This is a genomic window from Leucobacter sp. NPDC015123 (genome assembly GCF_043080205.1).
Classification (GTDB): Bacteria; Actinomycetota; Actinomycetes; order Actinomycetales; family Microbacteriaceae; genus Leucobacter; species Leucobacter aridicollis_A.
The window spans coordinates 341,369-456,711 of record NZ_JBIBVH010000003.1; the positions used below are offsets into that span (position 1 = coordinate 341,369).

102 protein-coding genes, 1 tRNA gene and 2 pseudogenes (2 of these 105 running past the window's edge) are annotated in these 115,343 nt (G+C 63.9%); 31 read left to right on the forward strand and 74 right to left on the reverse strand.

The genetic code is table 11. The features are described 5' to 3' along the window. Window positions 1-157, reverse strand: the beginning of a protein-coding gene (leuS, locus tag ACF07D_RS08350) for a leucine--tRNA ligase (RefSeq protein WP_391504575.1). 2,381 nt of this gene lie to the left of the window's left edge; the window shows 157 of its 2,538 coding nt (coding positions 1-157); the start codon lies at window positions 155-157; its stop codon lies off the left edge, out of view. A gap of 75 nt (window positions 158-232) precedes the next feature. After that, a complete protein-coding gene (locus tag ACF07D_RS08355; protein WP_391504576.1) occupies window positions 233-1,660 on the reverse strand; it encodes an anthranilate synthase component I family protein in 1,428 nt (475 codons plus the stop codon). Window positions 1,661-1,688: 28 nt separating this feature from the next. Here ACF07D_RS08355 and ACF07D_RS08360 point away from each other — a divergent pair, with 28 nt between their 5' ends. Then, on the forward strand, window positions 1,689-2,483 hold the full coding sequence (locus ACF07D_RS08360; RefSeq protein ID WP_391504577.1) for an aminotransferase class IV: 795 nt from the start codon (window positions 1,689-1,691) through the stop codon (window positions 2,481-2,483). Between the two features lie 36 nt (window positions 2,484-2,519). Here ACF07D_RS08360 and cydC read toward each other — a convergent pair whose 3' ends face one another. Genes cydC through ACF07D_RS08380 form a run of 4 tightly spaced genes read right to left on the reverse strand, consistent with a single transcriptional unit; the run spans window position 2,520 to window position 8,434 of the window. Beyond that, window positions 2,520-4,175 (reverse strand): thiol reductant ABC exporter subunit CydC, encoded by a 1,656-nt coding sequence (gene cydC, locus ACF07D_RS08365; protein ID WP_391504578.1) that lies wholly within the window; start codon window positions 4,173-4,175, stop codon window positions 2,520-2,522. After that, window positions 4,172-5,893 carry a thiol reductant ABC exporter subunit CydD gene (gene cydD, locus ACF07D_RS08370; protein WP_391504579.1) on the reverse strand — a complete coding sequence of 574 codons (1,722 nt, stop codon included), beginning with the start codon at window positions 5,891-5,893 and terminating at the stop codon, window positions 4,172-4,174. Before cydD ends, cydC begins: the two co-directional genes overlap by 4 nt. Before the next feature lie 15 nt (window positions 5,894-5,908). Then, on the reverse strand, window positions 5,909-6,952 hold the full coding sequence (gene cydB / locus ACF07D_RS08375; RefSeq protein WP_255807800.1) for a cytochrome d ubiquinol oxidase subunit II: 1,044 nt from the start codon (window positions 6,950-6,952) through the stop codon (window positions 5,909-5,911). Between the two features lie 15 nt (window positions 6,953-6,967). After that, on the reverse strand, window positions 6,968-8,434 hold the full coding sequence (locus ACF07D_RS08380; protein WP_255807801.1) for a cytochrome ubiquinol oxidase subunit I: 1,467 nt from the start codon (window positions 8,432-8,434) through the stop codon (window positions 6,968-6,970). A 220-nt stretch (window positions 8,435-8,654) separates the two neighbouring features. On the opposite strand from ACF07D_RS08380, the gene ACF07D_RS08385 reads away from it, so the two are divergent. Both ACF07D_RS08385 and ACF07D_RS08390 read left to right on the forward strand, forming a co-directional pair. Beyond that, a complete protein-coding gene (locus tag ACF07D_RS08385; RefSeq protein ID WP_391504580.1) occupies window positions 8,655-9,707 on the forward strand; it encodes an App1 family protein in 1,053 nt (350 codons plus the stop codon). Next, window positions 9,704-10,771, forward strand: coding sequence for an aromatic acid exporter family protein (locus tag ACF07D_RS08390; protein ID WP_119283943.1), 1,068 nt, complete (start codon window positions 9,704-9,706; stop codon window positions 10,769-10,771). Before ACF07D_RS08385 ends, ACF07D_RS08390 begins: the two co-directional genes overlap by 4 nt. Here the strand turns inward: ACF07D_RS08390 and ACF07D_RS08395 are convergent. Next, a complete protein-coding gene (locus ACF07D_RS08395; RefSeq protein WP_255807803.1) occupies window positions 10,768-11,325 on the reverse strand; it encodes a YceI family protein in 558 nt (185 codons plus the stop codon). The two genes, ACF07D_RS08390 and ACF07D_RS08395, sit on opposite strands and share 4 nt — an antisense overlap. 211 nt (window positions 11,326-11,536) lie before the next feature. Here ACF07D_RS08395 and ACF07D_RS08400 point away from each other — a divergent pair, with 211 nt between their 5' ends. Beyond that, window positions 11,537-12,556, forward strand: coding sequence for a DUF4917 family protein (locus ACF07D_RS08400; protein ID WP_391504581.1), 1,020 nt, complete (start codon window positions 11,537-11,539; stop codon window positions 12,554-12,556). 6 nt (window positions 12,557-12,562) lie between these two features. Here ACF07D_RS08400 and ACF07D_RS08405 read toward each other — a convergent pair whose 3' ends face one another. The 16 genes from ACF07D_RS08405 to ftsY form a co-directional block, all read right to left on the reverse strand. Then, window positions 12,563-13,288 carry a type 1 glutamine amidotransferase gene (locus ACF07D_RS08405; RefSeq protein ID WP_119283945.1) on the reverse strand — a complete coding sequence of 242 codons (726 nt, stop codon included), beginning with the start codon at window positions 13,286-13,288 and terminating at the stop codon, window positions 12,563-12,565. Continuing rightward, window positions 13,288-14,637: a MurT ligase domain-containing protein gene (locus ACF07D_RS08410; protein WP_391504582.1), complete on the reverse strand. Its 1,350-nt coding sequence runs from the start codon at window positions 14,635-14,637 to the stop codon at window positions 13,288-13,290. Before ACF07D_RS08410 ends, ACF07D_RS08405 begins: the two co-directional genes overlap by 1 nt. A 9-nt stretch (window positions 14,638-14,646) precedes the next feature. Next, entirely contained in the window at window positions 14,647-15,354 is a 708-nt protein-coding gene (gene trmD / locus ACF07D_RS08415; RefSeq protein WP_119283947.1) for a tRNA (guanosine(37)-N1)-methyltransferase TrmD, read from the reverse strand. After that, window positions 15,351-15,977 (reverse strand): ribosome maturation factor RimM, encoded by a 627-nt coding sequence (rimM, locus tag ACF07D_RS08420; RefSeq protein ID WP_370647799.1) that lies wholly within the window; start codon window positions 15,975-15,977, stop codon window positions 15,351-15,353. Before rimM ends, trmD begins: the two co-directional genes overlap by 4 nt. Before the next feature lies 1 nt (window position 15,978). After that, window positions 15,979-16,227 carry an RNA-binding protein gene (locus ACF07D_RS08425; protein ID WP_119284302.1) on the reverse strand — a complete coding sequence of 83 codons (249 nt, stop codon included), beginning with the start codon at window positions 16,225-16,227 and terminating at the stop codon, window positions 15,979-15,981. A gap of 17 nt (window positions 16,228-16,244) precedes the next feature. After that, window positions 16,245-16,691: a 30S ribosomal protein S16 gene (gene rpsP / locus ACF07D_RS08430; protein ID WP_391504583.1), complete on the reverse strand. Its 447-nt coding sequence runs from the start codon at window positions 16,689-16,691 to the stop codon at window positions 16,245-16,247. A 189-nt stretch (window positions 16,692-16,880) separates the two neighbouring features. Beyond that, complete coding sequence (locus ACF07D_RS08435; RefSeq protein ID WP_255807806.1) at window positions 16,881-18,389, reverse strand: aminopeptidase P family protein; 1,509 nt, start codon at window positions 18,387-18,389, stop codon at window positions 16,881-16,883. Window positions 18,390-18,463: 74 nt separating this feature from the next. Next, complete coding sequence (locus tag ACF07D_RS08440) at window positions 18,464-19,759, reverse strand: alpha/beta fold hydrolase (RefSeq protein ID WP_391504584.1); 1,296 nt, start codon at window positions 19,757-19,759, stop codon at window positions 18,464-18,466. Further along, window positions 19,756-20,721, reverse strand: a complete 966-nt coding sequence (locus tag ACF07D_RS08445) for an ABC transporter permease (RefSeq protein WP_255807808.1) — start codon at window positions 20,719-20,721, stop codon at window positions 19,756-19,758. The genes ACF07D_RS08440 and ACF07D_RS08445 overlap by 4 nt, the downstream gene beginning before the upstream one ends. Continuing rightward, the gene (locus tag ACF07D_RS08450; RefSeq protein WP_391504585.1) at window positions 20,718-21,683 is read right to left on the reverse strand and encodes an ABC transporter permease; all 966 of its coding nucleotides are present in this window, start codon (window positions 21,681-21,683) and stop codon (window positions 20,718-20,720) included. The genes ACF07D_RS08445 and ACF07D_RS08450 overlap by 4 nt, the downstream gene beginning before the upstream one ends. After that, window positions 21,680-23,506 carry an ABC transporter ATP-binding protein gene (locus ACF07D_RS08455; protein WP_391504586.1) on the reverse strand — a complete coding sequence of 609 codons (1,827 nt, stop codon included), beginning with the start codon at window positions 23,504-23,506 and terminating at the stop codon, window positions 21,680-21,682. The genes ACF07D_RS08450 and ACF07D_RS08455 overlap by 4 nt, the downstream gene beginning before the upstream one ends. 79 nt (window positions 23,507-23,585) lie before the next feature. After that, window positions 23,586-25,352 (reverse strand): ABC transporter substrate-binding protein, encoded by a 1,767-nt coding sequence (locus ACF07D_RS08460; protein ID WP_391504587.1) that lies wholly within the window; start codon window positions 25,350-25,352, stop codon window positions 23,586-23,588. A gap of 273 nt (window positions 25,353-25,625) precedes the next feature. Next, the gene (locus ACF07D_RS08465; RefSeq protein WP_391504588.1) at window positions 25,626-26,750 is read right to left on the reverse strand and encodes a hypothetical protein; all 1,125 of its coding nucleotides are present in this window, start codon (window positions 26,748-26,750) and stop codon (window positions 25,626-25,628) included. After that, window positions 26,751-28,307: a signal recognition particle protein gene (ffh, locus tag ACF07D_RS08470; RefSeq protein WP_391504589.1), complete on the reverse strand. Its 1,557-nt coding sequence runs from the start codon at window positions 28,305-28,307 to the stop codon at window positions 26,751-26,753. A 54-nt stretch (window positions 28,308-28,361) separates the two neighbouring features. After that, window positions 28,362-29,210 carry a 3-hydroxyacyl-CoA dehydrogenase gene (locus tag ACF07D_RS08475; RefSeq protein ID WP_255807811.1) on the reverse strand — a complete coding sequence of 283 codons (849 nt, stop codon included), beginning with the start codon at window positions 29,208-29,210 and terminating at the stop codon, window positions 28,362-28,364. Window positions 29,211-29,376: 166 nt separating this feature from the next. Next, window positions 29,377-30,255: a signal recognition particle-docking protein FtsY gene (gene ftsY / locus ACF07D_RS08480; protein ID WP_391504590.1), complete on the reverse strand. Its 879-nt coding sequence runs from the start codon at window positions 30,253-30,255 to the stop codon at window positions 29,377-29,379. A gap of 183 nt (window positions 30,256-30,438) precedes the next feature. On the opposite strand from ftsY, the gene ACF07D_RS08485 reads away from it, so the two are divergent. From ACF07D_RS08485 to ACF07D_RS08500, 4 genes are read left to right on the forward strand one after another with little or no spacing between them, the layout of a single operon-like run. Further along, a complete protein-coding gene (locus ACF07D_RS08485; protein ID WP_391504591.1) occupies window positions 30,439-31,857 on the forward strand; it encodes a branched-chain amino acid ABC transporter permease in 1,419 nt (472 codons plus the stop codon). Window positions 31,858-31,861: 4 nt separating this feature from the next. Next, entirely contained in the window at window positions 31,862-32,848 is a 987-nt protein-coding gene (locus ACF07D_RS08490) for a branched-chain amino acid ABC transporter permease (protein ID WP_119283959.1), read from the forward strand. After that, window positions 32,841-33,773 (forward strand): ABC transporter ATP-binding protein, encoded by a 933-nt coding sequence (locus ACF07D_RS08495; RefSeq protein ID WP_121072321.1) that lies wholly within the window; start codon window positions 32,841-32,843, stop codon window positions 33,771-33,773. Before ACF07D_RS08490 ends, ACF07D_RS08495 begins: the two co-directional genes overlap by 8 nt. Then, complete coding sequence (locus ACF07D_RS08500) at window positions 33,770-34,624, forward strand: ABC transporter ATP-binding protein (protein ID WP_255807815.1); 855 nt, start codon at window positions 33,770-33,772, stop codon at window positions 34,622-34,624. The genes ACF07D_RS08495 and ACF07D_RS08500 overlap by 4 nt, the downstream gene beginning before the upstream one ends. 110 nt (window positions 34,625-34,734) lie before the next feature. Here the strand turns inward: ACF07D_RS08500 and ACF07D_RS08505 are convergent, their stop codons facing one another. The 8 genes from ACF07D_RS08505 to ACF07D_RS08540 all read right to left on the reverse strand — a co-directional run bounded on the left by ACF07D_RS08505 (window position 34,735) and on the right by ACF07D_RS08540 (window position 47,784). Then, the gene (locus tag ACF07D_RS08505) at window positions 34,735-36,204 is read right to left on the reverse strand and encodes a DUF222 domain-containing protein (protein ID WP_391504592.1); all 1,470 of its coding nucleotides are present in this window, start codon (window positions 36,202-36,204) and stop codon (window positions 34,735-34,737) included. Between the two features lie 180 nt (window positions 36,205-36,384). Further along, entirely contained in the window at window positions 36,385-37,653 is a 1,269-nt protein-coding gene (locus tag ACF07D_RS08510) for an ABC transporter substrate-binding protein (RefSeq protein ID WP_391504593.1), read from the reverse strand. A gap of 190 nt (window positions 37,654-37,843) precedes the next feature. Beyond that, window positions 37,844-41,581 carry an AAA family ATPase gene (locus ACF07D_RS08515; protein WP_391504594.1) on the reverse strand — a complete coding sequence of 1,246 codons (3,738 nt, stop codon included), beginning with the start codon at window positions 41,579-41,581 and terminating at the stop codon, window positions 37,844-37,846. 36 nt (window positions 41,582-41,617) lie between these two features. Next, on the reverse strand, window positions 41,618-42,307 hold the full coding sequence (locus ACF07D_RS08520; RefSeq protein ID WP_391504595.1) for a hypothetical protein: 690 nt from the start codon (window positions 42,305-42,307) through the stop codon (window positions 41,618-41,620). 24 nt (window positions 42,308-42,331) lie between these two features. Further along, window positions 42,332-42,943 carry a hypothetical protein gene (locus tag ACF07D_RS08525; protein ID WP_391504596.1) on the reverse strand — a complete coding sequence of 204 codons (612 nt, stop codon included), beginning with the start codon at window positions 42,941-42,943 and terminating at the stop codon, window positions 42,332-42,334. A 113-nt stretch (window positions 42,944-43,056) separates the two neighbouring features. Continuing rightward, window positions 43,057-46,650: an efflux RND transporter permease subunit gene (locus ACF07D_RS08530; RefSeq protein WP_391504597.1), complete on the reverse strand. Its 3,594-nt coding sequence runs from the start codon at window positions 46,648-46,650 to the stop codon at window positions 43,057-43,059. A gap of 158 nt (window positions 46,651-46,808) precedes the next feature. After that, complete coding sequence (locus tag ACF07D_RS08535) at window positions 46,809-47,195, reverse strand: DUF4260 family protein (protein WP_119283968.1); 387 nt, start codon at window positions 47,193-47,195, stop codon at window positions 46,809-46,811. A 22-nt stretch (window positions 47,196-47,217) separates the two neighbouring features. After that, window positions 47,218-47,784 (reverse strand): OsmC family protein, encoded by a 567-nt coding sequence (locus tag ACF07D_RS08540; protein WP_119283969.1) that lies wholly within the window; start codon window positions 47,782-47,784, stop codon window positions 47,218-47,220. A gap of 145 nt (window positions 47,785-47,929) precedes the next feature. Here ACF07D_RS08540 and ACF07D_RS08545 point away from each other — a divergent pair, with 145 nt between their 5' ends. The 5 genes from ACF07D_RS08545 to ACF07D_RS08565 all read left to right on the forward strand — a co-directional run bounded on the left by ACF07D_RS08545 (window position 47,930) and on the right by ACF07D_RS08565 (window position 52,072). Then, window positions 47,930-48,694 carry an alpha/beta fold hydrolase gene (locus ACF07D_RS08545; protein WP_162921254.1) on the forward strand — a complete coding sequence of 255 codons (765 nt, stop codon included), beginning with the start codon at window positions 47,930-47,932 and terminating at the stop codon, window positions 48,692-48,694. A 5-nt stretch (window positions 48,695-48,699) separates the two neighbouring features. After that, entirely contained in the window at window positions 48,700-49,410 is a 711-nt protein-coding gene (locus ACF07D_RS08550; RefSeq protein WP_391504689.1) for an HAD family hydrolase, read from the forward strand. A gap of 9 nt (window positions 49,411-49,419) precedes the next feature. Further along, entirely contained in the window at window positions 49,420-49,938 is a 519-nt protein-coding gene (locus ACF07D_RS08555; protein ID WP_119283972.1) for a GNAT family acetyltransferase, read from the forward strand. Between the two features lie 341 nt (window positions 49,939-50,279). After that, window positions 50,280-50,849 (forward strand): helix-turn-helix domain-containing protein, encoded by a 570-nt coding sequence (locus ACF07D_RS08560; RefSeq protein WP_391504598.1) that lies wholly within the window; start codon window positions 50,280-50,282, stop codon window positions 50,847-50,849. Continuing rightward, complete coding sequence (locus ACF07D_RS08565; RefSeq protein WP_391504599.1) at window positions 50,846-52,072, forward strand: MFS transporter; 1,227 nt, start codon at window positions 50,846-50,848, stop codon at window positions 52,070-52,072. The genes ACF07D_RS08560 and ACF07D_RS08565 overlap by 4 nt, the downstream gene beginning before the upstream one ends. Window positions 52,073-52,086: 14 nt before the next feature. On the opposite strand, the gene ACF07D_RS08570 is transcribed toward ACF07D_RS08565, so the two are convergent. After that, window positions 52,087-52,743: a GyrI-like domain-containing protein gene (locus tag ACF07D_RS08570; protein WP_391504600.1), complete on the reverse strand. Its 657-nt coding sequence runs from the start codon at window positions 52,741-52,743 to the stop codon at window positions 52,087-52,089. A 125-nt stretch (window positions 52,744-52,868) separates the two neighbouring features. Between ACF07D_RS08570 and ACF07D_RS08575 the strand changes: the two genes are divergently transcribed. Next, on the forward strand, window positions 52,869-53,606 hold the full coding sequence (locus ACF07D_RS08575) for a DNA methyltransferase (RefSeq protein WP_391504601.1): 738 nt from the start codon (window positions 52,869-52,871) through the stop codon (window positions 53,604-53,606). A gap of 115 nt (window positions 53,607-53,721) precedes the next feature. Here the strand turns inward: ACF07D_RS08575 and ACF07D_RS08580 are convergent, their stop codons facing one another. From ACF07D_RS08580 to ACF07D_RS08600, 5 genes are all read right to left on the reverse strand, one after another. Then, complete coding sequence (locus ACF07D_RS08580; protein WP_391504602.1) at window positions 53,722-54,072, reverse strand: hypothetical protein; 351 nt, start codon at window positions 54,070-54,072, stop codon at window positions 53,722-53,724. A 21-nt stretch (window positions 54,073-54,093) separates the two neighbouring features. Continuing rightward, window positions 54,094-54,612: a DinB family protein gene (locus ACF07D_RS08585; protein ID WP_391504603.1), complete on the reverse strand. Its 519-nt coding sequence runs from the start codon at window positions 54,610-54,612 to the stop codon at window positions 54,094-54,096. Window positions 54,613-54,680: 68 nt separating this feature from the next. Then, window positions 54,681-55,055: a hypothetical protein gene (locus ACF07D_RS08590; protein WP_391504604.1), complete on the reverse strand. Its 375-nt coding sequence runs from the start codon at window positions 55,053-55,055 to the stop codon at window positions 54,681-54,683. Window positions 55,056-55,059: 4 nt separating this feature from the next. Then, a complete protein-coding gene (locus ACF07D_RS08595; protein ID WP_391504605.1) occupies window positions 55,060-55,854 on the reverse strand; it encodes a PhzF family phenazine biosynthesis protein in 795 nt (264 codons plus the stop codon). 91 nt (window positions 55,855-55,945) lie between these two features. Further along, complete coding sequence (locus ACF07D_RS08600; protein WP_391504606.1) at window positions 55,946-57,538, reverse strand: isocitrate lyase; 1,593 nt, start codon at window positions 57,536-57,538, stop codon at window positions 55,946-55,948. Between the two features lie 267 nt (window positions 57,539-57,805). On the opposite strand from ACF07D_RS08600, the gene ACF07D_RS08605 reads away from it, so the two are divergent. Continuing rightward, window positions 57,806-58,318 carry an HXXEE domain-containing protein gene (locus ACF07D_RS08605; protein WP_391504607.1) on the forward strand — a complete coding sequence of 171 codons (513 nt, stop codon included), beginning with the start codon at window positions 57,806-57,808 and terminating at the stop codon, window positions 58,316-58,318. A gap of 196 nt (window positions 58,319-58,514) precedes the next feature. Here the strand turns inward: ACF07D_RS08605 and ACF07D_RS08610 are convergent, their stop codons facing one another. Together ACF07D_RS08610 and ACF07D_RS08615 are read right to left on the reverse strand one after the other, a co-directional pair. Further along, window positions 58,515-61,316 (reverse strand): InlB B-repeat-containing protein, encoded by a 2,802-nt coding sequence (locus tag ACF07D_RS08610; RefSeq protein WP_391504608.1) that lies wholly within the window; start codon window positions 61,314-61,316, stop codon window positions 58,515-58,517. An 81-nt stretch (window positions 61,317-61,397) separates the two neighbouring features. Beyond that, window positions 61,398-61,718, reverse strand: a complete 321-nt coding sequence (locus ACF07D_RS08615) for a hypothetical protein (protein WP_391504609.1) — start codon at window positions 61,716-61,718, stop codon at window positions 61,398-61,400. 545 nt (window positions 61,719-62,263) lie between these two features. Between ACF07D_RS08615 and dctP the strand changes: the two genes are divergently transcribed. Continuing rightward, window positions 62,264-63,340 carry a TRAP transporter substrate-binding protein DctP gene (gene dctP, locus ACF07D_RS08620; protein WP_391504610.1) on the forward strand — a complete coding sequence of 359 codons (1,077 nt, stop codon included), beginning with the start codon at window positions 62,264-62,266 and terminating at the stop codon, window positions 63,338-63,340. Between the two features lie 17 nt (window positions 63,341-63,357). Here the strand turns inward: dctP and ACF07D_RS08625 are convergent, their stop codons facing one another. Continuing rightward, entirely contained in the window at window positions 63,358-64,053 is a 696-nt protein-coding gene (locus tag ACF07D_RS08625; protein ID WP_391504611.1) for a helix-turn-helix transcriptional regulator, read from the reverse strand. Between the two features lie 84 nt (window positions 64,054-64,137). On the opposite strand from ACF07D_RS08625, the gene ACF07D_RS08630 reads away from it, so the two are divergent. Continuing rightward, on the forward strand, window positions 64,138-64,905 hold the full coding sequence (locus ACF07D_RS08630) for an alpha/beta fold hydrolase (RefSeq protein ID WP_391504612.1): 768 nt from the start codon (window positions 64,138-64,140) through the stop codon (window positions 64,903-64,905). Between the two features lie 93 nt (window positions 64,906-64,998). On the opposite strand, the gene ACF07D_RS08635 is transcribed toward ACF07D_RS08630, so the two are convergent. The 6 genes and pseudogenes from ACF07D_RS08635 to ACF07D_RS08660 form a co-directional block, all read right to left on the reverse strand. After that, a complete protein-coding gene (locus ACF07D_RS08635; protein WP_391504613.1) occupies window positions 64,999-66,828 on the reverse strand; it encodes an alpha/beta fold hydrolase in 1,830 nt (609 codons plus the stop codon). A gap of 26 nt (window positions 66,829-66,854) precedes the next feature. After that, on the reverse strand, window positions 66,855-67,472 hold the full coding sequence (locus ACF07D_RS08640) for a TetR/AcrR family transcriptional regulator (protein ID WP_391504614.1): 618 nt from the start codon (window positions 67,470-67,472) through the stop codon (window positions 66,855-66,857). A gap of 210 nt (window positions 67,473-67,682) precedes the next feature. Beyond that, a pseudogene (locus ACF07D_RS08645) lies at window positions 67,683-68,045 on the reverse strand (MepB family protein); the annotation flags it as partial. 131 nt (window positions 68,046-68,176) lie between these two features. After that, window positions 68,177-68,710: a hypothetical protein gene (locus ACF07D_RS08650; RefSeq protein ID WP_391504615.1), complete on the reverse strand. Its 534-nt coding sequence runs from the start codon at window positions 68,708-68,710 to the stop codon at window positions 68,177-68,179. A 137-nt stretch (window positions 68,711-68,847) separates the two neighbouring features. Further along, a pseudogene (locus tag ACF07D_RS08655) lies at window positions 68,848-68,991 on the reverse strand (zinc finger domain-containing protein); the annotation flags it as partial. 191 nt (window positions 68,992-69,182) lie between these two features. Beyond that, the gene (locus ACF07D_RS08660) at window positions 69,183-69,473 is read right to left on the reverse strand and encodes a hypothetical protein (RefSeq protein WP_391504616.1); all 291 of its coding nucleotides are present in this window, start codon (window positions 69,471-69,473) and stop codon (window positions 69,183-69,185) included. Between the two features lie 737 nt (window positions 69,474-70,210). Between ACF07D_RS08660 and ACF07D_RS08665 the strand changes: the two genes are divergently transcribed. Genes ACF07D_RS08665 through ACF07D_RS08675 form a run of 3 tightly spaced genes read left to right on the forward strand, consistent with a single transcriptional unit; the run spans window position 70,211 to window position 71,356 of the window. Continuing rightward, window positions 70,211-70,642: a hypothetical protein gene (locus ACF07D_RS08665; RefSeq protein ID WP_391504617.1), complete on the forward strand. Its 432-nt coding sequence runs from the start codon at window positions 70,211-70,213 to the stop codon at window positions 70,640-70,642. A gap of 1 nt (window position 70,643) precedes the next feature. Then, window positions 70,644-70,931, forward strand: a complete 288-nt coding sequence (locus ACF07D_RS08670; RefSeq protein ID WP_391504618.1) for a transcriptional regulator — start codon at window positions 70,644-70,646, stop codon at window positions 70,929-70,931. A 38-nt stretch (window positions 70,932-70,969) separates the two neighbouring features. Then, window positions 70,970-71,356, forward strand: coding sequence for a hypothetical protein (locus ACF07D_RS08675; protein ID WP_391504619.1), 387 nt, complete (start codon window positions 70,970-70,972; stop codon window positions 71,354-71,356). 326 nt (window positions 71,357-71,682) lie between these two features. On the opposite strand, the gene ACF07D_RS08680 is transcribed toward ACF07D_RS08675, so the two are convergent. Then, the gene (locus ACF07D_RS08680; RefSeq protein WP_391504620.1) at window positions 71,683-72,150 is read right to left on the reverse strand and encodes a nucleotidyl transferase AbiEii/AbiGii toxin family protein; all 468 of its coding nucleotides are present in this window, start codon (window positions 72,148-72,150) and stop codon (window positions 71,683-71,685) included. Beyond that, entirely contained in the window at window positions 72,150-72,422 is a 273-nt protein-coding gene (locus ACF07D_RS08685) for a helix-turn-helix domain-containing protein (RefSeq protein WP_391504621.1), read from the reverse strand. Before ACF07D_RS08685 ends, ACF07D_RS08680 begins: the two co-directional genes overlap by 1 nt. Window positions 72,423-72,469: 47 nt before the next feature. Here ACF07D_RS08685 and map point away from each other — a divergent pair, with 47 nt between their 5' ends. Beyond that, on the forward strand, window positions 72,470-73,255 hold the full coding sequence (gene map, locus ACF07D_RS08690) for a type I methionyl aminopeptidase (RefSeq protein ID WP_391504622.1): 786 nt from the start codon (window positions 72,470-72,472) through the stop codon (window positions 73,253-73,255). 84 nt (window positions 73,256-73,339) lie between these two features. Here the strand turns inward: map and ACF07D_RS08695 are convergent, their stop codons facing one another. From ACF07D_RS08695 to ACF07D_RS08705, 3 genes are all read right to left on the reverse strand, one after another. Further along, window positions 73,340-73,471, reverse strand: coding sequence for a hypothetical protein (locus ACF07D_RS08695; protein WP_391504623.1), 132 nt, complete (start codon window positions 73,469-73,471; stop codon window positions 73,340-73,342). A gap of 412 nt (window positions 73,472-73,883) precedes the next feature. Continuing rightward, window positions 73,884-75,710 (reverse strand): ATP-binding protein, encoded by a 1,827-nt coding sequence (locus tag ACF07D_RS08700; protein WP_391504624.1) that lies wholly within the window; start codon window positions 75,708-75,710, stop codon window positions 73,884-73,886. A gap of 348 nt (window positions 75,711-76,058) precedes the next feature. Then, entirely contained in the window at window positions 76,059-76,418 is a 360-nt protein-coding gene (locus tag ACF07D_RS08705; RefSeq protein WP_391504625.1) for a hypothetical protein, read from the reverse strand. A 116-nt stretch (window positions 76,419-76,534) separates the two neighbouring features. Between ACF07D_RS08705 and ACF07D_RS08710 the strand changes: the two genes are divergently transcribed. Beyond that, a complete protein-coding gene (locus ACF07D_RS08710; protein WP_391504626.1) occupies window positions 76,535-76,759 on the forward strand; it encodes a helix-turn-helix domain-containing protein in 225 nt (74 codons plus the stop codon). Between the two features lie 132 nt (window positions 76,760-76,891). Further along, a complete protein-coding gene (locus tag ACF07D_RS08715) occupies window positions 76,892-77,782 on the forward strand; it encodes a hypothetical protein (protein ID WP_391504627.1) in 891 nt (296 codons plus the stop codon). A 1,169-nt stretch (window positions 77,783-78,951) separates the two neighbouring features. Here the strand turns inward: ACF07D_RS08715 and ACF07D_RS08720 are convergent. Further along, window positions 78,952-82,131, reverse strand: a complete 3,180-nt coding sequence (locus ACF07D_RS08720; protein ID WP_391504628.1) for a DUF5979 domain-containing protein — start codon at window positions 82,129-82,131, stop codon at window positions 78,952-78,954. Window positions 82,132-82,419: 288 nt separating this feature from the next. Here ACF07D_RS08720 and ACF07D_RS08725 point away from each other — a divergent pair, with 288 nt between their 5' ends. After that, window positions 82,420-84,918: a LuxR C-terminal-related transcriptional regulator gene (locus ACF07D_RS08725; RefSeq protein WP_391504629.1), complete on the forward strand. Its 2,499-nt coding sequence runs from the start codon at window positions 82,420-82,422 to the stop codon at window positions 84,916-84,918. A 252-nt stretch (window positions 84,919-85,170) separates the two neighbouring features. Here ACF07D_RS08725 and mutM read toward each other — a convergent pair whose 3' ends face one another. The 10 genes from mutM to ACF07D_RS08775 form a co-directional block, all read right to left on the reverse strand. Continuing rightward, a complete protein-coding gene (mutM, locus tag ACF07D_RS08730) occupies window positions 85,171-86,142 on the reverse strand; it encodes a bifunctional DNA-formamidopyrimidine glycosylase/DNA-(apurinic or apyrimidinic site) lyase (protein ID WP_391504630.1) in 972 nt (323 codons plus the stop codon). Between the two features lie 3 nt (window positions 86,143-86,145). Further along, window positions 86,146-86,874, reverse strand: coding sequence for a ribonuclease III (gene rnc / locus ACF07D_RS08735; protein ID WP_391504690.1), 729 nt, complete (start codon window positions 86,872-86,874; stop codon window positions 86,146-86,148). Window positions 86,875-86,949: 75 nt separating this feature from the next. Further along, window positions 86,950-87,153, reverse strand: a complete 204-nt coding sequence (rpmF, locus tag ACF07D_RS08740) for a 50S ribosomal protein L32 (RefSeq protein ID WP_119283991.1) — start codon at window positions 87,151-87,153, stop codon at window positions 86,950-86,952. Window positions 87,154-87,166: 13 nt separating this feature from the next. After that, on the reverse strand, window positions 87,167-87,712 hold the full coding sequence (locus ACF07D_RS08745) for a YceD family protein (RefSeq protein WP_391504631.1): 546 nt from the start codon (window positions 87,710-87,712) through the stop codon (window positions 87,167-87,169). Further along, the gene (gene coaD, locus ACF07D_RS08750) at window positions 87,712-88,206 is read right to left on the reverse strand and encodes a pantetheine-phosphate adenylyltransferase (RefSeq protein ID WP_119283993.1); all 495 of its coding nucleotides are present in this window, start codon (window positions 88,204-88,206) and stop codon (window positions 87,712-87,714) included. Before coaD ends, ACF07D_RS08745 begins: the two co-directional genes overlap by 1 nt. A 34-nt stretch (window positions 88,207-88,240) precedes the next feature. Then, window positions 88,241-88,924 (reverse strand): response regulator, encoded by a 684-nt coding sequence (locus ACF07D_RS08755; protein ID WP_391504691.1) that lies wholly within the window; start codon window positions 88,922-88,924, stop codon window positions 88,241-88,243. A 29-nt stretch (window positions 88,925-88,953) separates the two neighbouring features. Then, a complete protein-coding gene (locus ACF07D_RS08760; protein WP_391504692.1) occupies window positions 88,954-90,264 on the reverse strand; it encodes a sensor histidine kinase in 1,311 nt (436 codons plus the stop codon). 55 nt (window positions 90,265-90,319) lie between these two features. Next, window positions 90,320-91,189, reverse strand: coding sequence for an ABC transporter permease subunit (locus ACF07D_RS08765; RefSeq protein ID WP_391504632.1), 870 nt, complete (start codon window positions 91,187-91,189; stop codon window positions 90,320-90,322). Window positions 91,190-91,235: 46 nt separating this feature from the next. Next, window positions 91,236-92,150, reverse strand: coding sequence for an ABC transporter ATP-binding protein (locus ACF07D_RS08770; protein WP_119283996.1), 915 nt, complete (start codon window positions 92,148-92,150; stop codon window positions 91,236-91,238). A 187-nt stretch (window positions 92,151-92,337) separates the two neighbouring features. Next, a complete protein-coding gene (locus ACF07D_RS08775) occupies window positions 92,338-94,551 on the reverse strand; it encodes an ATP-dependent DNA helicase RecG (protein WP_391504633.1) in 2,214 nt (737 codons plus the stop codon). Window positions 94,552-94,663: 112 nt separating this feature from the next. Between ACF07D_RS08775 and ACF07D_RS08780 the strand changes: the two genes are divergently transcribed. Together ACF07D_RS08780 and ACF07D_RS08785 are read left to right on the forward strand one after the other, a co-directional pair. After that, a complete protein-coding gene (locus ACF07D_RS08780; protein WP_391504634.1) occupies window positions 94,664-95,512 on the forward strand; it encodes a tyrosine-protein phosphatase in 849 nt (282 codons plus the stop codon). A 3-nt stretch (window positions 95,513-95,515) separates the two neighbouring features. Beyond that, on the forward strand, window positions 95,516-96,151 hold the full coding sequence (locus tag ACF07D_RS08785; RefSeq protein WP_391504635.1) for an RsmD family RNA methyltransferase: 636 nt from the start codon (window positions 95,516-95,518) through the stop codon (window positions 96,149-96,151). Window positions 96,152-96,484: 333 nt separating this feature from the next. Here ACF07D_RS08785 and ACF07D_RS08790 read toward each other — a convergent pair whose 3' ends face one another. Continuing rightward, window positions 96,485-97,951 carry an NAD-dependent succinate-semialdehyde dehydrogenase gene (locus ACF07D_RS08790; protein WP_119284000.1) on the reverse strand — a complete coding sequence of 489 codons (1,467 nt, stop codon included), beginning with the start codon at window positions 97,949-97,951 and terminating at the stop codon, window positions 96,485-96,487. Between the two features lie 52 nt (window positions 97,952-98,003). Then, complete coding sequence (gabT, locus tag ACF07D_RS08795) at window positions 98,004-99,338, reverse strand: 4-aminobutyrate--2-oxoglutarate transaminase (protein ID WP_119284001.1); 1,335 nt, start codon at window positions 99,336-99,338, stop codon at window positions 98,004-98,006. Window positions 99,339-99,453: 115 nt separating this feature from the next. On the opposite strand from gabT, the gene ACF07D_RS08800 reads away from it, so the two are divergent. After that, complete coding sequence (locus ACF07D_RS08800; RefSeq protein WP_391504636.1) at window positions 99,454-100,818, forward strand: PucR family transcriptional regulator; 1,365 nt, start codon at window positions 99,454-99,456, stop codon at window positions 100,816-100,818. 1 nt (window position 100,819) lies between these two features. On the opposite strand, the gene ACF07D_RS08805 is transcribed toward ACF07D_RS08800, so the two are convergent. Then, window positions 100,820-101,443, reverse strand: a complete 624-nt coding sequence (locus tag ACF07D_RS08805) for an SIMPL domain-containing protein (RefSeq protein WP_391504637.1) — start codon at window positions 101,441-101,443, stop codon at window positions 100,820-100,822. Window positions 101,444-101,492: 49 nt separating this feature from the next. Then, on the reverse strand, window positions 101,493-102,518 hold the full coding sequence (thiL, locus tag ACF07D_RS08810; RefSeq protein ID WP_391504638.1) for a thiamine-phosphate kinase: 1,026 nt from the start codon (window positions 102,516-102,518) through the stop codon (window positions 101,493-101,495). 89 nt (window positions 102,519-102,607) lie between these two features. On the opposite strand from thiL, the gene ACF07D_RS08815 reads away from it, so the two are divergent. Beyond that, window positions 102,608-103,216, forward strand: a complete 609-nt coding sequence (locus ACF07D_RS08815) for a DUF3515 family protein (protein ID WP_391504639.1) — start codon at window positions 102,608-102,610, stop codon at window positions 103,214-103,216. Between the two features lie 38 nt (window positions 103,217-103,254). Here the strand turns inward: ACF07D_RS08815 and ACF07D_RS08820 are convergent, their stop codons facing one another. The 7 genes from ACF07D_RS08820 to ACF07D_RS08850 all read right to left on the reverse strand — a co-directional run bounded on the left by ACF07D_RS08820 (window position 103,255) and on the right by ACF07D_RS08850 (window position 111,481). Further along, window positions 103,255-104,412, reverse strand: coding sequence for a D-alanine--D-alanine ligase family protein (locus tag ACF07D_RS08820; RefSeq protein ID WP_391504640.1), 1,158 nt, complete (start codon window positions 104,410-104,412; stop codon window positions 103,255-103,257). Next, the gene (locus ACF07D_RS08825) at window positions 104,409-105,509 is read right to left on the reverse strand and encodes an NAD(P)H-dependent glycerol-3-phosphate dehydrogenase (RefSeq protein ID WP_119284007.1); all 1,101 of its coding nucleotides are present in this window, start codon (window positions 105,507-105,509) and stop codon (window positions 104,409-104,411) included. Before ACF07D_RS08825 ends, ACF07D_RS08820 begins: the two co-directional genes overlap by 4 nt. Beyond that, window positions 105,506-106,279 (reverse strand): 1-acyl-sn-glycerol-3-phosphate acyltransferase, encoded by a 774-nt coding sequence (locus ACF07D_RS08830; RefSeq protein ID WP_255807859.1) that lies wholly within the window; start codon window positions 106,277-106,279, stop codon window positions 105,506-105,508. Before ACF07D_RS08830 ends, ACF07D_RS08825 begins: the two co-directional genes overlap by 4 nt. A 78-nt stretch (window positions 106,280-106,357) precedes the next feature. Then, window positions 106,358-107,665, reverse strand: a complete 1,308-nt coding sequence (murA, locus tag ACF07D_RS08835; protein WP_391504693.1) for a UDP-N-acetylglucosamine 1-carboxyvinyltransferase — start codon at window positions 107,663-107,665, stop codon at window positions 106,358-106,360. A gap of 150 nt (window positions 107,666-107,815) precedes the next feature. Further along, window positions 107,816-108,418: a 3-isopropylmalate dehydratase small subunit gene (gene leuD / locus ACF07D_RS08840; RefSeq protein ID WP_255807860.1), complete on the reverse strand. Its 603-nt coding sequence runs from the start codon at window positions 108,416-108,418 to the stop codon at window positions 107,816-107,818. Between the two features lie 2 nt (window positions 108,419-108,420). Beyond that, window positions 108,421-109,878 carry a 3-isopropylmalate dehydratase large subunit gene (gene leuC, locus ACF07D_RS08845; RefSeq protein WP_255807861.1) on the reverse strand — a complete coding sequence of 486 codons (1,458 nt, stop codon included), beginning with the start codon at window positions 109,876-109,878 and terminating at the stop codon, window positions 108,421-108,423. A 520-nt stretch (window positions 109,879-110,398) separates the two neighbouring features. After that, window positions 110,399-111,481 carry a TerC family protein gene (locus ACF07D_RS08850; RefSeq protein ID WP_391504641.1) on the reverse strand — a complete coding sequence of 361 codons (1,083 nt, stop codon included), beginning with the start codon at window positions 111,479-111,481 and terminating at the stop codon, window positions 110,399-110,401. 340 nt (window positions 111,482-111,821) lie between these two features. Between ACF07D_RS08850 and ACF07D_RS08855 the strand changes: the two genes are divergently transcribed. Beyond that, window positions 111,822-112,691, forward strand: coding sequence for a TIGR00645 family protein (locus tag ACF07D_RS08855; protein ID WP_391504642.1), 870 nt, complete (start codon window positions 111,822-111,824; stop codon window positions 112,689-112,691). A gap of 103 nt (window positions 112,692-112,794) precedes the next feature. On the opposite strand, the gene ACF07D_RS08860 is transcribed toward ACF07D_RS08855, so the two are convergent. Further along, window positions 112,795-114,171, reverse strand: coding sequence for a DUF222 domain-containing protein (locus ACF07D_RS08860; protein WP_391504643.1), 1,377 nt, complete (start codon window positions 114,169-114,171; stop codon window positions 112,795-112,797). Between the two features lie 141 nt (window positions 114,172-114,312). On the opposite strand from ACF07D_RS08860, the gene ACF07D_RS08865 reads away from it, so the two are divergent. Both ACF07D_RS08865 and ACF07D_RS08870 read left to right on the forward strand, forming a co-directional pair. Next, window positions 114,313-114,394 (forward strand) — tRNA-Leu (locus ACF07D_RS08865). Between the two features lie 420 nt (window positions 114,395-114,814). Further along, window positions 114,815-115,343 carry the 5' portion of a GntR family transcriptional regulator gene (locus ACF07D_RS08870; RefSeq protein ID WP_391504644.1) on the forward strand. Its footprint extends 146 nt past the window's final position, so 529 of the gene's 675 nt are visible here — the first part of the coding sequence; the start codon lies at window positions 114,815-114,817; its stop codon lies beyond the right edge, outside the window.

The window sequence follows — 115,343 nt, forward strand, 5'->3', positions numbered from 1 at the left end:
ACATGTCGAGTACGTACTTTCGCGGCCGGTCTGATTCAAGCCCGGCGGGCACCTCGAACGGCTTCAGATCCTCCCAGACCGGCAGCCACCGATCCTGAATCGCCTTGAAGTCATAGCCCTGCTCAGCATCCTGCTGGCCGGTTCCCTGCTCGCTCACACGCACCTCAACACTCGTCGATCACTTCGGGCCCCTTCGGGCCACACACATCTAGCCAGTTTATCCCGCTGAGCGTCAAAGAACTGCCAGCATCGCGGCTGCCTTCAGATCTCGCTCACGAACCTCCGCCGCAGCGTCAGAATCGATCGTGATTCCGCCGCCAGCTCCGACAAGGGCGACGCGCGCGACCGCCCCGCCTGCCGCACCGGTTTCTCCCCTTCCGGCGAGACCGGGCCCGCGCAACTCGACGCCTCGGATTGTCATCGCGAGCTCGGCGTTCCCGGAGTCGTCGATCCACCCGAAGCAGCCCGAGTAGAGCCCCCGCGGACCCGCCTCAAGCGAGGCCAAGATTTCGACCGCGCTCCGTTTCGGCGCACCAGTCATAGATCCGCCGGGAAAACAGCTCCCGATTGCATCGAATACGTCGGCTGAGCCCGCAAGTTCCCCGGCAACAGTGCTGACAAGTTGGTGCACCCGTGGGTGGCTCTCGACCTCGAGGAATCGCTCGACACGAACAGTCCCCGGAGCGCACACGCGTGTGAGATCGTTCCGCATGAGGTCGACGATCATCAGGTTCTCCGCGCGCTCCTTCGGGTCGGCTGCGAGCTCGGACGCAAGGGCGGAATCCTGTGTGGCGTTGACCCCGCGCGGGCGAGTGCCCTTGATCGGGTGTGTTCGCAGAGTGCGCCCCACCACCGAAAGAAACCGTTCAGGGCTCGCGCTCACGAGCGCTCGGTCGGGGGTGACGATGACGCCGCCGCGCGTCGCCCCGCCCCGAATTCGCGTGTACAGCTCGAGCGGCAGCGCATCGGTCTCAGTCTCAACTGTGTCAGTCAGGCACAGGACGTAGGCGTCCCCACGGCGGATTGCGGCTCTGCACGACTCAACACTGGCGTTGTAGTCAGTTCCCCGCCAGGAGGGAGTATCAGGCCCACGGCGGCCGGAACTCACTGCCCGCGTTTCTGCACCACGTCCCCCGCAGTCATTCAGCGACGGCTCGAGTATCTCTCGGAGTCGTGCCACGGCGGCCTCGTCACCATGGAGGGCAGCGGTGCCGGCTGAGTGGTCGAGCACGAGCACAGCGTCGCAACGCAACGCGTAGCCCGGCGCGACAGGGTCGGGCGCCGGCTCGACTCCGAGCAGCCCGACGCCAAACTCGTACCCGAGGGCAACAATCCATCCGGTGTGCAGCCCCGCGCCGAGAGCGTCGCCCTGCCCGGCTCCGGCGGCACACAGCGGATCTGCGGAAGGTTTGCGAGCTCCGTCGCTAGGCGCCCTTGAGCTGGAGGCTCCACGTGCACGGGAAAACTCACGGAGCCCCGCAAGAAACTCCCCCTCGTGCCCGGCGGCTGCGTATCGCGTCTCCGCAGCAACTCCGAGATAGCTCACGCGCCGCTCCCCCAGAGCTGCGTCCTCGCCATCGAGCCAGAACCATGCCGATCCGCTGCTCGCGAGCGCCTGAGCCGCCGCCCCCGCGGTTACCGCCGCTCCCCAGTTTTCCACCCTCACATCGTAGTGCTACGCTCACGCAATGAGCACTTTCGCGCCGCCGCCTGAACTGCTCGTCGCGGACTCGTTTCGCGTGCGGGTGCGCTCCGGGGTCGCAGAAGTTCGCGGGTTCCAACGCCATCTCGAGCGGTTCGTCCGCAGCGTCGGCCGGGCGCGGGCACAGCATCGGCCAGCGGCAGCGGGGTCGCCGGACATCGACACCTTTCTCGCAGCCTCGTTGCGTGAGATTGCAGATTTCGGCGAGGGATTTCCCCGCCTTGAACTCTGGCGAGAGGCCAGCGGGGATCTCAGATACGACTACACGCTTCGACCGCTTCCACCACTCGGCGAGTCACTCGTTATGCGGAGTGTGTCGCTCCCCGCACCTCCTCAAGCTCGAGTGAAAGGCCCCCACATTGCCGCCTACGCTGCCCTCACTCGGCAGCTGAGTGCCGAGCCCCTCCTTATCCACCCTGACGGTCACGTCCGCGAAGGAGCGACAACGAGCCTCGTGTTCTGGCCCAAAGAGCGTGAGAGTTCCGGTTGTGTCGTTGCCGATACCGCCCGGGTCGAGTCAGTGTCCGAGTCGATCCTTGCGGCAGCGGCCCTCCGGCGCTTCGCGGGGAGGGCGCAGCTCGGAGACGGGCAGGGGGCGTTTGCTCGGGCGACAGTCACCGTCGCCGAGCTGAGCCGTTGCGAGGTGTGGGCAGTGAACGCGCTGCACGGGATCAGACCGGTCTCCCGGATCAACGATGTCGAGCTTGCGCAACCTGACGCAGAGCGCCTGAGCTGGTTCCGAGAGGCGCTCGATGCCGCTTGGGAGCCTATCCTGCGGTAGTTCTAACCGCCGTGTGACGGGCTCTGTCGACGAGCCCTACAGCGCGATCCGAGCCGAGATCGGGATGCCCGCCGGGACCTCCGTGTGGGTGATCAGAATCACCGCGCGGTCGTCGGCGATTGCACCGAGCAGATCTCGCAGTAGCCTGTCTGCAACGAGCTTGTCGACGCCAGCGGTCGGCTCGTCGAGGATGACGACTGGGAAGTCGGCCAGGATCACTCTCGCGAGCGAGATTCGTTGCATCTGGCCGCCGGAGACGAGCGCACCGCGTTCGCCGACTGAGGCGTCAAGCCCTCCACGTTCACGCACCCACTCGCTAAGGCCAACTCGCTCGAGGGCTGCGAGCAGCTCCTCGTCGGTCGCGTCCTCTTTCGCGAACTTCAAGTTCTGCCTAAGGTCGGTATTGAACAGGTGCGGCTGCTGCTCACACAGCCCGACGAAGCTGCGCACCCCGGCGCCGCTGAACTCGCGCGCTTCCACGCCGCCGAGACGGTAGCTGCCGCCGTACTCGAGGAACCTGCTGAGCCCGAGGGCGAGCGTCGACTTGCCGCTGCCACTGTCACCGGTAATCACGAGCAGTTCGGCTGGACGCAGAGTAAACGACAGCCCCGAGATGACGGGCTCACTACCTGGGTGGGCTATGGAGAGATCGGTAACCTCGACGAGCGGTATCCCGGGTGCTGCACTCGGCACCACGTCATCAGTCGCATCGGCGTCGTCGGCGTCGACGGGGATTTCGGGCGGCAGCTCCCCTGCAGTGAGTTGCGCAACGCGCTCGGCACTCTTCTCGACAGTACGCCTCGCAGTCAGCGCGGCAAACACCTGCGCGAAGACGTCGAAAACTGCCGCTGGAACAACGACGATTGCGGCGAACACTGGAACCGAGAACGAGGCGCCGGCACCGGGAGCGACCGCGAGCAGAATCGCGACTGACGACAGCCCGGCGCCGAGGGCGACGATCGCGCCGGTGAGACCCGCAGCTCGAGTGCGCGTGAGTTGTACGCGCGCGAGACGCGCTTCTGCGGCCTGAATCCGCTCGCGCTGGGCGCCGAGCGCGCCGAACGCGGCGAGCACGCTTGCTGACCCAAACCTGTCGAGCAGGGCGTCAGTGAGTGCCGAGCGGGCGCCTGCGAGCTCCCTGTCGCTGCGACCAGCGATCCGCTTGGAAAGCGTCGCCCCGACGATCAGCGCGACAACGAGCACCCCGGCCAGGATCGCGGCGGCGAGTGGTGAGGCGATCGCGATGATCGCCACAGTGAGCGCAGTCACGGTGATGCTCACGATGAGCGGTTGCCTGACGCGCAGCGGGTGATCCTGCAGCTGGTCGACGTCGTCGACGAACGTCGCGAGGATCTCGCCTCGGCGAGAAGATTCGATCGCGCCCGGCACGCGCGGCACGAGAGCCGTGAACGTCGATGCGCGAAGCTTCGACAGCTGGTGCAACGCGGCGTCGTGGCTCGAGAGCCGCTCGACATACCTGAACGCGGCGCGGCCGATCGCAAGGGCACGAACACCGACAATGGCGAAGGTCAAATGCAAGATCGGGGGCTGCGCACCCGAGCGGGTGATGAGCCACAGGCTGAGCGCGAGAAGACCGACCGCTGCGCCATCCGAGAGGATTCCGAGAAGCTGGCCCGGAAGCGCGGCCCTGCGGGAAGGAGTTGCGCGCTGCAACACTGTGTCGACGCTCACAGCTGAGCCTCACTTTCTGCGGGGACCTGACCTGGCTGCGCTGACGCGTCACGGCGTTCGACTGTGACGACCCGGTCCGCGGCGTCCAAGAGAGCCTGCCGATGGCTGACAACGAGTACCGCGCGCCCTGCGGCGGCCTCTGCACGCGCGGCCGTGATGACACGCTCCTCGCTCTCCGCGTCAAGCGCGGAGCTCGGCTCATCAAGCAGCAGCACCCCGGCGTTCACATCGGCCGCCCGGTAGAGGGCCCGCGCGAGCGACACGCGCTGGGCCTGGCCACCCGACAGGCCGGAGCCGAGCGCACCCAGCTCGCGGTCAAGCGGCAGGTCGGCAAGACCGAGCTGATCGAGCGCCGAGCGCGCGAGTGACCGATCAGGATCGGTCGCGCCAAGCGTTACGTTGTCGAGAAGGGAGCCCTGAACAAGCCCCGGCTGCTGCCCGGCCCAGGAGATGGGGCCGCCGACCCGGATCTCCCCAGTCGCGGGCACAATGAATCCGAGGATCGCGGCGAGAAGCGAGGTCTTGCCCGCCCCTGATGGGCCGGCGAGAGCAACGAGTTCACCCGGCGCGACGTCGAAGCTGAGCGGGCCAGCAACAATCGTATCGCCGCGAGCAAGTTCGACACCGACGATCGAGAGGCCGTGGCTTGTCTCTGAGCCTGCGCCAGCTGCCGAGACGACGCCGTCATGGCGGCTTGCGCGCGCGGCGGTGTCGTCGCCCTCAATGAGCGCGAAGACATCGGCCGAGGCCGCGAGACCCTCGGTCGAGTCGTGAAATGCTGCGCCCACCTGGCGAATTGGCACGAACACCTCGGGAAGAACGAGGAGCACGAAGAGGCCGAGCGCGAGCGGGAATTCACCTGCAACGAGCCGCGTGCCAACAGTCACCGCGACGAGGGCGATTGAGAATGTACCGGCGAGGTCAAGCACGAATCCAGACAGGAACGTCACCCGCAGCACCTTCATTGTGCGCGATCTGTATTCTTCGGTTTCAGAGCTAATGCGGGCAGCTTGACGCTTCTCCCGCCGAAAAATCTTGAGCGTCGGAAGGCCTTCGACGACGTCGAGAAACGACGCAGAAAGTCGCTGCAACTGATCCCACTGCTTTCCCTGCACCGACTGTGTGGCAAGCCCAATGAGCACCATGAAGAGCGGAATGACAGGGAAGACGATCAGCACTGTGATCCCGCTCAGGAGATCCGAGAAGAGGACAGTGGCGACAAGAATCGGAGTGGCGACAACCGCGAGAATGAACTGCGGCACGTAGCCGGAGAAATAGCCGTCGAGTGCATCGAGGCCGCGCCCGAGTACTGTCGCAAGCTTCGCGTCGGCTACTGAGGCGGTCGCTTCGGGGCTGCGACGATCGAGCGCGTCGAGCGCAGCCGCGCGAAGCTGGGTCTTCACCTTCACGGCCCCTCGAGCGGCGACAACGTCCATCCCCCACGTGCTCAGGGCCCGCACTATCGCGGCAGCGAGTGCACCGGCAGCGAGCCAGGCCAGGCTGCTCTGGGCGTAGACGCCCTCGGCAACCCGCCCAGCTCCCGCTGCACCCCAAAGCCCCTCGAACACCGGAATAGCGACTGAGGCTATCGCCTGCGCCAGGAACCAGCTCCAGGCGATTATCGCGACGGTGCGCACTACTCCGAGTAGCGCACCGAGCGCGAACACCGTGCGGGCTGCACCCGCAAAACGCAACAGGCGTGGGTCGAGGGGCTTCATCAGGTACCGGGCCGCCTAAGCGGTGGCCTCGGCGGGCTGCTCAACCGGAATCATGTCGTGTGTGAGACGCTTCCGGAAGACCCAGTACGTCCACGCCTGGTAGGCGAGCACGAGCGGCAGCGTGAAGACTGCAACCCAGGTCATGAGCTCGAGCGTCTTCGGGGAGCTCGCGGCTCCCACAACGCTCATTGTGTGCTCGTCGCCGAGCGTGGAGATCATCAGGTTCGGGAAGAGCGCCGAGAAGATCGTGAGCAGCGCGAACGCGATTGTCACTGTGTTCCCGACGAACGCCCAACCCTCGCGACCGGCGAGGTTCGCGACCCAGCCGCCGATGAGCGCAACCGCAGCGATCGCTGCACAGGCGATGATGAGTCCAATGTTCGGGTTCGACAGGTTCATCACGATTGTCCAGACGAGGAAAGCCGCGGCGAGCACGATAGTCACGACTCCGACGTTCTTCGCGAGCTTCCGCGCGTTGTCGCGCATCTCGCCGACCGTCTTCAGCGCCACGAACACGAGGCCGTGGGTGAAGCACAGCAGCATGACGACGATGCCGCCCAGGAGGCCGTACGGGTTCAGCAGCGTGAGCAGCGTCCCCTCGTAGAGCCAGCCGCCGGTCTCGACAGAGCGGATCGGGACTCCCTGCACGAGGTTGGCGAACGCGACGCCCCAGAGCAGCGGCGGGAGAACTGAGCCCCAGAAGATGAACTGGTCAAACCAGCGTGTCCACTTCTGGCCCTTGCGCTGATGCCTGAACTCGAACGACACACCGCGAAGGATGAGTGCGATAAGGATGAGCAAGAGGGCGAGGTAGAACCCTGAGAACATCGTCGCATACCACTCGGGGAATGCAGCGAAGAGCGATGCGCCTGCCACGATGAGCCAGGTCTCGTTCAGATCCCAGACCGGACCGATCGTGTTAATGAGCACACGGCGGTCAGTGTTTGTCTTGCCCAGGAAAGGCAACGACATGCCTACACCGAAGTCGAAGCCGTCGAGCACGAAGTACCCGATCAGCATGACGCCGACGATGAGGAACCATACGGTAGTCAATTCCATGATTCGTCTCCTTTCCTAGTACACGGTCGCGAGTTGGTTCTGGTCGACAGAGCCGGAACCATCGGTTCCATCGCCGTCGTCAGTCCGAGCAATCTCGGGCGGCCCAGCCTTCACTGCCTTCACGATGAGTCCGAACTCGACAACCGCGAGCGCGCCATACACAACAGTGAATGCCGCGAGCGAGACAAGCACTGCCCAGCCGGGTACGCCCGGCGAGATGCCTTGTTCTGTGGTCATCACCCCGAACACAATCCAGGGCTGGCGGCCCATCTCGGTGAAGACCCAGCCAACGAGCGATGCGAGCATCGGAAGCGGCGCTGTCCAGATTGCGACAGTCCACGCCCACTTAGGAAGGTTGATATTGCCCTTTCGGGTAAGCCAGAGGCCGACAACGGAAACGAGCGCGGCAAGGGCGCCGAGGCCGATCATCCAGCGGAATGCCCAATACGTCACCCATACGATCGGCACGAAGGAGCCGTCAGTCGGGCAGGTCAGGAGCGAGTCTGCGCCGCCGCAGTACATCTGGGTGTACTCAGCCTGCAGGTCGTTAATGCCTTCGACGGTGCCGTCGAGCGAGTTTGTCGCGAGGAAGGATGCCAGGTACGGAATACGAACAGAGAAGATCTCGTGAGCTCCATCAGGGGTGCCCAAGCTGAAGAGCGAAAACGAGGCGTCCCTACCCGTAGCGGTGTTGTACATCGCTTCTGCCGCAGCCATCTTCATCGGCTGCGTCTCGGTCATGACAAGGCCGAGGGAGTGACCGCTCAGGCCAACGCCAATGAACGAAATGATGTTTGTCCACGCGCCGAAACGAAGGGTTGTGCGCATCTCGTCAACGAACTGGCCACGCTTCAGGTGCCAGGCTGCAACAGAGACGAGCACGACACCAGCGAACATGAGCGAGGCGAAGATTGTGTGCGGGAACTGGGTCAGCGCGACTGGGTTCAGCAGCACCTCCCCGATGCTCGCAAGCTCGGCACGGCCCCGCTCTTCGTTCAGCACGAAGCCCTCAGGGTTCTGCATGAACGCGTTCGCAGCAAGGATGAAGTACGCCGAGAGCACGGTGCCGATCCAGGTGAACCAGATCGTCATCAGGTGGATCTTCTTGGGAAGCTTGTCCCAGCCGAAGATCCAGAGGCCGATGAACGTCGCCTCGAAGAAGAAGGCGATGAGGCCCTCCATCGCAAGCGGGGCACCAAAGATGTCGCCAACAAACCGGGAGTAGTTCGACCAGTTCATGCCGAACTGGAACTCCTGCACGATGCCGGTAACGACGCCCATGGCGAAGTTGATCAGAAAGACCTTGCCGAACAGCTTGGTGAGGCGAAGGTACTTGTCCTTGCCAGTCCGCACCCATGCCGTCTGCAGGATGGCGACGAGAAGCGCCATCCCGATCGTCAGCGGTACGAAAATGAAGTGATACAGGGTGGTCAACCCGAATTGCCAGCGCGCGAGCACTACCGGGTCAAGAAACTCATTCATTTGTTCTCCTATAACCAGGAGATGAGCGCTTGCCACGCGGGGGCGCATTACTCCCGTAGGAATTCCCTACGGGCGGGGGTACCCGCGGGGGGCTGGCTAAACTGCCAACTGTAGCCAGTATATTCAAGCTGGGAGTTACCTGCGAATCAATTTTGACGTCAAGATTCTTTGGTTCCGGGCGGCGTACGAAGCCTCAGGTGATTCGTCATACACTGGCTGAGTGACTTCGCCTGACGACATGCCTGACAGCCGCCCACGGTTCGCGGCGCGGTTTGAGGATCGCATGCATCGCCGGCGGGCGAAGCAGGCGATCAAACGAGGCAAGACCCCGTCTGTTATCCCCTACATCGGGTACGGGACAACAGAGTGGGTGCGTGTGCTCGGTCGAGTGTTGTACCTCCGGCCAGACACGAGCGAACACTCACGCTTCAGGCCCGACGTGCAAGAGGTCTCGCGCGTGCGCGGCTGGCGCACGTTCACGAGCGTGTACGTTCCGTACCAGCGAATCACTGTGCTCGTGGACGGGGTACCTACAGCCGAGGTCGTCGCAGATCGTGGAGGCGTGATCGACTCAATCGTGCGCGTCGCGCTCGCCCCCGGCTGGCACACGGTCACGCTGCAGGTCAGCGAAGATGAGGCCGCCCATGCCCCGGTGAAGGTGATGGACACAGCCTCGCAACTTGGTGTGCTGTCTGACGTCGACGACACAGTGCTCATCACGGCGCTGCCGAAGCCGTTCGTAGCCGCATGGAACAGCTTCGTGCTCGACGAGACAGCGAGGCGGGCTACGCCAGGCATGCCTGTGCTGTACGACAGGCTTGCGAAGCGCCATAAGGGCTCTCCGTTCGTGTACCTGTCGACCGGAGCGTGGAACGCGGCTCCCGCCCTCAGCAGGTTTCTCGCCCGCAACCTCTATCCGATGGGCCCGCTCCTTCTCACGGATTGGGGCCCAACGCACGATCGCTGGTTCCGTTCTGGCCGCGAGCACAAGCAGCGCGAACTCAAACGTCTTGCGCGCGAGTTTCCAGGCGTGAAGTGGATCATGTTCGGCGACGATGGCCAGCACGACGAGGCGCTCTACGCGGAGTTTGCAAGGGACCATCCCGAGAACGTTGCGGCTGTCGCGATCAGGCAGCTCTCGGTTGGGCAGGCTGTGCTCGCCGGCGGTAGATCAAAGGCGAAACAGCAGAAGGATGCGAGCGGTGTGCCCTGGGTGTACGGCCCGGATGGCGCGACCCTCAGCGAGGAACTCACAAAGCTCGGTCTCCTATGACTGACATTCCCGTGCCCTGGTGGCGGCGCGCTGAACAGCGCGTCACCGGCAGGTTCACAGTCGCGGCCAGGCCCTCAGCGCTCCAGCTCGCAAAGGCAGGCGGCGCTGCGATCCTGAGTTGGTTCGCGTGCCTGATCTTCTTCCCCGACTCGCTTCCGATGTTTGGCGCCATCGCAGCGCTGATCGTTGTGCAGGAGAGCGTTGATCAGTCGCTCACCAAAGGCGTTGAGCGTGTCGTCGGCGTACTCTTCGGGGTCTCCGTCGCACTCGGCGCAGGGGCCCTCTTCGGCACCAACTCGTGGTTGTTCATTGCTGCGATCATCGTGTCGATGGGCGTGGGCTGGCTGTTTCGGATGAGCGCAACATCGACGAACCAGATCGCGATCTCTGCGATGCTCATGATCGCGCTCGGCGGGTCTGAGATCGGTTACGGCGTCGAACGTCTCGTCGAGACCGCGATCGGCGCAGCAATTGGCGTCGCGGTCAACGCGGTCATCGCGGCCCCAGTGCGAACCGGGCTCATGCATGATGAGATCACGTCGCTGACAGGGAATGCCGCCGCGGCACTCGATCGGCTCGCCGACGCTCTTGAGACCCCGCGCGACGAGGCCTGGCTTGAGAGCATGCTCGAGTCTGCGCGGGAGCTTCACGAGGAGCGCGCACGGGTCCACGCCGAGCTCAGGCGTGCACGCGAGAGCCTGCGGCTCAACCCGAGGAGCAGGCGTCACATGCGCCAGCTCTTGGAGGACGACGCGCTGTTCCAGCGGGTGCAGCCCATCGTGACGCAGGTGATCGGGATGTCGCGGGCGCTCTACGATCTCTACGACGCGGAGCTCGTCGAGGATCCATCAGTGATCGGGATGCGGCAGGAGATTCGTCGGGCTGCCCACGATCTCGCGCTGCTCGGCACGACTCCGCCGGAAACAGGAACGGCCCCGGAACCGCCGGCGCTGACTGCGCCGTACACGATTCCGAGGCCGCCTCCGAGGCACTGGGTGCTCATCGGTTCACTCATGGAGGATCTGCGCCGCGTCCGCGGCAGGATCACTGGTGAGCTCGATTAGTTCACGAGCGCGGCTTGCACATCGATGATGATGGTGACGTCGTCGCCGAGCAGGAAGCCGCCCTTCTCGAGGGGAGCGTTCCAGCTCAGGCCGAAGTCCTGGCGCTTCACGACCGACTTCGCCGTGAAGCCCGCCTTGTAGTTGCCGTAGGGATCCTCGCCGAATCCGCCAAACTCGAAGTCGAACGTGACTGGCTTCGTGACGCCGCGCATGGTGAGGTCGCCGTCGACCTTGAAGTCGCCGTCAACAACGCGAACTCCAGTCGACGCGAAAGTCAGCTGCGGGAACTCCTCGGCCTCAAAGAAGTCGCCGGTGCGGAGGTGACCATCGCGGTTCTTCTCGTTCGTGTTCACCGAGGCGACCTCAGCGGTGGCCGTCACGCTCGAATCGAGCGGGTTCTCCCCCGTAACGAATGTCGCGTCGAAGTCCTCGAACTTGCCCTTGACCTTGCTGATTGCGAGGTGGCGGATCGAGAAGCCGACCTCGGAGTGCGTGGCGTCGATCTTCCAGGTGCCTGCGCGGTAGCCGGGGATCTGATCTGCGGTGAGGGTCATTGGAAAATACCTTTCAAAACTTGTCCAGCGCCAAATGCCTGTCACTGAATTGGCTGTCCGGGATCTTGCGGACATAGAGAACAACTTACATGCACATGCATCTATTCCCGCATTCTTGAAAATCTTTTCTCGACACGCAATTCGGCGACGAACCGCCCTCAATCCGCTTCACCCTGTACTGATGAGAAAGCGGTCTGGCTAGGCTGCCCGTATGAGCTCTTCTCCCGCACTTCCAACGTTCAACGAGGCCATCGCCAGAGCCCGCACAAGTGGCAAGCCCGTCTCAGTGCTGCTCGGCAACGGCGCCAGCATCGACTACGATCACGATAGCTTCAGCTACAACTCACTCTGGGAGGAGGCACGGTTCAGGGGCCTCACGATCTCGAAGAGTGAACTCGCCGATGCTGTCGGATCGACCGATTTTGAGACCGTACTTCGGCGTCTCAAACGGTCTGCGCGGCTCAATGAGCTCTATGGCGCCGACCCGGGTCTATGCGTACAGTTCACGGCAGACGCGCGCTGCGTGCAGGACGCGCTTGCCGAGGCCGTCGCCAAGCTCCACCCGGACACGGCGCTTGAGCTGGGAGACTCAGAGGTGCAGGCTAGTACCGCATTCCTTGGCAACTTTGACGAGGTCTTTACGACAAACTACGACCTACTTCTGTACTGGGCGACAGTGCAGGGCTATCGCGAACGCGATCTCAACACGACGGACGGCTTCTTCAGACTCTCTGATGGAACTATCGGGTGGAGCACAGAGCACCAACAGAGCGTGCACTACCTGCACGGGGCGCTGCATTTGTTCGTAGACAGCGATGAACTCGAGAAGGTCGTCAGCTCTCGGGCTGGCAACATCATTTCACAAGTGCGGAGGCGGCTGCGCAATGGACAACGCCCCCTCATAGTCACGGAGGGCAGCTCATCCGACAAATTGGAGCGCATCGCAGAGAACGAGTACCTCTCGCATTCCTTCGCAAAGTTCGGGGCTCTCAACGGCACACTCTTCATTCACGGCTCATCTATCGACAAGAACGATGACCATCTCTTCGGTCTGCTGACGAGCAAGTCCAACTGTGTTGAGACGCTGTGCGTGTCAATGCGGCCAGGATCGGCAAACGCACAACGCCTTCGCGAGCGCACATTTGACCTCGCACAGCGACGGAAGAACGCTGGGGGAAGCCAGCTGAACATCGAGTTCTACGACGCAGCCTCAGCGCACCTGTGGCGGTAGTACGCCTTAGCGCGGCCGGCGCTTAGCGCTTGCGCGCGCCCGCTCGGCGGTCTCATCGACACCAGCACGCGGCTCGAACGAGCCATAACGGCGTTCAGCAGCGACACGAATGAGAAAGTCGCTGATTGCAGGATTCTTCGGCAGCAGCGAGCCGTGCAGGTAGCTCCCGAGCACGTTGTTCGTCCGAGCACCCTCAGTGCCGTCAGTCGGGTTGTTCCCAGCCCCCTGGGTGACACGGCCGAGTGGCGCGGAGCCGTCGCCAAGCACGGTAAAACCGCTGTGGTTCTCGTAGCCAATAATCTCGCCAAACTCCTCGGAGTCGACGACAACATTTCCAATCATCCGCTCGGCACCCCCTGTCGTCTCGACGTCGAGCACTCCGATGCCCGAGAGCGTCTGACCCGAGTGCGTGAGGAAGTGGTGCCCGAACAGCTGGTAGAGACCGCAGATCACGAGCATGGGCGTCCCGTCGGACGCGAGCGCACGGAACTCTTCTGCTCGTCCCGCCAGGTCGACCGCGACCCTCCCCTGGCCTGAGTCTTGACCACCCCCGCCGATGACGATGTCGACGTGTTCGGGAAGCGGATCGCCGACGTTCACATCGACGACACGGGGCTCGTAGCCGTGAGCTCGTGCCCGGCGACTCAGTGACAGCAGGTTACCCCTGTCTCCGTAGATGTTCATGTCGCGGGGGTACAGCGACACAATGACGAGTTCACGCTTGTCAGCCATTAGATTTCCTCAACATCGGTGAGCTCGGCAAGGCGCTTTCGCAGCCCGAGCATCGCTGTGTACGTGCAGTAGATCCGGCGGGGCTGCCCCATGGTGCGCGACCTGAATGCGGTGAGCGCAGTTCCCAGATCCTCCTCGACTGCCCCGACGGGCACGTCGTCGTGCTCAAGCCGCAGCGCCATGTCCCAGGCGCGCGTGCCGGTAACCGCAGTGACGCCCCCATCGCGGAGCGTTTCGAAGTCGACGTCCCACAGCCACGACATGTCGCGGCCATCCGCGTACTGGTCGTTCACCGCGATCATCACCGCGACGCCCGTTGCATCAAACGAGGCAAGTCCGAGGCGGAACCCCGCTGGGTTCTTCACTAGGACAAGCTCGAGGGGCTGGCCATCGAGCTCGAGCTTCTCACCTCGGCCAAACGCGGGGCGCACAGTTGAGAGCGCCTCGAGCACCTCGGTCGTCCGGGCACTCGTATTTGCCCCCTCGGCAACTGCACGCGCAAGCACGGCGCGGACTGTGACAAGAGCGGCGGCAGCGTTGTAAGTGTTGTAGAGCCCTTCGAGCTGCAACGGTGTCGAGTGCTGCTCTCCGTCGATCAAGAACGTCGCCTCGTTCTTACCGAGTTCTAGCAGTGTGACATCTGCTGCTTCGCGGGCATCAGCACCCCGATCGTCGACCCCCACGGCGGCAACGGCTGCCGCCTGGCTGGTCGGGGCGTGGAAGTCGTCGTCGCCGGGGAACGTGCTCAGCAGTGCTGGCGCAAGTCCAAACTCGCGGACCTCGGGGCCACCTGCCGCGCTGCGTTCCCGTGTCCGTTCGCCTATCTCAGCGATGAGCCTATCTTCACGGTTCACGACAAGCACGTCGGTCGTCGCGTCAGCGATACGCTGCAGGTACCGGGCGGTCGTATCTATCTCTCCGAACCTGTCGAGCTGATCGCGTAGCACGTTGAGCAGCAGGGTGAAACGCGGCTTGACTCGCTCGATGAAAAACATTGCATGAGCCTCGTCGAGTTCGAGCACCGCAACGTCGGCGTCGAGTGTGCCACTCGGGCCGCTCTCCTGCACCATTGCAGCCACGACGCCGCGAGAAAAGTTTGATCCAGTCTTGTTTGTGAAGACTTTCAGCCCCTGCGCCTCCAGCATCTCGACGATCATCTTCGTCGTCGTCGTCTTGCCGTTGGTGCCGCTTACCGCAATCACCCCAAGCGGCAGCTTGGCGAGACCCCGGGCCATGAACCCGGGGTCAAGCCGCTCGACAACGAGGCCAGGCAGCGCCGATCCCCCTCCGCGAAGACGGGCCCCCGCCCGTACCGCTTTACCGACGCCAGCCGAGAAAAAATCACGCATGCATCAAGATTAGTCGCCAAGCAGGTCGGGCCGTACACGCCGTGTACGTTCGACGCTCTGTTCGTGGCGCCAAGCATCGATCGCGGCGTGATTTCCAGACAGCAACACGTCGGGCACGCGGCGTCCGCGCCACTCAGCGGGCTTGGTGTAACTCGGGTACTCGAGCAGCCCAGCCTCGTGCGACTCCTCCACGAGGCTGTCAGGGTTGCCAACGACGCCGGGAAGGAGCCTACCAATCGCCTCGATCATCGCAATCGAGGCGACCTCTCCCCCGTTCAGCACGTAGTCGCCGATGCTGACGAGCCGCACTCGTCCGCGATCACCGTACTCGTCGAACACGCGCTGGTCGATCCCCTCGTAGCGGCCGCAGCCGAACACGAGGTGCTCCTCGGTTGCGAGCTCGCGCGCCATCGCCTGAGTAAAAACGTCTCCTGCAGGCGAGGGGAAGATGATGAGTGGCTCCGCGGTCGGTGCCGGTGCCGACCGCGCATCCGCCAGGATCCCGTCGATCGCGTGCCCCCAGGGCTCGGGTTTCATCACCATTCCGGCACCGCCGCCCGTCGGCGTGTCATCGACAGTGCGATGCTTGTCGTGCGCTGAATCGCGAAGATCGTGCACGTGCATGTCGATGAGGCCGCGGTCTCGGGCTTTCCCCATGAGCGAGAGCTCGAGCGCGTCGAAGTAGCCGGGGAAGATCGTGACGACGTCGATCCTCACGCGTCCCCCTGTGGATTCTGGGTACCGTCCTCGATCGCGCCGTCTCCGAACAGGCCCGCGGGCGGAGTCATCGTGACAATGCCTGCCTCGAGGTCAACCGACGGGACGATCGCCTCGACGAAGGGCACAAGCACGACGCCAGTCTGGGTCTTCACTGAGAGCAGATCCTGTGCCGGGAAGTGCTGCACCTCGGCTACTGTTCCCAGCTTCTCGGTGCCACCGCCCTCGATGGGCTGTACGACGTCGAGGCCGACGAGCTCGTGGGCATACCACGCGTTCTCTTCGGACCCCGCCGCGACTGCCTCTTCATCGATCCAGAGGATCGCACGGACGATGCTCTCGACCGCGGTGCGATCGGGCAGCTCGACGAAGAACCCGACGGGCATGCTGTTGAACCAGCGAAGCTCGCGAAGCTCAATCGTCTGCCCAAACCAGGGGGAATCCTCGGGGACCTGCAGGTGAAACTTCGATCCTGGAACGAACCTCAGATCCGGGTTGTCCGTGAACATCTCAAGCTTCACACCGCCCTTGAGCCCGTGGGGCTTCGTCAGGCGTCCGACACGCAAACTCCCCGCCCCGCTAGCGGGACGGGGAGCTTGCGCACGCTTTGGAGCGTCTGCCATATCAGCCGGCCTCAGGTGCGTCGGTATCGACGATATCTACCCTGACGCGCTCACCAGAGGCGAGTGCGGAGATTACGGTGCGAAGCGCCTGAGCGGTGCGGCCACTGCGACCAATCACGCGTCCAAGGTCTTCGGGGTGCACACGAATCTCAAGGGTCTCGCCGCGGTTTCCCGCGCGCTGCGAGATGCGCACCTCGTCTGGGTGATCTACCACCCCACGAACGAGATGCTCAAGCGCATCAGCGAGCACCATCTCAGCCAAGAGCCTTAGGCCTCGGTCGACTCGGCAGCGGCCTCTTCAGCCGGCGCCTCGGTCTCTGCGGGAGCCTCAGCTGCCTCCTCGGCGGGAGCCTCAGCAGGCTTCTCAGCCTTCGGGCGAATCACTGACTTCTTCTTGGCGTCAGCCTCGAATACTTCCTTCGACTCAGGTGCGAGCACCTTCGACTCGGTCGAGCCCTCGCCGGTGAACTTACCCCAGTCGCCAGTGAGCTTCAGGAGCGCGGTGACCTGCTCGGTCGGCTGCGCGCCAACGCTGAGCCAGTACTGTGCACGGTCTGAATCGACCTCGATGAACGAGGGGTTCTCGGTCGGGTGGTACTTGCCAATCTCCTCGATGACGCGGCCGTCACGCTTGGTGCGCGAGTCTGCAACGACGATGCGGTAAAACGGTGCGCGGATCTTGCCGAGGCGCTTGAGGCGAATCTTGACTGCCATGTGCTGGTTCCTTCAGGTTGGGTTAGATGTGACGCCGCGCGGAAGCTCGGACCGAATCGGTCTCTGGCGCGGAAGCCTGGCACGCATTACGCGAACTAGGCAAGTTTGCCACACTAGGGGCCAAATTGCAATTTTTGATGGGATCAGGGGTTTTGCTGGGCCGCCTGCGGTGCGGCGGCCCAGCAGAGGCTAGTTGCCCGTGACTTTTCGCATCCAAGCCTCGACACCGGCGGCGTCGATTGGCAGGGCATCCGAGATCACTTCGTTGCCAGTCTCGGTCACGACGAGGTCGTCCTCCAGCCGCACGCCGATGCCGCGCAGCTCGGGCGGCACGGTCTCGTCCCAGGCGTGGAAATAGAGCCCTGGCTCGACGGTGAGCGCCATTCCTGTCTGCACAGTGCCGCCAAGATAGGTCTCGTACCGCGAGGAGTCGCAGTCGTGCACGTCGAGGCCCAGGTGGTGCCCAACACCGCACACAATGTAACGGCGATGATGCTGACCATCGGCTGAGAGGGCCTCGTCCACCGATACTGGCAGCATGCCCCAGTCGGCGAGCCCCTCGGCCAACACTTCCATGCACGCTGCGTGGAAGTCGGCCCAAAGCCTGCCTGGCTGTACCGCTGCGAGACCTGCCCTGTGCGAGCGCTCGACGAGATCGTGAACCTGGCGCTGTGCGTCCGAGAACGTGCCGCTCGCTGGCAGCGTCCGCGTGACATCTGCGGTGTAGCCCGAACGCATCTCGACACCCATATCGAGCAGCAGCAGTTCGGCTGGGTCGACCTCGCCGTCGGCGCGAACCCAGTGCAGGATCGGCGCGTGTGCACCCGAGCCGACGATCGTCGCATAACCGGGGGCCTGACCGACAGTGCGGGCGTGACGGTCGAACGTTCCCTGCAGCCAGCGCTCACCCCCGGCCGCGATCGCGTTCGGGATTTCGCGTGTGACAGCCGCGAAGCCGTCGACAGTCGCGAGGTTCGCCGCGCGAAGCTGGCCAATCTCCCAGGCGTCCTTGATCTGGCGCAGCTCGGAGAGCACCGTGGCGAGCCGTGCGGAGCGCGTCCTGCCCGCGAGCGCGGCGCCGGCGCCGCGCGCGACGACAGCCGCACCAGCGATGAGCGCGTCGTCAGGCACACCGGCCTCGGCGAGCTCCCCAATCGGGCGGACCGCTAGATCGAGCGCAGCCGAGACCTCGGCGACTCCCGCGAGCGGCCCAACCCAGAGCTCTCCGTGGTTCGCGTCTGCGTGAAACGCCTTACTTCCGGGACGCGCTGGCGGTGTGATGTACAGCGTCGCGTCGTGCCCGCCAGCTATCGGACGCATGACGAGCACTGCGTCTTCGATGCCGTACCCCACGGCCCACAGGAAGTCGCTGTCGGCGCGGAACTCGAAGTAGGTATCGTTTGCGCGCAGCTGCGAGCGCCCGGCGGCGACGACGAGGGTCTCCCCCGCGAGCTCTGCAGAGAGCCTGGCACGGTGGTCGGCGGCGGCGGAAGCGGCGCCAGGTTCGACTGCGAGTTCGCGCGCTGCGTCGCCCCAGCCCTCCGCCATCCAAGTCGTGAACCCGGTCGCCTCGCTGAGTAGTGGCATCCGCGGATCGCGGCGGGTCGCGCGGGAGTTCGGCATCCCCGACTCCCAGTCGACGACGTTGACAGTGAGTCCAAGTCCGCTCAGTGAGGGGCCGCCATGGTTGTGCGTCATGTGTGTTCCTTTCAGGAAAAGCGTGGGCGGGGCCGGCATGCCGCGACGCGACGTGCCGGCCCCGTTCGTGAAAATCAGTCGCGGCTGCGTGCAGCGCTACCGAGGCGCTCTTCGAGCGCGGTGAAGAGTCGCTCTGCGACGTTGCCGAGCCGAAGGCCGTCGTGCTCGAACTCGTTCGTCACCCATGCGTGCACCCCAGCGACGCGCGAGGCGGTGTCGAGCGAGAGCTGCGCGTCGACGTACATGTCGTCGTAGTACACAGCGGCCTCAACAGGCACCTCGTTGCGCGCGAGCCTGTCAGTGTCGTACATCTTGATCGGCTGCTCGTGGGCCGCGAGGTGTTCGACGGCCTCTTGGAAACCACGAAGCCCCGCGATCTCCTCGAACATCCAGGGGAACACAGTCTCGCCCGTGAAGTTCAAGGGCCGTGCCGACTCCGCGAACTCTGGCCGGGCGTCGCGTTCTCGCTGCGCCGCCCACGAGCTTGGGCCGGGCCCGTAGATCGCCTCTTGCAGGGCGATGAACAGCGGGTTCGTGAGAAACGCTGTCTCGGCCTCAACAGTCGCAAGGAACGTGTCTGACAGCCGGGTCTCGGCCTCGTCGGCGAACGCCTCGTCAAAGATCCAGTGCACCCGATCGAATCCTGGCTTCATTCCGAAGTCGAGGCCGAGGGTCTGCAGTCGCCGAACGGTGAGCCTGTCGCCACTCGGCAATCGCACATCTTCCCGCTCGAGCAAGTCTGCGACGCGCGCGATCCTGTCAACGAGGTGCGGATGGCGCTCGCGGAAGAGACGATTCTTCTCCGCGATGCGCGGGAACGTGCGGGAGTAGACGACCGCCGGGTCAGGATCAATGCTTGGCAGCCCGCCGGTGATCGCCGACGCGACAACCGACTCGGGGAACTGCGAGAGGTACTGCAGCGTCAGGAACCCGCCGTAGCTTTGCCCGAGTGTCCACCATTGCCGGCCCGGGAAGTGTTCCTCTCGCAGCGCCTCGAAGTCGCGCACGATCGAGTCCTGGCGGTGCAGCGCGAGAAGGCGCGCACCAGCCGCAGCGTCGAGACCGTCGAAGTCGCGCGCGCTGAGCGGGGTCGACCTCCCAGTGCCGCGCTGATCGGGCAGGACGACTCGGAACCGCTTGACTGCGTCGCCAATCCAGCCATCTGCGTCGAGCGGCCGTGGCGACTTCCCGCCGGGCCCGCCCTGCAGGAAGACGAGCAGCGGCAAATCCGCATCGCGGTTCGAGGAGCTCACGACCTCGCGCGCGAACACACGGATCGTCTCGCCCCCGGGCTCGCTCCAGTCAAGCGGCACAGTGACCCACAGATCGCGGCCGCTGAGACCAGCTCCAATCGGGTACCAGTCTGTCATTTTCGGGCAGTCCTCACTCTCGAATCAAGTAGTGCGTACAGGGTGTCAACGATCAGGTTCGACAGCACGACGAAGAGCCCGCCGAGCAGGACGATCGCAATGACGACCGGGCGATCCTGCATCGCGACGCTCGTCACGGCGAGCGAGCCGACCCCGGGGAGTCCGAACACCTGCTCGATAACGATCACGCCTCCGAGGAGCATACCGATGTCGATTCCGAGCTGGGTGACAAGCGGTGGCATCGCCGAACGGAACGCGTGCACGTAGGTGACGCGGCGCTCCGTGAGGCCTTTGGCACGGGCTGTGCGAATGTAGTCCTGACCGAGCACGTCAAGCATCTGACCGCGCGTAAGCCTCGCGTACACTGCCGCGATGACGAGCGCGAGGGTGAGCCACGGGAGCGCGAGGTGCCACGCCCACTGGGCCGGGTTCTCGGTGAGCGGCGTGTACCCAGACGGCGGGAACAGCGTGACGCCCATCTTTGTCGGGATGAAGTACAGCGTGTACAACGCAATCATGCCGAGCACAAACGTTGGGAAGCTGATTCCGACGATTGCGAATGCCTGACCGAAGCGGTCACGCAGGCTCCCCGGGTGCTTGGCAGAGCCAATACCGATCGGGATGCCGATCGCAAGCCACACGATGACCGCACCAAACACGAGCGACATTGTCACTGGGATGCGCCGCACGAGCAGATCCCAGACAGGCAGGTTGGAGCGGTACGAGAAACCGAGGTCGCCCTGCAGGAGGTTACCGAGGAACATGAAGTACTGCTGAATCATCGGCTTATCGAGCCCAAGGTTCACACGAATCTGCTCCATGAGCGCCTCTGTCGCCTTGTCGCCAGCGATGATGCGGGCGGGGTCAGACGGCGACACGTAGAACAGCACGAACACGAAGACACTGAGCAGAAACAGCACGAGCGCGCCGAAGCCTACCCGTGAAAGGACATAGCGAATCATGCTTTCTTCCCCTTCGTTGAGGTCGGATCAAGAGCGTCACGCAGCCCGTCACCGAGCAGGTTAAACGCGAGGGTGAGGGCGAGGAGGGCGAGGCCCGGCACAAGCACCATCCAGGGAGCGACCATGTACATCGACCCGTTTGCAGCGTCGGCGAGCATGTTGCCCCAGCTCGGTGTCGGTGGCACGATGCCGAGGCCAAGGAACGAGAGCGTCGCCTCGAACACCACTGCGGCGGGAATGCCGAGCGTGGTGTAGACGATGATCGGCACGACGAGGTTCGGCAGGACATCGCGGAACATCATCGAGATACGCGACTCCCCGAGCGAGCGAGCAGCCTCGATGTACTCGCGCTCACGAATCGCGAGCACCTGGCCGCGGATCACGCGGGCAAGGCCCGCCCAGCTGAAGAACACGATCACCACGATCGACAGTCCGAGGCTCGGGCCGAGCACCGCGACGAGCGCGATCGCAACGAGCAGGAACGGGACGCTCATCACGAGGTCGATGATCCGGCTCAGGAGGGTGTCAACCCAGCCGCCGAAGAAGCCAGCGGTCGCGCCAATCACCACGCCAATTGCAGAGGCCACGAGCGAGGCGACAACACCGACGAGCAGCGACACTCGCGCGCCGTAGGCGAGTCGCACAAACAGATCGCGGCCGAGCTGATCAGTCCCGAGGAGAAACTCACCGGACGGCCCGACAGGGATGCCAGCAGCCGAAAGCCCTGTCTCTCGGAACTGCTCATTGGGGCCGTGTCCGGTCCACTGAGCGATGAGTGGCGCGCAGATGGCGAATGCAACGATACCGAGGATGACAAGCGCGGAGACGACGCTCGCCGGATCGCGCACCAGTCGCGCGATCGTGAGCTGAGCCGAGCTCTTCGCTTGGATGTCAGCAGCCTTCTGGGCCGCGTAGCCCGGCGTCGTGATGAGCTTCGTGTCTTTCGAGAATACGCCACTCACAGTGCGCCTCCTGCCGCTGAGATGAGCACTCGTTCGCGCTCGACACGCGGAATCTCAGGGGCCGCGGCCGACAACAGCTTCTTCGTGAAGGCCTGCTGCGGCTGCCCGTAGACGGTCTCCGCGGACCCGAGCTCGATGATTTTGCCACCGTCCATGACCGCGATCCGGTCGCAGACGTGGCGTACGACTGCGAGGTCGTGAGAAATGAACAGGTAGGTGAGTCCGAGCTCTCGCTGGAGCTCATCGAGCAGGTTCAGCACCTGAGCTTGGATCGACACGTCGAGCGCAGACACGGGCTCATCGAGGATCACGAGCTCAGGCTTCAGTGCGATCGCACGGGCGATGCCGATGCGCTGCCGCTGGCCACCGGAGAACTGCGAGGGGAAGCGGTTGTAGTGCTCGGGGTTCAGGCCGACGATCTCCATGAGTTCTTGAACGCGGCTGAGCCTGTCGGCGCCGCTTGCAACCTTATGGATTCGGAACGGGTCACCGATGATCGAGCCGACACGCCGTTTCGGGTTCAGCGAGCCAAACGGGTCTTGGAACACGACCTGCACCTTGCGGCGCATCTGACGCCACTCGGCGTCCGTGAGGTTCGCGGTGTCGGCGCCGTCGAAACGGATCGCGCCTGCAGTCGGGGTGTTCAGTCCCGCGATCGTGCGCGCAAGCGTTGTCTTTCCGCAGCCGGATTCTCCGACGAGACCAAGCGTCTCACCGCGGCGGACCTGCAGCGAAATGTCTTCAAGCACCGTACGCGGCTCGCCTCGGCGCTGTGGGAACGCGACAGAGAGATGCTCAACCTCGACGATCGCATCGTCGCTTGAGGCGATGATCTCCGCCGGCGGCATCTCAGGCGCGGGAGGCTCGACAGGTGGTGTCGTGAGCCAGCACAGTGACTCGGTGCCGTCGTCGTATTTCTGGAGCGGCGGGGCTTCACCGCAGATATCCATCGCGTTCGGGCACCTGTCACGAAACACGCACCCTGCGGGCGGACTCAAGAGGCTCGGTGGGCGGCCACCAATCGGGATGAGCGGGGTACCGGGGGCGCGATTGAAGGACGAGGATCGCAGCAGTCCGGCAGTGTACGGGTGTGCTGGGTTGCCGAGCACGTTGTCGCTCGTGCCAACCTCGAGCTTCCGTCCGCCGTACATGACCATGACCCTGTCTGCGACGCGGGACAGGATCCCCAGGTCGTGGGAAATCATCAGTACCGTTGCCCCGAAGTCCTGGCGCATCTCGCCGAGGAGGTCGAGGATCTGGGCCTGGACTGTCGAATCAAGTGCAGTCGTCGGCTCGTCAGCGATGATCAGGGCCGGGCCGAGCGAGAGGCTCATGGCGATCATGACGCGCTGGCGCATGCCGCCCGAGAATTGATGCGGATACGAATCGAACCTTGCCTGAGCGTCAGGGATCCTGACTTTCTCGAGAAGCTCGATCGCGCGCGCCTTCGCGGCCTGTTTCGACACGTTCTCGTGAGCGCGGATCTGCTCGACGATCTGCCAGCCGATCGTGTACTGCGGGTGCAGGCTCGATAGCGGGTCCTGGAAGATCATGCTGATCTCGGCACCGCGCTTCTTTCGGAGCCCCTCGGGCGTGAGCGTGAGGAGGTCTTCGCCTTGAAACAGGACCTCTCCCGAGCGTTTCGCCTGCGGGATGAGGCCCATGATTGACTGCACGAGCACTGACTTGCCCGAACCGGATTCGCCGACGATTCCGAAGAACTCGCCCTCGCCGACCGTAAATGAAACGTCCTGCACGGCATGCACCGCGCCGTCTTCTGTCGGAATGTCGATCACGAGATTCCGCACATCGAGTATTGCCACTCGTACTCCAAGGTTGTGGTGTGCAAAAGGGGTGCGGGGAGGGCGGCGGCGCGGCCACTGCCCTCCCCCGTCGGGCTACCTACTGCTTGAGCCAGACGTTTGCCCAGTCACCGTTCTGCGCGAGCGCGTAGATCTCGAAGTTCTGGACGCGATCGGAGTGGTAGTTTGCCTTCTTGCGGGCAACGATCGATACGATTGGCGACTCCTCCATCACGGTCTTGTCGACCTCGTGCCAGAGCTTGCCGGCTTCCTCCGGTGTCGCAGCAGCGAGCGCCTGAGCGGCAAGTTCGTTTGCCTTGTCGCTGTTGAAGTCGACGTAGTTGTAGGCCTGCGGAGTGCCGTCAAACGAGAACTGCGGCTGGAATACCGAGCGCGCCGCGCCCCCGACCCAGTCGGGCGACCATCCGACGAGGGCGACATCCCACTTGCCACCCGACGCGTTCTCGCGGTTCGTCATGAAGTTCGCGTAGTAATCAGTCGGAGGAACCGGGAAGAGCTCAACAGTGATTCCGGCGGCCTCAAGGCTTGCCTGCACGGTCTGCGCGATGTCTGGCTGGGTGCCAACGTTGCGGTAGGGGAACTTCAGGGTCAGGTTCTCGACCCCCGCTTCCTTGAGCAGCGCCTTTGCCTTCTCGGGGTCTGCCTTACCGCTCTTGTCACCGTAGAGGCTGAAATCCTCGTAGCCGTTGATGCCGGGCCCGAAGATCCCGTTTGTCACTGACGCGATGTCCTCGCCGCCCATGACCTGCACGACAGCTGGCTTGTCGATCGCGTACTGAATCGCCTGGCGTACCTCGAGCTTCTGCAGCGCACCACCGTTGTTGTCTGACGCGGTGTTGAACCACATGAACTGGTCGACGCCGCCGTTCTCCATCGTCGTGAACTTCTCGTCGTTCGCGGCGGTGAGCTGCTGAATGTTCGCCGGGCTCGGGCTGAGATCGAAGAGCATATCTGCCGAACCTGCCTGGAGCTGCTGCATTGCCGCGTCGCCTTCGACGCCCATTGTCATCTCGATCGAGTCAACGTATGCCTTGCGGAGCGGGTCGCTGTCGGCGCTCCACGACTCGTTGCGCACGAACTCCCACTTCACGTCGGGCGTGTACGACCCGACGGTGTAGGGACCCGATGCGATGAAGTTCTCGCGGTACTCGGGCGAGTCGGGGAGGTAGTCGAGCACCTCGATAGGTGCAGGGTTCGCGGTCGGCAGGCTCAGCATCGACGTGAAGTCAGAGGCTGGCTCAACGAGCGTGAAGACGACAGTCTTGTCGTCTGGGGTCACAATGCCAGAAATGTCGTTGGACTCGATGTATTCCTTCATCGCGGCGGGCTCTGCCGCGACTCCAGCGAAGCCCTCGCAGTACTCAGCCATTCCGTCGATGAGGTTAATGAAGTACCCGCCGAGCGCCGCACCGATGTGCGGGTTACAAATGCGCTCGATCCCCCGGGCGACGTCGCCCGCGACGATCGGGCGCGCACCGTCAGGCGCGTCCCACGTCACACCGTCGCGGAGCGTGATCTCGTAGGTGAGCCCGTCCTCAGACGCGGTGGGAACCTCTGTCGCAAGGTCACCCGTGAGCTCGATGCGCTCATCAACGTCGTTCGATGAGACGTAGCTCAGCAGCGACCGCGAGATCGAGCGCACAACGCTGTTCACCGGCACGTATGCGGTGAGCTGGGGGTCGAGCCTGTCGACGTCACCGTTTGACAGCACCTTGAGTGTGCCGCCGGTCTGGGCTTCGCCGTCGCCTGCGCCGCCGTCGCCTGCGCCGCCGCTCGCGCACCCGCTGAGCACAAGCATCGCGGCCGCGCCGAGCGCGACACCTGAGAGTATCTTTTTCCGAGCCATAAGAGTCACCTTTGAATCGCTGAGAGGCTAACGTTGCGCCCGACGGACGCAATGGATGCGAATCGCATCCCGAGTAACATTGTACATGTCATCGTGTGCATGTCACACTTGGGAGGAGCGCCGATTCGGAAATGACGTAATCACGACAGCACTCTCAGCGATTGCAGCCCGGTGGCGGAAACGCGTCAGCTGCGCGTTCGCGGTGCGGCAAGATGCCGCTGCGGGCGCAGCAAGGCAGTAGTCAGCGCTCAAGCACACAGCTGGCGCACCTGGCTAGCGGTCGAGCCACCACCCGAGCAGGAAAGGGTAAGTGAACATGAACACGACGCCCGTGCCGATCAACACAGCTGTCCAGACCCCCGAGCGCCTCCGGAGCCGCCGCCCCTGCGGAGCAACCTGCATTCGCGGCCTCGGCGCCCGAGGGTCTGAGTACGTCACAGCCTGGTGTCCGAGCTCGGCCCCGATTAGCTCGGCAAAGTACAGAAGCGCCGTCGTCTCTCTTCTGTCCGAGCGGGCGCGGAGGCGCGTCGACGCAAGCTGCAGGGTGTCGTCGATGACCTCGATGTCCCAGCGCCGACCGTGGTCTATAAGGCACGCCATCACGTCGGGGGTGAGCAGCTCGAGCGCGTCGCGCTCGTAGCCCTCCGGCACGTAGGCTGTGAAGTACCTGTCAAAGTCGCCCTCGAGGGAGAGCCGCTGAGACCCAGGCAGGAGCGAACGCAGGCTCCCGTTGCCACGCGCGTCGATGACGAGGTGAGGGAGCGCGCGAGGCAACCGCATCGACAGGTAGCGAAAGCCATGACGCGGGCCTTTGGGGTCGCTCTTGTCGCCCTGAAACGAGGCCTTCCCAAGCTGTAGCTTCGGTTCGAGCCCGTTGCGCCCCGACCAGAGCACGAACTCGGTGCGGAACAGCGGTTTTGGCGGTGTCGCCCCGACAGGCGGCCGAACCCTGGCCGGATCCCTCCGGCCCGGGAGGCGCTCGGCGAAGAAGATACCGAGCGTCGGTGACGCGAACCCGAAACGCGAATAGGTCAGCCCGACACCCGCCGCAAAGTCCGAGAACGCGATTCCGCGCTTCGTGTCGAGCGGCATCGAGATCATGATCCAGCCGAACAGCCAGAGCAGGATCGCGATGAAGAAGCACACGACCGTCGACAGCGGGCGCACCCACTCGATCCAGCTCGGCAACTCGATCGGCGCGGGCCACTCAAGGTTCAGCGCGGACCAGAGCAGCGTGACCGGCACCGCGAGCACGACGAGGCCCGCGCCCTGCGCGGCCTGCCGGAAGACGCGCGGATCCTCCTCACGCACGCGCGCCCAGGAGACACGGCCCGGCCACAACGACTCGAGCTTCGCGAGTCGCCCGCCTGGGGCGACCGCGCCAGGGCGCTCCGTCACCTAGCGGAGCCCACCGCCGAGCATCTGCTGCAGCTTCTCCATCTCTTCGGGGCTCGGCGCCTTCGCGGCGCCACCCTTTCCGAGACCGAAGCCGGAGCCGCCCTGCGGTGCGGGAGCCTCGGCCGGCGTGAGCGCACGCTTCGCCGGGTTGCCCGAACGCTTCGCACCCTTGCCCTTCTGCTGCTGCTTCTTCTTGCCGCCGTGCCCGCCCATGCCTGGGATCGGCCCCATGCCGGGGATCTGCGGCATGCCGCCGCGGGCGACGGTCTTCATCATCTTCGCGGCCTGCTCGAAGCGCTGCACAAGCGAGTTCACGTCGGTGACAGTCATGCCGGAGCCCTTGGCAATACGGAGTCTGCGTGAGCCGTTCAAGATCTTCGGGTTCTGGCGCTCCTCCATCGTCATCGACTGGATGATCGCCTCGGTGCGGACAATCTCGCGCTCATCGAAGTTATCGAGCTGATCCTTCATCTTGCCCATGCCAGGAAGCATGCCCATCATCTTCTTGATGGAGCCCGCGCCGCGCAGCTGCTGCATCTGGCCGAGGAAGTCATCGAGAGTGAACGCATCCTTCGCAATCTTCTCGGCGACCTTCTTCGCCTCGTCCTCGTCGAACGCTGTCTGCGCCTGCTCGATGAGGGTGAGGATGTCGCCGAGGTCGAGAATGCGGCTCGCCATGCGGTCTGGGCGGAACGGCTCGAAGTCGTCGAGGCCCTCGCCTGTCGACGCGAACAGGATCGGGCGGCCGGTCACGCCACGGATCGACAGCGCAGCGCCACCGCGCTGGTCGCCGTCGAGCTTCGTGAGCACGACGCCAGTGAAGTCGACGCCCTCTTGGAAGGCCTGCGCGGTCGCGACCGCGTCCTGACCGATGAGAGAGTCGATGACGAAGAGCACCTCGTCAGGATCAATCGCCTTGCGGATGTCGCGCGCCTGCTTCATGAGCTCGGCGTCGACGCCGAGCCGACCGGCGGTATCGACGATGACGAAGTCGTGCTGCGCGCGCTTCGCCTCGGCGACGCCGTTCTTCGCGACCTTCACGGGGTCGCCGACGCCGTTGCCCGGCTCCGGTGCGAAGATCGCGACTCCGGCCTGCTCGGCGACGACGCCGAGCTGCGTGACCGCGTTCGGACGCTGCAGGTCACACGCGACGAGCAGCGGCGTGTGGCCCTGAGTCTTCAACCACTTCGCGAGCTTGCCAGCGAGCGTCGTCTTTCCAGCGCCCTGGAGGCCAGCGAGCATAATGACCGTAGGTGGGTTCTTCGCGAACTGCAGCCGGCGCTGGTCGCCTCCGAGCACCTCGACGAGCTCCTCGTTGACGATCTGCACGACCTGCTGCGCCGGGTTCAGCGCGCGGTTCACTTCGTCACCGAGGGCGCGTTCGCGCACCTTGCCAGTGAAGTCCTTCACCACATCGAGCGAGACGTCTGCCTCAAGGAGCGCGCGACGGATCTCGCGGACGGTGCCGTCAACGTCTGCCGCAGAGAGCTTGCCCTTCGACCGGAGGTTCTTGAAGGTGTCGGTAAGCCGCGAGGAGAGGGTGCCGAAAGTAGCCATAGTGCGATCAGTCTACCGCGCCGCGACAGTCACGGCGCCCTCCCCCGCGCCGGTTTACTTGTATTCGTAGAAGCCGCGCCCCGAGCCCTTGCCGAGGTAGCCCTTGTCGATGTAGTCCCGCTTGATGATCTCGGCGAATTCGCGCTTGATCGGGTCGTCGCTGTTGGCATTGAGGTAGTACGGCGTCATCATGCCGACAACGTCGAAGATCTGGAAGGGACCAGATGGCGCCCCAGTCGCGATCCGCCACGTGTTGTCGATATCTTCTGGGGTCGCGATGCCCTTCACGAAGAGCTGGGCCGCGGCGTCAAGCAGCGGCACGAGCAGCGAGTTCAGCACGTAACCGGGCTGCTCCTTGTGGATGCGCACCGGGACCATGCCGATCTCGGCCGCGAACTTCGCGACCGCCTCGAACGCTTCGGGGTCTGTGCCCTCATGCCCCATGACCTCACCGACGTTGAACTTCCAGACCTCGTTTGCGAAGTGCAGAGCAAGAAACTTCTCGGGGCGCCCGGTAAATGGGGCGATGTCACTCGGCAAAAGCGTCGATGAGTTCGTTGCAAAGATCGTGTGCGCAGGCGCGACGGCGGCGACACTCTCCCAGGTCTGCTGCTTGATGTCGAGACGCTCGGGTACCGCCTCGATGACAATATCGGCGTCCTTCATCGCATCGGCGAGATCAGCCGTCGCGCGAATGCGGGAGACTGCAGCATCGAGCTTCTCGTCAGTCGCGTCGGCGATGTCCCGGCGGTAAGCGTCCTTCAGGTACTCCCACCGCGCCGGAAGCTTCGCGAGAATCTCATCGTTGATGTCGTACGCGACGACGTCCTTGCCCATATACGCAGACTGGAAGATGATCTGCGAACCGAGGACTCCCGTGCCGAGGACGGTGAGATGTTGCATGACAATAGCCTTTCTCGAGAGGCGCCCCGCACGTTCGGGGCGCATTCCGGTCCGGCGGCCGCATGAATTGGCCGGCCGTCAGGCCTTATTCATAAGCGTAACAAAGCCCGAGCACCAGCTGGCGAGGTTTCGCTCGGAGCAGACCGCGCCGCGAACGGCAGCGTCGTTACGGCACGAGCTGCGCCGCGAACACGTGCGGCGTGAAGCCAGTCAGATCCCCGATGCCCTCGCCTTGACCGACGAGCTTGATCGGGAGCTTCGTGTGCTCCTGCACCGCAAGCACAAAGCCACCCTTCGCCGAACCGTCGAGCTTTGTCAGCACGAGGCCAGTGACTCCGGCATGCTCAATGAAGGCCTGTGCCTGCGCCAGCCCATTCTGACCAGTCGTCGCGTCGAGCACAAGCAACACCTCGGACACTGGAGCAAGCTTTTCGATGACCCGGCGAATCTTGCCGAGCTCATCCATGAGTCCGCCCTTGGTCTGCAGCCTTCCGGCGGTGTCGATGATCGCGATATCGAGACCCTCGTCGATCGCGCGCTGCACAGTCTGGAACGCAACCGACGCCGGATCCTGACCCTGCTGCTGCGGCTTCACGATCGCAACGCCCGCGCGCTCCGCCCAGGTCGCGAGCTGCTCGACAGCCGCCGCGCGGAACGTATCAGCGGCACCAACGATGATCTTCTTGTCGAACCGGGTGAGGTAGTTCGAGAGCTTTCCGATCGTCGTCGTCTTGCCGACGCCATTCACGCCAACGACGAGGATCACCGCTGGGCGCTCAGTGAGCTTCAGCGTCGGGTCGAACGCGGCGAGCCGCTCCTCGAGCACCTCGCGCAGGATCCGCTTGAGCTCCTTGACCTCGTTCACACGGTGACGCTCGACCGAGTCGCGCACCTCGTCAAGGATCGAGTCCGCAATCTCCGGCCCAAAATCAGCCGTGAGAAGCGCAGTCTCGATGTCGTCCCAGGTGTCATCGGTGATCGTCTCCGACCCGCCACCGAACACATTCCGAAACGCGCGCGAGAACGACCATGCCTTTTCTGCCATACCTCAAGACTAGCGACAAGAAGTCGCTCAGTTCGCGGTCGCCCCATGTTGCGTATCGGCAACGATGGAAGCGCAACGCCGAGAAACTCGCTCTGGACCCTCCCCACCCTTGTATATTCAGGGAGACAGCAACGATGCTTGAATGAACGCGCAGGTGGCAACGCGCGGACCAATGGAGGTCAAGTGAACCACGGAATTATTCGCAAGGGCAGGCTCCTGCGTGCCCCAGCAATCGCTCTTCTCGCCCTCATCCTGGGCTGTGTTGGACTCTCTCTGCAGGCGCTACCCGCGCACGCAGCGACGTGTGTCCCCGACTCGACGACCGGCTGCGTGCAGGGAATCGTGAAGACAAGCGCCGGAGATCCGGCAAGCGGTGTCGGGCTCACACTCACTGGCATGGGAGCGAACGAGGAAACCCAGACCGACGAGAACGGCCGCTGGTCGTTCCCAATCACCGAGGAAGGCACCTACACTGTCGCGCTCGACACCGCGACACTGCCGGACGGCCAGTTCCCGCGAGCGGCAGACACCCGAAAGGTCGAAGTCGCACTCTTCGAATCAGCGAGCGCGCTCTTCCCTCTCACTGATGACCCAGATGCCGCGGCCACGCCTGCCGCGCCCGCCCCGCCGGAGGCTGGCGAGGAAACCGGATCAGGATCGGGAGAGGAAACGCCAGGCGACGAGGCGAACGCCCCAACCAAGCCAAGCGCCACAAACTCATTCTCGTGGCCGCGCTTCTGGCAGCAGGCCGCCTCCGGCCTCCGAATGGGACTACTGCTCGCGCTCGGAGCAGTCGGGCTCTCGCTCGTGTTCGGCACGACCGGGCTCTCAAACTTTGCGCACGCTGAGATGCTCTCGATGGGCGGCATCCTTGCCTTCCTCGCGATGCAGCTCACCGGCAACATCTGGCTCTCGGGCGCCCTCGTGGTGATCGTGATGGCCGCGTTCGGCTGGATGCAGGACGCGGTGCTCTGGAAACCCCTGCGAAAACGCAGACTGAGCCTCACTCAGATGATGATCGTCTCGATCGGCTTCTCGATCGTGCTGCAGAACATCTTCCAGTTCTTCTTCGGCGCGAACATCCTGCGGATCGACCCGTCAACGCCGAAAACCGTGACACTGGCCGGCATCACGCTCACCGTGCAGTCCTACGTCGCCATGGGAATCGCGCTTGTCGCGATCATCGCCGTCGCGCTCGTCATGAAGTACACGCGCTTCGGTCGCGCGACCCGTGCCGTGGCCGACAATCGGCCACTCGCTGAGGCCTCGGGCATCGATGTGGATCGCGTGATCCGCTCCGTCTGGACCGTCGGCGTCGCCCTCGCGGGCCTCTCGGGCGTGCTGCTCGGCCTCGTGCTCAACGGCATCGCGTGGAACACCGGATGGCACTACCTGCTGCTCCTGTTTGCCGCGGTTATCCTCGGCGGCATCGGCACGACCTTTGGTGCCATCGTCGGCGCACTCATTATCGGCCTCGTCATCGAGATGGCGAACATCTGGCTGCCCGGCGACCTCAAGCACGCCGCCGCGCTACTCATCCTCATCGTGGTGCTGCTTGTGAGACCGCAGGGCCTCTTCGGGCGCAAGGAACGGATCGGATAACCTCATGGAATTTTGGACCGGACTCCTGCAGGCAATGCTGCAGACTGCGCTCTCCCCCGTCACCGCGGCGTTCGTTATCGCCGCGATCGGGTTGAACATCCACTTCGGATTCACCGGGCTCATGAACATCGGGCAAGCGGGCTTCATGCTCGTCGGCGGATACGGCTTCGTGATCTCGGTCATGAACGGGGTGGGACTGTTCCCAGCGATCCTGATCTCGATGGCGGCCTCGGCGCTGTTCGCGTTGCTGCTCGGCATCCCGACTGTGAAACTCCGGGGGGACTACCTCGCGATCGTGACGATTGGCGCGGCGGAGATCCTCCGCATGACCGCGCGGCTTGCGAATATCAGTCACATTACGGGCGGCCCGAGCGGCATCCAGAGCACGCGGTTCCGCGAGCAGTTCAACGCGCTCTCCCCACTGCCCGAGGGGCGCACCTCGTTCCTCGGCCTGAACTACTTCAACACCGGCGTGGACGACTGGTGGTCCCGCATCGTCGCGTGGGCGCTCGTCGCTCTCTTCCTGCTCATTACGTGGCTGCTCATCCGCAGCCCGTGGGGGCGAGTCCTCAAGGGAATTCGAGAAGATGAAGACGCGGTGCGAAGCCTCGGCAAGAGCCCCTTCTCATACAAGCTGCAGGCGCTCATGATCGGCGGCGTCATGGGCGGCTTCGGTGGCATCGTGATGTCGCTGCCCGCAACCATCAACCCTGACGGGATGTCGCGCGCGACCACGTTCAACCTGTGGATGATCCTGCTGCTCGGCGGCGCCGCGACGATCCTCGGACCGCTCCTCGGCGCGATCCTCTTCTTCGTCGTGCGCCTCGTCATCACGAGCGTCGCCTCGGAATTCGTGCCGGCGAGCGTGCTCAACGCGCAGCAGGCCGAGATCCTGGCATGGATCCTCATCGGGTTCATGCTCATGCTGCTCGTGATATTCAGACCGCAAGGCATACTCGGAAACAAGAAGGAGTTGGCCTTCAATGACTAGTTACCCATACGACCGCGCGGAACTCCGCGCGAGCCTGGCCCAGATCGAACAGCGGCCCGGGGCGCCGAAGCCGGACCCGATCCTCGTGGCCGACAACGTCGTCCGACGGTTCGGCGGAATGACAGCCGTTGACGTCGACCACGTCGAGGTGCAGCGTGGCGCGATCACCGCGCTCATCGGGCCCAACGGAGCGGGCAAGACCACCTTCTTCAACCTCCTCACAGGGTTCGACAAGCCGACACCGGCGACTGGCCGCGACAAGGCCAGCTGGTCTTTCAACGGCAAGTCGTTCACCACGACGAGCGCGACGAAGGTGGCGCGATCCGGGATGATCCGGACGTTCCAGCTCACCAAGGCGCTCACCAGGATGACTGTGCTCGAAAACATGCTTATCGGGGCGGCGAACCAGCCCGGCGAGAATCTGTTCGTCGGGCTCGTGAAGCCGCTCTGGGCGAAGCGCGAACGCGAGAACGTTGAGCGTGCGGAGGAGCTCCTCAAGCGGTTCAAGCTCGACGCGAAGCGCAACGATATGGCAGGCGGGCTGTCCGGCGGCCAGAAGAAGCTCCTGGAGATGGCGCGCGCGCTGATGTCGAATCCCTCGATGATCATGCTCGATGAGCCGATGGCTGGTGTGAATCCCGCGCTGACCCAGAGCCTGCTCGAGCACATTGAGCAGCTCCGTGACGATGGCACCACCGTACTGTTCGTCGAGCACGACATGCACATGGTCCGGCACATTTCCGACTGGGTTGTGGTGATGGCCCAGGGCAGGATCATTGCGGAGGGACTACCGGAAGACGTCATGACAAGCCCAGCCGTGATAGACGCGTACCTTGGCGCGCACCACGACCAGGATCTCGGCGACGTCATCAACACGCAAATGATGCGCGCCATCGAGGACGAGATCAAGGAGGAAGCGCGATGACTGACGCACTCGCTACACCCGAGCCACCCACGGCAAACGCACACACCGGCGGCGTGAGCGTTCCATCGGAAGAGCTCGTCCTCGAGGCGACCAACCTCGTCGCGGGCTACCTCCCGGGCATCAACATCCTCAACGGCTGCAATATCTCCGCTCACAAGGGCGAACTCGTCGGGATCATTGGGCCCAACGGATCGGGCAAGTCAACGCTGTTGAAGTCGCTGTTCGGGCTCGTTGACATCCGTGACGGGTCCGTGGCATTGAACGGTGAGGATGTCACCAAGTCCAAGACAACGGAACTCGTGCGCAAGGGGGTCGGCTTCGTCCCGCAAACCAACAACGTGTTCCAGACGCTGTCGATCGAGGAGAACCTACAGATGGGCCTCTTCCTGAACCCGAAGCGGTTCGCGAGTCGCGTGGCCGAGATCTGGGACCTGTTTCCGATGCTCGCCGACCGGCGAAAGCAGCTCGCCGGCTCACTATCTGGCGGCGAACGCCAGTCCGTCGCGATGGCGCGGGCACTCATGACCGAGCCCAGCGTGCTGTTGCTGGATGAGCCCAGCGCGGGGCTCTCCCCCGTCCGACAGGATGAGACCTTCATTCGGACGCGGCAGATCAATCAGACCGGCGTGACGATTGTGATGGTCGAGCAGAATGCTCGCCGGTGCCTGCAGATTTGCGACCGCGCGTACGTGCTGGATCAGGGAACGAACGCGCACCAGGGCACGGGTCGCGAACTCGCGAATGATCCGAAGGTGATCGAGTTGTATCTCGGCACACTCGCCACCGACGTCGACGCCAAGCGCGCGGAGACGGGTGCGATTCCGGTCAGCGGTGTCGATGGGGATCGGTAGTCGACGCCCCTCATCCAGAAGTGGTCCGGAACGGCGCCGAGGTTTGGATGGCCGCGCGTGCACGCGGTCGTCCAAACCCAGGCAGACACCGCACGCACGAGGTTTTAGGCTCAGAACGGGCCGGGCTCCTCCTCGCGTACTGTTCGAAACCGGACCCGGCTCGGCGGGCGCTCGATGTGTTCGGCCCCCGTCGGGCTGACCCATTTCAATACGCCACCCGGCTGCTGATCCACTTTCCAAGCTGAGTTGTGTTTCAGCGTGTGGTGCCCCCTACAGAGGTGCGCGAGGTTGTCCGTGCGAGTCTCGCCGCCACTGACCGCCGCCTTGGTGTGGTCGAGGTCACACCTACTCGCGCGAATCCTGCACCCAGGGGCGCGACAGTGTACGTCGCGGGCGGCGAGCAGGCGGCGTATCTCTGCGCTCGGGCGGTAGCGTTCGACGCTGAGCACTGCGCCATCAGGATCGACGGACACCGCGTCCCAAACGCGTTCTCCCCCGGCGAGTTCTCGGGCAGCGGTGGTCCCGATCGGGCCATATCCCACGAGCTCGGGAATCCCATCCGTGCGTCCGGCTTCTCCGTGTTCACCGAGGGTGTGTGCTGGGATGATCACCTGGATATGCGCGCTCACTCCGATCCCGAGTGCGGGGCGGAGTTCGCCCGCAGCGCCGCATGCCGGGCATCCGGTTGGCTCGTCACCGTCAGCGGGGTCGGAGGTGGCGCCAGCATCGGTTATGCCGCGCAAGAGTAGGTCGGCCATCACGTCAGCTTCCACCTGTGGCCGCTTGCGCGGTCGGGGGTCTTGCGCCTTCTCAGGGACAGCTGGACCACTCTTCGTTTCCAACAGCACCACGGACTTCGCGATCTGACGGATCCGATCCCGAATGCCATACGCCACCGCTGCAGGAAGATACGCGCGGAGTTCGGCCATGCCGTCGGGGAGGTTCGAAACGCACACGGATCGCCGAGCGGCGGCCTCTTCGTTGCGCGAGTCTTCGTTGAGTTCGGAGAATTCGAGCGCCAGTCGGCGCGCGATCGGACGAAGTCTGTTGGACGGCTCGATCCGCGCGTGCTCGAGCACCGCCGTCTCGTATCGAGATCGCTTGCTCGCAAGCGCGCCGCTTGACTCGAGGCCGAACGGCGCCCCTTCTTCAACTACGACTCGCAGGTTGGTCGAGTTGATCTCCCCGGCGAGGAGTGCATCAACGGTGGCACGATACAGTCCTCCCGCCTGGTGTGCGATGTTGAGCAGCCTTGCGGCCGCGTATTCGCTGAGTTTGTAGCGTGCGGAGACTTCAAGGCGCAGAGACCGGAAGGCGAACTCGAGATCGCGAGTAGGCGGGCCTGCGGGCGGTCCGCAGGTTCGCTCCATGAGGCGCCCGAGGGCGAGCAGCTGTAACCCTTCCGCGCGCCGAGCGGAATCCATAGCAGAGTCGATCGCTTGGAAGTCGCGGCGGTCTTGCGAGAGCGACACGCGCCGCTGCAGTTCGTAGCCGGGCGTGACAAATGCATCGTCGTCGCGGCTGGCGGACGGTTCAGGGGTACGGTCAGGCTCGTCGGCGGCTGGTGAGAAGTCGTTCATGGGACCAATGGCACAGCATCGCTCTGAGGCGGGAGCGGGTTCTCCACAGCTCAGCGAGGATCGCCTCGCAGGCGTCGTTCCTGTCCCGCTGTGTGCGAAGCAACGTCTCGTACCCGTACAAACGAACGGTGGCCCCAACCCGAAATGGGTTGGGGCCACCGGAGCCTGAACGAGGGTGAATTAGCCCTCGATCTCACCCACGGCGTTCGGCTTGTTCGCCTCGTCGTACCGGTAGATACCGATCAGTGCCGAGGACGGCTCGTTCTTGTCAGTGAGCGGCCCACCACCTGCGCGACCCTCATAGTGGATGTCCTTGTCATCCTCGAGCAGCGCAAGGCAGTCCTTGTAGGTGCTGCACTTCTCGCCACCGTCTGCACCCGAAACCGCCTGCAGGTTGTCACGGATCGCCGCTGGATCCGTGCTGCCAGCCTTCTGCGCGGCCAGTGCGACGAGCATGACCGCGTCGTACGACTCCGGAGCGAAGTTCGTACTCTGGGTCGCGGTCTCATCGGCTGCGACAAGCGCGTCGAGGAAGTCGCCTTCTGAAGCGCGGCCCGGCGTCGTGCCCTGGGCACCCTTCAGGAGGCCAGCGTCGAACTCCTCATATGGAACCGTGTTGCCGTCAACAAGGTACAGCTTGGACAGGTCGAACCCCTGAGCTGCAAGCTCGGGGATGATCTGCTTCGCCTCTTCGTAGCTCACGATCGCGATCGCGTCAGGCTTCTTTGACAGTGCTGCGGTCACCTCGGAGGTGAAGGTGGTCTGCCCCTCCGGGAACTCCTCGCCCGACCCCTTCGCGCCATACACAAGCTCTGCGCCGGCCTCTTCCAGGGTCTCCTGGAAGTTGTCGCGGAGCCCGATGCCATAGTCGTTGTTCTGCGCGAGCATCGCCACAGTCGAATGGCCGTCCTGAAGCACGAGGTTTCCGAGTGCGCGCCCCTGGATAATGTCGGATGCAATCGTGCGGAAGTACAGCGGGTTGATCCCCGACATCCCGATACCAGTGTTCGAGGGAGACCCCATCAGGATGCCAGCCTCCGTGAGCCTCGGCATCGCGGCGTTGGAGTTGCCAGTGCCCATCGCGCCAAGCACGAATGACGGGTTCGCCTTGATGATCTCGTCGACACTCTTGTTGATGATCGTCGGGTCGGACGCGTCGTGCTCGTTACCTTCGACGACGAGCTCGACGTCTGAGCCGAGAACGCCGCCCGCAGCGTTGATGTCTTCCATCGCGAGCTTCACTGCTGCGCGAGGGCCGAAGATGAGGTGCGCGAGCGTTCCCGTCTGAGGAAGCAGTGTGCCAATCTTCAGTGCACCCGAGTCCCCCGAGGGTGTCGATGTTGTGTCGTCAGCAGGCTTTTCGCTGCTTGATGTGCAGCCTGACAGCGCGAGGGCCGCACCGGCAAACAGCGCAATCGCGGCTGCAGTTTTCTTGGAGTAAACCTTCATTGGCTACGCCTTTCCATACGGTTTGGTACGCCCCACCATTGGAGCGGTACGTTCGTAGCGTATCGCCGGGAGGAAGCGCTGTGTTGTTCTCCAGCCCTGCCGAGACAATTTTGTTAGATTCAATCAATCGCCGACGGGTTCGGGTCGCAAAAGTATCGGATTCCGACTCGCCTCGCGACGCTCAGCGTGATCAGGATTCAGCACCGAGCCGCTGTCCAACGACAGCGGAGATCCCGTCTCGGCGCATCGATACGCCATACAGAGCGTCGGCGATTTCCATTGTGCGCTTCTGGTGCGTGATGACGATGAGTTGCGACGTCTCGCGCAGCCGTTCGAAGACCTGCAGCAGGCGGCCAAGGTTCGCGTCGTCGAGCGCTGCCTCAACCTCGTCCATGATGTAGAACGGGCTCGGCCGCGCCTGGAAGATCGCAACGAGAAGGGCAACGGCAGCAAGGGAGCGCTCGCCACCCGACAAGAGAGACAGCCGTTCGACTTTCTTGCCCGCGGGCCGCACCGCGATGTCGATGCCCGTCGTGAGCAGTTCGTCAGGGTTCGTGAGGGAGATCTCCCCGGAACCACCGGGAAACAGGATCGGAAACACCTCGGAAAACGCGGCGCGCGTGTCCTCGAAGGCAGCAGCGAAGATCCCCTGCATGTGCTCGTCGAGCTCTTCGATGATTTGGCGTAGATCCGCGCGCGTCTTTGTCAGATCGGAGAGCTGGTCGACGAGAAACTTATGCCGTTGCTCGAGCGCCGCGAACTCCTCGAGCGCGAGCGGATTGATTCGGCCGAGCTCGCTCAGGCGTCGCTCTGCCTTCGCGAGACGTCGCTCCTGCTCGGCGCGAACGAACGGGACCGTCCGCTCTGCGCGCGCTGTCGTGTGCGCCGCGTCGTGCGCAGGGACGACGTCGTTGCCGAGTTCCCCCGCTCCACCGGTGCTGTCGGAGGGGCTCTGTTCCTCGCGCACGCCAGCGTCCGCGCCCGCAAGCCCGAGTTCGGCCGCGAGCTGTTCCTCGAGCGAGAGTTCGCTTGTCGGTGGAGCGGCGTCGGCCGATATCTCGGAGCTCGGCGATGCGCCGACCGGGGCGTTGCCTTCGCCAGCCACTGGGATCCCGACCTGCGGGCCGTACTCAGCAACGAGCACATCCTCAACGAGCCCGAGTTCGTTCCCTGCCCGCTCAAGCAAGGACGAAAGCTGCAGTTTGCGTTCGTAACTCTTCAGCTCGGCCCCGTGGACAAGCTCGGTAATCGACTGCAGTTTGCCGCGGGCTTCTGACTCCTCGGAACGCAGCAGGGTGAGCTCCTGGCTGTTCCGGGCCCGTTCCTGCTCTGCACCCTGCTGGGCGGTGCGAGCCTCGGAGAGGGATCGATCGCACGCGTCGAGGATCCCTGGAAGCGCCTCGGCGACAAGCTCGGCGCGTGCGACCTGCCGCGAACGCAAGACGGCTCGACGTGCGGCCTCCTCAGCCGCTCGGCGCTCCGCTTCGAACTGCGCCGCGAGGGTAACGCTTCGTTCCTCTGCAGCCCGGGCGCGCTCTTTGGCGGTCTCAAACGCGAGCCGCGCTTCAATCTCGACGGAGCGAGCCTTTTCGACGTCTGCGAGAAGATCGTCGCGCTGGCTTGCGTCGAGAATCGGGCGCGGCTTCGCGGCCGCATCCTCGAACGCCCGTGTCGCCTGGACCACGAGCTCGGCTGCCTCATCTTCCGAGCCGGTCACGCCCGCGAGTGCGGTCGCTGCTCGTTCAGCTTCGGAGCGTGTCGCTTCTGCCCGCACGACGAGCTGTTGGCGCCTGCGAGCGTGCTCGGCGAGCCTGGCGTCCGCTTCGCGAAGCTCGGCGTAGGCCGCCTTACTCTCAGCTTTGAGTCGCGCGACCCGCTCCCGCTGGTCGGCGAGCGCCGCAGCCGCAGCCTCAATTTCTGCAGAGATGACTTCGAGCCGGTCCTGGGCCTCGCTGAGGTCTGCAGTGAGCTCAATCCGCGACGGCGCGAGCCCTGACCCGCCAGCCAGTGTGTGCTCGGTGAGCACATCACCGTCGGACGTCACAATCGTGAAGCCACCGCCGGGCAATAGCGACCGAAGGGCGGCGGCGCCCGCAGCGGCCTCCGCTGCGGCTCCGGCGACGAAGCTCCGACTCAGCAGACCTCGTACACCGTCGGGTGCCTCGAGAAGTACCGTCGAGATCGCAGTAAGGCCGGGCACTGCGACGGCTGGTCTCTCGACAGCGGCGGCATTCGCGATGACGGCCCGAAGGCGACCGATGTCGCGCTGCCGCGCATCGGAGACGGCACCCTGTGCGACGTCGGCGGAGTCCACGAGGAGCGCGTCGGCGAACACTCCAAGCGCCGCGCCGACCGCTGCCTCGTAGCCGTCGCGCACCTTGACGTGGTCCGCGACACGGCCCAGCACCCCGGCGGGTTGCTCGGCGAGCAGTGTGCCAGACGCGTCGCGCTGATCCAATGAGCGCGCGAGTGCTGATACGCGGGCTTCGAGGCCCGACGCCTCCTGCTCGAGCGCGTGGAGGGCGGAGCGTCGTTCGTCGACAAGCTTCTCTGCGGCGGTCTCGCGTTCTTGCGCCGCGCGGTACGCACCGTCGAGCCCGCCCTCTGGCAACTCTGCGTCGTTGGATTCGGACTCGAATGCCTCGAGTTCGGCTTGAGCATCGCCCGCTCGGGTCTCGGCCTGCGCCAACGCTTGGGTCCGTCGTTCGAGCTCAGCCGCGATGGTCTCCCGCTTCTGTTCGGCTGCCTCGAGTCGTCCGCGAAGCGCCGAAAGCTCAAGGTCGTGGCGGGAGACGAGCTCGGCCTGCGCCTGGATTTGCTCATCGATGGCGTCGAGCATCTGTTGCGCTTTCCGCGTGGCCTGCTCAGTGGCGCGCCATCGGTCCTCCTGCTCGGGGGTGCGGGCAGCGAGCTCCCGCGCCTCTTCCCGCGCCTCGTCGACTGAAGTTCGACTCGTCAGCGATACCTGCTCGGGTGATTCCGACTGGGTCGCAAGAAAGGTGAGACGCTGCTGTGCCTGCGCGTACAGGCCCCGCAGCTTAGACTGGGCGCTCTCGAGAGCGAACGTGACGCGGCGCGCGGCGTCAAGCTCGTCGCCCTGCTGCTCCTGTTCAAGCCGCTCGATGCGCAACTGTTTCTGTTCCACCTGCTCCTGCAGCACGATGCGTTCCGAGTGGCGCTCCGATTCGTCCTTCGCGAGGCTCGCGAGCTCCGTGCGTAGCCGTGTCACATCGTCGGCGAGTAGCCGGGCTTTCGCATCCCGCACCTCGGCGGCGATAGTCTGCGCCTGCCGCGCAACCTCGGCCTGCCTCCCGAGAGGTTTGAGCTGCCGCCTGATCTCGCCAGCAAGATCGTTGAGGCGAGTGAGGTTCGTCTCCATCGCGTCGAGCTTGCGCAGGGTGCGTTCCTTGCGGCGTCGATGCTTCAAGATGCCTGCCGCTTCTTCGATGAAGCCGCGGCGATCCTCCGGGGTGGCCCGGAGGACGGTGTCGAGCTGGCCCTGCCCGACGATGACGTGCATTTCGCGCCCGAGCCCCGAATCGCTCAGCAGCTCCTGGACGTCAAGCAGACGGCACGACTCGCCATTGATCGCGTACTCGCTTGAGCCGTTTCGAAAGAGGATGCGACTGATCGTCACCTCCGTGTACTCGATTGGCAGCGCGCCGTCGCTGTTGTCGATGGTGAGCCTGACTTCCGCACGCCCGAGCGGACCCCTGGTCGATGTGCCCGCGAAGATGACGTCTTCCATCTTGCCGCCACGGAGCGTCTTCGCTCCCTGCTCCCCCATCACCCAGGCAAGGGCGTCGACGACGTTCGATTTGCCGGAGCCGTTCGGCCCGACGATTGCAGTGACTCCCGGCTCGAACTGGAATGTTGTCGGCTGCGCAAACGATTTGAAGCCACGGAGGGTCAGGCTCTTCAGGTGCACGCCGTATCCTTCCGGTCGCTGTGAAACTCGCGCAGACTATTCCCAAACACTACCGGGTGGCTGGCCCTGGTTCCCATATCCCCCGCCGATGAATGGGGCTATCGCCGACACCGCTACTACGGCTGCGACTAGGAGCGTCGCCCCGAGCGTCACGAGAAAGACCCTGCCGCCGCGGGGTGTCACCGATGCGAGCGCGAGCCCGTAGCCGATACCGGCGATCAGGATCGCTGGAAGGAACATGAAGGCGGAGACGCCGATGTTGAACCACACCCCGGGAGCGCACACGTCTCCGGGCGGACAGGGCTCGGACCCGATCGCTTCGACGACCGACACGATAGCGACCAAGAGCACGGCGGCGACATAGGCCGCGCCGCCGAACAGCAGCGATTGGGTGAAGGGCACGAACTGGGTGAGCCACGGCTGCATCGCGGCGGCGACCGCAGCGAAGAACACAGGCGGGAAGAGCAGCGCAGCCAGCGCGAAACTGGGCGATGAGATCACCCAGAAGCCCTGACCAGGGCCGAGCAGGATCAGATTGGCCCCGATCCAGATCCCCCACACGCACAAGGTGTAGGCGGCAACCCGGGCGGCCCGCGAGGTATACCCCGTGGCAAGCCACGGGTGGTCGCCAACCAGCGGTGCGGGCTTGTTGCCTACCGTGCCACTTCCCTCAGGCCGCGGGACGCTGGGGTCGTCGGGCAAGGACCCGCTCAGGTTGCTGTCCATAGCGACACCATATCGACAGGGGGGCTACTTTGCCCACCGCCCACGCGTCGTGACCGACGTTCGCGCGAGAGCATACGCAATCGCCCCGAGCACGATGACTGGGACGAAAATGAGTGCGGCGAAGGCGGTTGTCTGCCAGAAGCCAGTGAGGCACGGCTCGCCCGCGAGGCAACCGACACCGGCGTCGGCCCAGGCGAGTTGCGAAAAGGCGCTTAGCAGGACCGCTGCGACGTAGGCAGCGAGTCCAAACACAAGCGCCTGCGTTGGCGCGGCGAGCCGTTCCAGCAAGCGCGCAAGCGCCACCGCGAACACAGCACAGCCGACCGGCGGAAGCGCGATGAGTGCGACCGCCCCGAGTGGGCGAGGCGCGAAGTATTCGAAGCGCCCATCAGCGAAGGCGAGGACGGACGCCAGCAGCGCGAGCAGCCAGACCGCGAGCGTTCCGAGGGCGACGCGCCAAGCTTTGCCCCACACAGAGGTCGACAGCCAGGGGTGAGTTACGTCGCGTCGGTTCACGCCGTGCCGCGCATCTCGATCAAGCGCGTTCTCGCCAGCGCGACCGGGATCGCCGCTCAGTCCCTCGGGGGCGCGGGACCAGTGGCCCCATACCTTGGAAGCCGCCGAGGTATCCGCCATCGCTCATGTCGCCACTCTAGCCACTGCTAGAGTGGCGCGCTGCTACTGAGTTGCGCTATGCAGTGCCGCGAGAGCACAATTGCCGTGTCCGAGACATGAATGCCGCCCCATTGCTACTGCCGGGCATCGCCGTCTCCCTGAGGTTCAGTGCCTACGTCGCCCGTCTGGTCGTTCCCCGCCCCCACAGCACCGGCCGCGGCTACGGCTTCACGCTTCGCGGCACGCTTTTCAAGCTTTCGCTCCCTGCGGCGCTCCACGAGCGTATACAGCACGGGTACCAGAATGAGCGTGAGCAGCGTCGATGAAACGAGTCCGCCAATAACGACGATCGCGAGCGGCCGCGAGATGAAGACTCCCCCGCCTGTGAAGCCGAGCGCCATCGGCACAAGCGCGAAAATTGTCGCGGCCGCGGTCATCAGGATCGGGCGTAGCCTGAGCCGCGTCCCGTGTTCTACGGCCTCATCGAGCGACGCACCGGCCTCTCGCAGCCTGTTAATGAGATCCATCAGCACGATCGCGTTTGTCACAACGATGCCGATGAGCATGAGGAGTCCGATGAGCGCGGGAAGCCCCAGCGGGACCCCGGTAATGAGGAGCCCGAGGATCGCGCCGGTCGCGGCGAACGGGATCGAGATCAGCAGCACGAGTGGGCCTCGGAAGCTGCGGAATGTCGCGACCATCACGAGCAGCACGAGCATGATCGCTGCGAGCATTGCAACACCGAGCTGCCCGAAAGCCTCGTCCTGCTGCTGGCTCACGCCACCGAGCTCGAAGCTCACTCCTGCTGGCAGGTCGGTTGTCGCGATTGCCTTGTCAACGGCACGGTTTGCGGCGTCGAGTTGACCGGTCTTCGGCGTCACAGAGAGCACGACCTGACGCTCTCCATCAGCTCGCGTGATCACGGGCGCGGTCAACTCTTCTTCGACTACGGCGATCTCCGACAGTTTGATCGGGGCACCGGTCACCTCGGTCGCGGCTTTCGCCTCGGCTTCGGCGGCTTGCTGGTCGACGAGGGCCTGAGCCGCGTCAGCCTGGCTTTGCCTCAGTGCCGCAATCTGCTCGTCGATCCCGGCGATCCCGCTCTTGGCGCCTTCGATCGCTCCCTGCAGGCCCGCGAGCTGTTCGGCGCGCTCCTGGGCGGCCTGCTGTTTGCCGACCTCCTTGGGGTCGAGCGGCGGGTACGGCGTGACTGGCGCTGCGGTGAGTGTGGCGAGCTGCGCGTTGAGCTCGCCGAGCTGCTGCACGAGTTCCGCGCGTTGATTGCCGGCCTCCCAGATCTGGTTGGTCAGTTCAGCGTTGGCTTCCAAGCGGGCGTCTTCGGCCTCTGCGTCGGCCTTCTTCTGGAGTGCGTCGCTCGCTGCCTTCTGCGCGATCGCTGTCTGCTGCGGAGTGACGGGGAGAAGCAAGTCGCCGAGCGTCGCCGCGGTGTGCTCCGAGCCCGGGGTGCGCAGCACGATATCTCGCTCGGCGCCGCCAAGCATCAAGCGCCCGATGGTTTCACCTGACATCGCGTCCTGGATCGCCTTCGCAACCGCCGCGCGGTCGAAACCTAGGCGGGTCGCCTGTACGTCGTCGAGCGTGACGCGCATCACCGGCTGCTCACCCTTGATGTCGCTGTACACACTCTGCACGCCCGTGGCGTCCGCGAGTTCCTTCTCGAGCATCTCGCTCGCCGCTCGTAGTGCAGCGGGATCGGAGCCACGGATCTGCAACGCGATCCCGCCACCCCCGGCATCACCGACGAAGGCGTCCTGGGTCTGGATCCGCAATTCGCCCGAGTCGTCGAGCGCGTCGAGCGCTCCCTGCACGGCATCAGTGACCTGGGCAACGTCTGCGCCGTCGCCAAGTTGCAGATCGTACGAGATCGTCGGTTCGCCCTCGGCCCCGACAGGGATCGACGTCATGACGTCACGGACGCCGTCGACCTTCGCGAGCGCCTGCTCGACTGGCTCGGCCTCGGCGACGAGATCCGTCGCTCCTTCCTTGACGACCTGCGTGAGCTGCAGGCTCTCCTGCCCCGAAGACCCTAAGAAGTCCGTCTTGAGGAACGCGGTCATTCCCAGCGTGAGCACGAGGATCAGACCAGAGCTCACGAGCGTGATCACCGGATGCCGGCGCGTCGCGGAGAGCGCGGGCATGAACGCCTTCTGAAGTCGATCGGGAGTGGTGTGGATCTCGTCGAGCTCCGACGGCACGTGGTCGGGATCGGCGTGCTCGTCGGCCACGCCGTGACCACGCTTCGGCGGCTTCTGCATGAACCAGTACGCGAGCACGGGCACGATGGTGAGCGCGACGACGAGCGACGCGACGAGGGCGATCGATACGGTGATTGCGAACGGCCGGAACAGCTGGCCAGCCATGCCGGAGACGAAGGCGATCGGCAGGAATACTGCGACGGTTGTGAGCGTCGACGCGGTAATCGCGCCAGCGACCTGGCGCACCGAGGCAACGACGCCCTCGATCGTCAGCGGTCCGGTCCCCCGTCTGCGGCTGATGTTCTCAATCACGACGATTGAGTCGTCGACGACGCGTCCGATAGCGATCGTCAGGGCGCCGAGCGTGAGGATATTCAACGTGTTGTCGCTCCACTGCAGCCCGATAAGGGTGATCAGCAGCGAGAGCGGGATTGAGACCGCGGCGATGATCGTGGAACGCCAGGAGGCCAAGAACGCGAGGATCACGAGCACGGCGAAGCCGAGACCGAGACCCCCCTCGACCGCAAGGTCGTGGATTGATTGCTCGATGAACGGGGCTTGGTCGAAGATCGTCACGAACTCAGCTTTGAGCCCGGGCGCTTGTGCATCGAGCTCAGCGGTGACGGCGTGCGAGATCTGGACGACGTTTGCTCCGCGCGCCGGCATGATCTGGAGGGTGAGCGCCGGCTTGCCGTTCACGCGTGAAATCGTGTCGGCAGGAATCGCCTCGGTTCGGACGTCGGCAAAGTCGGAGACGCGTACGACGCCGGCCTCGGCCGCAATCGGCAGCGCTGCGATCTCCTCGACGGTGCCGAGCGGGGTCCCAACCGCGATCGGGATCGATCCGGCTTCGCCATCAACCTGGCCCGCAGGCAGGGCCGCGCCGTTCGCCTGCAGCGCAGCTTGCACTGCAGCGGGCTCGACCTTCAGCTTCTTGACATCACCTGGCCTGAGATCGACGACGATCCGCTGCTCCTCGCGCCCGGAGAGCGTCGCCTTCTGCACACCGGGGAGCGCCTGCAGCGCGGGGACGACGCGCTGCTCGAGAGCATCACCAAACTCGGCCTCGTCACCGCTCGTGCCGGCGGTGAGCACCATCGCTGGCATGTCGTCGGCACCGCCCGAGAAAACCTCGGCCTCGGCGCCGCTCGGGAGGCTCGGCTTCAGCGCATCCAGCGTCGCCCGGATCGTGCGAACCGTCTCATCGGCGTCTTCGTCGAACGGCCACTCCACCATGATGTTCGCGAAGCCGCTTGAGGTATCTGAATTGACACGCGTGATGCCTGGTATCGACTTCAATGCCTGTTCGACTGGCTCGGTCACCGCTGTCACGAGCTCCTCGGGTGCGAGCCCGTCAGCCTGGACTGACACGTAGGCCATCGGCACTTTCATCGACGGCATGAGCTCTTGCTTGAGCGCCCCCATCGAGATGATGCCAAGCACGGCGACCGCGAGGGTCACGAGGCCAACTATCAGGCGGTTCTTCAGGCTGAGACGGGTGAGCGGGGTCATAGCGCCTTTCAGGCAGGGTCGGACTCACGTACCATTCCAGTCTGTCCGCACCGCTATTCGCGCCGCGTCGTACCCTGGTACGACACCCATCCACCCACGGGATGATCTTTCTTCCCCTTACAGCCCCGCTCGGTCGGCCGGGAGTCCCTATCGTGTGCTTAAACCACAGGAATGATGCTTCCATCGGTGTCGCGGCGACCGAAGCCGAACGCGCGATCCACCGCGATGTGCACGAACCAAGCGAGACCCGCTAGACCGATCGCCCAAATGCCCCCGTCCATACCGCCGGTGAGCAAGAACACGGCGAACCCGGCAACGAGCACTCCGACGGCGATGAGGGCGTTGTGCATCAGATTGTAGAAAGCCACCCGCTCTGGTTTCAGCTTGCCTTGGCTCGCGAACGCGCCGACAAGGGCCACATCCGGGAGAATCGCGAAAATCACTGCCACGAGTGCCGCCGGCCACCCGAACCACACGCACCACAGCACAGTGATGATCAGCCACAGCAGGGCACTCATGCCCCAAACCACACGCGAATAACCCATGGGTCAATGCTATGCGGTGCACCTATCCCTTCGTGACCGAGACGACGACGGGCGTCGGGTTCGCGAACAGGTCGTACACGGGGCAGTTAATGTCGACGGCGTCGCGGAGCTGCTCGTAGCGCTCCTGCGACTCAGGCCCAGTGAGCTCGACGTTGAGGCGCACTCCGCTGAATCCGGGCCGCACGGTGTCGTCCTTGCCGAGCAGACGGGCTGCGTCGAGGTCCCCCTCAGCGGTGACTCGAATATCGTCGACCTGGATTCCGAGCGCCTGCGCGTACAGCCTGTACACAACAACCTGGCAGCCGACCAGGGCACCGAGTGCATACTCGACGGGGCTTGCCGCAACGTCGTCGCCGGCAAGCGCGGCGGGTTCGTCAATGACGAACTCGTGCTTGCCCGCGCGAACGCGCGTTGCGACTCCGCCTTCGCCAATGCCCTCGACTCGGTAGGTGAGCTTCGACGAGTCGCGATTCCTATCGATCCGCTCGCCCCAGGCGGCGCCTGCCGCGCTGAGGCGTTCGGCGCGGTCACCCGCTGAGATTTCGGGGACAGTGATGGTTGGCTCGGAGGTGAGAGTCTGCGTAGTCATGGCGGTCACGCTACCGGCCGGAAGCGCGCGGCGCACCAGCCGCCGAAACAGTCCGAAACACCACGCAACATACCGAAACAGTGCGTCTCGCAGCGTCACACCACGACCCGATGGGTTGGGTCTGCCACTGTTATGCTTCGGGAGTATGAACACTATGATTTCGGGATCCGGATCAGACGTGCTCTTCTTGCACGGCGGCGGAGTCTCAGGCTGGATGTGGCGCCCTGTCCTCGCACAGCTCGCGGGCGATGTCCGCGCAATTGTGCCGGACCTTCCCGGGCACGGCACAAGCAGCTCGGTCGAGTACACCTCGCACGACGACGCCATCGAGAGGCTGGTCGCGCTCATTCGAGATCGTGCTCCGAACGGCGTGACAGTCGTTGGCTTCTCCCTGGGGGCCCAGCTCGCCATCCGACTCGCCGCGGAATACCCAGACCTCATTCGCGCTGCACTCATCATCAGCGGGGAGACTGTCCCGGCCCCTGCGCAGGGGGCGACCCTCACCCTCCTTCGAGCTTCCGCCCCGCTCGCCAGGCGCGAGTGGTTCGCTCGCCTCCAAGCGAAGCAGCTCGGTGTTCCAGACGCGCTGCTGCACGACTTTGTCAGGGACAGCCGCGCGATGACCACTGACACACTCATCGCGAGCGTCAAGGAGAACATCGGGTTCACGCTACCTGACGGCTGGCGCCGGTTCCCTGGACCGGCGACAATCGCCGTCGGCGCCGGTGAGCGGGGACTCATGCGAAAGTCAGCGGGCCTCACTCACGAAGCACTCCCCCACAGCGCGTTCGTAACTATCAAAGATGCCGCGCACGACGCGCCCCTCACCCAGCCCGACGTCGTCGCGCGCGAGGTTCGCGGGCTGCTCACTCAGCTTGACGCGAAGCGAACCGAATCAGACGCGTCGTGAGCGGGATGGATCGCGCCACGCACGTCTTCTTCGACTTCTTCGGCACGCTCGTGGCCTACGACCCGTCGGTGCACCCCGCGAGCCGGAATGCGCCGCACGAGTTTGCAGTCCGGGCGGGCGCCGACCTAGACGCGAGCACCGCAAGCCGACTGTGGGACCGCGCGTGGCGCGAGCTCGACGACGCTGCCCGCGCGTCGGGCCGAGAGTGCTCGATGTATGAGATTGCATGCCGCTACGCCGAACTCACACTTCCGACAGGCGGGTTGCCGAGCGCAGGCGAACTCGGGCGTCTCGTCGACGAGTATCTCGCGGCCTGGTCTGCGGATATCCGGCTCGCGGACTCAGCCGCAGAGTGTCTCACGGACCTCGCGCGTGACCACACGCTTGCCGTGGTGAGTAATACGCACCACCCGACACTTGTGCAGCAGCAGCTCGACAGGTTCGACATCGCCGGGTATTTCTCGGATGTCGTGACCTCGATCGAAGTCGGGTGGCGCAAGCCGCACTCCCTGATCTACAAGCGCGCGCTTGAGCGCTGCGGAGGCGTTGCCGGGCAGACAGTCTTCGTCGGAGATACCTGGGACGCGGATGTTCAGGGGCCCCTAACTGCAGGGATGCGTGCGCTCTACGTCGGTCGGCCGAGCCCCGGCCGCGACGCTGTGACGCTCGCAGAGATTCCAGAGCTCGTGCGCGCCGCAACTGCGCGGCTCACGTAGGCTGGGGCGATGACTCACACACGGCACGCAGGCGGCACCCACACGATTCGACTCAGGGCGTTCCGAGAGTCGGATACCGAGGCGGCGGTCGAGCTGTGGGAAGCGTGCGGGCTCACTCGCCCGTGGAACGATCCGCGGGCGGATATTGCACGAAGCCTCTCAGCACAGCCCGAGCTTTTCCTTGTCGCGGAGTGCGAACCCGCGGCAACGGCAGGCCCTGGCGCAGGTTCAAGTGCAGGTGCAGGTATCTGCGACGGCACCACACTCGTCGGAACCGTGATGGCTGGGTTTGACGGCCATCGCGGCTGGATGTACTACCTCGCGACCGCGCAGGCGCTACGCGGATCCGGCATCGGCCGTGCGCTCGTCGCGGAGGTCGAGCGACGGCTTGAGGCGCTCGGCTGCCCGAAGGCGCAGCTGATGGTGCGCTCCGAGAACTCCGCGGCGGTCGGGTTTTACACTGCGCTCGGGTACGAGGCGAACGACGTGATCGTCCTCGGGAAACGACTGATCAACGACGCACCGTAGGCCGCGCGAGGGCTCCGGCCCGTTCCCCCTGCAGCGACCGACCGCTACACCAGGCCCAGGCCTCAGGCGCGCACAACAGGCCCGGCACCCCGCACCCTCCGTCGGCAGGACCAGGCGCCCGCACTGTCTGGCTCCTCTGCCTCCAACGTGCGTGCACACCGCCTGTGATCCGCCTCATCAATGCCAGATTCACGCACCAGCGCTATTGGAAACGCCGATCTCATATGCATGGGTGAAGTCCAGAGCATCCAGCACGTCCGGCGCATCCAGCCCAGATCTCTCGCTTCGAAAGAAACCACAAGAACTATTGCGCAATACTCGTTGCGCGATATGCTCGATGAATGGCCACCGAACCAAACCTCCACCGCGCGTCGCACATGCGCGCACTCGCGCACCCGACAAGGCTCCGACTGCTCGCACTCCTTCGCGAGCACGGTCCCCAGACAGCTGCACACCTTGCCAAGTTCGTCGACGAGGCTCCGGGTTCGCTCAGCTACCACCTGCGAACGCTCGCAACAGCAGGGTTCGTCGAGGAAGCCGCAGGGCCCGGCACCGATCGCCGCCAGCGCTGGTGGCGCGCCGTCCACGAGACGACCGTGTGGGACACAGCCGAGTTCGCGCGCGACCCCGAACGGCTCACAGCGCAGCGCGAAATGTTCAGGTCCCTCGGCCAGGCCTATGCCACGCGCCTCACTGACTACATTGATGCCGCTGCGGAACTCGCACCCGAATGGCTCGAAGCCGGGTTTACAACGGACCGAAGCCTCCGCCTCACTCCCGCCCAGCTGGCCGAGCTCGGTGCCGAAGTTGAGGCGTTGCAGGAACGCTGGCTCGCCGCGAGCGAGCACAATGCCGAAAACGCAGATGCCGCCCCCGTGTTCTTCCTCGCGCAGGGATACAAGCAACCGTGACCAGCCGGCCGCATGGCGCCACCCTGCCGCTGCAGGCTTTGCTTGCCAGCCATGCGCTCTCGCGGACGGGTAACGTCGTCACCGTCTTCGCAGTTCCCTTCGCGATCTTGGGGGCTGGCGGGAGTGCGCTGCAGGTCGGGCTCGCGGCGGCGGCAACCACAGCGCCGGTCGTCATCGGCGGAACGTTCGGCGGAGCGATCATCGACAGGATCGGCCACGTGCGCTCCGCCGCACTCGCAGACATCATCAGCGGCGCGACACTTGCGCTCATCCCACTCCTCGCTGCGGCAGGCGCACTCCCGTTTCCGGCACTTGTTGCACTCGTCTTCCTTGGTGGTCTCTTCGACTCCCCCGGCGAAACGGCGAGACGGGTGCTCCTGCCACCTGTATCCGAACAAGCAGGCCTTCCAATCGAACGCTCCATCGGGTTTCTCGACGGCACAAGTCGCCTGTCATCATTGCTCGGGGCGCCACTCGCGGGGGTCCTCGTCGCGGCGATAGGCCCCTACCCTGCGCTGTACGTCACAGCGGCGGCGTTCGCCGCCTCAGCGATCCTGACGGCGGCCCTCGTTCGCGTCCCGGCTGCCAGCCCGCCGGAACCAAGCACGCACAGCTACTGGCACGACCTGCGCGACGGCCTCCGCTTTGTCACCCGTGACCCGCTGCTCGTACGCATCGTCGCACTCGTGCTTCTCACGAACGCCCTCGACGCCGCGCGATCGGGAACGCTGATGCCCCTGTACGCTGCGGAAGAGCTCGGAGGGGCCGCCCCGCTCGGGCTCGTTATTGGGGCGTTCGGCGCGGCCGCGCTCGCCGGCACTGTCACCTTCGGCTTTATCGCTCACAGGCTGCCCCGCCGGGTCCCATTCGCGATCTGTTTCACAGTCGCCGGCGCCTTCACGCTCGCCCCGGCACTGGGATTTCAACTCCCGGCGATGGTCGCGACAGCCATCGTCTGCGGGCTCGCTGCCGGCGCGATCAACCCGATCCTTGGCGCCGCACAGTTTGAACGAATCCCAACCGAGCTGCGCGGCCGCGTGCTCGGACTCGTCACCGCCGGGGCGTGGGCTGGCATGCCAGTCGGCAGCCTGCTCGGCGGCCTCGGCGCCGAGCTCATCGGCGTGCGGGCGAGCCTTGGAGTGATCGGGGTGATCTACGTTGCCGCCACGCTCACCCCGTTCTTCGACAGGAGCTGGCGCCTGATGGAGCGAGGAGCGAACTAGGCGAAAGAGGCGAACTAGGCAGGCTCGACTGGCTGTCGCAGCAGCGTCCGCATCCGCTCGGGTGCAACCTTGCGGGGGTCGCTGAAGTAGATCTCGTGATGGATGCCGCGCATCACAAACCCGCGCGCAGGGATAACCTCATCATGCATTTCAGCAAGCACAGGTGCTTCATCATCGTACGAGCCGACGTGGAGCGTCTGTACACAGGTGCCCTCGCTGAGCGTCTCAAATCGCACGTCCGCCAGACGCTCAGGGGCGTCCTTTTCGCCGACGAGCGCAACAGCGTTCTCAAACGCAGCACGGTCGAGCCACTCTGGAACCATGAGCATCATGGTCCAGTCCCATTGCGACTTGTCGCGGCCGACAGTGAACGATTCCATGTCCGCGGCCCACCAGAGCCCCTCGAGCGGCGGCACAACATAGTCTCGAGCGAGCTCCCGCTTGCTCGAGAACTTCATCTTGTACGCGACGGGGTAGAGCGCTGCGAGCGCTGCCACATACTCGGGGCTCACGTTCGGGTCACCGTGCCCGTCGATCATCAGATACTGCATATCGGGCACATCGAGCGTGCGAAACTCGCCGCGCTTGGCTTGGTAGCTGTCGAGCGACTTCTTGAGGTCGACCTTCGCAGCGGGGGCCGCTTCTCGCGATGTCTTGCCACTGTCTGCCACGGAATCCTCCGACCGCATCTCCCAGGCCCGCACAACGGGCCGACGCTCGCGTCGCGTGCGCTGCCGCAAGCCTACTGCCGCGGGCCCGGCGGGCACGACTACCTGGTGTCGATACACTGCATGCGATGACAACTCCTCCAGACCAGCGCTCGCTCAGGTTGCAGCCAGCATCGCCGCTTGCGGCAACGCTGTCGACAACGCTCGCGCGTTTTCATGCAGAGCGGGCCGAGTCCGCCGACGAAGACGTGCACATGGTCGCGGCTGTTGTCGACCATGTCGTCGAGCACTGCACGGAGCCTGGCGACCTCGTCGTTGACCCGTTCGCAGGATTTGGCACGACGCTCGCGCGAGCTGCGGCACTCGGCAGGCGCGCGTTCGGTGTTGAACTCCTTCCTGAACGCGTTGACCATGTACGCCGCACGGTTCCCCCGGCCATCGTCGTCGAAGGAGACGCCCGTGAGCTCCTCCGCCTCGCCCGCGCAACAGACCGCACCGTTGCAGACGGCGCGGCCCAACTGGTACTCACGTCGCCCCCGTACATGACCGCGAACGACCACGAGGCTGACCCGCTCACCGCATACGAGCGCGATGGCGGGGACTACGAGCGGTACTTGGCCGAACTCGGACTCGTCGCCGCACAGTGCGCGAGGCTCACGGCCCCGGGCGGGTACGTCGTGTGGAACGTCGCAGACATCAGTCACAGTGGCCACACAACACGGCTCATCTCAGACTGCACTCGCGTGCTCGCGTCGCATCTGAAGTTCGTCGGGAAGACCGAGATCGTTTGGGACGTGCATCCACATGACATCGTGGCCGACGCGCTGCTCGTCTTCAATCGCCCCGGGACCCCCGCTTCGGCCTGAGAGCTGCGCGAGCTCGCCGGACCCTGCTGCCGAGGGCTCGGCGCCTCGTCTGCCAACCATGCGGTCAGGCAGTCAGGCGGTCAGGCAGTCAGTCGGCGGTCAGCTCGCCGCGCGCTCAGTCGGCCAGCGTGCAGTGCGTGCCGTCGACGATAAGCCTCATAGTCGGGTTAAGCTCATCGATTGGTGAGGCGACAGTGCACACACCGACAGCCTCGATCTCGACGTCCCCAAATGGCACGGAGTCAAGCGCGATAGTCATGCCTGTGCTCATGTGCAGGGACTCGAAGCTGTTACCCTCGCCGACCCGCACTTGCACCTCAAGCTCCTCGCCAGCGATGTCGTCGGGCAGTTGACGGATCTCGATTGTTGCCGTGCCGACCGAGGCCGAGGCGCAACCGGCGAGCGCGAGGCACGCACTTCCCATGACTAACGTGAGAAGCGTGGCGGCGTGCGGTCGGGCATGCATGAACCAAGTATGGCAGCCGAGTTACCTCGGTTCGAAGCCGTGCTCGCCGATTCCTGCGATGTAAGCGGCCTGTGCCACATGCTCGAGCGCGTCTGCAGACATACTCACGAGTCGCACGCCGAGTGTCACCGGCGGGTCCCACTGATCGTCGACGATGCGAGACAGGTCTGCTTCCGAGAGCGTTTCAATGAACGAAACCTGGGCATCGATGACGGCGGTGAGGTGTTCCAGCAGTAGGCCGGGGTCGTCCACGATAATCGCTCGCGCCTGCTCCGGTGTGTGCCCGTACCCAATGTCTTCCGGAGCAACGTCGAGCCCAAAGCGTACAGCGAACCCTGCCGCAGACCAGACGGGTTCGCCCCCAGAGAGCGCATTCAGCTGAACGTCGATTTCGCGCGCGGCGTGCCACAGGAGCCAAGCGACCGAGTTGTCGTGGTGCGGGTGGGAATTGAGCAGTTGTGGGGTGAGTTGTTCGCGGAGCATCTCCGCTGAGTCCCCTGGCCGACGGGCAATGTCTGTGAGAATCGCGATTGAGTCCATGCGCCAACGATACGACCATGCGCCGACATTTGCCCTAGACAAAAGCCAAGATGAGGGTGCGCGGGTGCTTATCCTTGCAGTGCAACGATGAGGGCGAGCACGGCAAGCGCACTGACCACGGGTGTCATGACGAGACGTTCACGCTTCGAACGGGAAATGCCGTTCATCACGATCCCGATCGCGCAGTAGCCGAATATCACCCACGTACCGATTGCGGCCGCGGGTTCAGGCACGATACCGAGGATCCCTGCCCTGCTGAGGATCACGAGCACAAGTGCCGCGTACAGCAGCAGGGTCGCCGCAGAGCCGATCCTGAGTCCGACGGGGAGCTTCCCACAATGTTGCCCGCCCCAGCAGTACGCGCCGACGGGCGCACCGGCCGCTGCCGCGATCTGGAAGATTCCGAGTGCGCCGACGATCGCTGTAAATATGATTGCGGCCATGGGCTCAGTTTCCGCTCGTTTTGTCGGTGTGGAGTCGCCTCGCGGTTCCGCTCACCCGGATTCCTCCGTGACCGCTCGCGTCAACGTCGAGGAGGCATGGCTGGCCCATGTCTTCGCCCTGCAACACCCTGAACTTTCCGCCAGCAGGGAGGAGGCCGTTTGTGCGCAGAAGACCGCCGAGCGCGGCGGCAGCTGCGCTCGTGGCAGGATCCTCGACGACTCCGCCGATTGGAAACGCGTTTCGCGAGTGGATAAGGTCTGCGCGCTCGCGGGTGAGCAGGCTCACGGTGCCCCAGCCTTCCCGCCGCATGAGCGCGGTGAGGGCAGCGAAGTCATACTCAAGCTCGGCGAGCCGCTCGCGTGTCACCGCCCACAGGATCGGGTGCCAGAGCCCGCCGAACGCAAGGCCAATTGGGAGATCAGGATCGAGGTCTTCGACCTCCCAGTCGAGCGCCGCGAGAAGTTCGGCGAGCGGCCCCGACGGAAGCTCCGCCGTCTTCGGGGCGACTGTGGTGAGGGTTGCGTGATAGCCGTTCCCGACAGTGGCAACGCTCACGCGAATTTCGCCGACGTTTGAGTGGAGCAGCAGCTCACCGGCGCCGAGTTCAGCGTCGGCAAGCGCAACAGCTGCCGCGACAGTGGCGTGTCCGCAGAAGTCGACTTCCGCTTGGGGACTGAAGAAGCGAACCCGGTACTCGCGGTCGCCGATTGCCTCGAGGAACGCAGTCTCTGAATATCCGATCTCGGCGGCGAGCCCAAGCATGTCGGCGGCGACACCGTTCCGGGCAATGCAGTACACCAGCGAAACACAGATGGGGCCCGGCCGAAGCCGACCCCCATCTGCTGGAAATTTGAGTGTCTCTGCCGCGGGCGTGTGCCCTGGAGACGAGTTAGAACTGGTTCATCGTGTTGTCTTTACCACCTGCCTTCAACGCTGCGTCGCCTGCGAAGTACTCCTTGTGGTTGTCACCGATGTCGCTGCCAGCCATGTTCTGGTGCTTCACAGTTGCGATGCCCTGACGGATCTCTTCGCGCTGTACATCGCGAACGTAGGTGAGCATGCCCTCGTCGCCGAAGTAACCCTTGGCAAGGTTGTCTGTCGAGAGCGCCGCCGTGTGGTACGTCGGGAGCGTGATGAGGTGGTGGAAGATACCGGCGCGGGCCGAGCCGTCTTTCTGGAAGGTGCGGATCTTCTCGTCAGCGAGCGTTGCAAGCTCGGTGCCGTCGTACTCGACCGCCATAAGCTTGTCGCGATCGTAAGTAGAAACGTCCTTGCCCTCTGCTGCGAGCTGGTCAAAGGCCTGCTGACGGAAGTTGAGCGTCCAGTTGAACGAGGGGCTGTTGTTGTAAACAAGCTTCGCGTTCGGGATGACCTCGCGGATGCGATCGACCATGCCCGCGATCTGCTCAACGTGCGGCTTTTCGGTCTCGATCCAGAGCAGATCGGCGCCGTTCTGCAGCGAGGTGATGCAGTCAAGCACGCAACGGTCCTCGCCGGTTCCCGCACGGAACTGGTAGAGGTTCGAAGCGAGTCGCTTCGGGCGCAGCAGCTTGCCGTCGCGCTTGATAACGACGTCACCGTTGCCGAGCTGATCTTCCGAGATCTCCTCGACGTCGAGGAACGAGTTGTACTGGTCGCCAAGGTCGCCTGGCGTATTAGTCACGGCGAGCTTCTGCGTGAGGCCGGCACCGAGCGAGTCGGTACGGGCGACGATCACGCCGTTGTCAATGCCGAGCTCGAGGAACGCATACCGGACAGCGTTGATCTTCGCCAGGAAGTCCTCGTGCGGCACGGTGACCTTGCCGTCCTGGTGGCCACACTGCTTCTCATCGGAAACCTGGTTCTCGATCTGGATCGCGCAGGCGCCTGCCTCGATCATCTTCTTCGCAAGCAGGTAGGTCGCCTCAGGGTTACCAAAGCCAGCATCGATGTCGGCGATGATCGGCACGACGTGGGTCTCGAAGTTATCGATCTGCGACTGCACAAACTCGACTGCAGTCTCGTCGCCCGCGGCGCGAGCATCGTCGAGCTGCGTGAAGAGCAGGTCGAGTTCGCGGGCGTCAGCCTGACGGAGGAAGGTGTAGAGCTCTTCGATGAGCGCGGGAACCGATGTCTTCTCGTGCATCGACTGATCAGGCAGCGGTCCGAACTCAGAACGGAGGGCAGCGACCATCCAGCCCGAGAGGTACAGGTAACGCTTGTTGGTGGTCTTCAGGTGCTTCTTGATGGAGATCAACTTCTGCTGCCCGATGAAGCCGTGCCACACGCCGAGCGACTGGGTGTACACCGAAGAATCCGCATCGTACTCGCCCATGTCCCTGCGCATGATGTCGGCTGTGTACTGCGCAATCTCGAGACCGGTCTTGAACCGGTTCTGGGCACGCATTCGAGCAACGTACTCGGGATTGATCTGCTCCCAGCCAGCGCCGTGCTCAGCCTTGAGTGCCTCTACTGCCTCGAGATCGTCTGTGAATGCAGTCATCGTGACTCCTTTGTAGTGATTGCCAGTTTGTAGTGTTTGCCAGATCTGCGGTGATTGCCAGATCACTTTCGCGGTGATCTTTCCGGGCTAGTTCTTACTCTGCCGCCCCGCAAGACCCTGAGATGCACAATTCACGGGTGAAATTTGCCGGTAATTCTGCTTGCCAGAAGAATCTAGGCTTGGCGGGGTACTGATCCTCGGGTTTCGAGACGTCGAAGCTCCGTCTGCGGCCGCCACCCGGCACCTCAAACTTCATACAATGGCCACATGGCGAGCGAGACACGGGCAACTCAGACGAGACGACGCGGACCACTCGCGCTGTTCGCAGCCTGGTGCGTTCACGACATCGAAGAGGCGCTGACATTCCCCTCGACTTTCGACGCTCTGGCAGGGCGCACCGGAGTCGAGCGGCTGCGCATCTCGAGGGGCCAGTCGTGGGGCGCGGTTGGGCTCATGGGCGTACTCGTCGCGTTCGCGTGCTGGCGTGGCGCGCTCAGCGACGGCCGCTCCCATCTCTACCGGGCAACCGCGGCGGGACTCGAAGCGCACGTGAGTACACACCTCGCCGCCTCACTTGTCCAGCGTCGCTACACAGCTGGAGTCGCAACCGCGGTGCCTGTCATGTTGCCCGGAGCTCTCGCGGCGCGAAGTGAACTCAGGCGCGCCGGTAGGCCGCTACGCGCCGGCGACTACGCCCGTGGGGCGGCGCTACTCCTACCCGCGGCCTTAGCCAGCCAGGCTGTGGCACGTATGTTTCCTAGCCGGCAAAACCGACGGTAACCCTGCCGGCGCCAGAAGCCATCGTGCACTACGGCCCCACGGGCGCAAGCCGGGCGAGGCAAGCTGCTCACGTTCGTGTCCGCGGGAGGCTCACTCTCTGCATCGGCGGTGCACTGTAGCGCGACTCACCAAGGGTGCTCCTTCTCCTTGCTCGGTGTGTGAGCCGAGATCACACTCGACCCACACACCCCGAACGCTACTCTTGCCCGCGCACCCAACTCCGTCGGGCGCGGACTACAGCGATGACCCCGAGACCGAGAAGCAGCACGGCAGCAAGCGCAGCCGGCGCGAGTGGCGTCCCACCCGTCGTCTCGATCACTGGCGGAGTCGGCTTGTTCGGGTCAACAGTTGGCGGCACAACGGCAGTCTTCCAGGCCGCCACCAGCGTCAGATCGGTGGTGACCGGGGAGCTGAAGTCGTAGACAGCTCCATTCAGCGTCCACCCGGTGAAGGTGTAGCCGTCACGTACTGGGTCTGCGGGCTTCGCCACCGCCTTCCCGTCGGCCACTGTGACCGTCGTTGAGGCGTGCCCGTTGTCAGGGTCGAATGTCACCGTGTGATTCTTCGCTCCAACAGGCTCCCACGACGCAAGCAGCGTTGTGTCTGCTGTCACGGGCGTCGCGAAGTCGTACGGTTCGCCGTTCAGCGTCCAGCCGGCGAATGTGTGTCCCTCGCGCACAGGGTCGCTCGGTTGCGCGACGAGTTCGCCGTCGACAACAGTCACGGTGGAGACTTCGTCACCGTTATCGGGGTCGAAAGTCACGACGTGCGTCACGGCGGGCACTTCCTCCCAAGCTGCAACGAGCGTGATGTCGGCTGTCACCGCCGTACTGAACTCGTATGGTTCGCCGTCGAGCGTCCACCCGGTGAAGGCAAACCCATCCTTGACGGGGTCAGCTGGCTTCGCGACCGAGTCGCCGTCGACGACACTCTCCGTAGATGTCGCCTCGCCATTGTCTGGGTCAAATGTCACTGTGTGGGTGACAACCGGGATCTCTTCCCACTGCGCAACGAGAGTGATGTCTGAGGTGACAGGGCTATCGAAGTCGTAGTCGACGTCTTGCAGGGTCCAGCCGATAAAGGTGAAGCCCTCACGCGTCGGATCGGCAGGCTGCGCCACAGGGTCGCCGTCAGCGACCTGAATTTCGGTCGGGTCCGAGCCGTTTTGCGGATCAAACGTCACGGTGTGGGTAACGACGGCCACTTCCTCCCAACCCGCCACCAACGTGATGTCAGCGGTGACTGGGCTGTCGAAGTCGTATGCTGCCCCTGCAAGCGTCCACCCAGTGAACGTGAAGCCTTCCCGAGTCGGGTCGGCGGGCTTGGCCACGGCTTCACCGTCTGTGACGGCTTCGGTGAATGACGCCTCTCCGTTTTGCGGGTCGAATGTGACTGTGTGCTCGACAACAGGCACCTCTTCCCACACCGCGATGAGCGTCAGATCGGAGGTCACCGCCGCCGCGAAGTCGTACTCGTCGCCATCGAGAGTCCAGCCAGCGAAGGTGAAGCCCTCACGTACAGGCTCGGCTGGCTCGGCGACTGTATCTCCATGGGCGACGGTTTCAGAGAATGAGGCCTCGCCGTTGCCAGGCTCGAAGGTCACCGTGTATTCAACGTCAGCGAACTGCGCGTAGACGGTTTGGCCGGCTACAGCGACTGGCGCGGTCACCTGAGTTCCCCCTGTCGGGCTCTCGAACCAGCCGATAAAGGATTTTCCTGCCGGCGGGGTCGGGTTAGTTGCTGGCAGTGGCACTGAGGCGCCCGGTGACGCGACCTCAAACCAGCCATTGGAGGCGGTTGCGTCGCTAATGAAGCTCCCCTGCTCGCCTGGCAAGGCGGGCGTCAGTCCCGTCCACGAGCCCCCGTTCTCGGCTGCGTCGAATCGTACGTAGTCCATCGTGTACGCGCCCGCATCCTGTGGGCCGGTTGGACGGTAGGCGACGCCGCGCTCATCTGCGTCAAGCCCAGTGTCGCCAGTCACGATGCGAGACGCAGTGGGCGTTGCGTCGGTCACAGGCGGCACGATCGCAAGGGTTGGGATCGCTCGGCTTTCTGCCCCAGAACGCGCGTCGCCCGCGATCACTGTGGTGCCGTTGGCAGCCGGCTCAGGAGTGACTGTCCCAAAGATCCCCTTCGCGTACGCCTCCTCTTCGCCTGCGGGGACGCTGCAGGCGACACCGCCGGAGCAGGTCAGGGATGTTCCGAGCATGCCTGCCACCGAATTCGACCGAGTGAAGACGTTGTCTGCGAGCGCCCCGGCGGGCCGCTGAAATCCACCAGAGTTGAACGTCGTGTGGACACCGAAGTCGACGCCGCCGCGCCCCTGATCCTTCGTGTTGCCAAAGAACGTGTTGTTCGAAATATCGACCTCGACGCGCAGCGAGACCTGGATGGCACCGCCAGTGTCAGCAGTCTCGCCGCCAGACACGTTGTTCGCAAACGTGGAGTTCTTGACTGTCAGCTTCGTGAGAAACGGCGGAGTTGACGAAGCGTTCTGCCCCTCGACAAAGATGGCAGCCCCATCGTCCTGCGCAGTGTTGCCGATAAACGAGCTATTTGTCACTGTCAGCGACCCGTCGTGCGTCTGGTTGGGGTTCATGACGGAGACGGCACCACCGTCAGCATTCGCTGGCGCCGAAGACGAGGCCGTGCTGTTGCCCTCGAAGAGGTCACGGTTCAGTGTCAACTGCACGTACGAATTGTGCAGCGAAATAGCGCCCCCGCGGGGTTGCGCTCCCCCATCACGGAATTCGTTGTCGCGAAAGAGCGAGTTCTGGATCAGAACGGCGCCGCGCGACTCGGCTCTGAAGCTCATCGCGCCGCCCGAGTAGCCAGCACCGTTGGTTCCGACGTTCTCAAGAACGCTCAGTCGGTTCATCGTGGTTTGAGCGTCTGCGTTGCTGCGACCGAACGACAGCGCCGCGCCCGTACTTGCCGAGTTTCTCGCCAACGTCATGTCTTCGAGCAGCAACTGCCCCGAGCCTGATCCGCTGAGCACGACGGCGCTCGCGCCGAGGTCTGCGACTGTGATGCCGCTGAACTCGACGGCGGCGCTGTCATTCTGAGTGACCTGGAGACCTCAGTTGGTGCCGCCAGCCCGAGGCGAGAGTTCGAGGTTTCGGAGTGCAACAGAGCCGGCCCCGCCCACGGTGAGCTGAATGTGGCGCCCAACCGCAGGAGCGCTCAGTGCGTGATTGGTGCCGTCGATTTCGATTGCTACACCCGCGCTATTTGTCAGGGCCAGTGTGCCGGGGAGCTCCTCGGGGAATGCGGGGCTCAGCTCGATCACAGTGTCCGCGGTGGCGTCGTTGAACGCGTCACGTAATTCGTCAGCGGTGTCGACCGAAATCGGGTCGGCCGCGTGCGCTGGGGCGGTCAGCAGCAGTGAACTAAGCACCATCGCCGCGACCGTCGAGAGGGCAGCGATCGGCCGCAGCCGCGGCCGCGAGGGGTGATGGAATGCAGAATGACGTGTGTGTCGCACCATACTTGCAACCCTAAGAGTTCTCTGTCTGAAGTCAATGGACAGCACAGAACCCTCACAGATGCAGCCAAATTGGTGCCGCAGCGGCAAAATCAAACGCAACTTAGCTGCACACTTTCATATCATTCGTACACGAAACAATGCGTTCCGGCCCCACCACCTCTTGAGCCCCAGCGGCAACCTCCGCAACACGAGACCCTCACGCCCCGGTCTGCCCGCACTGCAACTCATACCGGCCTGACCCGAATCGCAGCGCGATCAGTCTTGGACAGACTGGTCGCGCGCGGCGACGATTGAACTTCATCCAGGGCAACGTCGCCTTCTCCCCCACACAGGCGTGCGGCACAGGCCAGACGCTCCCGTCGGCACGGCTGCTTTGAGCGCCGCCTCAGGCTTCTCACGCCCACGGCCCGCCACGTCATGCAGCCAAAGCACAGACGCTTCGAGAACGGAGAACCGACATGACTCACGTAGCAGCACGCACGAGAGCGCTTCGTGCAGCCGCCCTATGCTCCGCGGCTGGGCTTGCCCTCTCTCTAAGCGCCTGCGACTCGTCAATCGCAGGCGAAGCGGGAGAAACGTACACCATCCGGCTCGCAGATTACATGCCTCCCACTCACTTCCTCGCGACTGATCTCATTGTGCCGTGGCAGGAGGAGGTGACCGAGCGAACGGGTGGGCGGGTGACATTTGACTACTATCCGGGCGGTCAGCTCGTTGAGACCTCGGAGCTCTACGCGGCGTTGCAGGGAGGGGTTGTCGACGCTGCCATCTTCCCTCCCACTGTCGCCGCACCCGTTGACCTGCCACTCTCAGGCGTCGTCGCGCTCCCGGGCATCCAAGCTCCGTCGGGGCTGCCCGAGGCATCAGCTGCGTACACGGGGCTCCTGCTTGGTTCACTTGCCGAACTGGAGTGGGAACCCAAGGGAGTGACGCCGATGTTGGGGCTCATCGTGGGCCAGAACCAGCTAGTCAACCGTGGTGCACCTGTGAGGGGCATCGATGATTGGCGCGGCCTGACTGTGCGTGGCTCGGGTGGAATGCTCGATATTGTCATCGTCGAGGCAGGTGGCGCCGCGGCGACTCTGGCCACGACCGAAATCTACGAGGCGCTCCAGCGGCGCACGATCGACACGTCGATCACGTCAGGCGAGACCGCCGCTCAGTACAAGCTTGAGGAAGTCGCTGAGTCAATTTCCGTGAACTCGCAGCTTGGCCTCGCCGCGGTCACACTCGCAATGTCGACGGCCACGTGGGACGGCTTTCCGCCAGACATCCAGCACGCAATCAGGGAGGCGTCTGCCGCCGCGCTTGAGCGCTTCGGCGAGGCGACGGCTGGTCTTTTCGATTCCATCAGGGAGCAACTCGGGGATCAGGTCGACTTCTACACGTTGACTGCTGAGGATGTCGAATCGCTCCACCCAGCCGTGACGGCGGCCCAGGCAGCGTGGATCTCGGAGCATGAGGCTCAGGGGCTTCCCGCCCAGGAAGTGTTCGACGAGTGGGTGCGGGCGGCGCGCGCTGCGGCGGGCGAGTAAGTTGCGCCCGCGGCCCGCTAGTTTCCGGCTTGGAGCGGCCCGGCAGTCGCAGGCGGCGGACCGATTTCGTCGACGTGGTGTCCGGTGCAGGCGTCGTTCGTTGTTCGCGCGCTGAGTACCCTGGACGTTCGAAACCAGCGGATTGCGCCGCGAAGCCGGCACCACCCGATCAGGTACCAGTGCCCACCTGTCGCCGCGAAAATCATGGGTTCGACATCGCGAGTGGTCTCCTCACCCTCCGCCGAGACGTATCTGATGCGCACGACCCGCTGGTCAGCGAGGCCCTGTTCCAAGGCAGAGCGAACGGTCCGGGGACCCGGTGCCGCGTTGTCTACCCAGATGCGTTGAGCGAGCTCGCCGGCGTGCACTCGGGTGGCAGGGTCGAGCACGTCGAGAATCTTCCGCACTCCGGCCGTCGCGAGGTCGGCAAACGGCGCATCCGCCGCGGCGGTCACCGCGGCGAGCAACGCAACGGCCTGCGCAGGGCTCAGGGTGATTGGCGGCAGGTTTCCCTGCGCAAGCATTCCGTAGCCTCCACCGGGGCCAGGCCTCGCCCACACAGGTAGTCCGCTGTTCTCGAGCGCGTCGATGTCTCGCTTCACCGTGCGCAGCGACACGCCGAACTGCGCGGCCAGGCCGGCAGCGGTCACCCCTCGGGTTCCGCTCCGACGCAGCGCCTCAGACATTGCGTGCAGCCGCTCCGAACGTTTCATCAGGCCCCCTTCAAGAGGTGTGTGGAGAAATCATGACAGAAATAGTGCCATCACGTTGTCCGCCACCCGCGGGAAGATACGTTCATGACTTCACACGCACCCCACTCAGCATTCGTTCTCGTCCCCGGGCATTGGCTCGGCGCCTGGGCATGGGACGAGGTTGTCGCGCACCTGCAGGAAGCGGGGCACCGCGCCACCGCACTCACGCTGCCAGGCCTGGATCCAGCGGATCCGGATCGCGAACTGCGTAACCTCACCGACCAGGCGCGCGCGATTGAAGCCGCGATTCGCGAGCACCGCGGCGACATCGTCCTCGTGGCACACAGCGGCGCAAACGGCCCGGTGACGGCGGTGCTCGACAGCGCCCCCGACATCGTCGCGCGCGTCGTGTGGGTCGACAGTGGGCCCGTCGGAGACGCCACTGCGTTCGCACCGGACTTCCCAGAGGACACAGCGGGCACAGCGAGCACAGCGGGCGGAGACGGTGCAGAGCACACAGACGCACTGCCACTGCCAGATTTCGCCGCGCTCGGGAAACAGGCGAGCCTTGCGGAGCTCAGCGAGGCATCCCTCGAGGAGTTCCGAGCGCGGGCCCTGCCAGAGCCGGCGGGCGTGCTCCGCGAGCGGGTGGCGCTTCGAAACAACGCACGCTACAACGTGCCAACGACGTTCGTGTGCTGTTCGCTCGCAAGTGCAGACGTAGCGGCCCTCGGCGCTGCGGGTCACCCCATGTTCGCAGAGGTGCCGCGATTCACGGACGTCACCTATGTCGACCTCCCGACAGGCCACTGGCCGATGTGGAGTCGACCGCGCGAGCTTGCATCGATCCTGATGGCCACGCTCGACCGATAGCCACCCACCGGAGCGCCGCACGCCATTGGCGAGCGCTGGCAGGCCGGGCGCCGCGGCGTGCAGGGCGAGCCCACGCCGCGAACCATCGATGCGCTACACAGTGACCCCTGGCTGCGGCTCCCGGCCACCTACCAGAGCCTCGCTCAGGAGGACTCGGTGCGTGAGGTGCGGATGATGCCCGGCTCCGGGAATCGCGACGACGCCGATATTCGGGCGCGCTGCAAGCTCGGCAACCAGCGCCGAGTCGAGCGGATCCTGTGCCCCGGTGATGATCGTGACCGGGCCTTCGAAACGTGCGAGGGCTACGCGAAGCTCGGCCCGCCACCGCAGCGATGCAGTCTGCCGCAGTTGCGCGGCGACGCGGCGAGAAGCCCCTCGGCGCAGGTCACTCACGCTGGATTCGAGCGCGTCGGCCTCCGCGTCCGTACCCGTCAGCAGCCGCGAGAGTCCGGTGCCGTTGAGCCCACGCATATAGGCGGCAATGAGCGGCCGCGGGAGATGCCTCGTGGCTGAGCGCGACTGCAGAAAGAACGGAGACACGAGAGTCAGTGCGCTCACGCGCCCCGGGAACCTGTCCGCTGCGGTGACTGCGGCCGCCGCGCCGAGGGAGTGCCCGACGAGATGGACCGGGCTGGTCGGCAGAACCTCGGGAAGCCACCGCCCCCAGTCGGTGATTCCCGTTCCCCCGCTCAGCCCCAGCCCAGGAAGGTCAACAACCCGAGCGTCAATATCGCTCGCTACGTCGGCCCAGGTGTCTGCGTTGATCGGCAGTCCTGGCAGGATCAGACTCGACGCGTCGCCTGCACCAAGCGTGAATGTCCGAATGCCGCCCGCCTCCACGTAGCGACGATCATCGCCGGGCTGTGCCCCGAAACGATGCGCGGCAAGATAGTCGGCCCACCGTTCAAGCGAGACCCTGGCGTCTGGCTGCAGCAGCCCGTGTCGCGCTGCAAGCTCGTTCGCTGCGTCGGTCGGATACCTGTCAGCGGACATGAACGTCAGCGTCTCGGGGTCGGCTTTGGTGATCCGCTGTGGCAGGCGTTTGATGACTGCGACGGGCAGACGCACCCGCGGCACGGGCGCGCCGAGGTGCCTTCCGATGTGCGCAAGCATGTCGCCGAGCGGCGGCGTGCGGTCATCGAGCACCCAATATGCACGACCTGCTGCACCAGGGTCGGTGGCGGCACGCTCCATGAATGCCGCAAAGTAGTCGACCGTGACGACGGGCAGGAAGACGTCGTCGCCGCCCGGGAGCGCGGCTGTCTCCCCGCGGTAGAGCTGCCCGACTGTTGTCGCAAGCCCAATGAGCTGGTCGGACTCGCCAGTGACGCTATCGCCGATCACGCTCGACGGGTTCACGACTGTCCAGGCCAGGCCGAGCTCGGTCGCCCGCGCTTGGAACACCGCGTCAGACTCCATCTTTGATCCCTCGTAGGCGCCCGCTTCCCCGTACACCGCCGAGCGATGCGTATCGCTCCAGGGCACCAAGGACGGATCCTGTCCACCGACCCTGTAACCAGAGATGTGGAGCAGTCGCCCGAGTCTGGGAAGCTGCGACGCAAACTCAACCACCCGCTCGACGATCCCAACGTTTGCGTCGCGCGCCTCGTCGACAGACATCCCGAAGCGGTACAGTCCCGCACAATTGTGGATCTCGGTGACTGAGGCGAACGCGGTTGGACCGCCGGCCAGAATCTCGGGCGCAGCGAAATCGACAACGGCTGTCTGTACCGATCCGAGGCCACCGTGCTCGCGTACCCACTGCACAACCTTCGCTCCGGACTCCTCTGACCGGACTGCCATGGTGACGTCTGCTCCGGCCCTGAGAAGCTGAAGCACGAGGTGCCTGCCGACAAGCCCGGACGCCCCAAACACGAGCGCGTGACGCGAAGCCCCGCCCGATGCGATCTCGCCCTCGGCCATCAGGCCCCGGTTCCCACCCTCCCCCATCACGCGACGCTTCCGTGAGCGACGCGAATCGCGATCAGCTCTGCCATTGCGTCAGCTGTCGCTTCAAGCGGCTGCGTGCTGCGCATCGCGCGAGACACAATCACCGAACCCTCAATCGCCGAGACGACTGCGGTTGCGAGGGACGCCGCGTCTGCGGCAGCGAGCCCCTCGGCTTCGAGCAGTCGCGCTGCCGGCGTAACCCAGGCGCGAAACGCCTGCTCACAAGTGCCGCGCAGGCGCTCACTTTCGGCCCCCATCTCGAGCGTGACAACAGACACCGGGCAGCCCAGGCGGTAGTCGCTCTCGCTCACGATTGCAGCCACGGCCGCGATCACCGCCCGAACCGCGGCTGCCGCGCCACCCTCGCTGGCTGCTGCCTCGAGCACGAGAGTCTCGAACTGTTCCTGGGCAAGTTCGATGGCGGCGACACCAAGCCCTTCTTTCCCGTCTGGGAAGTGGAAGTACATTGAGCCCTTCGGCGCGTTCGCATGTTCGGTGACTGCGGCGAGTCCCGTTCCGCTGTACCCGTTCGACTGAATGAGTTCGAGCATGGCCGCCGCGAGGCGTGCCCGTGTCTGCGCACCCTTGGTGAGCGCGCCTGATGTCTGTGACTGCATACCGAAAGAATAGACCGGTCTACATATTCCTTGCAACCCTGAGCCTTCTCCCGGATGCCCTGCACCCGGCGTCGCGGCACCCGGCACGAGCACGCGCGGCTACCGCGATGTCGGCCGCCCCACAGCGGGCAAGGCCCGCCAACCGAGGCCGGACAGCCTAGGCCCTCCTGGGGCGCTGCAGTGGTGCTGCAGTGGCGCTTCAGTGATGCTTCAGCTGAGTAGCGTGAACGCGGCCGACTGGGCTACCTGTGTGCGCACCGCCTGCGCGTTGAGTTCGTCGCACCAGCTCGGGTAGACGCGAAATCCGCGCTTGCCGGGACTCCTATCAGTGCGCGTCACGCCCAAGTCCGCTAGCTGAGGAGGCGTGAACCTGAACACCCCAAAGCGCGTCCCATCGCGCACGAACACGAGCAGACCGTCGTGCACCTCGTCGGCCAGAAACGGCCTCGTCACCCCGTCATCATCGCGCCGCCAGACCGCGACGAACGCCCCAGGCTTCGTAGGGGTGACCCGCGCCGTGCGAATCCGCCAGGTTTTCGCTCCGACGGCGACGAGGCCAGCCTCGTAGTCGGTGTTTTGTTCCTCAGCCCGCGGCGGCCCTCACCGCTCCCCTGCGGCAGCGGTGAGGAGCTCGTAGTCGCGAAACGCAGTGAATGGCACATGTTCACCGTACAGCCCCACCTACGCCTCCCACGGGCGCCGGGCTAGCCGATCGCGTCCTCAAGTATCGCGAGCCGCCGCTTCCGAGTACCCGTGATCTCAACAACACGTGCACCCCGGGTGAGATCCGGATCCTCCGCGAGTTCGAAAAGCGACACATGCATTGCCTGTTGCAGTTCGGGATCCTCGCCGGCGCCAATCCGGATCCCTGCCGCGGCGCTCAGCGGGAGCAGCACGAGCAGGTCTACGGCGAGCATCGCGCGCTGGGTTAGCGCCCAGCCTTCCTCCCACAGTGCGGGTGGCGTCTCGCCTCGCCCAAGTTCCCCGATCGCCTGAAGGTAGACAAGGAAATCGAGCGGCCCGCGCTCAGCAATCAAGTTACCAGCATGCACATCCAGCAGTCGCGCCGCAGCGAGCCACAACTGCCAAGCAAACACTTCAACCCCCGGCGCGGCCTCCGCGCCATCGAGGTACTCGTACGGGTCTGGCAGCGTCTCCCAGCCGCTACGCGACGAAGCAAAGTCTGCAAGCAGCGTGCTCTTTCCCGTCCCGTGGGTGCCAGAGATCCCAACACGCAATGAGGCCTCCTCACCCCTCCAGACACCGGCAATGCTACCCCGAGGCGCAGGCGCCGCGCACTACGCGGGGGCGGACAGAGACGCAGTGGCACGCAGAGGCAGGCTCAGCGGCACGCAGAGGCAGGCTCAGCGCCGAGTTACTTTCTCCGCTGACACCGCGGGCAGTAGTGGCTCGAACGGCCGCCGAACGGCACCCGCTTGATCGGGCCCCCGCACCTCGGGCACGGCTCTCCCCCGCGCCCGTATGCATTGAGCGAGTGCGCAAAGTAACCGTTCTCTCCTCGTCTTATACATTCATCTTTCGGTCGGACTTATCTTTCGCCTATCGTCGTTTGTCTTCCGGCCTTGCCTAGCCGAGTATCGGGCTGTCCGTCCATTCGCGAATAAGCACGGACAGTGCGAAGTGAGTACTCTCGGTTTTCCAGAGCGCCGGGCTCACTGCACAGTCGAATAGCCCGTGATTTCCGGTGCGCTAGATGCTTTCGATGATGGTTTGGGTTGTCACGACTTCAGCAAAGTCTCCGCTAAACAGATTGGTTGCCGTCGTCTTGGAAAGCTCCGCCGCCTGTATCACCGAGACTTGGGCACCTGAATCACTCTCCGTTCTGCCCCTAGACATCGAACTTCGGCGTTGTTGCGATGAAATGGGTTTGGTTCCGATAACCGAAGAGGCACATTGCGCCCCGGATGCGTCATTGGCTTGGGCCAAGGCCGCCGATGTTGCGCTTGTCCCGAGATGGGTGACGATGTAACGGACAACCATGTCGGAACTTTAGTCAGGCCAAATCAGAGCTCAAGCTGGTGCTGTGCCTGCACGATCGACGGACAGTACGAGGCAGGCCCTCGACGTTCTTGAAGTCACTGCTCCACTCGTGCGCGGCAGATGCGAGGGAGTATCTCGACTGTGATGATCAGCGCCGCGCGGACGACCCCCATGCCGAGCACAGAGCAACCTATCCACCACGCTTCGACCTCATCCTCCACGCGTATGCCACCGCCGCCTCTACCCGGGAATCTCCAACCGACGGTGTACGCGGGGTACAGCAGTGCGACCAGCCCCCATCCGATGAGCATGAACCACACCGCACAAGACGCCACCTGCATGACCAACATTCGCGTCACTGCAGATCGTGGCAGAAGCAACAGCGCCGGAGCCGTCGATCCCACCAACGTCAGAGCGCTACAGGCCACGAACACGCCCCAGGCACCCCAGGACAGGTTCATCGCGCACCCACCGATCACCAGCACCGCCGTGGTAGCAATTACCGCCCACTGCTTCCTAGTAAGACGTAACTGAATATGCCTCGACCTGTCAGGGGCCATTCATGTACTTCCGTTCACGTAGTTGTCAGACGTCGAACCGTAACTCCACCACGTCGTCGCAGATAACAATCTCTGAGACTGACGGCCCCACCCGATTGCCGGGACCGCACAACGAGGGGCTGAAGTTCACCTCGAGTACTACTTTCAACTTACGCAACTAGTTGCTAGTCTGGAACCATGGATGACACAGAACGAGGCAAGCGCCAGAACGTCACCGCCATCGAAGCGCAGCGGTTACTCGACTCGATGCCTCCGCGTCCACGACGGGTTTTCGATAGCCGGGACCACGTGAGCGCGCTTGCCACGATCGCGCTCTCCCTCACGTCAGGGCTTCTCGCGCTGAGCGGATTGCCTTGGTGGGCCATCCCGCCCGCCTTGGGGGCGATCGTCACTTCGAACGTCTGGATCTCCAAGCGACTGAGTCAGCCGAACGAGCCCAGACTAAAGGGGACATTCATCTCCGCGGCTTTTGCCGCCTGGCTCCTGATTCCCGTCTGGCGGGGCCTCGTGCATGGCGAGACGATTCCATTCCCTGAATCGTTCATCTTCGCAGGCTTGGCACCTGCGGCATGGCTGGTGTTCTATGTCGTGCTTCTGATCCGCCGCTGACATGTCATACGCAGAGATCGATGCGCATCTGGTCGCGCCCAAGCGATTCGTCACACTGTCGCACCTGAGCCAGGTCGAGCAAGCGGACTACCCTGCGCTGCAAGAGACAACAGGCCTGTCGATGCCCGATCTCTCGAAGATCCTTCGCGACCTAGAGGATCGAGGCCTGGTGGAGATCTCCAAGGAACGAAAGAACCGTTACGGAGCAACGCTGGTGCGGCTGACGACAGAAGGAAGAGGAACGTTCCGCGAGCTGGTCGCCACCCTCAATCGCATTGCCGGAACCTGAGTCCGGCAGACAGTGTCATTCTCGAAGATCGGAGCGCTATGAGCGCCCAGAACTACCGCCGCATCGGCGAGGCTTTCAGCCTCCTGGAGAACGCGCTGCTCGACATCCTCTGCAGTGGAGCGCAAGCGGGATCCTCGAACGCGCGTGCGCAACGCGCGACCGCGACGTGGGGCGGATATGAACATGATGAATGCGAGTGCTTCCTCATCTCGGTCGCGCCTGCAGATGTGACCCCGACCATCGAGCATGACGGTGGGCCCTTCGCCATGGCCGAGGTTACTGATGGAGCAGAAACGCTTGGGCTTCTCGAGCTGTGGGTCGTTGATGGACGTCTGCATTCCGTCAACTACATGCCCTTCGGCGACGAGCATGTCGCACTCCCATCGCCAGACGAGTACAGGATCACACTGATCGATTCAGAGTGAACTATCTAGGGTCAGGCTCCGAGCGACCGCAATCATAGGTTAAAGCGCAAATCTAAACTCCACCACGTCGCCGCAGATACCAACCTCAACTGAGCCAGCGGGTGAGCACATCGATCCACTCGTCGAAAGCGTCGAGGTGGGCATCGTGACTGCCACCACTGAGGTCGATCCGAAAAGTGGAAGCTCGGCGACGCACGAGCTCATCCTTGTCCGATGCCGAGAAACGCCCGCGCCGCGCAGAAGCACTACCGGCCCCTGACCACCGAGATCCGTGACAGAGATCGTCACTCCACGATGATCGAGCATTCGTGTGGTCCTCTCGATCATCACCGATCACCCTCAGCTGTGGCCGCAGGACCGGCCGAGGCGATTTGCCGAATAAAGCCGTTCACACACACGATGGCTTCGTCGACCGAGCGCAAAGTATCCACACCGTCAGCGGCCTCCGCATACAGCGGACGCCGTTGCTCCGCTACGGCAATCACCGGCGGCCACTGCTGTTGTCGCCGGTACTCGAAAAACCGTACGCAGGTATCCCGGATCTGCTCGAGGTTCAGATTCTCTCGACTCTCGAGCAGTTGGAGGTCAACGAGATCGCGTGCGCGGTCGCTACCCCCGGTGGATCGTGCATGCAGTTTCTGTGCGATCTGATGGTCTGCACGCATCTCGCGAATAGGCACCGGCGATTCAAGGCCGACCTCCGTGAACATGATCGCGAGATCATCGCGAGGTGCAGAGTTTGTCGCGATTGTGATACCGGTCTGCTCGCGGGTTCCCGCTTTCGACCAGCGCATCAGGTCCTCGCAACTATTGCCTGATCCGCTGGCACGGCGACCTGCGCCCACATGTCGTCGAGGGAGACATCCAGCACCTGCGCCAGTGCGGCGATGGTCTGGAACGCAGGCGTGGCCACACGCCCCGTCTCGATCTTTCGCAGCGTCTCCGGCGAGACACCGGCGTCGAGTGCGACATCGAGGATCGAACGCTGTCCCCGGGCACGCCGCAGCAGCTCGCCGAGGCGCTGCCCGCGTTCGATCTCCTCAGGGGTGAGCGGCAGTCTGACCATGAACATGATTCTAATACCGGTATGATCTGACCGGTATAGTTATTGGCATGATCGAGATCCTCAGCCCGTCCCAACTGGACCGTGCCCGCTCTACGGGACGCCTCGTCGGCGACATCCTCCACGCCATGAAGGCCCGTGCCCGGGTCGGCACAAACCTGCTCGACATCGACCGGTGGGCCCAGGAGATGATCCTCGACGCCGGTGCCGAGTCCTGCTACGTCGACTACACACCCTCGTTCGGCCGTGGGCCGTTCGGCCACTACATCTGCACGGCCGTCAACGACGGCGTCCTCCACGGAATGCCGCACGACTACCGCCTGGCCGACGGCGACCTGCTCACCCTCGACCTCGCCATCAAGCTCAGAGGCGTCGCCGCGGACGCCGCCATCAGCTTCGTCGTTGGTAAGACCCAATCCCCCGAGGACCAACGAATGATCGAGACCACCGAGCGAGCACTCGCCGCGGGCATAGCCGCGGCCCGGCCGGGAGCCCGTATCGGCGATATCTCCCACGCCATAGGCTCGGTGCTCTCGGACGCGGGCTACCCGATCAACCTCGAGTTCGGCGGCCACGGCATCGGCACGACCATGCACCAGGACCCGCACATCGCCAACACCGGACGCGCGGGACGCGGCTACAAGCTGCGCCCCGGTCTCCTGCTGGCCCTGGAGCCATGGGTGATGGCCGACACCGACCGCCTCATCACCGACCCCGACGACGGATGGACGCTGCGCAGCGCTACCGGATGCCGCACCGCACACAGCGAGCACACGATCGCCATCACCGACGACGAAGCGGAGATCCTGACGTCGCCGAGCGCAGACATTGCGTAGACGGCCCACCGCGACCAGGCGCATCACCTTGCCGCCTGCAGTTCCCGCAGTCGAACCAGTCCAGTTCAGTGCCCCGAGATGGACTCAGCCGAGCCTCTTCCCCGCACTCGACTTCAGATGCTGCCGATCGAAACCCGGGTCTGCCGCCTCGATGTCGTGACTGTCGACGAGGTCGACCTGAAGGTGGATTTCCTTCACTCCTGCGCCGTCCGTCACCGTGGCACCGCCACCCCCACCACCTATCCGTTCATGGAGACACCTCACACGCTCGAGTCGTGCATCGGACTCGTCGGTGCATTCACTCGAACACTCGGGGCACTACGGGACCTGATCAGACATTGACGCGGAACTCCACCACGTCGCCGCAGATGCCAACCTCTGGATCGACAGTGTCGCCTCAATCTGACACCAAGGCCGCACGAGGCCGACCGCGACGTTCTCGAAGTCACCGCTCCACTCGTGCACGGGGGTCTGATGCACGTTTAGGTGACAGTTTGGTCAGGCAGCGAGTGCGACCTGTTGTTCTTGATGGTCTCGTACTCAATCGGCGTTGAACGCCCGTCTTCCCCTGGGCGACTACTTTGAACACATTCACAATTCACCCACCTGTTGTTGAGATCGACAGGAATCAACGATCAACCAGCTGCATGAGCTCACGGAACCAACTCTTCACGTCTCCGTCAGGATCCGACTCAGCCAGGCGATCCAACGTCATGCTCCGGAAGCCCACGTCGGCGAGACGCGACTTCACAAGGTTCTTTCTAACAGGTCGAACACCATCTGTGTTCTTAGTGGCCTCGACGACAAGATCCGGGACGTTAGATTCGGCCGAAACCTCGACACGCACGCCAAGGGCATCGAAGATGGCATCGGTGTGCAGATAGTTCTCCATCATTAGCTTGGAAGTGATGACCGCTAGCGAGCCGTCTCCCCGAGCGTTCACCTCGGCGGCTACTTCCCTGTATTCGTCAACGTCGTTGTCGTACAGATGAAACTCAACTCTATTCAGACCCTTCAGGTATCGGTTGCTCACCCATTGCCCGAGGGTCCCGCCACCTTGAGGAACAAACGCAAACCTGCGATCCGATATCAAGTCTGGATAGGCCTCAGGGTCGGCTAGGTGCAACACGCGCGAGAGGTTTCGCAACGAGGTGACATCGTTAGGACCCTCCACGCAGATAAGCACCTTGACGCGATTGTCAGGCTGGACGCCAAGCTCATCAGCAAGCTCGGCCCAAAGATCATCCTTGTCTTCGGTCACAACCGGAAGGCTAGATACCGGATCCTTCCGCACGTATCGCAAGCTCTCCGCGGGCAACTGAGAAACGAAACCCGGACTATGGGAGGTCAGGATAATCTGCGTACCTTGTACATCGGCCATCGCTTGGAAGGAATCAAGCAGGATACGCTGATTTCGCGGATGCTGCGAAGTCTCCGGTTCTTCGAGCGCATAGATCACTGAACTCTTCTCTTTGGCCTCGATCATCCTCTTTGCTTCGGCCTTGAAGAAGCTGACGAGAATCAACCTCCGAACCCCGGAGCCGCGCTTATTGATAGCCACCCCGTTTGATCCTTGCAGCGCCACTGAGAAGAGGCTGCTCCAGCGTGGATCACTCTTGAACTCAGGCACCAACCCCTCAGCGATGTCCGGATCGATTTCCGAGAGAGCCTGGTGAGTTCGGCCTGCCAGATCAGTCGCTTTGGCGCGAACTGCTTCAATAACCTCATCCAGAAGCTTCTGCACCGACTCTTCTGCGAGAGCCGCCGCGACGGCCATTTTCATAGGTTCTTGGACCTCATCATCTGAGTCCGTACTCTTCCGATCCGATTGGAAAAGCGCGAAGTGTGGCAGGTGCAAGGCAAGCTTCGACCAGATCTTCCCGCCATCCTCCTTACCCAAGGGAACAATTGACTTCTCAAAGTTCAGTTCTTCGCTCCCCCACAGGGCGGACCGTAAACTCGGATTGGATGCCTTGTTGACCGCGGCGAAAGTTGCATCGTCTAGTCGATCCTTGGCCAACTTCTTGAGAGCGGTATTTCCAATCGTGACCAAGTCAGTTAGACCATCGTTCGACGGATGCTGACAGATCGCGTGAACTTCCTCTTTCGGTTTTGCAGTTGAACAAGTCCATCGCTTCCGAATCTGCAATTCTCCGTCGGAATCCAGCAAGTATTCCTCAGACAGTGTGGTCGTCGCCTGTGCGTCCAGGATCAGTTCAGCGGGCAAGTCCGCAAATTTGCAGGTGATCTGGAAATAGTCGTCGAGGGTGGAGACATTCTTATCCGACACTTCAGGCTTCACCACGTTGCCACCGAAGAATATGTCCAGCGCCTCCAGTATCGTTGACTTCCCGATATCGTTCCGTCCGACAACTGTGGTCAGGTCACTGAAGGAAACCCACTGTTCCTCCTGGTAACCACGAAAATTCTTAAGCGCGACCGCGACGAGTCTCATATGCCTTCAACTTTCAAAGAGTGTTTCGCATAGACATTCAGCATCGCTCGATTTAGCTCCGTGCAGGTCAGGCAGAATTTCGGCAAAGGTCCATGTGTTCCGATCCTATCGACGGGTCCAGACATTCGACTCGTACCCGGCTAAAGCAGACCTCTCGGTGAGTTGCGCGTGACCTTGGTAGGCATAGGTAGGGTTTGGGCTCCTGCTCCCACGGTGTTGCAAACCCAAGCGCGGTAGCGACCGCAAGACGGATGTCGCTGCCGGTACTGATGGCCATGTCGCGCGAATCACGTTCATATGACCCAAGCCTGCTTTCCATACCCTGATCGACCCGTTCGAGGGCTTGGACTAGTTCCCTTGTTTCGCATTGTCATCATTTCCCTGACGATCCGCTTGCTCTTTAGCACTTTGTTCCGCCCAGTGCTCCATAAAGACTCGTCGAATGGTCTGTTGTTGCCGTTCCGATAGCGGCACCCATTCGGATTCAACTTTTCGTATGTGCGCTTCCATGTCGAACTTCGGAAATACCCTATCCACGTCGACCACTCGAATCATGATTTTTTCGATCATGCGGCCATCCCGCCCTGTCGCGCGCGACTTCACGGCAGGAAGCGATCCCTTCTTGATGTGGTTGCGTATGGTCGCGGTGCAACGGTCGGCGCGGACTGCTGCTTCAGCTATGTCGATCCACTCGTCTGTTTGGGTCATTGGTTTACTCCTTCTGTGTGATGGCTTCCCACGGAACAGAGGAATCTCCCGCGACTGGCGAAATTGTGACTCATAGTCCGTGGACTCATGGTCAGCTTAAACGAGATCGTTGATGGGTGACCATCCCTTCGCACCGCATTGCCTTTGGCGAGCACTTACGCGAGCTGCGCAAATCCCGCGGATGGTCGTCACAGGAAGCTTTCGCTCACCACGTCGGCTTGGACCGCACCTACATCAGCGGCCTGGAGCGAGCTCGACGAAACCCGACGCTGGACATCATCGTGAAACTCGCAGCGGCCCTTGAGGTTTCCCCTTCCGAGCTGCTTGCGACCATCAAGTAGCAGTTCGCATACGGGGTGATGCGTGGTACAGATTGTCGCGCTGATCAGCTTTTTTAGTGGTTTAACGTCAGTTAGACTGGATTCTGAGTCGAATACATCGACAGACCTACAACTGAACAAGGTGGGGTTTCATTGACCTCTGTGACGCATCGCATCACCCAGTACAACAAGGACGTCGGCCAGCCCCGTGGTGGGCTGATCAATCCCAAGCTCTTCACGGTCGAACAGCTCGGTGGCGATGGCTATGGCGTGCTGGATGGAAAACAGGAGAACAGCCATGCCAGCGTCGTCGGTGCGGCCGTCGACTACTTGAGCCGGTTGGCGCTCGTGCGATCGACCGAAACGGGTGCCATGTCCGAGGCTGCCGATGTCTTCCGAGCTTCGCTGCGAGGGGCTCAGCGAATCAGCGACTTCACCGACCACGTGGCTGTCGCCTCTGATGCAGCGTCTGCACTCGGTGAACTGCCGATCGAAGATCTCGAGGATGGCACGGTCGCCTTCAGAATTGACGAGACTGCGGTGCTGGTTGCGTGCCAGCTGGCGACGTACGACGTGGGGCTGCGGGCAGGCGTGCATCTGTACAATCCGGAGAGCACGTTGCGCAGCCCGGATGAGACGACCACGGCTCATATCCTGGCAATGGTCCAACGCGCGAAGCGGTTCTTCGAGACGTACGGCCCGGTCACTGCGGACGGCTTCGTCTTCGTCGACGGGGACGAACTGCTCGCTGGCGGCCGCGGTGGATACACCGACCTGGTGAACAGCGGAGATGGAGACTTCCTGACTGCGGATACTCTCTGGGACTTCAAGGTGTCCGCCTCGAAGCCGACTAAGGATCACACGCTGCAGCTGCTGATGTACTTCCTCATGGGCAAGGCGTCGGGGATGCCGGAGTTCGCAACGCAGACGCAGGTGGGAATCTTCAACCCACGACTCAATACGGTGCACCGCCTGGCGGTGGCCGAGGTACCAGCAGAGGTCATCGAGATCATTCGTCGCGACGTGATTGGATATGCGCGATAGCAATTGAAACGGATTGGGCCCACGACCGTGGGATCCGTCATTTGAGGTTCACCCTGCTCGCGCATCGGAAACGTCCGATGCCGCACGGTATCGCGCCAGTCAATACACAGTCGCTCATTCTGCGCATCGGAGCCTGCTAGTGCACGAGCGCCAGCGCGTGTCGAGCGTAGGCGTCGATTCTCGTCCTGAAGCCTGCGCCGCTCTTCAGCGCTGCGATTCAACCTGCCGCCTGCCCCGGCCTATATTACGAGCCTAGCGACTTCTTCGCTCCATGCGCTCCATGGTGATAACTGCGAGCGAAACACATACCATCTGGCGAACTCAACGTCACATGGACCCATCAGCTGTTTCAAAGCCAGAGGCCTCCTATACGGTGCTGGTATGGACAGGCCAGTCAATGGCACAAGCCGCGGAGCTCGCCTCCGAGCGCAGCGGCCGCTACTACAATTGCCTGCTTGCGCCATCCACCCGCAAAGATGGTTATGTGAAAGAATTCGCGAACCCAGCCCAGCCGACCAAAGATGAGGAACGGCTCCAGCTAGCTGCACGCACGGCAGAACGCATGGGTCTGGCGGATAACCACTGGTTGAGTTGGTTCAAGTGTGGGATTGGCCCACTTGAGCATCTCAACGATGAGTTGTGTCCTCCCGAGGAAGCTAGCAACCGCCCTGGAACGCGCCGGGCAGGTTGGTTGCTAATCTCTGGTACGACTGCGAGTTCCAGTCGCACACCCGTGGCGCATCGCATCGAGACGAGTGGCCTGAATACCTCGACAAGCTGGAACAAGGTAAGGCCGTGAATCCTCCAAATTTCTAGGTTGAGCTCCCTGCAGAAACGGTCAGGATCACGATGAGCCTTTCCGGATCAAGCTACCAGTTAGCCACCGAGACTGGAACCTATTTCGTGGGTCAAGTCATCTGAGTTGGCTACCCCAGAGGGATGGCCTGGAAGTATGTCAACATGCCTAAGCAGTTATCCACGAAGTTCCGATCGCCTACACGCAAGTGTGCCTTTGCCCGGCTGGAGTAGGCATGGCCGGCGTTCAGAGTTCTATCCGCTGATTTCGTCTACACGAGGACAGAATGTGAAGTGCCCCGGTCAATCCATCCTTTGGAACGGATTGACCGGGGCATTGACAGCGGAGCTATTGTTCCTCTGTCGATGCTCGCTCAGGCCCTGCGGCGCGCATTGAGCAGCCCTGCTCCGAGCAGGACCAAGAGCGCTGCCAGCGGGATAAGGAGCAAGCTCTCCGGCCCCATGCCGGTCTGCGCCAGCTCCCCGTCACCCTTGTCTTCCGGTTTCTCGGGGTCGACGGGCCGGTCCTTCGCGATACTGTTCGTCAGGGAGACACCAACCACATTGCCGTCTCCAATCGTCACCGTTTCGATGCTGAACTTTGCGCCCGTCCAGGTGCCGCCCGGGATCTCGACAGGGATGGCTTCGGTCAGGCCGACGGTCGCCCCGTAAGGGATCGGCTTGCTGGTGACAGCAGTCCCGTCGGCCTTAACAGTGAGACTGCCTGAACCGGCCTCAAAGCCCTCGCCTGCCGGATAGGAATAGGCCACGGTGAACATGGTAGAGCCCGCCACCAGGTCCTGGCCGGTGCCATCGATCAACTTCGTCACGCTGAACGCGCCGTTGTTCAGGTCTATGGTGTTCTCCACTCCAACGGAGACGGTGTCGTCCTTCGCTACGGTAATGACGTTGCCGGTGGTGAAGCTCGCGGGACGCCAGGTTCCACCCTCGACGCCGTCCGGAGCGACCTCCGAGAGCGTGACAATCGCGTTCGCGGGGATGCCGCTCACGACAACCGGGTCACTGCCTGCGGTCACCTCGACGGTGCCGGAGCCCGCTTCGAAGCCTGGTCCAGCCGGGTAGGAATACTCGACCGTGAACGTCACGTCATCCGCGATGAGGTGCTTCCCCGACCCAGTGAGCGTCTTGGTGACGCTGAACGAGCCGAGGTCACGCTCGATCGTATTCGTCAGCTTGACCGCGAGGGTAGTCTCGTCACCGATGGTGAAGTTCGTGTGGTCGAACGCAGCATCCGTCCAGGTTCCGCCCGCGATAGCCGGCGGGGTCGCTTCGGTGAGCGTGACCTCGGTTCCATACGGCAAGCTAGTGCTGGTCACCGCGGAGCCGTTGTTCAGTACAGTGAGCGTGCCTGTGCCCGTGCCGGGGGTGATGCCGAGGGCCTCGGGGAGCACGTAACTGTAGTTCACGTTGAAGGCGACGTCCTCGCCGACGAGGGGGGCTGCGTCGCCATCGACCTGCTTCATTACAGAGAAGTCGCCATCGTTCCAGGCGATCGGGTTGTCAAGTGAGATCTGGACGACCTGGTCCTTGACGACCGTGAACTGCGCGATGTCGAAAAGAGGCTCGCCCCAGGTTCCGCCGATTGGATCGACCGGGCGAACCTCGTCGAGCGTGACGGTCGCGCCTTCAGGGATCCCGCTGATCTCCGAGGAGCTCTCATCGGCCTTCACTGTGACGGTGCCGCTGCCTGCTTCGAAGCCGTTGACCGCCGTGTACGAGTAGTTCACCGTAAACTCGGTGCCCGTAGGAACTAGGGACTCACCCTCGCCGGACACGCTCTTCGTGACAGCGAAGCCGCCGGTGTTCTGCGTGATCCGGTTCGTGACGGTGAGGTCGATAGCTCCGTCCAGCGGCAGGTTCACCAGCTCGTTCTCCGCGTAGTCGACGCCGTTCACGGTGTAGACCGGGTCCGCCCAACTTGTTCCGGCTGGGGCCGGAGTGAACCACTCGAAGAAGCTGTAGCCCACGTCTGCGAGTAGATCCAGCTTGATCTCACTGCCATCGGCAGGGAGCATGAACTGCCCGCCCGTGAGGTTCTGGATGCCCTTGTCGACAGCTTCCTCTCGCGAGTAGCCAATGCGGAACGCGTCCACGCCGGTCATGAGCCCGTCAGGGTTCTCGACGACCTTCCGCGCGGTAAGCTCGCCGGTGCGCAAGGTCGCCTCGTTCACGAGCGTGATCGCCGTGGTCTGGTCGAGGTTGCCGTTCGCCTTGGAGAATCTGACCTCAGTGAGCTGCTGCCCGTCCTGGCCGACGAACGCAGGGGCTTCCCAGGTCACGTTGGCTGGATCGGTGGGCTGCACCTCCCGCAGCACCACACGGGTGCCATCGAAGAAGTCTTCGCTGGTGAACGTCTGTCCGCTCTTGACCTCGAAGGAGCCCGACTTGTACGGAGTGTTCGGGTCGACAGCATCGTCGTAGGCGTCGTAATTCACCGTGAAGGTGGGATTCAGGACCGTATCGCCCTGGAGCTCCTTGGTGACGGAGAAGTTGCCGAAGTTCGATCCGTCGACATCGCCACCGCCGGAACGCCGAGTCGCACTACCCTTGGTCGGGTCGGACGTCACGCCGTCGATCGTGTATGTGGCGGAGTTCTCGTAGGTGCCAGCCTTGCCGAGGTCCTTCACCTTCACCTTCCAGATGGCCTGGTAGAACGAGCCGGAGGGCACGTTCGTGCAGGACGAGCTGGTGCTCGTGCCTGCGCGAGATACGAACGACACCTCGGTCTTGTCCGCGTTCCAGGTGCCTGATGCGCGCTCAAGCCAGCGAGGGGCCTCCTGATTGTTGCTGTTCGGGCGCAGGCAACGCCCTTCCCAGAGCTGGGGCCAAGTTTCCCCCTCGTAGTCCGTGACGAGCTCGAAGATATCCGTGTCGAGCTGATCGGTGATCGTGACATTGCTGCCCGCGGGGATGCCCGAAGGCGGTGCCGGGAGGCGAACCGTCCAGGTGATCACGTCGTCGAGGCTGTTGTACGAGCCGGACTTCTTGAACCGGTACCCCGCGAATTCGCAGACCTCGTCGCAGTAGGCGGGATTCGGCTCCACTGTGACGGGGACCGACTGGCCGCCGAAGTCGAAAGTGTGCTCGGTTGTCGTGTCGTTGCGCACGTCGATGCGCACATCGAACCAGAAGCTGCCGGAGACGCCGTAAGGATTTGCCTGAATGAAGTCCGGGTCGACGGTGCAGGTGATGTTCGTCGTCGTCACCACGCACGTCCCCGCGGTCACCCCGCCCGGACCCTTCATGTCGAACTGGTCAGGTGAGCCGGTCATCCCGGGCGGGAGGTCCACCGACAGGGTCACGGGGTTCGTGGCCTTTGCGGGGATGCTCCAGTCGACGTGCAGCGACTGGCGGCTGCCGTCGGCGACGGTGTCAGTCTCGAAGGCGACGTTGTCGATCTGCACTTCAGACGCGGCGTGTGCAGGCGCGGGAGCGGCCACGACGACGCCAAACACGACGAGTGCTGAGAGGATCAAGGCGAGAACGGTTCGTGACCGCGTTCGTTGTTCGAGTATGAAGTGGTTTGAAGTCATGATCCCCTCAGAAATGTTCCAGAAAATGTATCGAGCAGCTTCTGCTTGCGCGATGAAGGTTGTAGCGGCCCACGGCCCAGGGCCCAGCCTCCTTTACATGCGCAGTACGCCGGGCGTGCGCAGCGAGGCTGCGGGTGGCGGCAAGCGGAAGAGAAAGTATGGCTACCTGCCCCTTATTCTGGACAGCAGGAACGCGCAGTCGATTGATCGCATTCGATATTTCATCCTGAATTTCGTCCCTTGGTGCCCGCACCGAGGAGCGACTTGCCCGCCCTGTAGAGTGGCGGCATGCAGAGTACCGAGTCGGAGGATCGGCGATCCGCCGACGGTATCGGGCCGCGGCTTCCTCCTGGATTCGTGCGCCGCGACAGGCTGATCGGGCTTCTCGATTCCTTCTCCAGCCTTCCGCTCATAATTCTCCGGGCACCAGCCGGGGCGGGGAAGAGCTCGCTGGCAGTGGACTGGCTCCTTCATCGCGGCGCAGCGGACCATGCCGCTTGGATGACGCTTGACCTGTCGGCCCTCCCGCGTTCGGAGCTCTGGTCGGAAATTGTCGGCGCTTTTGGCGGCCCGCGGACGACTCTGTCGGGCAGCGCGGCGGCGGCCATCCTCAACCGGCGACGAAGGCCGACGACGGTTGTATTCGATGATTTCCAGCATGCTTCGCCGGAGCTTGTGGACGAGGTCGCGAAGTTCGCTCAGCTGCTGCGGCGCGGACGGGTCATGATCCTGACGCGAGCAGCGGGGAGCATCGAGTCTCCACTTCGGCGAGTCCAGGCCGGCACGGGTGTGGTGACCGCCGAAGACCTCATGCTCACCGCCGACGAGGCGGAACTTATCGCCCACAGTGCGGATTCCGCGCCTCGTGACACGGCGCTCATACTTAAGGCGACCGGAGGACACCTGCTTCTCACCAGGCTCGCACTCGCCTTGCCAGATGACGACTCGGCTGAGGCTGTAGCCCGAGAGGTCAGGAGCTGGGCGCTCAAGCTAGTTCGCCCCGATCGACTCGACGCCGTACTCCGGCTCGCTCTGCTGCCTGTGGTGACGGGCGACCTCGCCAGGATCGTGACGGAAGACCCAGACGCGGGCTTTCTCCTGCAGGAGCTCGTCGCGGACGGCCTGGGTGGCCACGGGACGGACGGTTCCTTCGAGTTCCACCCCGTGATCGGCAAGGCTCTTCGCCATCACGCGCTGTCTACGATCGCCGAAGAAGACCGGTGCCTTGCGCTGACAGCGGCCACCGCACACATGCGCAGCACCCCTCAACACGCGGAGCACGCGCTGCGGCTCCTGGTCGAAACCGGTCAGCTCTCTGAGCTCTGGCCGCACTTCGCGACAAGCCTCACGGACTCCGGCGCAACGGACCTCCAGCGGACCATCGAGTCGTTGCCCCTTGACGTGCTCGCCTCGGACAGCATGGCGTCAGCCATCTCAGCCCTGGCCCACAGCAGCAACGAAGCGATCCCCTCGGGAGAACTGCTCAACATCGTCGATGCCGCCCTCGCTAACATCGGTCGCCGCCCTACCTCCGAGGATCCGGAAGCGGCCGTTTATCATGAGCTCGCAGTCCTCACGCTCCTCCGGTCGGCCTGCAGGTACGAGGCCGCCAGCGAACGCGCTCCTCGACTCCTCGCCCTCACCAACGGCCTCGCCCCCTCGGGTCGGACCGCGGCGAAGCAAGCGGCCTGGTGGGGCCTGCTTCACGCCTCCGTGACGATGACGCTGGCCGGCCGCCTCAATGATGCAGAGAAGCTGCTGGACGAGCAAGAACATGATCGAGATGCCGACCGCAGCCAGCGCCGATCGGTTCAGCGTGCTTTCATTCACGCCATGCGCGGCGAGTTAGCACTTGCCGCTCGCCTGCTCGACGACCAAGGCCGCGACGCCCCGGACTCGCCGCACTGGACAGCGCGACTGTCCATCACCCGAGCCACGGTCCAACTCGAACGGGGAGACGCCGTTCGAGCGCGAGAGACGCTCAGATCGGTCGAAGAGCTGACCGCGCCCGTCCGCGAATGGCCGTATGCCGTCATCGTCACGGCGCGCACCCACATCGCAATGGACCCGCTAGCTGGAATCGAGGACGTCGACCGCCTGCTGCGACGGCACACCGGCCAACCGATCAGCCGCGCGGTGCGCGACCTGCTCTCTTCTGCCGTCGCCGACCTCGCACTCGCGGCTGGAGACCTACCGCGCGCGCGGCGGATGGTGGCCGACCGAGAGAACCGCGACGTCGCAATGCGGCTCACGGCCGCGAGGATCGCGCTCCTCGCTCCCGACCAAGAGACCGTCCAAGATTTGCGCGGCCTAACAGAGCGGGGGGACCTCTGGCCGCGCTTGCGTGCACAGGCGCTGCAACTGCTCGCAGCGCACCTCCACAGGCTCGGTAATCAAACCAGCGCCCAAGACGCACTCAGGCGCGCATTGGCTGTCACCGGCGGCCACGACATCAACCTCATCCACACGCTCCTCCCGCTTGGCGACTTGGAAGCCCTCGCCCACGCCGCAGGAGTGGAACTGCCCCGCCACTTGAGCCGAAGCAATCATATGGAACGACCCTTGGCGTCGATCGGGCTCACCAAGCGCGAGGCGCACCTGCTGCTTCGCCTGGCCACGAGCGCCCGCCTGAGCGATATCGCCTCGACCGAGTTCGTCACGCTCAGTACCATCAAGTCCCAGGCGGCCAGCCTTTACAGGAAGCTGGGCGTCACTTCCCGCCGCGACGCCGTGGACGAGGCGCACCGCCGCGGTCTGATGGACCTGAGCAGGGAAAGCCCGCATTAAGGTGTCGAAACGGACGCGTTGCCGCCGGAGCATCACGACTCCTCCTGCAGCAGGCTCGCCTTCTTTACGGATCAAGCACGCATACTCAGCACCTATGTTGTGGCCGCCCGACAACATGAATGTCAATGGGAGATGAAATCTGAGCTTCGATGCATTGCATTCATGTGAAAGAAATGGAGATTTTCACACGACATCGTGCGATTTTCACAAGTTCGACAGCAAAGGGTTTTGACCCCATTTTGCGGGTGCGAATCACCCGCGTTTTCGTTGGCAGACCAGGCATAAATGTGAGTACCTACCCATGAACCTGATGCGCGTGATAGTGTTGCCGCACCGTGAACAATCTTGAGAATTTCTTCCGTAGACATTCAATGCCGACGCGTACCGACCAGCCTGCCCGTTCACGTTGACGTACTGCTCGTCGAAGCTGGTTCCGCCTTCTGAGAGCGCCTGCTCGAAGACTTCGCGGAGATGATGCAAAAGCGCAACGGCTCCACGCACCGACACCGCAGATCCGGGGGTGTCTGGGTGGATGCGCGCGCGCCAGAGCGTCTCGTCGGCGTAGATGTTTCCGACCCCGCTCACCATTCGCTGGTCGAGCAGGAGCTTCTTCGCGCCGACTCCACGCGACCTGAACTTCTCGACAAAGGCGGTGTCGTCGAAGTGGGGATCGAGCGGGTCGCGCGCAATGTGTGCTGCCTGCGCCGGAATAGAACCGATTGGCGCCGCTGGAGTCAGCGCGTCAAGTGCGAGGGAGCCAAAGAGCCGCTGGTCGGCGAAGTCGACCCTCAGTTCGCCGTGCTCGGGGTGTTCGATCCAGGTCCGGATCCGCACGTGCCGATCGTCCACCGCATCTGTCGCCCGCAGCAGCATCTGCCCGCTCATCCCGAGGTGGGCCAGAAGCGCAGTTTCGGGCTCCTCTGCCAGCTTCCCCGAGACGCTCGGCGCGGTCTCGACCGCGAGCGGGATCCACAGGAACTTCCCCCGCCGTTGAGGCGCCTGGAGCGTGCGCCCGGTGAGGCGGCGCTCGAAGTCAGCGGCGCGGCTACGCGCCGCCCCCTCAGGGAGGGTGCGGCCGTGCCCGCCAAGGCCGGGGTCCTCCCCCGCTGGCGTGTGGCGCTTGAGGGCGCGCGGATCCATCACCTCGACCGCGACAACCCGCGCACCGGTGACCGCAGGCGCGAGCCCGGCGCGCACGACCTCTACTTCGGGAAGCTCGGGCATTGCCTACCGGCCAGCGGCCTGCGCGCCGCCCTTGCTCCCGCGCCTCGCTTTGCGCCCCGCGCGTGCGGCGCGCAGCTGAGCAGCCGCGTCGCGGGCCGCCGCCAGTTCGGCAACCTTCTTACTCGTGCCCTCGCCCGTGCCGACGACATCGCCAAGTCGCACTGTCGAACTGAACACCCGAGCGTGGTCAGGGCCGGCGCCGATAGTGTCATACGTGGGGCCGGGGAGCCCGCGCGTCGACGCCTCCTTTTGGAGGGTAGTCTTCGGGTCGAGCACTTCCGTAAAGCGATCAGGGTCGTCGAGCAGCGGCTCGATGAGTCGCAGCACAAAACGTGCGGCTGTGTCAGCATCGGTCGAGAGGAACACCGCGCCGATCACGGCTTCGACGGTGTCGGCGAGGATCGAATCTTTGTCGCGACCGCCTGTTTGCTCCTCGCCCTTACCCAGGCGCAGCTCGTCGCCGAGGCTGAGCCCGCGAGCGACTTCCGCGAGTGCGAGCGTCGACACGAGCGCAGCACGGCGCTTCGCGAGCTCGCCTTCGGTGAGGTCTGGATGCTCACGGTAGAGCTTCACCGTGACAGCCTGGCCCAGAATTGAGTCGCCAAGAAACTCGAGTCGTTCGTTGTGCGGGGCCGCATCGTGCTCGTAGGCCCACGAGCGGTGGGTCAGTGCGAGTTCGAGAAGCTCCGGCTCAACCGCGACGTCGAACGCGTGAAGAAAGCCGCCTGGCACTCCCTGAGGGGTGCCCGACGGCTCTCCGTGTTCGTGTCGCGGGAGTGAGTGATCATTCCCCGTCACGGGTAAGTCTTACGCGTCAGCTACGCGGCGACCCTTGTACTCGAGGAACAGAGCGTTGCCCTGCGAGTCCTCGACCACGCGGGCGCGGTGCGGGAGGCTGTACACGGTCTTGCCGTTCTCGACAGTCTTGACGAGTGCGGGTACCGAAGCCTTCCACGCCGAACGGCGGTGACGGGTGTTCGAACGCGACATCTTGCGCTTGGGAACAGCCATGATGCTCTCTTTCCTAGTTACTCTCAGATTCGGGCACACCCGAACCTAATGATTCTACAGCCTTGAAGTCAGCCAGTGCCGCCCAACGCGGATCAATATCCACATTAGTCGCCATCACAGCCTCAGTATCGCGTGGCTCGCCGGACTCGGGATCGAGTCCCGGGCAGTCCGGGCGACACACAGGCTGGAACGGCAGTGCAAGCACTACCGCGTCTCGGAGCGGGGGTTCAAGATCCACGTGATCACCGTGAACCCCATACTCGTCGGCCTCCGTAGGAGTATACGCGAAAAGTTCCTGAAATTCGACTTCAAACGGCGCGGTGAAGTCGCGAAGGCAGCGACCGCACTCGGCGTGCATCGTCGAACGCGCCGTCACCGACACCAGGATCCCTTCGTGCACCGACTCGAGACGCACGTCAAGCGAGAGCTTCTCGCCCTCAGGGATCCACGCGAGTGCCTCCCCAAAGCGGTCGGGCACGACGATCTCAATCTCGCGCTCGCGCATCTCCCCTGGACGGTTGACGATGTCGCGGACGCTCTCCTCGTACAGCCGGGCCATTATGCTGGCCTCGTCGTCGCGAGAAAGCGCGCCACTGCCGCAGGCACGTACGGGCTGACGTCTCCCCCGAGGGAGGACACCTGGCGCACGAGCGTGCTCGACACGTGGGCGTGCGAGGGCTCAGGGAGCATGAATACGGTCTCGACATTCGCGAGGCTCCGATTCATCAACACCATCGGCGTTTCGTACGCAACGTCGAGCTGCGAACGGATGCCCTTCACAAGCACCGAGGCACCGACCTCCGTGCAGTAATCGACGAGCAGCCCGACCGACCACGATGCAACAATGACATTGTCAGGCGTCTCTGGATCCTCGTCAAGCGACTGCTGGATCAGCGACATCCGCTCAGAGATCGGCAGCATCGCCGACTTTCCTGGATTGTGGACGACAAGTACGTGGACCTCGTCGAACACGGCAGCTGCGCGCCGGATCACGTCGAGGTGCCCGAGGGTGATCGGATCAAATGACCCGGGAACCACTGCGATTTTGCTCATACCTCTACAGTACGCGGTCGAGCCGCAAGATGCCCTAAAGCCCGTGCTGCTTTGCAAAGATTACGGCGTGAACGCGGTCACGAAGCTGAAGCTTCGACAGCACCCGCCCGACGTGCGTCTTCACCGTGGATTCAGACAGAAACAGCTCTGCTCCGATCTCCGAGTTGTTCTTGCCGTCTGAAATGAGCTTCAGAACGTCAAGCTCGCGCTCTGTCAGTTCGCTGAGTTCCGCAGCGACAGCGTCTCCCGCCCCAGGCGTGGGTGCTGCGAACAGGGCCGCTGGCGCCGCGGCACCTGTGTCACGCATCCGCTCCATCATGCGTGCTGTCACTGCCGGGGCCATCGCGGCGTCACCGCTCGCGACGCGACGGATTGCGTCGACGAGCTCAGTCGGGCGTGCATCCTTGAGGAGAAAACCGCTCGCACCCGCCTGAATCGCGCCGATCGCATACTCGTCAAGGTCGAAGGTCGTGAGCACGAGCACCCGTGTTGCTGGAAACTCAGCGACGATGCGCTTCGTCGCCTCGATGCCGTTCATTCCCGGCATACGCACGTCCATAAGCACGACGTCACAGCCGTTACCCTCGCCCGACAACCGAGCGAGCTCTGCGAGCGCTTCGCCGCCATCACCAGCCTCGGCGACGACCTCCATGTCAGACTCAGACAGCAGCACGAGCCGAAACCCCGTGCGAATCAGCTCCTGGTCGTCGACAAGCATGATCCTGATGTGATGCGGATCGATCACACTCACCCTCTCTCACTCGGGTTCGTCCCCGCGCCCGCGGGGAAAAACGCACGTAATTGCCAGCCCTCGCCAAATGGCACCGGGCCCGAACTGATTGAGCCTCCGAACACGCGGACGCGCTCCGCGAGGCCCGCGAGGCCGCGGCCCGACCCGAGGCCAGTCGTCGGCCCAACTGTATTCGCGGGTCTTCCATGGTCACGCACCACAACCTCGAGGCCGTCCGCCGCGGCACGCAGCGTCACGTTGGCTTTGGCGCCAACGCCAGCGTAGCGGAGCACGTTCGTCAGGCCTTCCTGCACGATCCTGAATATTGCGAGGCCCTGCAGCCTGTCAGGCAGGGCCTCGACGTTCGTGTCGAGAGTCACGAAGAGGCCTGCGTCTTCGAAGCCTTGGACGAGTCCCGGGATGTCGTCAAGGCTCGGCTGCGGCGCCATGTCTGCGGCCTCGCTCATCTGCAGCGCGCCAAGGAGCCGCCGCATCTCTGTGAGGGCGGTGCGCCCGGTCTCAGCGCTGCGCTGCATCGCATTCGCTGCCTCGGTCGGCGCCTTCTCGACTGCGCGAGCCGCGCCCTCGGAGAGTGCGATCATGACCGACACTGAGTGGGCGACGATGTCATGGATTTCTCGGGCGATTCGAGAGCGTTCCTCTGCAACGGCGAGCTGCGCAAGCTGGTCACGCTCGCGGGCGAGCTGATGCGCCCTGTCAATAATGGCCTGGAGGTAACGCCGCCTGTTGCCAAGATTGATACCGATGAGCAGCACGGCGAGCGCCCAGATCGCGTCGAGCACGATCACACCGATCAGCCCTCGCCCCTGCGGATTCTCACCAAAAATCGTCGTCATGGTCGGGATCGACACTGCAAGGATGTTGCCGCCGACAGCGATAGCGTATGCGATCCAGCCCGTCCGCACGTCGCGGTAGACAGGTACCGCGTAGAGCAGGAACCAGCCTGCGACGGCGTTCGCAATGACGAGCGGGCCGCCCTCACCAAAGAGCGCGACAGTGACGATGATGAGGCCGATGAGTGGCGCGCGACGACGGAGGATCAGCGCAATGGTGCCAGCTGCGAGCCGCAGCGACAGCACGAGCGTGTAGGCCGCGGTTGCGATAACGTTCTCGCCGGAGCGATCGTAGAACAGCGTGAAAATGTCGAGGAGCGCAAGCGGGATCGCCCCGATGAGATAGCACACAAGGATCGCCATGTCGATCGCCCGTGGGTGCGCCGCCACCCACCGCCTGATCGCGCCAGGAGGGTTCGGCAGGAACGCCTCAGAGTTGGCTCGCGCGGCCTCACTCATCTGCGTCTCCCCCATCACACTCTTACCCTACTGGCGCGACCGGAAAACTCCCGGTGCTTCAGCCCCGCGACTACTTCGCGTCGCGAGACTTCAGCACTGCCAGGCCGAGAGTCGATGGAACGGCCGCCCAGAGCGCGATGGCAAGCATCGCGACCCAGTACGTCGGGTCGGATCCCGTAGCAACGTCACCCATGCTGAGCGTGCTGCCGAGCGACATCGGCAGGTATTGGCTCACGGTGGGAACCCACTCCCAGCCCGTCATCGACAGGAACTGGAAACCGATGGGCAGCACGAAGATGAGGCCAGCGACGAGCGCGATCCCGCCAGCCGTTGAACGCAGCACCGCGGCGAAGCCGAAGCCAAGGAGCGCAACGCAGGCGAGATAGACGATGGCGCCGAGCGCTCCCGTCAGCACGGTGCCTGAGAAGACCTCGCCAGCTGCCGCCGGTAGGAAGGCGATACCGATCGCGAGACCCACGAGCACAAGGACGAGGGCGGTGACTGCGGCAATCGCGGCGAGCACGATGGCTTTTCCGAAGTACATGGGCGTCCGCCGGGGCACGGCCGCGAGACTCGACAGGATCATTCCGCTCGAATACTCGCTCGAGATGACGAATACCCCGAGCACGCCGAAAATGAGCGCGAGAAACGGCGAGGCAAAGGTCGAGACAGTCAGCAGGTAGCTTTGGAGCGCGTCGACGGGCAACGCCGATACGTCGAGGCCCTCGTAACTAAAGGAACTCTTCATCGCCCACGCGCTGAGCAGGCTGAGCCCAGCGCTCGCGAGCAGCGTGATGAGCAGGGTTGTGCGGATCGAGCGGAGCGAGCTCAGCTTGATCCGTTCAGATTTGACCACGCCGCCGAAGCTGAGCTTGGGGGCACTGCCTGAGCCGGCGAAGGTCTGCCGCGTCGTAGGTGGAGTGTATGTTGAGGAAGTCATGAGTGGGTCCAGTTCGTCGAGAGTCGGTGGGGTCGCGTTCCGGGGCTCAGCCGGCAGCGTACTCGAGTTCGTCGCGAGTGAGCTGGAGGTAGGCGTCCTCGAGGCTGCCGGTCACCGGCGTGAGCTCGTGCAGCACGATGCTGTTCGACGCGGCGATCGTACCGATCTCGGCCGCGGTGAGGCCCGCCGCAGAAAACCCCTCGCCCTCGCCGCGGTCCAACGGCTGTAGGTCGATGTCGGGGCGCCCAGTCATCACGAGCGACGCAAGCTCGGCAGCCTGCGGGCTGCGGACCGTGACGCGAGCCGTGCCGTTGCCGACGAAGTCAGAGATCGGAGCGTCGGCGACAACGCGGCCGCGCCCGAGCACGATCACGTGGTCGGCCGTCTGCGCCATCTCACTCATCAAGTGGCTTGAGAGCAGCACCGTGCGGCCCTCGCTCGCCAGGTGGCGCAGCAGGTTTCGCACCCAGAGCACACCGTCAGGATCAAGGCCATTCACTGGCTCATCAAGGATCAGCACTTTGGGGTCTCCCAGGAGTGCGGCCGCGATCCCGAGACGCTGGCCCATTCCGAGCGAGAAGCCGCCGACCCGCTTGTTCGCGACTGACTCGAGCCCCGTGAGTTCGATGACTTCGTTCACTCGCTTGTCGGAGATGCTGTGCGTCGCTGCGAGAGCCCGCAGGTGACTCCGTGCGCTGCGGCCAGGGTGGACACCCTTCGCGTCGAGCAGGACGCCGATCTCGGCGAGCGGTGCGCGCAGCTCTGAGTAGCGCTCACCGTTCACAGTGACAGTACCGGCGCTTGGCTTGTCGAGACCGACCATGAGCCGCATGCTCGTCGACTTGCCTGCACCGTTCGGCCCCAGGAAGCCTGTCACCTGGCCAGGCTGGATCGTGAAGCTGACATTGTCGACAGCCTTCTTCGCACCGTAGTGCTTGGTGAGCCCGCGAGCCTCGATCATGATGTCTCCTATTCGAGAGAGGTTGAGCGTATAGCTTCAGCCTAGGAAAGGAGCCATTGGGCCGTATCCCACTTGAGTATCGGGGCCGTAGTACCCAGGTACCGTTTGCGTGTGCTTCCGGACTACTCAGGAAGTCGCATGGGCCGCAGTCGCGCGACGTGCGGCCTGCGCGTGCGCACGCATGCGCTTACGACTTCGCGAGGTTCTCGAGATGTTCTTCTTCGCGGGCGATCATCGCCGCGAGGCCCGGGTGTGTGATGAGTTCTGGATCGACGTCGAGCAGCGCGCCCGCAAGCTCCCGGGCGTGCGCGATGAGCTCCCCGTCGTGCGTGACGCGAAGCAGCTTCAACGTTGACTTGCCGCCCGACTGGGCAGTCCCGAGGATGTCCCCCTCGCGCCGCAGTTCGAGGTCAATCTCGGCGAGCGCGAACCCGTCGCTCGTCGCCGCAACTGCCTCAATGCGCTCGCGGGCTGTAGTGCCTTGCTCCGCGACACTCATGAGGAGGCAGAGCCCAGCATGGGCACCACGGCCGACGCGCCCGCGGAGCTGGTGCAACTGCGAGACACCGAAGCGATCGGCGTCGCGCACAATCATGATCGAAGCGTTCGGCACGTTCACACCGACCTCGATCACTGTTGTCGCGACGAGCACATCAATCGCACCAGCGGCGAACTCACTCATCACGCGGTCCTTCTCGGGGCCCGGCATGTCGCCGCTCAACGCCTCAACTCTGAGCGCGCTGAAATTCTCCATTGCCCGAATCTCCGCGACCGAGTCAATGACGTTCGCGAGCGGCCGCTTGGGCGGTTGGGCGCCAGGCCCTGCGACGCCGCCGCCCGTGGCCTCGTCGTCGGGCTCCCCTGCGAACTCGCCCTCTTCAAGATTCGGGGTCTTTCCACCTGAGATGGCCGGGCACACGACGTAGACCTGCCTGCCAGCGCGAATATCTTCTGCTGCGCGCTCCCACACGCGCGCGGCCCGGCGCGGCATCTCAAGTTCGGGGACGACGAACGTCTCGATCCCTTGCCTCCCTGGCGGCAACTCTCGAATCGTGAGTGTTTCAAGGTCGCCAAACGCGGTCAACGCGACAGTTCGCGGTATCGGGGTCGCGGTCATCGCGAGGACGTGCGGCTGGGCCCCCTTCTGCCGGAGCGCCTCGCGCTGTTCCACCCCGAAGCGGTGTTGTTCGTCAATCACAGTGAGGCCAAGGTCGTAAAACGTCACCCCCTCGCTCATGAGTGCGTGGGTACCGACAGCAACGAGCGCATTGCCTGAGGCGAGCGACAGCAGCGCGCGGCGCCGCTCGGCAGCGGGCATGCGCCCGGTAATGAGAACAGGATTCAGCGAGGCCGCGAGGTCAGGGCCGAGCGCCTCAACAACCGACCGGAAGTGTTGCGCCGCGAGCACCTCGGTCGGCGCGAGAAGGGCACTCTGTCCGCCAGACTCCGCGACCTGCAGCATCGCCCGGAGCGCGACAAGCGTCTTACCGGAGCCAACCTCGCCCTGCAGCAGCCTGTGCATCGGGTGCGCGAGCGCGAGCTCATCGGCAATGACGGCGCCAACGGCGACCTGGTCGCCGGTGAGGTCGAACTGCAGCGCTGAATCGAAGCGTTCGAGCAACGCGCCGGCCGGACGGGGTGTGCTCGCTTCGGCCGCATGCTGGCGGCGCCGGTACATCAGCGCCAACTGCAGGTCGAATGCCTCACGGAATTTCAGGCTGCGCTGCGCGGCTCGCCAGTCGCTGTCATTTCGGGGCCTGTGCGCGCCTTCAAACGCGGCGCGAAGCGACAGGAGCCCCTCAGCACGAAGCATCTCGGTCGGCAATGGGTCTGGCACGTCGGCAAGAGCATCGAGCACCATCTCGACAGAGCGTTGGATCGTCCAGCTCGGCATCTGCGTCGTTGCCGGGTAAATCGGCACCGGCGTCTCGGCCCAGGCCTTCGCAGCGGCCTCCTCGAGCTGTGCTCCTCCAGGAACCTCGGCGTCAGCATCAAAGAACTCGTAGTCGGGGTGTTGCAGTTGGTAGGCGCCTCGATACTCGGAAACCTTGCCCGCAAATATGCCCTGACGGCCGGCACGAAGCTCGTTCGCCCGAAACGGCTGGTTGAAGAATGTCAGCGTCAGCGTGCCAACGCCGTCAGTGATCCGTGCCTCGACGATCTGGCCTGGGCGCCGCTGCATGCGCCGCACCCGCACATCAAGCACCTGAGCCACCACGGTGACCTGCTCACCCACCGGAAGGCCAACGAGCGGCGTCAGTTCGCCACGCTTCGAGTATCGGCGCGGCAGGTGCTCGAGCAGGTCTTGCGCCGTGCGCATACCAAATGCTTTCTCGAGAGCTTTCGCGCTCTTGCCACCGATGATCCCGCTCAGCGGAGACTCGAGGGTTACATGCGCCATACGCTAAGGCTAGCGTGGGGACCCGACATTTTGTCTCGTGTGGCCACAGGGGCGGGCAAGACGGTCAACCGATTCTGGCCTCCCCCACGATTCCAACGGGTAGTGTGGAATTGTGACCGAATCAGTTGAACGCCGGATCCCGTTGGCAACAGTACCCAATCTGCGGACGCTCGGCGGGCTTCCCGTTGCAGGTGGCTCAGTCGCAGAGGGCCTACTCTTTCGATCTGCGACGCTCGGTGCCGTTTCTGAGACGGACGGGGAGGCGCTCCTCGGTCTCGGCATTCGGCGCGTCGTCGACTTCCGAACCGATGGCGAACGACGTAGCGCCCCAGACAAGCTTCCGCCCGGCGTCACAGGAGTGCACCTCGATGTGCTCGGCGACCACGCGCGAGACCTGTCGGCGAGCCTCGCCCACCTTGGCATGCCGGGGGCCGAAGGACGCGAGGTGAGCGCAGAACAGCTCGCCGCGATCAAGCAGCAGATGGCGGAGATGCTCGGCGGTGGCAAGGGCGTGAAGATCCTCCAAGACTCGAACAGGCTGATCGTGTCGAGCCCCTCAGCGATTGCGGCGTTCAGGGAGTTTTACGAGGCCCTCACGGCGCCCGAGGGCTACGTCCCGACACTGTTTCATTGCACGACCGGTAAAGATCGCACCGGGTGGGCCGCCGCGTCCTTCCTGTTGCTCGTTGGCGCAGACGAGGAGACGGCAGTTGCTGATTATCTGCAAACGAACGTCGACATCCTTCCGATGATTGAGCCGATGCTTGAACGTGCGGAACGCAATGGCGTCGATTCATCGCTCATCAAGCCGGTGCTGACCGTGCACGAGAGCATGTTGCAGGCGGCCCTCGATGAAGTGCGCGAGCGCTTCGGTTCGATCGAGGGGTACTTCACCATGGGGCTCGGCTTGAGCGATGCGCAGCTCGAGACGCTCCACGATCGTTTCGTGACGGCTGGCTGAGTCGTGACACGTATCATCGCGGGTCGGGCAGGCTCGCTGCGGTTGGAGGTGCCGAAAGCGGGCACTCGCCCAACGAGCGACCGCGTTCGAGAGGCAATCTTCTCAGCACTCGAATCATGGGGCGTCATCGACGGGGCGAGGGTCGTCGACCTCTACGCGGGCTCAGGGGCTCTGGGGCTTGAAGCCGCGAGTCGTGGCGCCGCCTCGATCACCCTCGTCGAAAAGCACCCGCAGGCCGCGCAAGTGGCGAATCGCAACTCACAGACTGTCTTGCAGGCGTGGCAGCGCGGGGCAGCAAAGGCTGCAGGGACTGCAGGAACTGGTTCATCTGCTGGATTCGGGGCTCATCCACCGACAATCGAGGTGGAGCGTCAGTCTGTTCAGGCGTTTCTCGACCGTGAGCTCGCACGCGGCACGAGCGCACGCTGGGACGTTGCGTTGATCGACCCGCCATACGATCTCGATGAAGAGTCGCTGACCGCGAACCTCACCGCCCTCCTGCCACTACTCGCCCCTGAGGCTGTTGTCCTCGTCGAGCGGAGCAGCCGCTCCCCCGAGCCGACGCTACCCACAGGGCTCGAGCCGATCCGCAACCGAGCCTATGGTGAGACTGTGCTCTGGTGGTATGAACCCGCCTAACCTTGAACGCTTCGCGTGGCGTTGACTCACGCCTGCAGCGCCAACGCTGTGTGCAACGACTGGCAGCGGCCAGCGATATCTCATGAGATCTGCACTCTGAATGCTGGGTGCTGTGCTGTCGGGGATATCTAGTGAAGATTCCAGTAGCCAACGCCGACAACAGGCTCGACCAGCCGACAACAGGCTCGACCAGCCGACATCAGGCTCAGCCAGCCGACAACAGGCTCAGCCAGCGACAACACGCTCGGCAAGCGGGGCAGCAGTGCCGCCAGGCCCGCCATACACAGACGGGGCCCGGGTCACCGACCCGAGCCCCGCAGCGTTTACCGCGCGCTAGCGCGGGATGAGGGTGTACTTCGTCGAGAGGAACTCGTGGATCCCCTCAAAACCGCCCTCGCGGCCGATGCCCGACTGCTTGAGGCCGCCGAAGGGAGCCGCAGCGTTTGATACGAGCCCGGTGTTCAGGCCCATCATGCCTGTCTCGAGCTTCTCGATCATACGGTGGCCACGTGCGACGTTCTCGGTGAACACGTAGCTCACGAGGCCGTACTCGGTGTTGTTCGCAAGCTCGACAGCCTCTTCCTCTGTCGAGAAGCGGATGATGCCGAGGACGGGTCCGAAGATTTCCTCGCGCATGATCGCCGACTGCGGGCTGAGCTTGTCGATGACTGTCGGCTGGAAGAAGTTGCCGGGTCCGTCGATAGCTTCGCCACCGGTGACGATTGTCGCGCCGGTCTCGACTGCGTCTGCGACGAGGCGAGCAGTGTTTGCAACTGCCTTCTCCTCGACGAGCGCGCCGATGTCGTTGCCTTCGTCCGCGCCGCGGCCGATTGTCATCGCGCTGACCTTCTCGCCAACGCGGCGGGCGAACTCGTCCGCGACCGATTCGTGCACGATGATGCGGTTCGCAGCGGTGCATGCCTGACCGATGTTGCGGAACTTGGCGAGCAGCACGCCTTCAACAGCCTTATCGAGGTCTGCGTCCTCGAATACGACGAACGGAGCGTTGCCGCCCAGCTCCATCGACGTGCGGAGCACGTTCTGGGCAGCAGCCTGCAGCAGCGTCACGCCGACCGGGGTAGAACCGGTGAACGAGAGCTTGCGGAGGCGAGTGTCGGAGAGCAGGGCGCTCGACTGAGCGCTCGACTTCGACGTCTGCACGACGTTCACGACGCCAGCTGGCAGACCGGCATCCTCGAGCAGCTGCGCGAAGAACATCGTCGTGAGCGGTGTGAGGGCCGCCGGCTTGATGACGACCGTGCAGCCAGCAGCGAGCGCCGGAGCGATCTTGCGGGTTGCCATGGCGAGCGGGAAGTTCCAGGGCGTGATGAAGTAGCACGGCCCGACGGGGATGTGTGAGACAACCATGTTGCCGGTTCCCTCGGGGTTCGGACGGTAGTCGCCGCGCACGCGCACAGCCTCCTCCGAGAACCAGCGGAGGAACTCGCCGCCGTAGTTCACCTCACCGCGAGCCTCGGCGATGGGCTTGCCCATCTCCATCGACATGAGCAGCGCGAACTCTTCCTTGCGCTCCATGAGCAGGTCGAACGCGCGGCGCAGGATGTTCGAGCGCTCGCGCGTCGAGGTTGCTGCCCACTCGTCCTGCACTGCGACTGCGGAGTCGAGTGCGCGCACGGCATCCTCGACCGTTGCGTCGGCGATCGTCTTAATGACGGCGCCAGTCGCGGGGTCCACAACATCAAACGTTGCGCCGGAGGTCGAGTCCTCCCACTTTCCACCGATCGCGAGCCCTGAAGGGACGCGGTCGAGGAGTTCTTGTTCGTTGGGCTTGAGAGCCATAACGGTTTCCTTTCAGCCTAATGGTGCTGCGAGAGCGTGGGTGCAGCGAGAACTAGTTTGCTGCCAGCGCGTCGGCGACGATCTGGAGGGCCTCACGGAGCAGCTCGTCAGAGATCGAGAGCGGCGGGAGGAAGCGGACAACGTTGCCGTAAGTTCCGCAGGTGAGGAGGATAACACCCTCATTCGCAGCGTGCTTTGCGATTGCGCCTGTCAGCGCAGCTGCGGGGGTCTTCGAGCCTGACTCGACGAACTCCACAGCCATCATCGCGCCGCGGCCACGGATGTCTCCGATGCGGTCGTCGCTCTTCTGGAGCTCCGCGAAGAACTCCGAGATGATTGCGCCGATCTCGCCTGCGCGGGCCGCGAGGTTTTCCTTCTCGTAGGTGTCGATCGTTGCGAGTGCTGCTGCACATGCGATCGGGCTGCCTGCGTAGGTGCCGCCGAGTCCGCCTGCGTGGGCCGAGTCCATGATGTCGGCGCGGCCTGTCACCGCCGACAGCGGGAGGCCGCCAGCGATGCCCTTCGCAGTAGTGACGAGATCAGGGACAACACCCTCGTGGTCTGCCGCGAAGAGGTTGCCGGTGCGGGCGAAGCCTGTCTGCACCTCGTCGAGGATGAAGACGACCTTGTTCGCGGTTGCCCAGGCCTGGAGCGCCGGGAGGAAGCCCTCGGCGGGAGCAATGAAGCCGCCCTCGCCCTGGATGGGCTCGATGATCATCGCGGCGAGGTTGTCAGCGCCGACCTGCTTCTCAATCTGAGTGATGGCAACCTGTGCAGCCTCTGCGCCGGTGAGGCCGTCGCGGTACGGGTACGAGGTCGGTACGCGGTATACCTCTGGGGCGAACGGGCCGAAGCCGTCCTTGTAGGGCATGTTCTTTGCGGTCATGCCCATGGTGAGGTTCGTGCGGCCGTGGTAGGCGTGATCGAACACGACGACGCCGTTCTTCTTGGTGAAGTGACGCGCGATCTTGATTGCGTTCTCGACTGCTTCGGCGCCCGAGTTGAAGAGCGCTGAGCGCTTCTCGTGGTCGCCCGGGGTGAGCTCGTTGAGCTTCTCGGCGACGGCGATGTAGCCCTCGTACGGCGTGACAGTGAAGCAGGTGTGGGTGAACTGGTTCACCTGGTTGGTGACAGCCTCAACGACTGCGGGTGCCGAGTTGCCGACGCCTGTGACGGCGATACCTGAGCCCAGGTCGATGAGCGAGTTGCCGTCAACGTCGACCATGACGCCGCCGCCTGCGGCAACGATGGAGACGGGGAGCGCGACGCCAACACCGGCCGCGACGGCTGCGTTCTTGCGCGCGAGGATCTCCTGCGACTTCGGGCCGGGGATGCTGGTGACGAGCTTACGCTCCTGCGGAAGTGAAGGGCCGCCGGTGAGAGTCATGGATGTCTCCTTACGTTGTGTGGGGTGAGCGCCGCGGCGGTTCTGCACCACAGCGCCGGACACATCCAAGGATATGGCTGCACCCCCACAGCCCGAGGTGCCATAATGGCGATTGATGATGCAATTATTCGCCGAACCGGCAATCCACTCGTGGATCGACCTCGAGACACTGTTGCGCGATTACGAACTTGGCCTCGTCGTCGTCGCTGGCGGCGATGACACGACTGGGTCTCGCTCGGTCCAATGGGTCCACTCAACTGATCTCACCGACCCCACGCCATTCCTCACTCCCCGCACAGTGCTGTTGACGACGGGCGCCCAATTTAAGGGGACGCTTGGCATCCGGGCCGCAGAAGCGTATGTCTCACGCCTCGTCGCGGCGGGCACGACGGCGCTCGGCGTCGGGGTTGGCATTCGGTGGGACAGGATCCCGCCGACGCTCGTCGAGGCGTGCGAGCACTTGGGCCTCCCCCTCATTCGGGTGCCCTACGATACCCCGTTCATCGCGATCACACGAGCCGCCGCCCGCCTCATCGACGCAGCCGTGCACGCCCAGAACCTCGACAGGCTGAGCCAGGGGCACGGCCGGGGCAAGGGGGCGCGGACTTCGAGCATCGCTCGCTCGGAGTCGGCGCTCGCAACTGCGACGCTGCGGCTACTCATGGCTGGTCGTAGAGATCTCGCCGATGAGGTTGCGGGGCCCCTTTTTCCGCGACTTCCCCGAGGCCAGGTTTCTGTTGTTGCACTTCCCGGCGTTCAACCTGGCCTCGACCTCAGCGAGCTCGGCGACGGCACCGCGGCGGGGGTCGTCGACGGCAGGCTGCTCATCGTGTGTGAACCGTCCCAGATCCCCTCGGTCAAACGACTCGCCAGGGGCGTCCCTGGTGGGCTGTCTGAGCGCGGTTCACTCGACGACCTGCTCGAACTTGTCGCGCAGGCAGACAGAGCGCTCGAGCACGCGATCGCCCAGGATCGGTCGGCGGGGCCGAGCGGCCGGGCAACACACACCGCCTCGGGCACCTCACAGGGCCGCCCCACAGCTGGCCCGGCAGCGAGCACGGCAGCAAGCACGGCAGCAAGCGCTGCAGCGAGCACGGCAGCAAGCACCTCAGCGAGCACCCCGCCGAGTACGGCAAACAGGATCGTCGAGTACCGTCCCGCCATGCATGCAGGGCTGCTGCAGCTCATCGGCGAGAGTCAAGACGCTCGGCGCCGGGCGTCGGGCTTCCTCTCCCCCGTCAGATCACACGACCGGAAGCACGGCGATGAGATCGAGCGGAGCCTAGAGGCATGGCTGCGCCACAACGGACAGCTGTCCCCGGCGGCCGAGGAGCTGGCGATCCACAGGCACACTTTGCGTGCACGGATCCGGACCGCGGCGAGCCTGCTGCAGCGCGACATCGATTCGCCCGACACACGCTCTGAACTGTGGACGGCGCTTCGTATTGCCGCCAACGCGCCAGGAGCGCAGCGGCCATAGCTTACTCAGCGTTGAACGTTGCCTCCACCTGCACGTTGACTGAGATCTGCCCGACCGTCACCTCAGGCGGCGCCGCCGCGGCCATCGCGAATCTGGCGTCACCGAGCGGCGAGGGACCGCCGCCTGAGCGGCCGTCTCGCAGCGTGAGGAGCGTGAGTGTCGGCGCGCCGATCGCGACCGAGAAGTCCTCGGCCGCTGTTCGCGCGTCTTGCACCGCCGCGCTTCGCAAATTTCGGGTCCACTCGTCACGCAGGGCCGAGCTGAGCTCCCACTGAACTCGAACGTCTGCGCCGCTCTCGGTGAGCTCGGCCGCAACCTCTCCGACGCGATCCAGCGCACTCAAGACGATCTGCACGCTCGCGTGAGCCTGGTGCTCGACGACGTTGTTGCCGTGCTCGTCGCGCCACGAGTTCGAATAGGTCGAGACGGGGTCGGCAACGTACTGAATTGCGGAGCCCGCTGACACGAGCTCTTTGGCTCGTTCGACGAGCTTTGCGTGCGCGGCGTTGGCGCCCTGGAGTGCGATCTCGCGGGACGCGTCGCGGCTTGAGACTGACGCGAAGATGTCGGCCTGATCGGCCGGAACCCGCGCCTCCGCAGCACCCATCACCGTAATGTTCGTCATCTCAGTTCCTCCTCAACTCGCGCAGTGTGCGTCGGGGCCGCCCACCGAGCTAGCTGCTCAGCGTCGTGAGCTTATTGTATGGATCCCACCCACCTGGCGCATAGGGTTCGCCGTTCACGCTCAGCGAACCCTGCGAGGGCTCACCGCTCGAGCCTCCAACCTCCGCGACCACGCCAATCGGCAAGAACCCCGCCGGCAACGCGACACCGGGTGGGAACGTCGCGAGCAGGCCGTGATCCTCACCGCCCTCAAGCATTGCGCGCAACGGCACGGTGACGCCCTGCTGCACACCGTACGCTGCGCTCAGTGACTCGCCGCTGAGCCTCACCTGGACCTGCGAGGCGCGCGCCAGCCGCGCCGCATCGAGCGCCAGACCGTCTGAAACGTCCATCATTGCCGTCGCGCCTGACTCGCTCGCGACACGCCCGGTCAGGATCGGCGCTCGCGGCGCGAACTGCGCGCGCAGCTCGGCGCTGTGCGCCTCCCGCAACTCAGCGAGCCCCTCAGAGTGCGCGACACCCGCGCCGTCTGCGCACCTGTCGAAGAGCAACGCGAGGCCCATGCCTGCGAGGCCGAGCGCCCCCGAGTACGCGACGGTGTCGCCGGGCCGCGCGCCCGAGCGCAGCATAGGTTCGCGCCCCTCAAGGTCCCCGAGCGCAGTCACCGCAGCGGTGAGCACAGGCGCCTGGCCGAGATCCCCACCCACAACTCCGCATCCCGGCGCGAGCTCGGCGCAGGCGGCGCTCAGCCCACGTGCGATCTCCGCGAGCAGCGAGACAGGCGTCGACTTCGGGCACGCGAGCGCAACGGTGAGTCCGGTCGGGGTCGCGCCCATCGCCGCGACGTCAGAGAGGTTGGTTGCGGCGAGCTTCCAGCCAAGATCGAATCCCGTGTGCCAGGCCAGGCGAAAATCTGGGCCCTCGATCATCGTGTCAGTTGTGACGACGATGTCACCCGAGGCTCTGAGCACTGCGCAGTCGTCGCCAGGACCAACCGATGCCGCCGCCGCCGACTCGAGCCCGTCAAGAATTCGCGCGAGCACGCCCGCTTCTCCAAGTTCTCCAACTGTCTGCACACCACAACGGTACCGCGCGCCGCCCACGAGGCGCGCCCCACACAGCCCGTTCCCCGACTCCCGCTTCCACCACCGGATATGGTTACAGTGTGAAAGCTCGCACCGTTCATACAACAGCCCTCGTCCTAGCCGCAGGAGCCGTTGCGACGGTACTCACTGGCTGTTCGGGAGACGTGCCGATGGTGCCCGCTGACGATGCGAACAACCCGGCGTGCGCCGACGTGATCGTGAGGCTCCCCGCAACTGTCGACGGCCTCGAGCGGCGCTACACGAACGCGCAATCAACGGGCGCTTGGGGTGACCCCGCGAGTGTGTTGCTTTACTGCGGCATTGAGCCAAGCGGCCCGACGACAGACAGCTGCGTCTCGGTGAACGGCGTGGATTGGATCATCGACGACTCACGCGCACCGATGTTCAGGTTCGAGGCTTACGGCCGCAGCCCGGGCCTCGAGGTCGTGGTGAACTTCGACAACGACGTATCGGGAACAAACGTCATCACCGAGCTGAGCGCCTCAGTGAAGAAGCTCCCCCAAGAACGCAAGTGCACGGCGATTGCCGACACGATCGACGATTCACAGTTTGGCGACGCGCCGCAGACGGACGCACCTGTTGACGCTAAGTTGCCTGACGCCAAGTCGCCCGAGGCCGAGGCACCAGAGGCCGAAACACCCGAGGCCGCGACACAAGACGCCGAGTAACCCCCGCGTGATTCGCGGGGGCCGCGCCGATCCTGCGGCTAGTAGGCCGGGCGCTTTTCGAGCGCGAGCTCGATCAGTTCGGTGATGAGCTCCGAATAGCTCACGCCCGAGGCCTCCCACAGCATCGGATACATCGACGCAGGCGTAAAGCCAGGAAGCGTGTTGAGCTCGTTGAGCACAGGCCCGTCTTCTGTGAGGAAGAAGTCGATTCGTGAGAGCGTGCGCGCCTGCGTTCCCTCGAACGCCCGAACCGCTGCGTCTCGAATTGCCTCGAATTCAGCGTCGGTGACCTTCGCGGGCAGCACAAGCTGCACGCCTGACGCACCCAGATACTTCGCCTCAAAGTCGTAGAAGTCCCGCCCAGTCACGACGATCTCCCCGATCACGCTACTCGTGCGAGTCGGCTGCCCCTCGCGCCCCTCAAGCACGGCAATCTCGACCTCACGGCCGGTGATTCCGGATTCGATGAGCACGGTGCGGTCCTCAGCAAACGCGATCTCAAGCGCGGCAGGAATCTCGCTCGCCTCGGTGACTCGGCTCACGCCAACCGACGACCCTGCGCGTGCGGGCTTCACGAACAGCGGGTAGGTGAGCCCCTCGTCGATCGTGCGAAGAAGTTCGGGGTTGCGGTCGAGGTCTCCCCGGGTGACCGTGCGCCACGGCGCGACAGGGATCCCCATGCTCTGCAGCACGACCTTCACGAGGTGCTTGTCCATGCACAGCGACGAGCCAAGCACGCCCGAACCGACGTAGGGCATGTCGATGAGGTCAAGCATCCCTTGGATGGTGCCGTCCTCGCCGTACGGGCCGTGCAACATCGGCATCACAGCATCGATGTGCCCGAGCGAGCTCAGCGAGCCGTCACTCGATACGAGGGTGAGTGCGCGGGTGTCAACTGACGCTGGCCAGATCACTCGGGTGCCGTTGTCTCGCACCTCAGGAAGTGCGGGAGCGTCGAGGCGGTAGTCGGCGAGATCGTCTTCGCGCATGAGCACCATCGCACCGCGCTTGGTGATCCCGACGAGCGTCACGTCGAAGCGCTCGCGGTCGATCGCCTTGAGGATTCCTGCGGCGGTGACGCAGCTGATCCCGTGCTCGCTCGAACGCCCGCCGAAGACGAGAGCGACGCGGCGCTTCGCTCCTGCCTGAGTGGCGTCTTCCTGTTCGTCGTGCGGTTCGGTCTGGACTACGCTCACTGTGTGCGCTCCTTCCGGCGCCCGAACAGGCGCCGCCAACTGGGCTTCGAGTCGCGCTTCAGCACGAGCTCTCGCCGCGGAATTCCATCTTCGGTTGCGAGATGGGGCCCGAGGTTTTTCGGTTCCATCTCACCGTCGAGCACCATCGACACCTGCTGCACAATCGGCATGACGATCCCGCGTGACTTCGCGAGCTCGAGCACTGGCGCGACCGAGGTGATTCCCTCGGCGACCTGCTGCATCTGCTCTCGGGTCTCCTCTTGCGAGTAGCCCTGTCCGATGAGCCTGCCTGCGGTGTTGTTGCGGGACAGGGGCGACTGGCAGGTCGCGATGAGATCGCCGAGACCGGCGAGCCCAGACAGGGTGATCGGGTCGCCGCCCTGCGACACAGCGAACTCGGTCATCTCCGCGAGCCCGCGCGTAATAATCGATGCCTTCGTGTTCTCGCCGTACCCCACACCGTCAACGATGCCGATCGCCAGAGCGATGAGGTTCTTCAGCACGCCACCGAGCTCAGTGCCCACGACGTCGTGATTCACGTAGGTGCGGAAGTACGGCGCGGAGCACGCCTGCGCGACTTCCTCGGCCACTGCGATCGACGCGCACGATGCGACCGCACCCGTCGGCTGTTCCTTCGCGATCTCGAGCGCGATGTTCGGCCCGGAGACGACGGCGATCCGATCTGGTTCGAGATCCAACGTGTCGTGGATGACCTCGCTCATTCGCATCGTCGTGCTGCGCTCGACACCCTTCACGAGGCTGACGAGCACGCTCGTCGGGGCGAGGAACGGCTCGATGTCTTGCAGGTTTTGCCGCAGCGACTGGCTCGGAACCGCAAGGAATACGAGGCGCGCCCCGCGCAGTGCATCGGCGAGGTTCGCCGTCGCTTTGAGGTTCTTCGGCAGGTTGATCCCTGGCAGGTACTGGCTATTGCGCTTCGCGACTTGGATCTCGTCTGAGACCTCGCTGCGCCGTGCCCAGATCGTCACGTCCGAGCCTGCGTCACACAGCACCTTCGCGAAGGTCGTGCCCCAGCTCCCGGCGCCGATAACTGCGACCTTCGTGCCGCGATGTGCTCTCGTTGCTGCCGCGTTCAAAAACGCCCCGTCTCGTTCTGCTGGTGCTTTGCGGGATCCCAACGCTCTTCGGGCGCTTTTTCCTCACGCAGGCCCTCAAGGAGCGCCGTGATCTCGTTCATGAGCTTCTTCGTCGCCTCGTTGATGAGCTTCTGGTCGATGTGCCGGCCCTCGAACTCGCTCATGTCGATCGGCTCGCCAATGGCGACCTCGATAGTCTTGCGCGGGAACGGCCGGATTGATTTTCCGTAGCGCGGCATCAGTTCTTGCGTGCCCCAGTGCGCAGCTGGAATGAGCGGAATTCCGCTCTCGAGCGCGAGCCGCACTGCCCCACTCTTGCCGCGCATCGGCCACAGATCAGGATCGCGGGTGAGCGTTCCCTCCGGGTACACGATGACGCCGCCCTGGTTCTCAATAAGCTTGCTTGCCGAGCTCATCGGGTTGTCGAGGCCTGTCGATCGCGTCGCGCCCGCGCGCTCCACAGGAATCTGGCCGCTCTTGCGCATCATCCAGCCGAGAACGGGAACCTTAAACAGGCTCTCCTTCGCCATGAAGTGCGGCACGCGCCCGAGGTGCCAAATAGCCGCCCCCATCGCGATGGGATCGATCTCACTGAAGTGGTTCGGCGCGAGGATGAACGGGCCAGTCTTCGGAAGCTTCGATTGCGGCGTAAATCGGTAACGAACCATGAGCGACCACACAGGCAGGATGAGTCCCGCCAACAGCCAAAACATCGAGGGCCTGCGCTTCTCGGCCCCGGGCTGGCTGCGCAGCTTCACCGTTTTCGTCATGGTTCAATTATCCCCGAATCCCGCGCGCGCATCTGCATAAGCGCCAGTGCGGCGCGGGACTCACGAATTTTCGTACGCTTACGCCTCAAAGACGAAGTCGGCTCCGAGCAGGCGGAGCTTCTCGATGAAATTCTCGTACCCACGAGCAATGATGCCGATATTCGAGACCTTCGACTCTCCCTCAGCAATCATTGCGGCGATGAGGTGGCTGAAGCCACCGCGCAGGTCTGGCACGACGACGTCTGCGGCTGTCAGGTGTGTCGGGCCCGTGATGACCGCGGCCTGCTCGAACTCGCGACGCTTCACGCGGCGACCGACGTCACTGAGACCGTTCGGGTGCACGACGATGTTCGCGCCCATCGTGTTCAGAGCGTCAGTGAATCCGAACCGATTCTCGTACACAGTCTCGTGGATCGTCGAGGTACCGGTCGCCTGTGTGAGCGCGACAACGAGTGGCTGCTGCCAGTCCGTCATGAATCCGGGGTGCACGTCGGTCTCGATTGTGACGGGTTTCAGGTCGCCACCCGGGTGCCAGAAACGGATCCCGTCGTCGTGCACGTCAAAATCGCCGCCGACCTTCCGGTAGGCGTTCAGGAAGGTCATCATCTCTTCCTGTCGCACTCCGCCAACGAAGATGTCGCCCTTGGTTGCGAGCGCAGCTGCCGCCCAGCTCGCGGCCTCGTTGCGATCGAAGATGGCCTTGTGATCGTAGCCACGAAGCTCGTCGACACCTTCGATGAGAATCACCCTGTTGGGCTCCATCGAAATGATCGCGCCCATCTTCTGCAGGATGCAGATGAGGTCAATGATCTCTGGCTCGATGGCTGCGTTGCGCAGCTCGGTCTGGCCCTCGGCGAGCACCGCCGTCAGCAGCACCTGCTCGGTCGCACCGACCGAGGGGTAGGGCAGCTCGATGTTCGCGCCCTTGAGGCCGTTCGGTGCGGTCAGGCTGATGCCGCTCGGGAGCTTCTCAACGACGGCGCCGAATTCGCGCAGCGCGTCGAGGTGAAAGTCGATCGGGCGATCGCCGATGCGGCAGCCGCCGAGATCGGGGATGAACGCCTCGCCAAGGCGGTGCAGCAGCGGCCCGCAGAACAGGATCGGGATACGCGACGAGCCCGCGTGCGCGTCGATGTCGGCTTTGTGAGCGACCTCCACGTTCGACGGGTCGAAGTGCCACTCGTCGGCGGCTTCACCCTTGGTGATGAGCACGCCGTGCAGCGCGAGCAGGCCCGCGACAACGCGAACGTCCGAGATATTGGGAACGTTGCGCAGCACGCTCGGCGTCTTGCCGAGGAGTGTCGCCACCATTGCCTTCGTCGCGAGGTTCTTCGCACCGCGGACCTCGATGCGCCCCTTCAGCGGCGTGCCGCCCTTGATGATGATCTCATCAGAGGTGAGGCCGACCTTCGCGCCCTGGTTTGCGGCGTCGTGTTGGAGAGCCTTGGATGCGGCCTCTTCCTCGTTCGGCTTCGTCAGACCCTCCGGGATCTCCGGTGCGTCCGTCTGCTCTGCGTTGCTCAACGTGGGTGCCTCCTAGGCGTTCGTGGCGGGCAGCGTCGTGGGCATCCAGCCCGGGCGACGCGCCTCAAACTCAGTAATCGCGGACTCGTTGCGAAGTGTCAGGGAGATGTCGTCAAGACCCTCCATGAGCCGCCACCGAGTGTAGTCGTCAATGTCGAATGAGACTGTCAGCTCCCCCGCAGTCACGGTGCGGTCGTCGAGGTTGACCGACACCTTGGTTGCGGGATCCGCCTCGATGATTGCCCACAGCTTCTCGACGTCTGTTTCGGCAACCTGGGCTGCGAGAAGCCCCTGCTTACCCGAGTTGCCGCGGAAGATATCGGCGAAGCGCGCCGAGATCACTACCTTGAATCCGTAATCGCGCAGCGCCCAAACGGCGTGCTCGCGGGACGAGCCAGTACCAAAGTCGGGGCCTGCGATCAGGATCTCGGCGCCCTTGTACACGGGCTGGTTGAGCACGAACTCGGAATCCTGACGCCAGTGGTAAAAGAGCGCGTCGTCAAAGCCTGTCTTCGTGACGCGCTTCAGAAACACCGCCGGGATGATCTGGTCGGTGTCGACGTTCGAGCGGCGCAGCGGGACTGCTGTCGCGTTCAACGTTGTGAACTTTTCCATGATTACGCCTCCACCTTCTCGTTCGCGCTGACTCCGGGCGCATCAGCCTGCAGATCCCACGGGCTCGACAGCGTGCCGCGGATAGCTGTCGCCGCCGCAACGAGCGGCGAGACGAGGTGGGTCCGACCGCCCTTACCCTGGCGGCCCTCGAAGTTGCGGTTCGAGGTCGACGCGCAGCGCTCCCCCGGTTCAAGCTGGTCAGGGTTCATACCGAGACACATGGAGCAGCCCGCAAAGCGCCACTCGCCGCCAAACTCCTCGACGATCTTGTCGATTCCTTCGGCTTCAGCTTCGAGCCGTACGCGCGCCGAACCAGGCACGACCATCAACCTGACGCCCTCGGCCTTCTGCTTGCCCTTGATGATGCTCGCGAACTCGCGAAGGTCGTCGAGTCGGGCGTTCGTGCAGGAACCCATGAAGACCGCGTCAACCTTGATCTCCTTCATCGGGGTCCCGGCCTCGAGATCCATGTACTCGAGCGCACGCTCGGCGGCGGCGCGCTCGTTGGCGTCTGCGATATCTGCAGGGTTCGGTACAGTCTCGCTCAGGTGCACGCCCTGGCCGGGGTTGGTCCCCCAGGTCACGAACGGCTCCAGTGCGCCTGCGTCAATTGTGACTTCGGCGTCAAACACCGCGCCCTCGTCCGTCGGCAGGGTCTTCCAGTACTCAACGGCCGCGTCCCAGTCTGCGCCCGTCGGTGCGGCTTCGCGGCCCTTCACGTACTCGAAGGTCTTCTCGTCGGGCGCGATCATCCCCGCGCGGGCGCCGGCCTCGATCGACATGTTACAAATGGTCATGCGGCCGTCCATCGACAGGTTCCGGATCGCCGATCCCCGGTACTCGAGCACGTACCCCTGGCCACCGCCGGTACCGATCTTCGCAATCACCGCGAGAATGATGTCTTTCGCCGTAACGCCGGGCCGGAGCTCACCCTCGACGTTGATCGCCATGGTCTTGAACGGCTTCAGCGACAGCGTCTGCGTCGCCATGACGTGCTCGACCTCGCTCGTGCCGATCCCAAATGCGAGGGCACCAAACGCGCCGTGCGTAGAGGTGTGGCTGTCGCCGCACACTACCGTGATTCCTGGCATAGTCAGTCCGAGCTGCGGGCCGACGACGTGGACGATGCCCTGCTCCTTGTCACCGAGCGGGTGCGAACGCACACCGAACTCCTCGACGTTCTTGCGGAGCGTATCGATCTGCACGCGACTCGTCGGATCCTCGATCTGCCGGGTGATGTTCAGCGTCGGGGTGTTGTGATCCTCAGTCGCGATCATCAGGTCGACGCGACGCAACGGACGATTAGCGACGCGCAGGCCGTCAAACGCTTGCGGGCTCGTGACCTCGTGGATGAGGTGCAGGTCGATGTAGATGAGGTCGGGGTCCCCGGCCTCCCCCTTGACGACGACATGGTCGTCCCAGAGCTTTTCTGCCAGCGTACGGGGCTTCGAATCAGTCATTGCTTCTCTTCATTCTCTTGCTTTGCAACGCGCAAACAACGGTGGCGCGCGCTAGTGAATCGGCCGTGCAAGAACCCCGCGACGGGCGGCCGTTGGCTAGATCCCGTCGCGGCCACGAAGAAGAAGGTGCCGCTGACGCATGATGAAGAGTCTAACACTCGGCCGATGCAATCAATTCCCGCTGTCACATTCAGGTTTGTCGCCAGCGGCGATCACCGCATCTTCTTCGTGTGACTGCATCACGGAGTGGCCGCACCACGGAGTGACCACACCACGAAGTGACCACACCACGAAGTGACCACACCACGAAGTGACCACACCACGAAATGAAGTGAGAACTGCGAGGCCGCCCGAGCCCCCATACTGGGGCTTCGAGCGGCCTCAATGCAGGCGTCACGGCTGCGGCGGCTACCGCACCCAATTCACTGAACTGCTTTGCTCTGAACCGCGCAGCTTTGCCCTGCTCTGCTCTGCTCTGCTCTGCTCAGAACTGCCCTGAACTACTCTGAAGTGCTCTGCTCTATTCCGCTTTGCTCTGGCCGCCATCTGTTCCGGCGTCACGAGCCGAGCCCGCGCCCCCGTGAGGGTCGACGTGCGGCTCTGCCGCTCCGAGGTGAAGCGTTTCGCCGGTTGCCCGCGCGACCTGGCGTGCCTTCAGTACGCTGGCAACCGTCGAGATCACCATTGCGGCGAGGATGAAGAGGAGCGACATGCCTGTGCTGATCTCAGGCACCGGCACGTGATTGCCACCGTTGATAAACGGCAGCTCATTCTCGTGCAGCGCGTGCAGAATCAGCTTGACGCCGATGAACGCGAGGATCGCGGCGATGCCGTACTTGAGGTACGGAAGCTTCTCGAGGAGACCGCCGAGCAAGAAGTACAGCTGGCGCAGGCCCATCAGGGCGAACACGTTGGCAGTGAAGACGATAAACGGGCTCTGCGTGATGCCGAAGATCGCGGGGATCGAGTCAAGTGCGAACAGGAGGTCCGTCGCCCCGAGGGAAATAAGCACGAGCAGGAACGGCGTGAACATGCGCTTGCCGTCAACGGTTGTGCGGAGCTTGCCGCCGTCATACTCGTCGCTGAATGGCATGACCTTTTTGACCTGGCGGATGAGCCAGCTGTCGCCTTGCTCCTCGTGCCCGCCGGGCTTCACTTGCTGCCACGCGGTCCAGATGAGCCACGCGCCGAAGATGAAGAAGACCGCGATGAAACGCTCAATGATTGCGGCGCCAACGAGGATGAAGATTCCACGGAAGATGAGCGCAAGTACGATGCCGATCATGAGCGCCCGCTGTTGGTAGGCGCTCGGAACCTTGAATGCTCCAAGGATGAGCACGAACACGAACAGGTTGTCGATCGACAGACTGTACTCGGTAAGCCAACCTGCAACGAACTCCGTCGCGTGCTGGGCGTCGCCGAGCATATATATGGCGCCGGCGAAGAGCAGCGCGAGCAGCACATAGAAGCCGACCCAGAGGCTTGCCTCACGCATAGACGGAACGTGGGGTCGCTTGATGATCAGCAGCAGGTCGACGATCAGGATGACGGTGAGCAACACCATCGATCCAATTTCGAACCAGAGAGGTAGGGCGGTTGTCACGGTAGAGACATTCTCCTTCGGGCTGGCGCAGGGTGCGCGAAACTCCGAAAGTCTCTTCCCGGCGCTGGCCCCAGCGGGCTGCTCCGCGCTCGCACCGGCCGCGCGGTCTTCGCGTGGCGTATTGACGATACGAGCGAGGTGGAATACTCCCCTTCGCAGTGATCAACTATAGCTCGCAACGACCGCGTCGCGCGCGCTTTCGCTTGGCGTTAGGAAAAGTTTCTGTTCCCCACAGGCTCACTTTCTGTTCCCCACAGGCTCACAGAGACACCCTGGGATAACATATGACTCTATTTTTCTCGCTTCCAGCTTTTGCTCTGAGCCCCAATGGAGAACCACCGTGAACGATCGCTCGACGCCACCGATTCAGCGCAGCACTGCTCGTGGACCCGGCGCCGCATCGCGCACCCTCGCAGCGTTTATCTTTGCGAGCCGCTGGCTGCAGGCGCCGCTGTACCTGGGGCTTATCATCGCGCAGGGCGTCTACGTCGTACTGTTCTTCGTCGAGCTATGGCATCTGTTCGAGAACGTGATCATTTCGGGGAAGATCACTGAGACCGACGTGATGCTCTCCGTACTCGCTCTCATCGACATCGTCATGATTGCGAACCTGCTCATCATGGTTATCATCGGCGGGTACGAAACGTTCGTGTCGAAGATCCGCGTGGAGGGCCACCACGACGAGCCCGAGTGGCTGTCCCACGTCAACACGAACCTCTTGAAGGTGAAACTTGCCGTTTCGATCATTTCGATCTCGTCGATCCATCTACTGAAGACCTTTATCGAGGTCGGACGCATGGAGGATGGCCTCGTCGTCGACGCCAAGGGCAAAGTCATCTACTCGAACGACGGCGTGTTCTGGGAGGTCGTGATCCACCTCGCCTTCATCGTGTCGGCCCTCGCGCTAGCTTGGATCGACAAGATGGCGCAGCACCACCCCGCTGTCCAGCGTGACGAAGTCACTGCCGGCGCGATTGAGGCGCAGCTCTCGGGGGCCGACCTCGCAACCCAGGCACCAAATGGCGTTTCGGTTTCGGTTGCAGGGCAGGCTGCGGCTCCAGCTGCAAGCTCGACTGCAGCCCAGACTGCACCTCCGGCTCCCGCGGAGGCTTCGATCGCGTCGGCCCATGAGGGCTTCGTGACTGTTCGCATCCCGGCTGGCACGGCGCTGCCTGCAGGCCCCGAGATCGTCGACGGCAACCGCTTGTAGCCTCACTCGGATACTTCAGCCCCGGCCGAAGAACGGTAGTAGCTCGACGCCAGTTGGAACGGGGAACTGGGGTGTGACTCCTCCCCGACCTGATGCCCGAGCACTACGCAGCGTCGGTGCCGCTTCGACGAAACCTCACCCGACTCGGGGGCCTATCCCGGTACTGTCGCCCGGTTGGACTCGTCCATCTGATCACGCCTTCCGGCTCCTGCTCCACTTTCCAGTCCGTATGGTGTTTGAGGGTGTGGTGCCCACGACAGAGGTGCGCTAGATTAGCGGTCGAGGTCGCGCCTCCAAGTGCCGCATCTACGGTGTGGTCTGTGTCACACCTGCTTGCGGGTACTCGGCAGCCCGGGGCTCGACAATGCAGATCGCGAGCTACCAGAAGTCGAGTCATTTCAGCGGACGGTCTATAGCGATCAACGGCGAGGACACTGCCCGCGTCATCGACCGTTACGCGCTCCCAGGCTTTCGCACCAGCGGCGAGTCTCGCCGCTGTCGCGCTGTCGATCGGCCCGTATCCGACGAGTTCAGGTACGCCATGGGCAGGAATCACGACTTGCACGTGCGCTCGCACCTGATCCCACTCATGTAGGTTGGCGTCGCGCCCCGAACCTGATCCGCCCGCGTTGCCCTCTTCCAGGAGATCTAAGTCTCGCCCAAGCAACAGGTCACGTAGAACATCTGCTCGCACTTCATCGCTCGACCGCCCCGACCTACCCGGCGCAGGGCCGTCCAGCCTCGGGCTGTTTGCCGCGGGGAACACCCCTGCTGAGGTAAACGTCATGCCTGCAGGAGACAGTTCGGCCTCACCTACGCCGGCTATCGCACGCTTCGCGATCGCCGCGATCCTATCTTTTATCGCGTATGCGTCTTCGGCCGGCAGATGCGCGATCAGGTCAGCCATACCGTCATCGAGCGCGACGACACGAACGCTTCGTCGCCTGAGCGCCGCCTCGTGCCGCTCCTCCAACGAATCCTCGGAGTGAGCAGCGGCGAGTCGCCGCGCGATTGGTCGCAGTCTGTTTGGCGTTTCCTCCTTCGCAAAGGAAAGGGCCTCACCCTCATAGCGAAGCCTGCGCGCCTTGTCCCGTGACTCGTTTCCGGTCTCGAGCGGCGAGCCCTCTTCGGTGAGAACACGGAGATGTCCAAGCGATATTTCTCCGCTGCGCAACGCGTCGAGGGACATCGCGAAGTGTTCATGCGCAAGAAAGGCGGTTGAAAGCAACCGTTCTGCGTTGTGCTCGCTGTCGTTGAGCGCAGTCGCCACCTCAAGCCTGAGTGATCGGTACGCGAGCTCACGGTCAGGCGCCCCCTTCTTGGGATCTCCTCGCCCAAACACCTGCTGCAGGGCCCTCGCCAACGCGGCAAGTTGCTCCGCCTCGAGGCGGCGCTTCTCACCCTCGTGGGTTTCGAGCACCCGAACAGCGCTGTCGATGTCGGCGAGCTGCTGACTGGTAAACCGTCCATTTGAAGTCATGTGTACATTACTTCACGCACCACCGACATTTATTCGTCGCTGATCCCCCGCGGAGACTAGCAATGCAAGGAAGGCGCACACAAAGTGGCAAATTCGCAGCGCGCGACCCGGTAGTCTAGACCGGTGCCGTTCTCGGCACCTGCGCGAGTGGCGGAATTGGCAGACGCGCTGGATTTAGGTTCCAGTGTCTTCGGACGTGGGGGTTCAAGTCCCCCCTCGCGCACAGCAGGAGTTTTCCCGCGCCCGGCAACGCAAGGTCCGCAACCAAGCCATCTGACCGGGGCGCGCGGAAACCAATGAGCGACACCACGGTCGTACAGCAACGCTCCGGCGTCAACTCCACCCGAGCACCAGTTCCTGCAGCGAGAATGCCCTGAACGTGCGCTCGCTACAACACCGTTAAACCCCACGCCACGGCGGCAGCACACCGGGACGGCAGCACACCGGGACGGCAGCTCACCGGGACGGCAGCTCACCGGGACGGCAGCTCGCCGGGACAATAAGGCGCACCGGGACAATAAGGGCGCATCGCGACGGCAGCGCCCAGGATGCCAGTTGACAACCGAGCAACACGGTGACTCACTGTAATACGGAGAGACACTACGTTTGATAGGCTATGCCCAGCCTTGCCTGAGGAGGAACAGTGGCCACAAAGGAACCCCTGCAGACGATCTCAGTCGCTGAAGCGGCTACAAATCGCCTGCGCGAAAGCCTCTTTGCCGGCGCCTACGAAGCCGGAGCCGAAGTCAAGGACACGCTCATCGCCGACGAATACGGCATTGCGCGCCCCACTGCGCGAATTGCCGTGCAGCAACTCATCGCCGAGGGAATGCTTGTCCGCGAGCCTGGCTACAGCGCCCGTGTCCGAACATTTGACCCCAACCAGGTTCGCGACATCTTTCGGGTGCGCAAGCTTATTGAAATCGATTCGGTGCGCGCTGCGAAGCGAACCAAAGCGCCGCTAGACAAGGTCGAACGAGCCCTCGAGCGCTTCTCAAACCTCGGCCCTTCGCCTGCATGGGCCGAAGTTGCGGAGGCAGATGCGGGGTTCCACCTGGCTGTCGTCGAAGCAGGCGGATCCGAACGCCTATGCTCCTACTTTGCCGGCATCACCAACGAGATCAGGCTCTTGCTCGCGCTCCCCGAGACGCACTTTGGGCGTGGCGGGTCAC

Bases quoted from the DNA above. Each gene is read 5' to 3' on its own strand.
- leuD (WP_255807860.1), bottom strand. From the start codon at position 108,418: ATGGAAAAGTTCACAACGTTGAACGCGACAGCAGTCCCGCTGCGCCGC.
- ACF07D_RS08440 (WP_391504584.1), bottom strand. From the start codon at position 19,759: ATGACAGACTGGTACCCGATTGGAGCTGGTCTCAGCGGCCGCGATCTG.
- mutM (WP_391504630.1), bottom strand. From the start codon at position 86,142: ATGCCCGAGCTTCCCGAAGTAGAGGTCGTGCGCGCCGGGCTCGCGCCT.
- ACF07D_RS08490 (WP_119283959.1), top strand. From the start codon at position 31,862: ATGGAATTTTGGACCGGACTCCTGCAGGCAATGCTGCAGACTGCGCTC.
- ACF07D_RS08585 (WP_391504603.1), bottom strand. From the start codon at position 54,612: ATGGACTCAATCGCGATTCTCACAGACATTGCCCGTCGGCCAGGGGAC.
- ACF07D_RS08700 (WP_391504624.1), bottom strand. From the start codon at position 75,710: ATGAGACTCGTCGCGGTCGCGCTTAAGAATTTTCGTGGTTACCAGGAG.
- ACF07D_RS08390 (WP_119283943.1), top strand. From the start codon at position 9,704: ATGACTGACATTCCCGTGCCCTGGTGGCGGCGCGCTGAACAGCGCGTC.
- ACF07D_RS08400 (WP_391504581.1), top strand. From the start codon at position 11,537: ATGAGCTCTTCTCCCGCACTTCCAACGTTCAACGAGGCCATCGCCAGA.
- cydD (WP_391504579.1), bottom strand. From the start codon at position 5,893: ATGAAGCCCCTCGACCCACGCCTGTTGCGTTTTGCGGGTGCAGCCCGC.
- gabT (WP_119284001.1), bottom strand. From the start codon at position 99,338: ATGACTCTCACCGGCGGCCCTTCACTTCCGCAGGAGCGTAAGCTCGTC.
- ftsY (WP_391504590.1), bottom strand. From the start codon at position 30,255: ATGGCAGAAAAGGCATGGTCGTTCTCGCGCGCGTTTCGGAATGTGTTC.
- ACF07D_RS08590 (WP_391504604.1), bottom strand. From the start codon at position 55,055: ATGGCCGCAATCATATTTACAGCGATCGTCGGCGCACTCGGAATCTTC.
- ACF07D_RS08535 (WP_119283968.1), bottom strand. From the start codon at position 47,195: ATGGGTTATTCGCGTGTGGTTTGGGGCATGAGTGCCCTGCTGTGGCTG.
- ACF07D_RS08500 (WP_255807815.1), top strand. From the start codon at position 33,770: ATGACTGACGCACTCGCTACACCCGAGCCACCCACGGCAAACGCACAC.
- cydB (WP_255807800.1), bottom strand. From the start codon at position 6,952: ATGGAATTGACTACCGTATGGTTCCTCATCGTCGGCGTCATGCTGATC.
- ACF07D_RS08530 (WP_391504597.1), bottom strand. From the start codon at position 46,650: ATGACCCCGCTCACCCGTCTCAGCCTGAAGAACCGCCTGATAGTTGGC.
- ACF07D_RS08445 (WP_255807808.1), bottom strand. From the start codon at position 20,721: ATGATTCGCTATGTCCTTTCACGGGTAGGCTTCGGCGCGCTCGTGCTG.
- rpmF (WP_119283991.1), bottom strand. From the start codon at position 87,153: ATGGCTGTTCCCAAGCGCAAGATGTCGCGTTCGAACACCCGTCACCGC.
- ACF07D_RS08405 (WP_119283945.1), bottom strand. From the start codon at position 13,288: ATGGCTGACAAGCGTGAACTCGTCATTGTGTCGCTGTACCCCCGCGAC.
- ACF07D_RS08575 (WP_391504601.1), top strand. From the start codon at position 52,869: ATGACAACTCCTCCAGACCAGCGCTCGCTCAGGTTGCAGCCAGCATCG.
- ACF07D_RS08630 (WP_391504612.1), top strand. From the start codon at position 64,138: ATGACTTCACACGCACCCCACTCAGCATTCGTTCTCGTCCCCGGGCAT.
- leuC (WP_255807861.1), bottom strand. From the start codon at position 109,878: ATGACTGATTCGAAGCCCCGTACGCTGGCAGAAAAGCTCTGGGACGAC.
- ACF07D_RS08770 (WP_119283996.1), bottom strand. From the start codon at position 92,150: ATGATCGAGGCTCGCGGGCTCACCAAGCACTACGGTGCGAAGAAGGCT.
- ACF07D_RS08495 (WP_121072321.1), top strand. From the start codon at position 32,841: ATGACTAGTTACCCATACGACCGCGCGGAACTCCGCGCGAGCCTGGCC.
- ACF07D_RS08670 (WP_391504618.1), top strand. From the start codon at position 70,644: ATGTCATACGCAGAGATCGATGCGCATCTGGTCGCGCCCAAGCGATTC.
- ACF07D_RS08580 (WP_391504602.1), bottom strand. From the start codon at position 54,072: ATGCATGCCCGACCGCACGCCGCCACGCTTCTCACGTTAGTCATGGGA.
- ACF07D_RS08525 (WP_391504596.1), bottom strand. From the start codon at position 42,943: ATGGCGGATACCTCGGCGGCTTCCAAGGTATGGGGCCACTGGTCCCGC.
- ACF07D_RS08860 (WP_391504643.1), bottom strand. From the start codon at position 114,171: ATGACTTCAAATGGACGGTTTACCAGTCAGCAGCTCGCCGACATCGAC.
- ACF07D_RS08675 (WP_391504619.1), top strand. From the start codon at position 70,970: ATGAGCGCCCAGAACTACCGCCGCATCGGCGAGGCTTTCAGCCTCCTG.
- ACF07D_RS08830 (WP_255807859.1), bottom strand. From the start codon at position 106,279: ATGACGAAAACGGTGAAGCTGCGCAGCCAGCCCGGGGCCGAGAAGCGC.
- ACF07D_RS08640 (WP_391504614.1), bottom strand. From the start codon at position 67,472: ATGCAGTCACAGACATCAGGCGCGCTCACCAAGGGTGCGCAGACACGG.
- ACF07D_RS08605 (WP_391504607.1), top strand. From the start codon at position 57,806: ATGGCGAGCGAGACACGGGCAACTCAGACGAGACGACGCGGACCACTC.
- ACF07D_RS08550 (WP_391504689.1), top strand. From the start codon at position 48,700: ATGGATCGCGCCACGCACGTCTTCTTCGACTTCTTCGGCACGCTCGTG.
- ACF07D_RS08665 (WP_391504617.1), top strand. From the start codon at position 70,211: ATGGATGACACAGAACGAGGCAAGCGCCAGAACGTCACCGCCATCGAA.
- ACF07D_RS08435 (WP_255807806.1), bottom strand. From the start codon at position 18,389: ATGACGCACAACCATGGCGGCCCCTCACTGAGCGGACTTGGACTCACT.
- ACF07D_RS08540 (WP_119283969.1), bottom strand. From the start codon at position 47,784: ATGACTACGCAGACTCTCACCTCCGAGCCAACCATCACTGTCCCCGAA.
- ACF07D_RS08790 (WP_119284000.1), bottom strand. From the start codon at position 97,951: ATGGCTCTCAAGCCCAACGAACAAGAACTCCTCGACCGCGTCCCTTCA.
- ACF07D_RS08725 (WP_391504629.1), top strand. From the start codon at position 82,420: ATGCAGAGTACCGAGTCGGAGGATCGGCGATCCGCCGACGGTATCGGG.
- ACF07D_RS08395 (WP_255807803.1), bottom strand. From the start codon at position 11,325: ATGACCCTCACCGCAGATCAGATCCCCGGCTACCGCGCAGGCACCTGG.
- ACF07D_RS08360 (WP_391504577.1), top strand. From the start codon at position 1,689: ATGAGCACTTTCGCGCCGCCGCCTGAACTGCTCGTCGCGGACTCGTTT.
- ACF07D_RS08520 (WP_391504595.1), bottom strand. From the start codon at position 42,307: ATGGACAGCAACCTGAGCGGGTCCTTGCCCGACGACCCCAGCGTCCCG.
- ACF07D_RS08745 (WP_391504631.1), bottom strand. From the start codon at position 87,712: ATGGCCCGGCTGTACGAGGAGAGCGTCCGCGACATCGTCAACCGTCCA.
- ACF07D_RS08805 (WP_391504637.1), bottom strand. From the start codon at position 101,443: ATGACGAACATTACGGTGATGGGTGCTGCGGAGGCGCGGGTTCCGGCC.
- ACF07D_RS08560 (WP_391504598.1), top strand. From the start codon at position 50,280: ATGGCCACCGAACCAAACCTCCACCGCGCGTCGCACATGCGCGCACTC.
- ACF07D_RS08635 (WP_391504613.1), bottom strand. From the start codon at position 66,828: ATGGCCGAGGGCGAGATCGCATCGGGCGGGGCTTCGCGTCACGCGCTC.
- ACF07D_RS08705 (WP_391504625.1), bottom strand. From the start codon at position 76,418: ATGACCCAAACAGACGAGTGGATCGACATAGCTGAAGCAGCAGTCCGC.
- ACF07D_RS08765 (WP_391504632.1), bottom strand. From the start codon at position 91,189: ATGACTTCCTCAACATACACTCCACCTACGACGCGGCAGACCTTCGCC.
- ACF07D_RS08685 (WP_391504621.1), bottom strand. From the start codon at position 72,422: ATGGTCAGACTGCCGCTCACCCCTGAGGAGATCGAACGCGGGCAGCGC.
- ACF07D_RS08460 (WP_391504587.1), bottom strand. From the start codon at position 25,352: ATGGCTCGGAAAAAGATACTCTCAGGTGTCGCGCTCGGCGCGGCCGCG.
- ACF07D_RS08660 (WP_391504616.1), bottom strand. From the start codon at position 69,473: ATGGTTGTCCGTTACATCGTCACCCATCTCGGGACAAGCGCAACATCG.
- ACF07D_RS08510 (WP_391504593.1), bottom strand. From the start codon at position 37,653: ATGAAGGTTTACTCCAAGAAAACTGCAGCCGCGATTGCGCTGTTTGCC.
- rpsP (WP_391504583.1), bottom strand. From the start codon at position 16,691: ATGGCAGTCAAGATTCGCCTCAAGCGCCTCGGCAAGATCCGCGCACCG.
- ACF07D_RS08600 (WP_391504606.1), bottom strand. From the start codon at position 57,538: ATGACTGCATTCACAGACGATCTCGAGGCAGTAGAGGCACTCAAGGCT.
- ACF07D_RS08615 (WP_391504609.1), bottom strand. From the start codon at position 61,718: ATGGTGCTTAGTTCACTGCTGCTGACCGCCCCAGCGCACGCGGCCGAC.
- ACF07D_RS08680 (WP_391504620.1), bottom strand. From the start codon at position 72,150: ATGCGCTGGTCGAAAGCGGGAACCCGCGAGCAGACCGGTATCACAATC.
- ffh (WP_391504589.1), bottom strand. From the start codon at position 28,307: ATGGCTACTTTCGGCACCCTCTCCTCGCGGCTTACCGACACCTTCAAG.
- ACF07D_RS08775 (WP_391504633.1), bottom strand. From the start codon at position 94,551: ATGGCGCATGTAACCCTCGAGTCTCCGCTGAGCGGGATCATCGGTGGC.
- rimM (WP_370647799.1), bottom strand. From the start codon at position 15,977: ATGGCAGACGCTCCAAAGCGTGCGCAAGCTCCCCGTCCCGCTAGCGGG.
- ACF07D_RS08545 (WP_162921254.1), top strand. From the start codon at position 47,930: ATGAACACTATGATTTCGGGATCCGGATCAGACGTGCTCTTCTTGCAC.
- ACF07D_RS08800 (WP_391504636.1), top strand. From the start codon at position 99,454: ATGATGCAATTATTCGCCGAACCGGCAATCCACTCGTGGATCGACCTC.
- ACF07D_RS08410 (WP_391504582.1), bottom strand. From the start codon at position 14,637: ATGCGTGATTTTTTCTCGGCTGGCGTCGGTAAAGCGGTACGGGCGGGG.
- coaD (WP_119283993.1), bottom strand. From the start codon at position 88,206: ATGAGCAAAATCGCAGTGGTTCCCGGGTCATTTGATCCGATCACCCTC.
- dctP (WP_391504610.1), top strand. From the start codon at position 62,264: ATGACTCACGTAGCAGCACGCACGAGAGCGCTTCGTGCAGCCGCCCTA.
- ACF07D_RS08380 (WP_255807801.1), bottom strand. From the start codon at position 8,434: ATGAATGAGTTTCTTGACCCGGTAGTGCTCGCGCGCTGGCAATTCGGG.
- ACF07D_RS08755 (WP_391504691.1), bottom strand. From the start codon at position 88,924: ATGCTTGTCGACGACCAGGAGCTGATTCGCACGGGGTTTCGGCTCGTG.
- ACF07D_RS08555 (WP_119283972.1), top strand. From the start codon at position 49,420: ATGACTCACACACGGCACGCAGGCGGCACCCACACGATTCGACTCAGG.
- ACF07D_RS08475 (WP_255807811.1), bottom strand. From the start codon at position 29,210: ATGCAACATCTCACCGTCCTCGGCACGGGAGTCCTCGGTTCGCAGATC.
- ACF07D_RS08625 (WP_391504611.1), bottom strand. From the start codon at position 64,053: ATGAAACGTTCGGAGCGGCTGCACGCAATGTCTGAGGCGCTGCGTCGG.
- ACF07D_RS08720 (WP_391504628.1), bottom strand. From the start codon at position 82,131: ATGACTTCAAACCACTTCATACTCGAACAACGAACGCGGTCACGAACC.
- map (WP_391504622.1), top strand. From the start codon at position 72,470: ATGATCGAGATCCTCAGCCCGTCCCAACTGGACCGTGCCCGCTCTACG.
- ACF07D_RS08760 (WP_391504692.1), bottom strand. From the start codon at position 90,264: ATGGGGGAGACGCAGATGAGTGAGGCCGCGCGAGCCAACTCTGAGGCG.
- ACF07D_RS08505 (WP_391504592.1), bottom strand. From the start codon at position 36,204: ATGAACGACTTCTCACCAGCCGCCGACGAGCCTGACCGTACCCCTGAA.